This window comes from Paenibacillus sp. FSL R7-0297 (assembly GCF_038009025.1).
Taxonomy (GTDB): Bacteria; Bacillota; Bacilli; order Paenibacillales; family Paenibacillaceae; genus Paenibacillus_AQ.
The window spans coordinates 6,857,317-6,972,659 of record NZ_JBBPAQ010000001.1 but is presented as its reverse complement, the minus strand read 5'-3'; the positions used below and the strand labels follow the sequence as shown (position 1 = coordinate 6,972,659).

At 52.0% G+C, this 115,343-nt stretch carries 93 protein-coding genes (2 of these 93 only partly in view); 70 read left to right on the top strand and 23 right to left on the bottom strand.

The features are described from left to right. A protein-coding gene (locus MKZ24_RS30195) for a HAMP domain-containing protein (protein ID WP_340789487.1) crosses the window boundary here: on the top strand, positions 1-4,850 show its 3' portion. It extends 865 nt beyond the left edge of the window; the window shows 4,850 of its 5,715 coding nt (coding positions 866-5,715); its start codon lies off the left edge, out of view; its stop codon occupies positions 4,848-4,850. Positions 4,851-4,913: 63 nt separating this feature from the next. On the opposite strand, the gene MKZ24_RS30190 is transcribed toward MKZ24_RS30195, so the two are convergent. After that, positions 4,914-5,963: a LacI family DNA-binding transcriptional regulator gene (locus tag MKZ24_RS30190; RefSeq protein ID WP_197073050.1), complete on the bottom strand. Its 1,050-nt coding sequence runs from the start codon at positions 5,961-5,963 to the stop codon at positions 4,914-4,916. A 342-nt stretch (positions 5,964-6,305) separates the two neighbouring features. Between MKZ24_RS30190 and MKZ24_RS30185 the strand changes: the two genes are divergently transcribed. The 5 genes from MKZ24_RS30185 to MKZ24_RS30165 all read left to right on the top strand — a co-directional run bounded on the left by MKZ24_RS30185 (position 6,306) and on the right by MKZ24_RS30165 (position 11,523). Next, positions 6,306-7,811 carry a DUF5605 domain-containing protein gene (locus tag MKZ24_RS30185; protein WP_042233636.1) on the top strand — a complete coding sequence of 502 codons (1,506 nt, stop codon included), beginning with the start codon at positions 6,306-6,308 and terminating at the stop codon, positions 7,809-7,811. Positions 7,812-7,825: 14 nt separating this feature from the next. Then, positions 7,826-8,869 (top strand): Gfo/Idh/MocA family protein, encoded by a 1,044-nt coding sequence (locus MKZ24_RS30180; protein ID WP_340789485.1) that lies wholly within the window; start codon positions 7,826-7,828, stop codon positions 8,867-8,869. A gap of 187 nt (positions 8,870-9,056) precedes the next feature. After that, positions 9,057-10,268, top strand: a complete 1,212-nt coding sequence (locus MKZ24_RS30175) for a sensor histidine kinase (RefSeq protein WP_042233640.1) — start codon at positions 9,057-9,059, stop codon at positions 10,266-10,268. 63 nt (positions 10,269-10,331) lie between these two features. Next, a complete protein-coding gene (locus MKZ24_RS30170) occupies positions 10,332-10,817 on the top strand; it encodes a hypothetical protein (RefSeq protein WP_340789484.1) in 486 nt (161 codons plus the stop codon). A gap of 70 nt (positions 10,818-10,887) precedes the next feature. Then, positions 10,888-11,523 (top strand): serine/threonine-protein kinase, encoded by a 636-nt coding sequence (locus MKZ24_RS30165; RefSeq protein WP_042233642.1) that lies wholly within the window; start codon positions 10,888-10,890, stop codon positions 11,521-11,523. 22 nt (positions 11,524-11,545) lie between these two features. Here the strand turns inward: MKZ24_RS30165 and MKZ24_RS30160 are convergent, their stop codons facing one another. Further along, entirely contained in the window at positions 11,546-12,019 is a 474-nt protein-coding gene (locus MKZ24_RS30160; RefSeq protein ID WP_042233644.1) for a hypothetical protein, read from the bottom strand. Continuing rightward, positions 12,012-12,545, bottom strand: coding sequence for a hypothetical protein (locus MKZ24_RS30155; RefSeq protein ID WP_042233646.1), 534 nt, complete (start codon positions 12,543-12,545; stop codon positions 12,012-12,014). Before MKZ24_RS30155 ends, MKZ24_RS30160 begins: the two co-directional genes overlap by 8 nt. Before the next feature lie 368 nt (positions 12,546-12,913). Here MKZ24_RS30155 and MKZ24_RS30150 point away from each other — a divergent pair, with 368 nt between their 5' ends. Continuing rightward, on the top strand, positions 12,914-14,437 hold the full coding sequence (locus MKZ24_RS30150) for a glycoside hydrolase family 43 protein (protein WP_042233648.1): 1,524 nt from the start codon (positions 12,914-12,916) through the stop codon (positions 14,435-14,437). Positions 14,438-14,529: 92 nt separating this feature from the next. Here MKZ24_RS30150 and MKZ24_RS30145 read toward each other — a convergent pair whose 3' ends face one another. Both MKZ24_RS30145 and MKZ24_RS30140 read right to left on the bottom strand, forming a co-directional pair. Further along, positions 14,530-15,474, bottom strand: coding sequence for an NAD(P)-dependent oxidoreductase (locus MKZ24_RS30145; RefSeq protein ID WP_042233650.1), 945 nt, complete (start codon positions 15,472-15,474; stop codon positions 14,530-14,532). Positions 15,475-15,531: 57 nt separating this feature from the next. After that, positions 15,532-16,392, bottom strand: coding sequence for a helix-turn-helix domain-containing protein (locus tag MKZ24_RS30140; protein ID WP_042233652.1), 861 nt, complete (start codon positions 16,390-16,392; stop codon positions 15,532-15,534). A 129-nt stretch (positions 16,393-16,521) separates the two neighbouring features. Between MKZ24_RS30140 and MKZ24_RS30135 the strand changes: the two genes are divergently transcribed. Then, a complete protein-coding gene (locus MKZ24_RS30135) occupies positions 16,522-18,231 on the top strand; it encodes an ABC transporter substrate-binding protein (protein WP_340789482.1) in 1,710 nt (569 codons plus the stop codon). Positions 18,232-18,290: 59 nt separating this feature from the next. On the opposite strand, the gene MKZ24_RS30130 is transcribed toward MKZ24_RS30135, so the two are convergent. Continuing rightward, a complete protein-coding gene (locus MKZ24_RS30130) occupies positions 18,291-19,187 on the bottom strand; it encodes an AraC family transcriptional regulator (protein WP_042233657.1) in 897 nt (298 codons plus the stop codon). 344 nt (positions 19,188-19,531) lie between these two features. Between MKZ24_RS30130 and MKZ24_RS30125 the strand changes: the two genes are divergently transcribed. The 5 genes from MKZ24_RS30125 (at position 19,532) to MKZ24_RS30105 (ending at position 29,130) form a co-directional block, all read left to right on the top strand. Continuing rightward, the gene (locus MKZ24_RS30125) at positions 19,532-22,915 is read left to right on the top strand and encodes a tetratricopeptide repeat protein (RefSeq protein ID WP_042233659.1); all 3,384 of its coding nucleotides are present in this window, start codon (positions 19,532-19,534) and stop codon (positions 22,913-22,915) included. Between the two features lie 37 nt (positions 22,916-22,952). Further along, a complete protein-coding gene (locus MKZ24_RS30120) occupies positions 22,953-24,914 on the top strand; it encodes a glycoside hydrolase family 2 protein (protein WP_042233661.1) in 1,962 nt (653 codons plus the stop codon). A gap of 16 nt (positions 24,915-24,930) precedes the next feature. Next, the gene (locus MKZ24_RS30115; RefSeq protein ID WP_042233663.1) at positions 24,931-27,285 is read left to right on the top strand and encodes a beta-galactosidase; all 2,355 of its coding nucleotides are present in this window, start codon (positions 24,931-24,933) and stop codon (positions 27,283-27,285) included. Positions 27,286-27,306: 21 nt separating this feature from the next. Then, entirely contained in the window at positions 27,307-28,593 is a 1,287-nt protein-coding gene (locus tag MKZ24_RS30110) for a cellulase-like family protein (protein WP_042233665.1), read from the top strand. Positions 28,594-28,734: 141 nt separating this feature from the next. Next, on the top strand, positions 28,735-29,130 hold the full coding sequence (locus MKZ24_RS30105; protein WP_042233667.1) for a DUF488 domain-containing protein: 396 nt from the start codon (positions 28,735-28,737) through the stop codon (positions 29,128-29,130). Between the two features lie 98 nt (positions 29,131-29,228). Here the strand turns inward: MKZ24_RS30105 and hmpA are convergent, their stop codons facing one another. Beyond that, entirely contained in the window at positions 29,229-30,410 is a 1,182-nt protein-coding gene (gene hmpA / locus MKZ24_RS30100; RefSeq protein ID WP_042241829.1) for an NO-inducible flavohemoprotein, read from the bottom strand. A gap of 236 nt (positions 30,411-30,646) precedes the next feature. Between hmpA and MKZ24_RS30095 the strand changes: the two genes are divergently transcribed. Continuing rightward, positions 30,647-31,183 carry an RrF2 family transcriptional regulator gene (locus MKZ24_RS30095; protein WP_042233669.1) on the top strand — a complete coding sequence of 179 codons (537 nt, stop codon included), beginning with the start codon at positions 30,647-30,649 and terminating at the stop codon, positions 31,181-31,183. On the opposite strand, the gene MKZ24_RS30090 is transcribed toward MKZ24_RS30095, so the two are convergent. Then, positions 31,092-31,508 (bottom strand): hemerythrin domain-containing protein, encoded by a 417-nt coding sequence (locus MKZ24_RS30090; protein ID WP_042233672.1) that lies wholly within the window; start codon positions 31,506-31,508, stop codon positions 31,092-31,094. The genes MKZ24_RS30095 and MKZ24_RS30090 overlap by 92 nt on opposite strands. 288 nt (positions 31,509-31,796) lie before the next feature. Between MKZ24_RS30090 and MKZ24_RS30085 the strand changes: the two genes are divergently transcribed. The 12 genes from MKZ24_RS30085 (at position 31,797) to ilvB (ending at position 46,988) form a co-directional block, all read left to right on the top strand. Then, on the top strand, positions 31,797-35,471 hold the full coding sequence (locus tag MKZ24_RS30085) for a nitrate reductase subunit alpha (RefSeq protein WP_340789476.1): 3,675 nt from the start codon (positions 31,797-31,799) through the stop codon (positions 35,469-35,471). Continuing rightward, complete coding sequence (gene narH / locus MKZ24_RS30080) at positions 35,461-37,032, top strand: nitrate reductase subunit beta (RefSeq protein WP_042233677.1); 1,572 nt, start codon at positions 35,461-35,463, stop codon at positions 37,030-37,032. The genes MKZ24_RS30085 and narH overlap by 11 nt, the downstream gene beginning before the upstream one ends. Beyond that, the gene (narJ, locus tag MKZ24_RS30075; RefSeq protein ID WP_042233679.1) at positions 37,025-37,591 is read left to right on the top strand and encodes a nitrate reductase molybdenum cofactor assembly chaperone; all 567 of its coding nucleotides are present in this window, start codon (positions 37,025-37,027) and stop codon (positions 37,589-37,591) included. The genes narH and narJ overlap by 8 nt, the downstream gene beginning before the upstream one ends. Further along, positions 37,588-38,274: a respiratory nitrate reductase subunit gamma gene (narI, locus tag MKZ24_RS30070; protein WP_042233681.1), complete on the top strand. Its 687-nt coding sequence runs from the start codon at positions 37,588-37,590 to the stop codon at positions 38,272-38,274. The genes narJ and narI overlap by 4 nt, the downstream gene beginning before the upstream one ends. 50 nt (positions 38,275-38,324) lie before the next feature. Next, positions 38,325-38,783 (top strand): GAF domain-containing protein, encoded by a 459-nt coding sequence (locus tag MKZ24_RS30065; RefSeq protein WP_042233682.1) that lies wholly within the window; start codon positions 38,325-38,327, stop codon positions 38,781-38,783. Further along, a complete protein-coding gene (locus MKZ24_RS30060; RefSeq protein ID WP_042233683.1) occupies positions 38,783-39,826 on the top strand; it encodes a PAS domain-containing sensor histidine kinase in 1,044 nt (347 codons plus the stop codon). The genes MKZ24_RS30065 and MKZ24_RS30060 overlap by 1 nt, the downstream gene beginning before the upstream one ends. 28 nt (positions 39,827-39,854) lie before the next feature. Next, positions 39,855-40,502 carry a response regulator transcription factor gene (locus MKZ24_RS30055; RefSeq protein WP_042241832.1) on the top strand — a complete coding sequence of 216 codons (648 nt, stop codon included), beginning with the start codon at positions 39,855-39,857 and terminating at the stop codon, positions 40,500-40,502. Between the two features lie 23 nt (positions 40,503-40,525). Beyond that, positions 40,526-41,053: a hemerythrin domain-containing protein gene (locus MKZ24_RS30050; RefSeq protein WP_042233684.1), complete on the top strand. Its 528-nt coding sequence runs from the start codon at positions 40,526-40,528 to the stop codon at positions 41,051-41,053. Positions 41,054-41,350: 297 nt separating this feature from the next. Next, the gene (locus MKZ24_RS30045) at positions 41,351-42,841 is read left to right on the top strand and encodes an MFS transporter (protein ID WP_340789469.1); all 1,491 of its coding nucleotides are present in this window, start codon (positions 41,351-41,353) and stop codon (positions 42,839-42,841) included. 100 nt (positions 42,842-42,941) lie between these two features. Continuing rightward, positions 42,942-44,186, top strand: a complete 1,245-nt coding sequence (locus MKZ24_RS30040; protein WP_445324180.1) for a molybdopterin molybdotransferase MoeA — start codon at positions 42,942-42,944, stop codon at positions 44,184-44,186. 24 nt (positions 44,187-44,210) lie between these two features. Then, positions 44,211-45,227 carry a GTP 3',8-cyclase MoaA gene (gene moaA, locus MKZ24_RS30035; RefSeq protein WP_340789466.1) on the top strand — a complete coding sequence of 339 codons (1,017 nt, stop codon included), beginning with the start codon at positions 44,211-44,213 and terminating at the stop codon, positions 45,225-45,227. Positions 45,228-45,311: 84 nt separating this feature from the next. Next, the gene (gene ilvB / locus MKZ24_RS30030; RefSeq protein ID WP_340789464.1) at positions 45,312-46,988 is read left to right on the top strand and encodes a biosynthetic-type acetolactate synthase large subunit; all 1,677 of its coding nucleotides are present in this window, start codon (positions 45,312-45,314) and stop codon (positions 46,986-46,988) included. Between the two features lie 86 nt (positions 46,989-47,074). Here ilvB and MKZ24_RS30025 read toward each other — a convergent pair whose 3' ends face one another. Beyond that, positions 47,075-47,788: a YwiC-like family protein gene (locus MKZ24_RS30025; RefSeq protein ID WP_039309846.1), complete on the bottom strand. Its 714-nt coding sequence runs from the start codon at positions 47,786-47,788 to the stop codon at positions 47,075-47,077. A gap of 177 nt (positions 47,789-47,965) precedes the next feature. On the opposite strand from MKZ24_RS30025, the gene mobB reads away from it, so the two are divergent. From mobB to MKZ24_RS30010, 3 genes are read left to right on the top strand one after another with little or no spacing between them, the layout of a single operon-like run. Then, positions 47,966-48,520 (top strand): molybdopterin-guanine dinucleotide biosynthesis protein B, encoded by a 555-nt coding sequence (gene mobB / locus MKZ24_RS30020; RefSeq protein WP_340790244.1) that lies wholly within the window; start codon positions 47,966-47,968, stop codon positions 48,518-48,520. Between the two features lie 37 nt (positions 48,521-48,557). Next, complete coding sequence (gene mobA, locus MKZ24_RS30015) at positions 48,558-49,172, top strand: molybdenum cofactor guanylyltransferase (protein ID WP_340789461.1); 615 nt, start codon at positions 48,558-48,560, stop codon at positions 49,170-49,172. Positions 49,173-49,176: 4 nt separating this feature from the next. Then, positions 49,177-49,662, top strand: a complete 486-nt coding sequence (locus MKZ24_RS30010) for a molybdenum cofactor biosynthesis protein MoaE (RefSeq protein ID WP_042233696.1) — start codon at positions 49,177-49,179, stop codon at positions 49,660-49,662. Positions 49,663-49,819: 157 nt separating this feature from the next. Here MKZ24_RS30010 and MKZ24_RS30005 read toward each other — a convergent pair whose 3' ends face one another. Beyond that, positions 49,820-51,310 (bottom strand): glycoside hydrolase family 43 protein, encoded by a 1,491-nt coding sequence (locus MKZ24_RS30005; RefSeq protein WP_340789460.1) that lies wholly within the window; start codon positions 51,308-51,310, stop codon positions 49,820-49,822. 166 nt (positions 51,311-51,476) lie between these two features. On the opposite strand from MKZ24_RS30005, the gene MKZ24_RS30000 reads away from it, so the two are divergent. The 11 genes from MKZ24_RS30000 to MKZ24_RS29950 all read left to right on the top strand — a co-directional run bounded on the left by MKZ24_RS30000 (position 51,477) and on the right by MKZ24_RS29950 (position 64,668). Continuing rightward, a complete protein-coding gene (locus MKZ24_RS30000; protein WP_340790243.1) occupies positions 51,477-52,382 on the top strand; it encodes an ArsR/SmtB family transcription factor in 906 nt (301 codons plus the stop codon). A gap of 107 nt (positions 52,383-52,489) precedes the next feature. Further along, positions 52,490-53,197 (top strand): DNA alkylation repair protein, encoded by a 708-nt coding sequence (locus tag MKZ24_RS29995; RefSeq protein ID WP_340789458.1) that lies wholly within the window; start codon positions 52,490-52,492, stop codon positions 53,195-53,197. A 648-nt stretch (positions 53,198-53,845) separates the two neighbouring features. Beyond that, positions 53,846-54,403, top strand: coding sequence for an RNA polymerase sigma factor (locus MKZ24_RS29990; RefSeq protein ID WP_042233705.1), 558 nt, complete (start codon positions 53,846-53,848; stop codon positions 54,401-54,403). Next, a complete protein-coding gene (locus MKZ24_RS29985; RefSeq protein ID WP_340789456.1) occupies positions 54,385-55,542 on the top strand; it encodes a hypothetical protein in 1,158 nt (385 codons plus the stop codon). Before MKZ24_RS29990 ends, MKZ24_RS29985 begins: the two co-directional genes overlap by 19 nt. A gap of 199 nt (positions 55,543-55,741) precedes the next feature. Then, complete coding sequence (locus MKZ24_RS29980) at positions 55,742-57,082, top strand: ABC transporter substrate-binding protein (protein ID WP_042233711.1); 1,341 nt, start codon at positions 55,742-55,744, stop codon at positions 57,080-57,082. 217 nt (positions 57,083-57,299) lie between these two features. Then, positions 57,300-58,262 (top strand): carbohydrate ABC transporter permease, encoded by a 963-nt coding sequence (locus MKZ24_RS29975; RefSeq protein WP_042233713.1) that lies wholly within the window; start codon positions 57,300-57,302, stop codon positions 58,260-58,262. Further along, positions 58,259-59,104 (top strand): carbohydrate ABC transporter permease, encoded by an 846-nt coding sequence (locus MKZ24_RS29970; protein ID WP_042233714.1) that lies wholly within the window; start codon positions 58,259-58,261, stop codon positions 59,102-59,104. The genes MKZ24_RS29975 and MKZ24_RS29970 overlap by 4 nt, the downstream gene beginning before the upstream one ends. 101 nt (positions 59,105-59,205) lie before the next feature. Beyond that, entirely contained in the window at positions 59,206-60,960 is a 1,755-nt protein-coding gene (locus MKZ24_RS29965; RefSeq protein ID WP_042233716.1) for a sensor histidine kinase, read from the top strand. Positions 60,961-61,054: 94 nt separating this feature from the next. Then, positions 61,055-62,659 carry a response regulator gene (locus tag MKZ24_RS29960; protein WP_340789452.1) on the top strand — a complete coding sequence of 535 codons (1,605 nt, stop codon included), beginning with the start codon at positions 61,055-61,057 and terminating at the stop codon, positions 62,657-62,659. Between the two features lie 249 nt (positions 62,660-62,908). Then, positions 62,909-63,991: a Gfo/Idh/MocA family protein gene (locus MKZ24_RS29955; protein ID WP_042233719.1), complete on the top strand. Its 1,083-nt coding sequence runs from the start codon at positions 62,909-62,911 to the stop codon at positions 63,989-63,991. 284 nt (positions 63,992-64,275) lie between these two features. Further along, complete coding sequence (locus MKZ24_RS29950; RefSeq protein ID WP_081956419.1) at positions 64,276-64,668, top strand: DUF4073 domain-containing protein; 393 nt, start codon at positions 64,276-64,278, stop codon at positions 64,666-64,668. Between the two features lie 343 nt (positions 64,669-65,011). On the opposite strand, the gene tnpB is transcribed toward MKZ24_RS29950, so the two are convergent. Together tnpB and tnpA are read right to left on the bottom strand one after the other, a co-directional pair. Continuing rightward, entirely contained in the window at positions 65,012-66,085 is a 1,074-nt protein-coding gene (tnpB, locus tag MKZ24_RS29945; RefSeq protein ID WP_340789448.1) for an IS200/IS605 family element RNA-guided endonuclease TnpB, read from the bottom strand. A gap of 9 nt (positions 66,086-66,094) precedes the next feature. Next, positions 66,095-66,493, bottom strand: coding sequence for an IS200/IS605 family transposase (gene tnpA / locus MKZ24_RS29940; RefSeq protein WP_156123092.1), 399 nt, complete (start codon positions 66,491-66,493; stop codon positions 66,095-66,097). 164 nt (positions 66,494-66,657) lie between these two features. Here tnpA and MKZ24_RS29935 point away from each other — a divergent pair, with 164 nt between their 5' ends. The 7 genes from MKZ24_RS29935 to MKZ24_RS29905 all read left to right on the top strand — a co-directional run bounded on the left by MKZ24_RS29935 (position 66,658) and on the right by MKZ24_RS29905 (position 73,273). Beyond that, a complete protein-coding gene (locus MKZ24_RS29935) occupies positions 66,658-67,860 on the top strand; it encodes an S-layer homology domain-containing protein (protein WP_340789446.1) in 1,203 nt (400 codons plus the stop codon). Positions 67,861-68,109: 249 nt separating this feature from the next. Continuing rightward, positions 68,110-68,790, top strand: a complete 681-nt coding sequence (locus tag MKZ24_RS29930; protein WP_340789444.1) for a hypothetical protein — start codon at positions 68,110-68,112, stop codon at positions 68,788-68,790. A 189-nt stretch (positions 68,791-68,979) separates the two neighbouring features. Further along, positions 68,980-69,294, top strand: a complete 315-nt coding sequence (locus tag MKZ24_RS29925; RefSeq protein WP_052416735.1) for a helix-turn-helix domain-containing protein — start codon at positions 68,980-68,982, stop codon at positions 69,292-69,294. Positions 69,295-69,299: 5 nt separating this feature from the next. After that, positions 69,300-70,232: an IS3 family transposase gene (locus tag MKZ24_RS29920; protein WP_081956422.1), complete on the top strand. Its 933-nt coding sequence runs from the start codon at positions 69,300-69,302 to the stop codon at positions 70,230-70,232. Positions 70,233-70,589: 357 nt separating this feature from the next. Next, positions 70,590-71,783, top strand: coding sequence for an IS256 family transposase (locus MKZ24_RS29915; protein WP_340788064.1), 1,194 nt, complete (start codon positions 70,590-70,592; stop codon positions 71,781-71,783). Between the two features lie 237 nt (positions 71,784-72,020). Further along, positions 72,021-72,335, top strand: coding sequence for a helix-turn-helix domain-containing protein (locus MKZ24_RS29910; RefSeq protein ID WP_052416735.1), 315 nt, complete (start codon positions 72,021-72,023; stop codon positions 72,333-72,335). Between the two features lie 5 nt (positions 72,336-72,340). Beyond that, entirely contained in the window at positions 72,341-73,273 is a 933-nt protein-coding gene (locus tag MKZ24_RS29905) for an IS3 family transposase (protein WP_081956694.1), read from the top strand. 306 nt (positions 73,274-73,579) lie between these two features. On the opposite strand, the gene MKZ24_RS29900 is transcribed toward MKZ24_RS29905, so the two are convergent. Together MKZ24_RS29900 and MKZ24_RS29895 are read right to left on the bottom strand one after the other, a co-directional pair. Next, positions 73,580-74,623, bottom strand: a complete 1,044-nt coding sequence (locus MKZ24_RS29900; RefSeq protein ID WP_340789441.1) for a HAMP domain-containing sensor histidine kinase — start codon at positions 74,621-74,623, stop codon at positions 73,580-73,582. Then, a complete protein-coding gene (locus tag MKZ24_RS29895) occupies positions 74,620-75,294 on the bottom strand; it encodes a response regulator transcription factor (protein WP_042233733.1) in 675 nt (224 codons plus the stop codon). The genes MKZ24_RS29900 and MKZ24_RS29895 overlap by 4 nt, the downstream gene beginning before the upstream one ends. Before the next feature lie 230 nt (positions 75,295-75,524). On the opposite strand from MKZ24_RS29895, the gene MKZ24_RS29890 reads away from it, so the two are divergent. The 4 genes from MKZ24_RS29890 to MKZ24_RS29875 all read left to right on the top strand — a co-directional run bounded on the left by MKZ24_RS29890 (position 75,525) and on the right by MKZ24_RS29875 (position 80,503). Beyond that, positions 75,525-77,903: an ABC transporter ATP-binding protein/permease gene (locus MKZ24_RS29890; RefSeq protein WP_042233735.1), complete on the top strand. Its 2,379-nt coding sequence runs from the start codon at positions 75,525-75,527 to the stop codon at positions 77,901-77,903. 178 nt (positions 77,904-78,081) lie between these two features. Next, positions 78,082-79,008 (top strand): ABC transporter ATP-binding protein, encoded by a 927-nt coding sequence (locus MKZ24_RS29885; protein ID WP_340789438.1) that lies wholly within the window; start codon positions 78,082-78,084, stop codon positions 79,006-79,008. Next, the gene (locus MKZ24_RS29880; RefSeq protein WP_340789436.1) at positions 79,005-80,159 is read left to right on the top strand and encodes an ABC transporter permease; all 1,155 of its coding nucleotides are present in this window, start codon (positions 79,005-79,007) and stop codon (positions 80,157-80,159) included. Before MKZ24_RS29885 ends, MKZ24_RS29880 begins: the two co-directional genes overlap by 4 nt. After that, entirely contained in the window at positions 80,156-80,503 is a 348-nt protein-coding gene (locus MKZ24_RS29875) for a hypothetical protein (RefSeq protein ID WP_042233742.1), read from the top strand. The genes MKZ24_RS29880 and MKZ24_RS29875 overlap by 4 nt, the downstream gene beginning before the upstream one ends. A gap of 40 nt (positions 80,504-80,543) precedes the next feature. Here the strand turns inward: MKZ24_RS29875 and MKZ24_RS29870 are convergent, their stop codons facing one another. Beyond that, entirely contained in the window at positions 80,544-80,834 is a 291-nt protein-coding gene (locus MKZ24_RS29870; RefSeq protein ID WP_039308497.1) for a hypothetical protein, read from the bottom strand. Between the two features lie 166 nt (positions 80,835-81,000). Continuing rightward, positions 81,001-82,491: a DHA2 family efflux MFS transporter permease subunit gene (locus MKZ24_RS29865; protein ID WP_445324179.1), complete on the bottom strand. Its 1,491-nt coding sequence runs from the start codon at positions 82,489-82,491 to the stop codon at positions 81,001-81,003. 234 nt (positions 82,492-82,725) lie between these two features. Here MKZ24_RS29865 and MKZ24_RS29860 point away from each other — a divergent pair, with 234 nt between their 5' ends. The 11 genes from MKZ24_RS29860 (at position 82,726) to MKZ24_RS29810 (ending at position 95,445) form a co-directional block, all read left to right on the top strand. Continuing rightward, on the top strand, positions 82,726-83,307 hold the full coding sequence (locus MKZ24_RS29860; RefSeq protein ID WP_042233747.1) for a TetR/AcrR family transcriptional regulator: 582 nt from the start codon (positions 82,726-82,728) through the stop codon (positions 83,305-83,307). Positions 83,308-83,403: 96 nt separating this feature from the next. Further along, positions 83,404-84,231, top strand: coding sequence for a metallophosphoesterase (locus MKZ24_RS29855; RefSeq protein ID WP_042233749.1), 828 nt, complete (start codon positions 83,404-83,406; stop codon positions 84,229-84,231). A gap of 447 nt (positions 84,232-84,678) precedes the next feature. After that, on the top strand, positions 84,679-86,286 hold the full coding sequence (locus MKZ24_RS29850; protein ID WP_042233751.1) for an extracellular solute-binding protein: 1,608 nt from the start codon (positions 84,679-84,681) through the stop codon (positions 86,284-86,286). Positions 86,287-86,386: 100 nt separating this feature from the next. Next, complete coding sequence (locus MKZ24_RS29845; RefSeq protein WP_042241837.1) at positions 86,387-87,289, top strand: ABC transporter permease; 903 nt, start codon at positions 86,387-86,389, stop codon at positions 87,287-87,289. Positions 87,290-87,325: 36 nt separating this feature from the next. Further along, a complete protein-coding gene (locus MKZ24_RS29840) occupies positions 87,326-88,198 on the top strand; it encodes a carbohydrate ABC transporter permease (RefSeq protein ID WP_042233753.1) in 873 nt (290 codons plus the stop codon). A gap of 25 nt (positions 88,199-88,223) precedes the next feature. After that, positions 88,224-89,927 (top strand): hypothetical protein, encoded by a 1,704-nt coding sequence (locus tag MKZ24_RS29835; protein WP_042233755.1) that lies wholly within the window; start codon positions 88,224-88,226, stop codon positions 89,925-89,927. Between the two features lie 108 nt (positions 89,928-90,035). Then, positions 90,036-90,254 (top strand): ROK family protein, encoded by a 219-nt coding sequence (locus MKZ24_RS29830; protein ID WP_042233757.1) that lies wholly within the window; start codon positions 90,036-90,038, stop codon positions 90,252-90,254. After that, the gene (locus MKZ24_RS29825; RefSeq protein WP_042233759.1) at positions 90,247-91,425 is read left to right on the top strand and encodes an MFS transporter; all 1,179 of its coding nucleotides are present in this window, start codon (positions 90,247-90,249) and stop codon (positions 91,423-91,425) included. Before MKZ24_RS29830 ends, MKZ24_RS29825 begins: the two co-directional genes overlap by 8 nt. Positions 91,426-91,488: 63 nt before the next feature. After that, entirely contained in the window at positions 91,489-93,726 is a 2,238-nt protein-coding gene (locus MKZ24_RS29820) for a helix-turn-helix domain-containing protein (protein ID WP_340789429.1), read from the top strand. Positions 93,727-94,260: 534 nt separating this feature from the next. Then, the gene (locus MKZ24_RS29815; protein WP_042140871.1) at positions 94,261-94,716 is read left to right on the top strand and encodes a VOC family protein; all 456 of its coding nucleotides are present in this window, start codon (positions 94,261-94,263) and stop codon (positions 94,714-94,716) included. A 30-nt stretch (positions 94,717-94,746) separates the two neighbouring features. Then, positions 94,747-95,445, top strand: coding sequence for an SDR family oxidoreductase (locus MKZ24_RS29810; protein ID WP_340789427.1), 699 nt, complete (start codon positions 94,747-94,749; stop codon positions 95,443-95,445). 75 nt (positions 95,446-95,520) lie between these two features. On the opposite strand, the gene MKZ24_RS29805 is transcribed toward MKZ24_RS29810, so the two are convergent. Both MKZ24_RS29805 and MKZ24_RS29800 read right to left on the bottom strand, forming a co-directional pair. Beyond that, positions 95,521-95,943, bottom strand: a complete 423-nt coding sequence (locus tag MKZ24_RS29805) for a response regulator (protein WP_042233766.1) — start codon at positions 95,941-95,943, stop codon at positions 95,521-95,523. 14 nt (positions 95,944-95,957) lie between these two features. Continuing rightward, positions 95,958-97,175 (bottom strand): sugar efflux transporter, encoded by a 1,218-nt coding sequence (locus MKZ24_RS29800; protein WP_340789425.1) that lies wholly within the window; start codon positions 97,173-97,175, stop codon positions 95,958-95,960. Positions 97,176-97,311: 136 nt separating this feature from the next. On the opposite strand from MKZ24_RS29800, the gene MKZ24_RS29795 reads away from it, so the two are divergent. Both MKZ24_RS29795 and MKZ24_RS29790 read left to right on the top strand, forming a co-directional pair. After that, positions 97,312-98,223 carry a helix-turn-helix domain-containing protein gene (locus MKZ24_RS29795; protein WP_052416096.1) on the top strand — a complete coding sequence of 304 codons (912 nt, stop codon included), beginning with the start codon at positions 97,312-97,314 and terminating at the stop codon, positions 98,221-98,223. A 180-nt stretch (positions 98,224-98,403) separates the two neighbouring features. Further along, positions 98,404-101,226, top strand: a complete 2,823-nt coding sequence (locus MKZ24_RS29790) for a glycoside hydrolase family 3 C-terminal domain-containing protein (protein ID WP_340789422.1) — start codon at positions 98,404-98,406, stop codon at positions 101,224-101,226. 336 nt (positions 101,227-101,562) lie between these two features. Here the strand turns inward: MKZ24_RS29790 and MKZ24_RS29785 are convergent, their stop codons facing one another. Further along, a complete protein-coding gene (locus tag MKZ24_RS29785; RefSeq protein ID WP_340789420.1) occupies positions 101,563-102,474 on the bottom strand; it encodes a helix-turn-helix transcriptional regulator in 912 nt (303 codons plus the stop codon). A gap of 192 nt (positions 102,475-102,666) precedes the next feature. On the opposite strand from MKZ24_RS29785, the gene MKZ24_RS29780 reads away from it, so the two are divergent. Continuing rightward, positions 102,667-105,798, top strand: coding sequence for an alpha-mannosidase (locus MKZ24_RS29780; RefSeq protein WP_340789418.1), 3,132 nt, complete (start codon positions 102,667-102,669; stop codon positions 105,796-105,798). Positions 105,799-105,815: 17 nt separating this feature from the next. Beyond that, positions 105,816-106,955: a glycoside hydrolase family 88/105 protein gene (locus tag MKZ24_RS29775; protein ID WP_042233777.1), complete on the top strand. Its 1,140-nt coding sequence runs from the start codon at positions 105,816-105,818 to the stop codon at positions 106,953-106,955. 336 nt (positions 106,956-107,291) lie between these two features. Here the strand turns inward: MKZ24_RS29775 and MKZ24_RS29770 are convergent, their stop codons facing one another. The 4 genes from MKZ24_RS29770 to MKZ24_RS29755 all read right to left on the bottom strand — a co-directional run bounded on the left by MKZ24_RS29770 (position 107,292) and on the right by MKZ24_RS29755 (position 110,259). Next, entirely contained in the window at positions 107,292-108,239 is a 948-nt protein-coding gene (locus MKZ24_RS29770) for a phosphotransferase enzyme family protein (protein ID WP_042233780.1), read from the bottom strand. A gap of 58 nt (positions 108,240-108,297) precedes the next feature. Next, positions 108,298-108,753, bottom strand: coding sequence for a DinB family protein (locus MKZ24_RS29765; protein ID WP_042233782.1), 456 nt, complete (start codon positions 108,751-108,753; stop codon positions 108,298-108,300). A 200-nt stretch (positions 108,754-108,953) separates the two neighbouring features. Continuing rightward, entirely contained in the window at positions 108,954-109,496 is a 543-nt protein-coding gene (locus MKZ24_RS29760; RefSeq protein ID WP_231637800.1) for a poly(ethylene terephthalate) hydrolase family protein, read from the bottom strand. Positions 109,497-109,824: 328 nt separating this feature from the next. Beyond that, positions 109,825-110,259: a GNAT family N-acetyltransferase gene (locus MKZ24_RS29755; protein ID WP_042233787.1), complete on the bottom strand. Its 435-nt coding sequence runs from the start codon at positions 110,257-110,259 to the stop codon at positions 109,825-109,827. Positions 110,260-110,472: 213 nt separating this feature from the next. Here MKZ24_RS29755 and iolG point away from each other — a divergent pair, with 213 nt between their 5' ends. The 4 genes from iolG to iolC form a co-directional block, all read left to right on the top strand. Continuing rightward, positions 110,473-111,516, top strand: a complete 1,044-nt coding sequence (gene iolG / locus MKZ24_RS29750; RefSeq protein WP_042233790.1) for an inositol 2-dehydrogenase — start codon at positions 110,473-110,475, stop codon at positions 111,514-111,516. 38 nt (positions 111,517-111,554) lie between these two features. Next, positions 111,555-112,385, top strand: coding sequence for a 5-deoxy-glucuronate isomerase (iolB, locus tag MKZ24_RS29745; protein ID WP_042233792.1), 831 nt, complete (start codon positions 111,555-111,557; stop codon positions 112,383-112,385). A gap of 649 nt (positions 112,386-113,034) precedes the next feature. Continuing rightward, the gene (locus tag MKZ24_RS29740; protein WP_340789413.1) at positions 113,035-114,045 is read left to right on the top strand and encodes a LacI family DNA-binding transcriptional regulator; all 1,011 of its coding nucleotides are present in this window, start codon (positions 113,035-113,037) and stop codon (positions 114,043-114,045) included. Between the two features lie 951 nt (positions 114,046-114,996). Continuing rightward, positions 114,997-115,343: the 5' portion of a 5-dehydro-2-deoxygluconokinase gene (gene iolC, locus MKZ24_RS29735; protein WP_042233796.1), read on the top strand. 664 nt of this gene lie beyond the right edge of the window; only the first 347 of its 1,011 coding nucleotides appear in the window; it begins with the start codon at positions 114,997-114,999; the stop codon falls past the right edge of the window.

Below are 115,343 nucleotides of genomic sequence, written 5' to 3'. Positions count from 1 at the left end.
ACATGGCCTCCAACCTGACCAACCAGGTGCGTAACATCGCGGTTGTGACCACAGCGGTCGCAAACGGCGATCTGTCGAAGAAGATTACTGCCGATGTCCAGGGCGAAATTCTGGAGCTCAAGAACACCATCAACACGATGGTGGATCAGCTGTCGACCTTCGCTTCCGAGGTTACCCGGATGGCGCGTGAGGTCGGTACGGAAGGGATCCTTGGCGGACAGGCGGATGTTAAGGGGGTATCGGGTACCTGGCGGGATCTGACGGAAAGCGTAAACTACATGGCTTCTAACTTAACCAATCAGGTGCGCAATATCGCCGAAGTGACAACCGCCGTCGCTAAGGGCGACTTGTCGAAGACGATAACCGTTGATGCGAAAGGCGAAATTCTCCAGTTGAAAAGCACCATCAATATCATGGTGGACCAGCTCAGCAACTTCGCCTCCGAGGTAACGCGCGTGGCGCGGGAGGTTTCTACAGAAGGCATTCTCGGCGGCCAGGCGGATGTGAAGGGAGTGTCCGGCACCTGGAAGGATCTAACGGACAGCGTTAACTTTATGGCCGGTACCCTGACCGATCAGGTACGTAATATCGCTGAAGTGACAACGGCGGTTGCCAAGGGCGACTTGTCCAAGCAGATCACGGTAAATGCGACCGGAGAAATCCTGGAGCTCAAGAACACCATTAACACGATGGTAGAGCAGCTCTCTACCTTCGCTTCCGAGGTTACCCGTGTGGCACGTGAGGTCGGTACCGAGGGCATGCTGGGCGGACAGGCCCAGGTTAAAGGCGTTGCCGGGACCTGGCGGGATTTGACCGAGAGTGTAAACTATATGGCCTCGAACTTGACCAATCAGGTGCGTAACATTGCTGTTGTAACGACGGCAGTAGCGAACGGGGATCTGTCCAAGAAAATCACTGCCGATGTCCAGGGCGAAATCCTGGAGCTCAAAAATACCATCAATACAATGGTGGACCAGCTCTCGATGTTCTCCTCTGAGGTGACGCGTGTGGCCCGCGAGGTAGGTACAGACGGCAAACTGGGCGGACAGGCGCAGGTGAAGGGCGTCGGCGGAACCTGGAAAGACTTGACCGAAGGCGTAAATAATATGGCCCGGAATCTGACGGACCAGGTGCGGAATATTGCGGACGTTACGACGGCGGTAGCCAAAGGGGATCTGTCCAAGAAGATTACCGTAGATGTCAAAGGTGAAATCCTGGAGCTCAAGAATACGATCAACACCATGGTGGACCAGCTCTCGATCTTCGCTTCTGAGGTTACGCGTGTAGCGCGCGAGGTCGGCACGGACGGCAAGCTCGGGGCGCAGGCAGAAGTTAAGGATGTTTCTGGTACCTGGAAAGATCTGACCGATACGGTCAACTACATGGCCAGCAACCTGACCATTCAGATGCGCAACATTGCCGGTGTTACGACAGCGGTAGCGAACGGCGATCTGTCCAAGAAGATTACGGTAGATGTTAAAGGCGAACTGCTTGAGCTGAAAAATACGATTAATACGATGGTGGACCAGCTGAATTCATTCGCTTCCGAGGTTACCCGTGTGGCCCGCGAGGTCGGTACAGACGGTAAGCTGGGCGGGCAAGCCCAGGTGCGCGGCGTCGGGGGGATCTGGAAGGATCTGACCGACAACGTTAACATTATGGCGACCAATCTGACGGATCAGGTGCGCGGGATCGCCAAGGTTGTGACGGCTGTTGCGAACGGTAATCTGAAGCAAAAGCTGACCGTGGAAGCCAAAGGCGAAATCGCCGAGCTGACCGATACCATTAATAATATGATCGAGACGCTGGCGACCTTCGCCGACCAGGTGACCACGGTGGCGCGGGAGGTAGGCGCCGAAGGGAAGCTGGGCGGACAAGCCAGTGTGCCTGGAGCAGCAGGAACGTGGCGTGACCTGACCGACAACGTTAACTACATGGCGAGTACGCTTACCACGCAGGTTCGAGCCATTACGAATGTTGCCACGGCGGTAACGAATGGCGATCTGTCACGGGCCATCGACGTATCCGCCTCCGGAGAAGTCGCGACACTCAAAGACAATATTAACGAAATGATCCGGAACCTGAAGGAGACGACCCGTATCAATACTGAGCAGGATTGGCTCAAAACCAACCTGGCCAAATTCTCAAGGATGCTGCAAGGGCAAAGAGATCTGTACGCGGTGAGCCGCATGATCCTGTCCGAGCTGGCTCCGCTTGTATCTATGCAGCATGGGGTCTTCTACATCAATGAACCGTCCGGCGGTGAAGCGGTTCTGAAGCTGTTCGCCAGCTATGCTTACCAGAGCCGCAAGCATCTGGCGAATGAATTCCGGGCCGGGCAAGGGCTGGTCGGCCAGTGCCTGATTGAGAAGCAGCGCATCCTGCTTACCAACGTACCGGGTGATTATGTAGTGATCTCGTCCGCACTGGGAGAAGCCACACCGCTTAATATTATTTTGCTGCCGATTATATTCGAAGATCAGGTGCTGGCGATTCTGGAGCTGGCTACCTTCCGTCCATACAGTGATATCGACATTGCCTTCCTGGATCAGCTTACCGAATCCATCGGCATTGTGATCAACACCATGCAGGCAAACCAGCGTACGGAGGAATTGCTGATCCAATCACAGTCGCTCACCGAGGAGCTCCAGAAGCAGCAGATGGAGCTGCGGAGTACGAATGACGAGCTTGAGGATAAAGCGAAGCTGCTGGTGCTGCAGAAGGCGGAAGTCGAGAGCAAGAACCATGAGGTAGAGGTAGCCAAACGTTACCTGGAGGAGAAAGCGGAACAGCTTGCCCTCACGTCCAAGTACAAATCCGAGTTCCTGGCCAACATGTCTCATGAGCTGCGTACCCCGCTGAATTCCTTGCTGCTCCTGGCAGAACAGCTGGCCGAGAACCCGGATGAGAATCTTCATGAGATTCAGGTGAAGTTCGCGAAGACCATTCAGGACTCCGGACTTGAATTGCTTAACCTTATCAACGATATTCTGGATCTGTCCAAAATCGAATCGGGCACGATTACGCCGGATTACAGCGAGGTTTCTCTGGCAGAGCTGACAGACGGGCTGGACCGTACCTTCCGCCATATGGTGGATGCCAAGAAGCTGGACTACCGGATCATCATTGATTCCGGTGTGCCGGCCAGAATAGCAACGGATTTCAAGCGGCTGCAGCAAATTCTGAAGAACCTGCTGTCCAACGCCTTCAAGTTCACGGAGCAAGGGCAGATCATGCTGCAGATCCGCAAAGCAGGCGAGGGCTGGCATCCGGAGAATGAATCGCTGACGCGGGCCAAAACAGTGATCTGCTTCTCTGTAAGCGACACAGGAATCGGTATCCCGCCTGAAAAGCAGCAGATTATCTTCGAAGCCTTCCAGCAGGCGGATGGCAGCACGAACCGGGAATACGGCGGGACAGGCCTGGGTCTTGCCATATCCCGCGAGATTGCCGAGATGCTAGGCGGAGAAATCACCCTGTACAGTGAAGCGGGCAAAGGGAGCGTCTTTAATCTGTACCTGCCCACTGAAGCGGAATTCACCGAGCCGGAGATCCCCAAGGCACATGTTCCGGAGGTGATCGATATCACCCCATCCAAACGCAGAAGTACTCTGGCTAAGCCGGCAGATGACACGTTCCTTGATGACCGGGATCAGATCGGGCCGGGAGACCGTGTCTTCCTGATTATTGAGGATGACCAGAAGTTCAATGAAATTATGCTGGATCTGCTCCACAAAAAAGGAATCAAAGCCGTGATTACATCCAGCGGCTATGATGTGCTGGAGCTTGTTCATAAGTACCAGCCGATTGCTATAACACTCGATCTGCATCTCGGCGGAGACGCCGACGGCTGGCTGGTACTCGAGCAGCTGAAGAACGATATTGAGGTGCGGCATATTCCGGTCTGTGTGATGACGGTCGATGAGGATGAGGTACTGCTGTTACAGCGGGGCGCTCATGATTACTTCCGCAAACCGGTAACCAATGAAGAGCTGGAGAATGCGCTCGACCGTCTGAACCAGTTTGCAGATCAGAAGACCAGAAATCTGCTGGTGGCGGTCCAGAATGAGGAAGAGCGCAAGCAAATCATTGAGCTGTTAAGCAACGCTGATATCAGTCTCACGGCAGTGGACACGGCACGCAAAGCATTGAACCAGATCAACACCAAAGAATTCGATTGTGTGGTGCTGGACAGCGGCCTGACGGAGATGAATCTCATCCGGTTTATCCGGGATATGTACAAGAACGCCAAGAACAAAAGGATTCCCGTCCTGGTCCACATGAGCAGGAAGCTAACACCGGCGGAAGAAAGTGAGTGGGATGAGCTGGTCAAAATGGCGGTGCTCAAAGAGGTGAAATCGAATCTCCAGCTGATCGATGAAACGACCCTCTTCCTGCACCGCAAGGCGGAGAACCTGCCGTCCGGTTCAAAGGATAAGCTGGTTAAGCTGCATCACTCGGATGAAATGATTGAGTCTAAAAAAGTGCTTGTAGTGGATGATGATATCCGGAACATCTTCGCACTCACTTCCATTCTGGAACGTCATCAGATGAAGGTCATCCCTGCGGAGAACGGCCAGGATGCCATCACTCTTCTGGAACAGACACCGGACATCGAAATTGTCCTGATGGATATCATGATGCCGGGGATGGACGGCTATGAAACGACTCGTGCCATCCGGCTCAAGCCGGAATTCAAGGACCTCCCCATTCTTGCGCTGACGGCGAAAGCGATGAAGGGAGACCGGGAGCTATGCCTCGAAGCAGGCTGTTCGGATTACATTACCAAACCGGTCAACAGTGCGCAGCTGTTATCTATGATGCGTACATGGCTGGATAACGATAACTAAGACTTATCAAACAGGAGCCGATTCCAAAGCCATGAAAAAGGCTGCTTGGATCAGGCTCCTATTTTATTCAAAATGATGGGAGGGTTCAAGCCGCAGGCAGGATGATCTTTCGATAAACAGCGTATCGACCTTGACCTTGGTGGTGACGGCAGACGGCCTTTGAATGGCAGCGGTTAACAGATCAACAGCCCATGCAGCCATCCGCTCTTTCTCTACATGAACAGTAGTCAGCTCCGGTGTCACGATAAGAGCTTCGTTGATATTATCAAATCCGATGACAGACACATCATCCGGAATCGAGAAGCCCAGTTCGCTGAGCGCCTTCATGGTGCTGATGGCAATATAATCACATTCACAGAAGAAAGCTGTGGGGAAGGGCTGTCCGCTCTCCCGTAAGTGCTGAAGCTTGTCCAGCAACGGCCCCTGGGAGGAGAACATGGTTGGGGGCACCGCCAGAATGTTGCTCCGGGATATCTCCACATGATATTCAGCCATTGCTGACATGAATCCCCGTTGCCGCTCATCGAAGTTATGTATCCGTTCCTCGGAAGCGATATAACCTATTCTCTGATGTCCCCGCTCTGCCAGATAGGTCCCTGCCTGATAAGCCCCCATGTAATTATTGATCTCCACAAAATGGACAGGGAGCGCATCGAAGCAAGTGTCCAGGACGACCAGGTGTGGCAGCTTGTCCGCAATATCGGCAATTCTGGAAGCCCCTAAATTGGTGCCCAGAAGAATAACTCCGCTGGTCCGTTCCTCCATAATCGTCCGGATTCCCTCCGCATAGTGCTTCTCTTCGATCGCTGAGAAGATCAGGCTGTAACCGCCCATACGGCAGCGCTCTTCAATATGATGAATGAGCTCCCGGAAAAAAGGCTGCTGATAATATTGCTCATGGACAAGCCCGGCATTGGTGAACACCAGGAACCTCAAGGATCTGCCGTTCGGATCTGCAGGCGCCGCCCGTCCTTTACCTGAATATCCTAATTCTTTGGCCAGGCGGAGAATACGCTCACGTGTATCCTGTGAAACCCCTGGTTTCCCGTTCAGCGCCAGAGAGACGGCTCCTTTGGAGACCCCGGCCAGTTTAGCAAGCTCCTCCATATTCAACGGATATTCCTCCATTCTGAGCATGTTAAGTATGTTTAGTGTAAGGGAAGATATTAAATTTAGCAATTGGACAGATTTCTTATGGGATCGATCGGGCGAGTTGATAGAAGCTCATAGGTTATGGTGGAGTGTTTAGCTTTGTTTAGTTGATCTTAGAGCTGATTAAACCACTTTTCATACTGAGAAATAACGTTATTGACGAAGTTTGCTTGCGTAGTGTAGGATTATTTTATATAAACAATATTGGTTTATGTTAAATTTGTTTAGTATTTGTTTAGTTTTTTTTGTTATTTTTATTGATCGTTATTTATCTAATGTTTCATGCTGAAGGGAGCAGGTATTATGACTATTCAAGGGAGTGTCTCTATTTCGGTCCCAAACCCGGTCCTCCAATGGGGAGTATGTGAAATTGTACTGCATGGAGGGCCAGTACAGGGAAATCCGTTTACGGATGTTTCATTACATGCACAATTTACACTCGGAGAGCGCTCAATTCAAACTTCCGGGTTCTATGACGGGGAGGGTGTGTACCGCATCCGGTTCATGCCAGGCAGCCCAGGGAAGTGGGGGTTCCGGACAAGCAGCTCAGAACCCTCTCTTCACGGAATTGAAGGAGCCTTCGAATGTTCTGCGGCAAGTGCAGGGAATCATGGGCCGGTCCGCGTCAGGAATACCTTTCATTTTGCCTATGAAGACGGGACGCCGTATCTTCCTGTCGGAACCACGTGCTACGCATGGACCCACCAGGAAGAAGAGATGGAACAGCAGACTCTGGAAACTTTGAAAGCGACTTCATTCAACAAAATAAGAATGTGTGTCTTCCCTAAGTCATATTCCTACAACTCGAATGAGCCAGTGTATTATCCGTTCGAAGGCTCGCCTCAGGATGGCTGGGATTATAGCAGATTTAACCCGGCATTTTTCCGGCATTTGGAGGAGCGGATTGCCGACCTCGGCGCACTTGGCATCGAGGCAGATCTTATTCTATTCCATCCCTACGACCGCTGGGGATATGCTGATATGGGCAAGGAAGCGGATGACCGTTATCTTCATTACCTCGTGGCAAGACTCTCGGCTTACCGCAATATCTGGTGGTCTCTTGCGAATGAATATGATTTCATGGGAAACAAGACGCTTGAGGACTGGGAGCGATACGCCAGAATCGTGACAGACAATGATCCTTATCAGCATCTGATCTCTAACCACAATGGCTCGATATTCTACGATTTTGGCCAACCCTGGGTTACCCACTGCAGTATTCAGCGTGTTGACGTATACAAGACATCTGAGAATACAGACGAATGGAGACAACAATGGAACAAGCCGGTAGTGATCGACGAATGTGCTTATGAAGGCAACATCGAACACGGCTGGGGGAACATTACCGGAGAAGAAATGACCCGCCGGTTCTGGGAAGGATTCGTCCGCGGAGGATATGTGGGGCACGGTGAAACCTATCTGCATCCGGAGGACAAGCTTTGGTGGGCCAAGGGCGGCCAGCTCTACGGAACCAGTCCTGAGCGTATTGCGTTTTTGCGGCGTGTATTGGAAGAAGGACCTGCCGGGGGCTTGAACCCCTTGCCTTCCCAGTGGGATCTGCCTTGTGCCGGGGTTGAAGATGAATATTATCTGTTCTATTTCGGGTTTAATCAGCCTATGTTCCGTGATTTCAAGATGAACCCTGGTATCCGTTATACGGTTGAGCTGCTCGATACCTGGAACATGACCGTGGAGACACTGGAGGGCGGCTATGAAGGCACTTTCCGGATCGGCCTGCCCGGGCGGACTTACATGGCGGTGAGAATGACGCGTCTCTATGGAGACAATCAGCAGTTAGGGACATCTTAGTAGAGGTGAAGGATATGTGGAAGATAGGTGTTGTGGGTGCGGGGTATTGGTCCGATAAGCATTTGAAGGCTTGGCAGCGTATCCCCGGGGTTCAGATTCAAGGCTTGTGCGATACAGATACGGAAAGGCTGCATAGAAAAGCACAGGAATACGGTATTCCTGCCGGTAAGCAGTACGCTACGCTGGAAGAGATGCTGGCTGCTGCAGATGTAGATGTGATAGATATAATTACTGCGCCTGGTACCCATCCGGAGTTAGTTGGTTCAGCTGCCCGGGCAGGCAAACATATCATGTGCCAGAAGCCGTTTGCCCGTTCCATCGAAGAAGCCCGTGGCATGGTTGAAACCGCCAAGGCTGCGAAGGTGCGGCTGATGGTCACAGAGAATTGGCGCTGGCTGCAGCCGGTCCAGACCCTCAAGCAATTGCTTGCTGACGGTGCAGCCGGAGACTTACAGATGATCCGCTACATTCATACCGATTATTATTCGCCGCGGTTTGCACCGGAGAATGAGCTTCCGCAGCCGTTCTTCCGGGAGATGCCGAAGCTGCTGTTCTATGAGATGGGCGTTCACTGGTATGATACATGGCGGTTCCTGTTTGGAGATCCTAAGCGGTTGTATGCGGAGATGAGACGGATCAGCCCGTACATTACAGGTGAGGATGCGGGACTGATTACCCTCGGATATGAGGATTATATGGGCTTAATGGATATGAGCTGGGCGACCCGGCAGAATCTGCAGGGCAAGCTAACGGCACCTGTGCTGCCTAATCATCTGGAGCAGCTGATCATCGAGGGAGATAAGGCAACAGTGAAGCTATACAGCAGCGGCACCATCAGCGTGATTGATAACAATGGTGAGGAGACTATAGCTTCGGAGAATAACGGTCTTGATTTCGAAGAGAGCCACTACCGCCTGCAGTCTCATTTCATTCACTGCCTGAACACGGGCGGGGAATTCCAGACGAGCGGAGAAGACAATTTGAAGACGCTGGAGCTAGTATTCGAAACGTACAGAAGCGCTGAGGAACATAGGGTTATACATTTTGAGCAGCTTTAGCGCCGTGATGTGTTCATGATAGATTATTACCAACACCCCGAACTACTCCGCCTAAGCGGAAGGCTTGGGGTGTTCTGTGTTTATACAAATAGATATTTTGAAATTGAAGTAAATATAGATTTGCTTATTTTGAAGCAGGAAAATATAAACACATATTGAATACATCAAGCAAAGAGGGAGGATGGAAATGGGATACAGTGAAAATCAGTTGCGCTCGTCATTAACACCGGCAGTTTCAATGATTCTGAACACTCATTATCACTCTGTAATCATGAAAAACCCCCAATCCGCCTGGTTCATAGAGACGCATAAGGAATTATTAGATGCAACCTTCACTATGACCTTAATGTCTATAATAGAAGCATTGTTCCTGGGGCCTTCTGATTATGAGCAGTACCTGCACACACAGGAGCAAGAGGGGTTTGCGCAAGGGGCTTATACTGCAGAGATATTTGGCGACCATTTTGATATTCTGCTTGAAATGAGCAAAGATTTGAACTTAACCGCCCAGAATATGATGTTTCGGACCATTGAAGCGCTTGTGGATGATTCGGCGAATCGGCTTTTTTTCTATAATCGGCTGATGGAATCCAACTGGACCCGGTTTACCGGCTTCGCTCAAGGTTATTTGTCTAATAAAAATCAGCAGATCGACAATCTGCATGAACAAAAAATCACGGTTATGGGACAGATGGCGGCAGGCATGGCACATGAAATCCGTAATCCGCTGGCTTCAATTAAGGGCTTCGCCCAGCTTGTGAATAATAGGCTTAACGAGCCTGAGATCAAAGCTAATGAACTGCGGGCCTATATGGATATTACAATTAAAGAGATCGATACGCTGAACGGCTTAGTTACAGACTTCCTGATGCTGTCGCGGAAAGGGGATCATGCGAAGAATAGCGGCGAAGTGTTTAATGTAATTGAGGTTATACATAGAGTAAACAATATTGTGAATCAGCTCATACTTAGCGGCGATATTATTCTGGCTGTGGATTATTCCGATGAAACTATTCTGACTTTCGGAAATGCCTCACAGCTGGAGCAGGTCTTCCTGAATATTTTGAAGAATAGCTTAGATTCCTTCACCGCATGCCAAGGCAAGATAGATATTACAGTAACCACTGCGGATGAGACCCATGAAGTCATGTTGATCTTCAAAGACAATGGCGAAGGGATACCGCCGGATAAATTAAAAAGGATCTTCGATCCGTTCTTTACCACCAAGCCAAAAGGGACAGGCATCGGCTTGTCCATCTGTAAACAATTAATCGAAATGTATGGCGGACAGATTAGGGTAGATTCAGAACTTCAGGCAGGAACCAGCGTGAGGGTTACTTTGCCGTGGGTGTGCGAATCCAATGAGCGTGTGAAGAGTGGTCTGTTGAATGCCCAGTAGGGAGCTTTGGTGTTTTCGCTGTGGTCCCCAAAGGCATAATTCGAGTAGGTTAGGGAGTGGAAGATGACTTCTATACTCAGTATGATTATTTTTTATATCTTCGTAGTCCCTTTATCTGTGTTCCTTCATGAGATGGGCCATGCAACTGCTGCAATAAGTTTAACTAAGAAGGAAGTGCTGGTCTGTATGGGGTCAGATAATCCCAGCCAACAGGCATCATTGAGATTAGGCCGTTTGAAAATTCACTTCACCTGGGGGTTAACCGGTAGCGTTTCGACAAAGAATGAGGGAGCAGCTCTTTCAAAAAGACAAATTATTGGCATTGCATTAGGCGGCCCCATCGTTTCGCTATTGTTAGCCGTTTCTATGCTCGTTGTATATCTATCTGTTCCAAAGAGTGCATTTATAGACAATCTAGTTTTTGCAGCCGGTATATTCAATCTCATTAACCTTGCTGTAACGTTAGTACCGGTGATCTATTCTGCAGGACCTTATGCCGGTCGTCCATCTGATGGGTATCGGATTCTTGCTGCTTTGGGGAGAAGATAGCTCATTAATATGTTTTGGCGTACACTGGAAGGATAGAGTAATTATCGAACTGTGCTGCGGGGTGAGTGGAATGGAGAAGCTGATCGAACGGATCAAGGGTGAATTATTGGCAAAAGCAACGATAGAGAGTGTTGATCCACTGGAACCCGTGAAGGTCCGTAGCGTGCCGAAGCCCTGGAGGGTGCTGGGAACAGGGAATTACGCCGCCGTATTCTATCATCCGGAAGCTCCCGATTATGCAGTGAAGGTGTACGCCCCGGGCAGGCCGGGCCTTGCGGAAGAAGCAGAGGTGTACCGCCGCCTCGGCCGTCATCCGGCATTCTCCGAATGCAATTACAGCGGACCGGACTTTCTGATCCTGAAACGGCTGCAAGGAGTTACCTTCTATGACTCGATGAAACGGGGAATTCTCATCACCGCGCAGGCCATAGAAGATATTGACAGTGGGCTGGGTTATGCCCGTTCCCGCGGACTCCACCCGCATGATGTCCACGCCAAGAATGTGATGGTTCAGGACGGCCGCGGCCTGATCGTAGATATATCCGATTTCCTGAAGGATGAGGACTGCAGCATGTGGGAGGATTTCAAGAAGGCGTATTATCACCTGTACCGGCCTGTTGCCTCCCGCTGGATGTTTCCGGTTCCCCGGCCCATTCTGGAGATCGTCCGCAAGGGCTACCGGTTGTGGCGGCGGTTGAAGGAATAAGCTGGGCGGTCACTTATTTCTATTACCGGAGGATGGAATAGTAGGCGACCGATTCGTCGATTAAGCGGGATAACGTCAACTCACGGAAGCGGCTGTTTACCGGGTATGGAGTAAAGACGGCATGTGAGTTTCCCTGATGCGCATGTTCTCCGTGCCCCGCGGTAACGGGAACCCTGACCTGAAGAATGCCGGATAAGGCGGATTGCAGCAATCCAAGCTGACCTGTTGCCCACTCCTGCTCCTTGCGGCGCAAGGTTACCAATATCTCCTCCACTGTTGAATGGTGAATACATCTCAGAGGAGCCCCCCATCTCGTCAAATCAAAGGATTGTCCACTTCTTGTAATCTCGATCTCGCATGCCCCGTAATGAATTTGTTCTCCCCAAGTGAGCCGCAGCAGCAGATATAATGAACCGGCCCGGACCGGTCTGTCGGCGAACGAAGGAGTGGTATCAAATGCAAAGAGTTCAATCTGTGACAGCTTGTTACTATTCATGGATGCTGCCCTCCTGAAGTTCCATAGGCACTATTGATGTTAAATGATGGGTTTGTTTCACCCGGGCCAGATAACCGGTAAGCTGGGCTTCATTCTCGCAAACGGCCGCATGCTCCAGCCAGATACTATATTTAGTTTTACGGACAACAGACAGATGCAAGGGGAAATTGTCACGGGACCGGAGGACATACCAGCCGCAAGGCATACTTTTCCAGGGTTCCTTGAAGGCTGTCCAAAAAGCCAGCCGCTTGCGCGTCTGCCAGTCACGTTCCTGCTGCTTGACTCGGATGCTAGTGTAAATATTGTACAGCACCTGTTCATTCGAACAAGTGAAGTAGGCTGAGGATCTGCAAAAGTGAAACAGAGTTTCAATCTGGTCTGTCCCAAATCCGTAACCCACAACATACCGTTGCTTGCCCTCTTCGTACCACAGTACCCCAAAGCTCGAAAACTCCAGACTTACCGGATCCAGCATATACGGATGAATGCCCAAATAATAGGTTTTCGCTGTCTGTATCTCTGCCACTCTTCAAGACTCCCTCCTGCTTACAGGAACTCAGCATAGTTGTTAAAGGGAATCATACACGCAGTTCTATTCCTTGTAAAAAGCGCAACCGGCGTTAAAAGTCTGCTATGGCACATATCCCGCCAGAATGTGAATATAATCCTGCTTAATCTTGGTGCCTGCATGTTTTTTCTTCTGTATACGTTAGTTTATTACGTTCTTAACGGGATCTTAACTGATGGCAGAATAGTCTTATAAGTTCTTAATCCCGGGGCAATGTCTATATTCTCCTAATCGGGTGACTTGAAAATTAAGGTTTGATATAGCCGGGTCCATTTACAATGGTAGGGATAGTTACAGCTAATTGAAAATGGACAGGAGCGCGGCCCATGCAATATACCAACCCCGTAATACCCGGATTTCATCCCGATCCCAGCATCTGCCGGGCAGGTGACGATTATTATCTGGTGACCAGCACATTTGAATATTATCCGGGAGTACCCATTTTTCACAGCAGGGATCTTGTTCATTGGCGTCAGATTGGACACTGCCTTACAACGGCCGGACAGCTACCTCTGGAGAATGCAGGGAGCTCCGGCGGAATATACGCCCCGACGCTCCGCTATCAGAACGGCTGGTTCTATATGGTGACAACCAACGTTAGCGGAATGGGCAATTTCTTCGTTAAGACACAGAACCCGGAAGGTCCCTGGTCACAGCCGTACCCGGTTGCGCAGAGCGGCATCGATCCCTCCCTGTTATTCGATGAGGACGGACGCGTCTACTTTCAGTCCGCCCGGGACGGTGAGCAGGGGAACGGTATCTACCAGTGTGAGATTGATATCGATACCGGGTGTATGCTGACAGAGAGTGTGCTGATCTGGAAGGGAACCGGCGGCGCTCATCCCGAAGCTCCGCATGTTTACCGGATTAACAGCTGGTACTATTTGATGATCGCCGAGGGCGGAACGGAATACGGGCATATGGAGACCATCGCGAGAAGCCGCCAGCCTTACGGGCCTTATGAAGCTTGTCCGCATAACCCGATTCTGTCCAACCGCAGTATGCACAGCAGCATACACGCTACGGGTCATGCGGATCTGATTGAAGCACAGGATGGCAGCTGGTGGGCATTTTGCCTGGGGATCAGACCGGTCTCTTATCCGATGGGGCATCATTTGGGCCGGGAAACCTTTCTGGCTCCGGTGACCTGGACGGCTGAAGGCTGGCCGGTGATTGGAAACGGCGGCCACATTGAGCCGGTTATGGACTCGCCGCTGCTGCCGGAAGTTTGCTGGCCGGAGAGGCCTGTGCGGGACCACTTTGACGGCACCGGGCTTGGCCTGGATTGGACTTTTTTGCGCAATCCAACAGAGGGAAGCTGGTCGCTGCTGGAACGGCCGGGGCATTTGGTGCTGCATGGCCACGAGGCCACGCTGAATGAGGCTGCTGCGCCAGCTTTTGTAGGCCGCCGGCTTAGTCACTTCACAGCCAATATAGCCGCAGCGCTGGATTATGAGCCGCAGCATGAAGGAGAAGAAGCCGGGCTTACGGTGTATAAGAATGAGAGGCATCATTATGAGCTGGTCCTCCGCACTGCAAACGGCCGGAGAGTCGCCGTGTTCCGGCGGACGGTCGGTTCGCTTCGGGTGGAGCATGTAGAGGAATGTCCGGCCGGACCGGTTATTCTGAGGATTAAGGCGCTGCCCGGGAGCATAGAAGCCTCGGTTCAAAGCCCGGAGTCCGGGGTGATAGAACTGGGCAGCGGAGAGACACATCATCTCAGCACAGAAATCTCCGGTGGATTCACAGGCGTATTCGTTGCGATGTATGCAACGTCAAGGGCGGGGCTGGCCGCTCCGGCAGCGTACGACTGGTTCGATTATGAGCCGCTGGATCAGCCCGCGGTATAGAGTACGGCGCAGGGGTCCATGCAGACCTGCTGTATGGACCCCTGCAACTGCTGCCCTGGCGGCAGGATCACCCGTCCCCGCTGGAGTTTAAATTATAACTGATTGAGCTTGCTTTCTGGCTCTTCCCCATTTTCTACACGTTTTATATTATTTATGAAGAAATCATATCTTTTTTTATGAAATTTTCGGCCATCAGGCATCCCTGCTGTATGGGGAGTAAGGATCACATTACCCAGCTTCCGGAGCTCACTGTCAATGGGAAGCGGTTCCGATTCAAACACATCCAGGCATGCGCCTGAAATATCCCCGTTTTTTAAGGCATCAATCAAATCTCTTTCATTGACAATCCCGCCGCGGGCTGTATTGATAAAAAGACTGGTATTCTTCATTTTGCTCAATGCCGCTTTGTTGATCAGCTGTTTGGTTTGCGGAGTCAAGGGTACATGTACACTGACTATGTCCGATGTGCTTAGAAGAGTATCGAAATCTGTCATTTTCACAAAACCGTCTGATTGAGGAGCAGCATGTCTAGCATAAGCCAGTACATTCATATCAAAAGCCCCGCAAAACGCAGCTACTTTTTTTCCGATAGCGCCCAAACCGATAATTCCAATCGTTTTGCCGTTCAATTCACTCCCTGCATAGTCCAATTGATGTTCATCCAGCTTGTTTTTCATGAAATTATCAAGAAACGGTATGTTTTTATAATAAGACAATATTAGTGCCATTACGTGCTCGGCCACTGCCTGTGCATTCACTCCTGCAGCATTGGCCACCCAAACGCCGAGCTGTGTACAGGCAGGGATATCTACATTATCAAATCCTGCACCCGTCTGTACCAACTTTAATTTCTTTGCGTTAGAAAGCAGGCTGTGATCCACTTTAATATGTTCAGGGATGAGTACCTGGCAATCTTCAATATGATGCAGCATTTCTTCTCCGGGCGGGACAATTACAACGTTCCAGTCTTGCGGAAAATACCTTACAATATTTGATTTTGCGGTCTCGTTAAAATAGCCAACTATGAGAATCTTCATTACTAAACCACCTTTCATATTTTTAAACATACTGAATAATTTTGTAAAACTCAAATATTACTGCTGACTGCGGTAAGCCTTCGGGGACCTGCCATACGTTTTTTTGAAGAGGCGGGTGAAGTAGTTGCTGTCATTAAATCCGCAGCTATAGGAGATTTCGGTTATGGGTTGTCTGGTTTGCTTGAGCAGTGAGCAGGCCTGTTCCAGCCGGAGGCGCTGAATATAAGCAATCGGTGTAGTCTGATAATACGCCTGGAAGATCCGGTTCAAATGCCGGACAGAGATATCTGATTTGGCGGCAATGGTATCAAGGGTCACCGGTTCATGATAGTGATCCTCAATATAGGAGATCGCACTGGCGAGGTGCATCAGGCTGTTGTCCACGCCCTTCTCCTGAGTATCATAATGTCTGGACAGATAGACGACAAGCTCCATGAATCTGGAGGCGAGCATAGTCTGATAGCCGTGGTGCTTCTGCTCATATTCGCTAATCATGCCGGCCACAAGCGATGAGACATACTCCAGGCTGACGATGGGGAGGTTCATTTTGCTTTTATAGGCGTTAATGCTGCGGTAAAAGGGTTCTAAGACAAACAGCGCCTGATAGCCGTTCAGCGTTCTTAAGTCCGGTCCGGCCAGCTTGAGCATATCGGCTTTGTACATAATGTTGCAGATCTTGAAATCATACGGGTCCTTATAGGCATGCGGAGTACCGCCGTTAATGACGAATACATTGCCTTTTTTGATAAAGGCTTCCTCATCATTGACGATATGCGAAGCATGCCCTTTCAGCACAATAACAAGCTCCGAGAAATCCGCATGCATATGCAGATCCATATCTTCCTCATGGCCGCCGTATTGAATAAAGAACGGGAAATGCTCATCGGTCGTGAACCAGTTCAAATATACATTGCTCATAAAGCTCCCACCTCTGAAATACGTGTTTGTCTATATAATGCTAGTCTGCGACTCGAAAATCAAGGTTATCCGCCAACATCGGCGCTAAAATGAGACTGTAAACGCATTCAACAAAAGGGGATGAGAGAGATGAAAGCAATACTTTCAAGAAAACTAGGCACAGCGCTTCTGACAGGCTCACTGCTTATTTCGGCAGGCTGCAGCAGCAATGCGGGCAATAACGCCGGGAATGCTGCGAACGGGAATACCAGCGGAAACGATACAGATCCGGTCACCTTTACTTTTTTTGGTGCCGATGCCAGTCCGAACTGGAACAAGATGCAGGATGATATCGGCAAAGAGATTACCGCCAAGACAGGGGTTACCCTGAATGCGGAATTCGATGTCGGCAGCGGCGGCGGTCAGGACAAAATTTCAATGATGGCAGCCAGCGGGGATTATCCCGAACTCATCTATGCCAAAGGCGAGCTGGGCAAGCTGGTGGATGCGGAAGCCGTCCTTGATCTGACCGACCTGATCGACAAATACGCGCCTAATATCAAAAAAGTCATGGGCGATAATATGAACCGGATGAAATACAGTAACGACAATCAGGCCATTTACTCGATCCCGACCAATGTCGGTGTGGATAACCAGAATTTTGATGCAACCAACGGCTTTCAGATTCAGCACCGCGTATTGAAGGAGCTTGGCTATCCGGAGGTCAGAACGGTGCAGGATTATGAAAAGGTGCTTAAGGAATATGCGGCCAAGCATCCGACCACGGACGGGCAGCCGACGATCCCGATGACGGTGAACGCAGACGGCTGGAAGGTTATGATTACCGTCACCAATCAGGGGGATATCACTACAGGCGGAACCAATGACGGCGAATATTATGTGAATCCGGAAACGTACGAGACGATGCTGCATTATAAGAAACCGGAGGAGAAGGAGTACTTCCGCTGGCTGAACCATATGTATAATGAAGGGCTGCTCGATAAGGACTCTTTTGTCCAGAAGGATGATCAATACAAAGCCAAAATCGCCAGCGGCCGGGTCCTGGGTCTAACCTCTGTAGAATGGGAGTATCAGGATGCGGAGAATGCCCTCAAAGCAGCCGGTAAAGATGAATATACGTATGCGCATTTCCCGGTGACGCTGGGTGAGGAGTATAAGGATCATGCGATGCAGTCGGTCGGAGTGGACGGCTATGGCATCAGCATCACCACTGCCTGCAAGGATCCGGTCCGTGCGATCAAATTCCTGGACTGGCTGTCCTCGGAAGAAGGCCAGGTGCTGAGAAACTGGGGCATAGAAGGCAAACAATACAATACGGACAATGGACAACGTGTCATTCCTGCTGATATTCTCGACCAGAAGGTTAACGATGCTGCGAATTTCACCAAGAATACAGGGATTGGCCTATACTCCATCCTGGGTGTCCGCTACGGTGACGGGGTGAAGGATTCCACGGATAATTACTATACCACGAACTTCCCGGAACAGATCCTGGCCGAATATTCGGATGCAGAGAAGGAGAGCCTGGCCGCTTATAAAGCGACAACCTGGAAGGATCTCTTCCCTGCGGAGGATGAATTCCCGGTCAAGGAGTGGGGTGCGCTGTACAACATGCCGGTGCCAACTGATGGAGACTATCAGGTCATCTATCAAAAAACACAGGATATTGTCCACAAGCGCATACCGGAAGCCATCCTCGCCAGCACAGCCGATTTCGATAAAATCTACGATGATTTCATTGCCGAACTGAACAAAGCCGGTGCTGAGAAGATGGAGAAGGAATATACCGAGCTGGTAAAAGCGAGAGTATCGCTGTTCACCGGGAAGGATGTTGAGTAAACGGAGGGGGAGGAAAGCTCTGCAGAGTGCAGGGCTTTTTTGCATGGTGTTAAGGCGGATCAGCCCTTCGGAATATTGCGGTAACTGGAGGGCGAGAAGCCGGACATTTTCTTGAACAGCCGGGAGAAATAATAGGGATCGTTAATGCCTACGGCCGAGCTGACTTCCTTAATGCTGAGCTCGGTAAGATCGAGCAGATGACCTGCCCGCTGGATCTTGAGCCGCAGGAAATATTCAATCGGAGAGACTCCGGTTTCAGAATTAAACAAATAGATCAGATGCTGTTTCGATACCCCTACATGATTAGCCAGCTCAATGAGTGAAATAGAGCCGTCCATATGTCCATTCATGTATTGAACCGCCTGCTCCAGATAAGTTTCGCGTTTCTTCTCTTGTGCGGATTTCCCGGCGCTCAGGCCAATTCCGGAGAGCAGCTGCCTTACGGTCTGCGCAACATGTATATGTGTAGTCAGGGCATAAGTCCGCTCGGCCAGCATCTCAAAGGCAGGGACGAACCATTCAATTAAACGGGCTTTACCGCTTGGTGATAATGAGAAGGGAGCATTAGATAAACCGAACAGCTGCACCAGTCTATTTGCGTGGCTTCCTTTGAAATGAAACCAGTAGATGCTCCATGGGTTCTCTTGCATTGCTCCATACCTGTGTGCAGTTTCGGGAGGGATAATCATCATATCTCCCTGCTGGAGGTGCATGCGTTCTCCATGATTCAGCTCGATCCAGCCCGCTCCGGCTTCGCAAAAGATAAAGATATGCGACGGGCTGCCTTCCAGGCGTTCCCTGAAATGATACTGGGCGTTAGGGAAATAACCGATGTCCGTAATAAACAAGGAAGCAGTCAGCTCCTCCTGTTCCAGCTCCTTCATCCAGTATTCCGGAAGCACATATAGCTTCTCCTCGACAAACCCTTCAGGCTTGCGAATATGGTCATGACTCATTTCTGCTGCCCCCCTAATAAATACTATATAGATTGAATGAACTAGTGGTTTTATAAATGGGAAAAAGTGACGGAGGAAAAGTTTGGAACTGTAGGAGCGATAGCGACCGCCTTTGTCACCGGATTTCAACCGCGAAAAGCGGCAATAATCAAGAAATCTGGTGACAACAGCGGCCGGAAGTCCAAACATTTTCCGCAGTCGCGACCCTTGCCCATTATAAATAAAGTAGTGTTCAATCTATATAGAATAAGAATATAATCCATCACTTCCCGCATTTCGTCAATTGGAACCTTCCTCGCCAGACGCTAAAGTATAACTATCAAGACTAGGGAGGCAGTTTAAGCATGAAGCAAGAAGCTGTAGGGCATACATTGGAGGCAGCTCCAGCCGGATCTGGCCAAATCCAAGTTAAGGTGTGGGGGACAAGCGTGTTGATTCCTACGTATGAGGCGGGAGAAGCTGACCCCAATCCTATGTTTCTGGAGAAAAGAGTCTATCAGGGAAGCTCCGGCCGCGTGTATCCCCACCCGGTAATCGAGTCCATCTCGGATGTGAAGTCCGATAAAAACTACAAGCTGGTGATCCTGGAGAATGAATATATCCGGATTGAAATCATGCCGGAGATCGGCGGCAGAATCTACCGGGCACTCGACAAGACCAATAATTACGACTTCGTCTACTATAACCGGGTCATCAAGCCGGCACTGGTGGGTCTGGCCGGACCGTGGATTTCCGGGGGGATTGAATTCAACTGGCCGCAGCATCACCGCCCGAATACCTTCGGTCCGGTAGAATACCGGTATGGGCAAACCGAAGATGGAAGCGCTACAGTATGGGTCAGTGAAATTGACCGGATGTACGGCACCAAGGTTACCGCCGCCTTCAAGCTGTATCCGGGCAAAGCTTATCTGGAGATTAATGCTCAAGTTTACAACCGGACATCTGAGCCGCAGACCTTCCTGTGGTGGGCGAATCCGGCGGTGGCGGTCAATGATCATACGCAATCGGTGTTTCCTCCGGATGTAACTGCCGTATTCGACCACGGCAAGCGCGATGTATCCCGTTTCCCGATCGCGACCGGAACCTACTACAAACAGGATTATTCGGAAGGTGTAGATATTTCCCGCTACAAGAATATCCCGGTTCCGACTTCTTATATGGCTTATAAATCCGATTATAACTTCGTCGGCGGCTATGATCACGGCGTAGAAGCTGGGCTGCTGCATGTGGCGAATCATCATGTTTCGCCTGGCAAGAAGCAATGGACCTGGGGCAATGGAGAGTTCGGCCAGGCGTGGGACCGTCAGTTGACCGATGAGGATGGCCCGTACATTGAGCTTATGACTGGCGTATACACGGACAACCAGCCTGACTTTACCTGGCTGCAGCCTTATGAGGAGAAGACCTTCACGCAATATTTCATGCCTTACAAGCAAATTGGGGTCGTGAAAAATGCTTCAATTGAAGCAGCTGTCAATTTGGAAATTGATGTTGAATCCGGTCAGGCCTTGGTTAAGGTGTATGCGACCTCGAAGCTGGAGCAGGCAGTTGTAGAACTGAGCGGGGGAGCCAACTGCTACCTGCGTGAGACGGTAGATGTGTCCCCGGTGGATGTGTATCAGACAGTTATAACACTGGAGAACGGTGAGCAGGAGCATGACTTGAAGCTGTCTGTCCGGAATGCGGAAGGCAGACTGCTTATCGCCTATCAGCCGAAACGTCCTGAGATTGAGCGTATCCCCGATGCTGCCAAGCCGCTCGCGGCGCCGGAAGAGCTGCGTTCAGCAGAGGAGCTGTATCTGGCAGGCCAGCATCTGGAACAATACCGGCACGCTACGTTCGAGCCGGAAGCCTACTATCTGGAAGGCTTAAAGCGGGACAGCGGAGATATCCGGCTGAATGTTGCATATGGAATCCTGCTGATGCGCCGCGGACTTTACAAGGACGGTGAGCAGCATTTCCGCAAAGCGATCGAGCGGTTGACCTGGCGGAACCCTAACCCTTATGACAGCGAGGCTTACTATCAGCTGGGTGTCGCACTTCGCGGCCAGAACCGTCTGGACGAAGCCTATACTGCTTTTCACAAATCAGTCTGGTCGGCAGCCTGGCAGGATGCAGGTTACTTCTCTCTGGCGCAAATTTCCAGTCACAAGGGAGAGTACGCGGAAGCGCTTGACCAGGCGGAACGTTCGCTGATCCGCAATTCACGCAATTACAAAGCCCGTAATCTGAAGGCAGCTATGCTCCGCAAGCTTGGACTATTGGAGCAGGCCAAGGCATTCGCTATGGAAACTATGGGTCTGGATATCGCTGATTTCGGAGCCTATAACGAGCTGGCGCTTGCACTACGTGCACTGGAAGACACTGCTGGTGCTGAAAAGGTTCTGTCCGAACTGCATCTGCTTATGCGCAGTGACGCATACAACTATCTCAATCTGATCTCGGACTATATGGGCTGCGGCCTGCTGCCAGAAGCCATTGAGATTGGCGAAAGAGCTGTTCCTGCCGGAAGCTCCGTGTATCCGGTGCTGCATTACGCTCTTGGAGAGCTGTATGCACGTACAGGTCAGCTTCAGAAGGCGGAAGAGCAGCGCAGTGCCGGCCAGTCTGCTGACCCGGCCTATTGCTTCCCTAATACCTTATTTGAGCTTGCCCTGCTGGAGAGCACTGTCGAGGCCAGTCCGGAAGATGACAAGGCGTATTACTATCTGGGCAACTTCTTTTATGATAAAAAACGTCCGGAGGAGGCCATCGCAAGCTGGGAGCGTTCACGGGAGCTTCGCGGAGATTACGCAACGGTTCACCGTAACCTAGGACTCGCCTATTTCAACAAGCAGGATAACCCGCAGGCGGCCATGGCTTCGCTTAAGCAAGCCTACGCCTGCTCACCGGAAGATGTGCGGATTCTGTTTGAACTGGACCAGCTCCGCAAGAAGCTGGCCTGGACCTCAGCGGAGCGCCTCGCCCTTCTTGAAGCGAAGCGCGGCCAGGTGGAGCGGCGTGATGATCTTTTCGTCGAATATGTTACGCTGCTTAACAATCTTGAACGGTATGACGAAGCTCTCGCAGGCTTAAGCTCACGGAATTTCCACCCTTGGGAAGGAGGGGAAGGCAAAGTAACCGGACAATACCAATTCGCCCATACGGAGCTTGGTAAACAGCATCTGCAGGCTGGACGTTACGAAGAAGCGGTTGTCCGCTTCAAGCAGGCTCTTGTCTATCCGCTGAATCTGGGTGAAGGCAGGCTGGAGGGTGCCCAGGAGAACAATATCTACTATTACCTCGGGCTGGCCTACGAAGCTCTGCAGCAGCAACAAGAAGCCATCGCCAGTTATGCCATAGCTTCACAGGGGCTGGATGAACCGGCAAGCGCGATGTTCTACAACGATCAGCCGCCGGACATGATTTTCTATCAGGGGCTGGCGTGGCTGAAGCTGCATAATGAGAAGGAAGCCAAACGCCGCTTCAATAAACTGATTGATTATGCGGAGAAGCATATATTTGATGAGATCAAGATGGACTACTTTGCGGTGTCGCTGCCGGATTTCCTGGTGTTTGAGGATAACCTGGACCGCCGCAACGTGATTCACTGCCGGTATATGCGCGGACTGGGATTGCTTGGACTCGGACGTACCTCAGAAGCTGCTAAGGAACTGGAAACGGCTCTATCTATGGAGCCTAATCATCAAGGTGCGATGATTCACCGCCGCTTATGTGTACAGAAGTGAAGGGTCAGATCGGGTTAGAATACACAGGTGAAAGGACGTGGGTATCTTGATCAATGAAGGACGTTACACTACCAGACTGGAAGAGGGCTGGAAGTTCCAGCCCGGCCCTGTAATCCGAGGCGAGCAGGAAGGATGGCAGGCTTCAGGCTTGCCGTCCCCGGTTACGGTCTCCGTGCCGCATACATGGAATGTACAGGACGGTCTTGAGGATTACCGCGGGGCAGGCTGGTATGAACAAATGTTAACAGTTCCTGACGAGTGGAAGGATTGCCGGATACGGCTTTCCTTTGAAGGGGCTTACCGCGATACGGATATCTGGGTGAATGGTGTAAAGGCAGGCTGCCACTACAATTCCGGCTATACCCCATTTGAAGCAGATCTGACTCCATATATTCATGCGGGAGGCGGGAACCGGCTTGTGATTCGAGTGGACAACAGCAACAGTGACGTGGCCTTGCCTCAAGGCAACAGCTTTGACTGGGCCGATGACGGCGGGCTGATCCGGCCGGTAACGCTTGTTGTCACAGGATTGGCGTCCATTCAGCAGTTCAAGGTGGAACCGCTGGTCATCTTCGCTGACCAAGGCGGAAATACAGGCGGCAGACTATCCGCCGCTATTAAGCTTTGCGAACCATCCGCTGACGCGCTCAGTGCAGACATTGCCGACTACCGCAATGAAGTGCGGATTTGGCAGGGGACGGAAGAAATCACAGGCGGGGCCTTATCCTGGAGTTTCACAGACATCCTGCTGCCGGAGGTTGATTTGTGGCATTTTGACCATCCGGATTTATATGAGCTTGAGATTGTACTGCGCACCGGGGATCAGGTCCAGGACCGGGTAGTCCGCCCGTTTGGCTTCCGGGAGATTGTTGTTAAGGGACATGAGCTGTGGCTGAACCGCGAACCGGTCCGGCTGATGGGTGTGGAGTGGATGCCTGGCTCGAATCCGGCGACTGGAATGGCCGAGAAGCAGGCAGATCTGATTGCGATGCTTGAGCGGTTGAAGGAAGCGAACTGTGTCATTACACGATTCCACTGGCAGCAGGGAAATGATTTGCTGGACTGGTGTGACCGTAATGGCCTGCTGGTTCAGGAGGAAATTCCGCATTGGCAGCAGCCTTCAGAGCCGGGGAAGGACACCTTCGTGCTTGCCCTGTCTCAAGCCAGGGAGATGATTGATAGTCATGCGCATCATCCCTGTATCTTTGCCTGGGGAATGGGGAATGAGCTGGATGGCCAGTCTGCAGTGACTCTGCGTTATATGGAGCAGCTGAAGGCGGAGCTTCTGCAGCTCGACCCGAGCAGGCTGATTAATTATGTAAGCAACAGTGTTCTCTATCAGCCTGACAGGGATGCGACTGGTGCTGGAGATCTGCTGATGTGGAACGAATACATCGGATCATGGCATGGTGATTTGGATGAGCATAAGGTCATCCGGCAGATTATTGCCGATTACCCTGAGAAGCCTATTGTTGTGGCAGAATATGGGCTTTGTGAGCCGGTGTTTGAAGGCGGGGACGCCAGAAGAGCCCGGTTGCTTATCGAAAAAACAGAAATCTACCGCCAGTATCCCCAGTTCGCAGCGCTGATCTTCTTCAGCCTAAATGATTACCGTACGCAAATGGGCGAAGAGGGTGAAGGGAAGCTGAAGCAGCGGGTTCATGGTTCTGTAGACATTTATAACCGGGTGAAGCCGTCGTTTGCTGTCTTGCGCGAGATTTCTTCCCCCCTCTTGCTGGCAGAAGCCCCTGTATGGCACGAAGGGGGGCTTGAGGTGAGTCTCAAATGCCGGAAGGATATTCCCAGCTATGCCGCGCGGGGTTATTACTTAACGGTGTCCTCAGCAGGCGCGGAAGGAACCAGACTGGTAATTCCAGCTATGCAGCCGGGAGATATCCTGAACTTGAACATCCCTGTGCAACCAGCGCCGGGACAGCAGCAAGTGCTCACCGTGTATCGGCCTAACGGGTACAGTGTAGTTGAACGGGAATTGAACTAAGGAGAGACAGACCTTTATGAAGAACTACCCGATCAAAGTAAACGATGATAAAAAGAATATATTCTCAGGTCACATTAAGCTTGGCGGTGTGAACCCTTCGGGCGAACGGATCAGCTTTACGAACTATTATATGGAGAAGAACGGGGAGCCGTTTTTTGGCGTGTGCGGTGAATTCCATTTCTCCCGTTATGATGAGCTGTACTGGGAAGATGAGATTATTAAGATGAAGATGGGTGGCGTTAACATCGTCACGACTTATATTTTCTGGAATCTGCATGAAGAAATCGAAGGCGTATATGAATGGTCAGGCAATAAAAACTTGCGCCGGTTCATTCAGCTATGTGATAAGCATGAGCTGTATGTCATGATCCGTATCGGCCCTTTCTGTCACGGGGAAATGCGAAGCGGCGGGATGCCGGACTGGCTGTTCGGCCGCCCGTTCGAGGTCCGCTCCAATGATGAGGGGTATCTGGCCTATGTACGGAGGCTATATGCAGAAATCGGTTTGCAGGTTCAGGGCTTGCTGTATAAAGACGGAGGCCCGATTATCGGTACCCAAATCGAGAACGAGCATAACCATTCCTCGGCGCAGTGGGGCCTTACCACCGGCATTAACAATATGTGGCTGAACGGCGGCAGCGGCGGTAATGAGCATATGCTGCTGCTGAGAGACATGGCCATTGAGGCAGGAATAGATACGCCTATCTATACTTGCACTGGCTGGGGCGGCGCTACGACACCAGTACCGGATATGCTCCCGTTATGGGGCGGTTATGCCTACTGGCCATGGATTTACTATGAGACAGACCGCTTCGACGGCATTAAGGAGCATCCGGCAACGCCCGAGTATATTTTCCGCGACAAACATAATAATGACCTTCCGGTGAGCTATAATTTCGAACCGTTCTACCAGCCGGAGGATTATCCGTATGCCTGCTGTGAAATGGGCGGCGGGATGGTCCAGTTCTATAAATACCGGTTCGAGTTTCCGTATAACAGTGTTCCGGCCATGTCTGTCATGAAGACGGCGGAGGGCTGCAATATGCTCGGATACTATATGTATCACGGGGGAAGCAATCCTAAGGGCAAGGTTAACCCCTACACGAATGATCTGGCGACGCCTAAGATCTCCTATGACTTTAACGCGATGATCGGCGAATTCGGGCAGGTGCGTGAATCGTATAAACGGACGAAGCTGCAGCATTATTTGTTCACAGAGTTCCAGCATCAGTTCGCTTTGACCAAGACGATCCTGCCGGGTGACACCTCGGAGAATGATCCGTATGATGTGAGCGAATTACGCTATGCTGTACGTTCGCACGAGGGATCAGGCTTCCTGTTCCTGAATAATTTCCAGGATCATGCGGAGAATCACGATCTGCAGGATATGAACGTCAGCATCGAGCTTCCCGGCGAGACGCTTACGATTCCGGCTCAAGGAGAGCTGACACTGGGCAGCGGGAGCTTTGCGATTCTGCCGTATAACTTCGATCTGGCCGGAATTACGCTGAAATATGCAACCGCGCAGCTGATCACGAAGCTGGACGTAGCGGATGAGGTGTATTACTTCTTCTTTGTGCCGGAAGGCATGAAGGGGAGTTATGCGCTGCACTCAGCCGATGTGGCGGGTATTGAGACCGAAGGCGGTCATACCAGGCAGCTTGAGGATATGACGATCATTGAAGTTGAAGAGCAGACTTCGGGCATCGTGCGCCTCGTCTCCGCAGCAGGCAAGAAAGTTATCATCTACACCATGACGGACGAGCAGAGCCTCGGCTTCTGGAAAACCGAAGTCCGCGGGAAGCAGCGTGTCCTGTTCACAGACGCCAATCTGCTGGTAGCTGGGGATGAAATTAAGCTGGAATCGACAGACAGGGAGGAAGTTACGCTAAGCGTATTCCCTGATTTTGAAGCGGGGTTAGGTTCGGTATCGGGCGGAGAGCTGGCGGCAACTTCCGATGGCGGTTTATTTACAACCTACAAGCTGCTTATCCCCGGGAGAGAGATCGCTTTTACATGGACGAAGGTCAAGGATGAACGGGCGGTTCTTGAATTCGCATCCGGCTCTCTGGACGGTGTGAAAGAAGCCTTGCTGCAAATCGATTATTCCGGTGATATCGGCTACGCCTTCATTGACGGAGATCTCATTAACGATAACTTCTGCAACAACACGACCTGGGAAATCGGACTCAAGCGGTTCGAAGAGCGGCTGTACGACAAGGGGATGTACCTCTATGCATCACCGATCCGCAAAGGGACTGTCGTGAACAGTAATACGACGATGGCAGGCTGGAATGAGACCGCTGCTGAGCTGATTGCCGATATAGCTTCGGTCCGCGCTGTGCCTGTATATGAGATTGTGATCAGATAACATAAGGAGGGAGTAACAACTATGGATTCTGTATTTGAACATTTGCCGCGCAAACTAACCATTACGATGTGGGATTTCTCCTGGTATACGATGACCCTGCCCGGCGAGCCTTACCACGATTTGGCCGCACGCTTCCAGGAAGCAGTGGATAGAGGCTACAATACGGTCCGGATCTGTGCGATGCCGTTCTTATTGTTCACGGCGGAAGGTAAACGGCCGGGCCCGTTACATTTCGGCAGCCTCGGAGAAGTCGGGCAGCGGACCCGCTGGTATAATTGCCGCGGCGGTGCCGAGCTGGACGGGCACGCCCACCTGCTGGAGCTGTTCAGGCAGGCCAAGGCACATGGCGTCTACATCATGCTGTCTTCCTGGGAATACCAGCAGAGTCCGAGCTTCCTGGCGTATCCCGCGCTGCGCGACGAACTGGCCGCTATCGCTCCTAAGGATCGCTTTATGGCAATCGCCAGATCCATGGATCAGCTCATCTTGTTGGTTAAAGAAGAAGGCTTCGCCAGTCAGATCGTCTATGCCGAGCTGCATAACGAGGTGGAATTCGGACAGCTTACCGCTGTCGGCGTGGAGCGGGGGATCGGAGAGACGGATACGCCTAAGCTGGTGGAAGCGATGCAGCCATACATAGAAGAAGCGGTGGATTATCTCCGGGCGCAGCATCCCGACATCCTGATGACGGCCAGCTATACGCTGAATGAAGCCTATCCGAAGGCTTATGTGGCCCGCAATATGCAGGTCGCCCATTATCATCTCTATATTAAAGGCGTATTAAATGAACTCATGGATGCAGCCGGATTAAATGATGAACAAATGTCATTTCCGAATGCCTTTGTCCGGACTTTATTAAGAGAGGATGCTCCACCCTTTGAGAAGTGGACACTGCCGGCAGGGCAGGAATGGCGGATGGAGGGCAATCCGGTCGGGATGAAGCTCATCTACCTGCATGATTGGGCCGATCCGGACCGGTGGGACCTCTATTTATATGACCGTTACGGTGCCCATAAGCTGGCAATGCTGCAAAAAGCGGATATGCGTCTGGAGGAAGCCCATGAGTGGGCCACGCATTCCGGCATACCGGTCGTTATCGGTGAAGGTTATGTCGGTTATACCCCGCTGCATGCAGGCTTCGAGGAAGGACCGGTCGGCAAATTCATTGCCGAGTATTCGCTGCACAAAGGTATGGCGCTGGGCTTCTGGGGAATGACGTTATGCTCCAACTGTGCACCGCATCATCCATTCTGGAACGACATCGCCTGGCAGCAGAAGTGGAACCGGTTCATTCTTGAGGCGGAATAGCTGCAGCGTATGGGCAGCCCTGACTGGTACGGTAACGCATTCTTACGGGCAGCCTGTCACTGGCAGGGCAATTTGCTCCATGGTATATTGAGTGTAATAAACAACGGTCTGTTCCAGTATGAATAACAGGAGGGAGACTAGATGTTAGAGCGTTCCTGCCGGAAGTCAACTGACCTTCCTTACTCTATATATCTGAAGCGCGTTTATGAGCCGGCGGCTCCGGAGGACGGGTACCGGATACTGGTGGACAGGCTATGGCCCAGGGGAATTACGAAACAGCAGGCTGCCATAGACGAGTGGATGAAGGAGCTTGCTCCGAGCCCCGGGCTGCGCCAATGGTTCGGCCATATTCCAGAGCGGTTTGCAGCATTCAGTGACAGCTATATCCGGGAGCTGGAGGAAGATCCGGCGCGCGGGAGACTTGCTGCGGAGATCGCAGAATTAGCGCTGGGGCAGGACGTTACACTGGTATATGCCGCGAAGGACCCTATACACAATCATGCGCAGGTACTATATAAATGGCTTCTTTCCCGATAAAAAGCACACGAACCTCCCCGAATCGTTAATGATTTGGAAGGGGTTCGTGTGCCTTTTTGGTATACCGGGTTCATGGGCTGCGTACTTAGACCCGCAATCTATTTGCTGTTCAATTGAAGGGCCGGTCCGAAGAACTCATAATGAATCTGCTCTTCCTTCATTCCGAGTGCCCGCAGCTCTCCGATCATCGCTTCCATGAAAGGAACAGGGCCGCAAACATACGCATCGCCGGTAATGTCCACATAACTCTTCAGAATCTCGCCTGTAATGATGCCGTCCGGGCCGCCGGAGTAGAAGGTTCTGGTCTGTACATTGCTCATGGCTGCAGCATGTTTCTCAATATCCTTAACGAAAGCGGCGAGCGATTCATTCCGTGCAGAATGCAGGAATACGGTCTTTCGGTCCGGTGTTACGGCCGCAACGGTCTCGAACATGCTCATCATGGGGGTAATGCCTACGCCGCCGGAGATGAAGGCAACAGGTGTGGTTTTGGTAACATCGAGCAGAAATTCGCCTGCCGGAGCGCTGACTTCAACAATGTCTCCTTCATTCACCTGGTTATGGAGATAGACGGAAACCACACCATTCGGATCATTCGTCTCTTCACGTTTCACGGAAATACGGAATCCATCTGCCCGGGGAGCCTGCGACAGGCTGTATTGGCGGATCATGGTGTATTGCTCTCCAGGAATCAGCACACGGATAGAGATGTACTGGCCCGGCTTGTAATCCGGTACGCCTAAGCCGTCCGCCGGCTTCAGATAGAACGATGTAATACTGCCGCTTTCCTGAACTTTACGTTCAACGGTAAAAGGCTTGAAGAAGTTCCAGCCATTATCCTGTTCGCGCGCTTCCTTGTACATGCTGTCTTCGACGCCGATAAAAGCGCCTGCAATAACTCCGTATGCTTCTTCCCAGGCTGTAAGAATCTCATCCGTAGCTGCCTCGCCCAACACTTCCTTGATCGCCTTCAGCAGGAATTCCCCGACAATCGGATAATGCTCCGGCTTGATGCCGAGGCTGACATGCTTGTGTGCAATCTGGACTACCGCCGGCAGAATATTCTCAAGATTATCTATGTGGACTGCCGCTGCGTAGACCGCATTGGCCAGTGCCGCCTGCTGACGGCCTTGCGCCTGGTTGGCATGGTTAAATACATTCAGCAGTTCCGGGTGGGCTTCGAACAGATTCCGGTAAAACACCGTTGTAATAGTGGTGCCGTGTTCCGCCAGGACTGGCGCTGTGGATTTGACAATGTCACGAGTTTGTTGTGATAAAATATCAATCATCCCCTCTCCATATACTACAAAATTAATATATACGCTTTTTAAGATAAAAGATATATTTAAAATACCACTTTAACAAAATGGACAAAAAATATGATATCATCTGTTAATAATATCACTTACATAAGGCCGGATTTGTGTTCTCCTTCTTCGCTTGTTGGCTGTATGTCCGCTAGACAAGCAGAAATCCGTTGACTGCATTGCATTTGTAAACAGAATGGAGAGAAGAGATGAGGCTGACGTTATATACCGACTATTCCTTGCGAATCCTCATGTATCTCGGAGCGAAGCAGCGGGAAGAGCTGACAACTATACAGGATATCTCCAGCGCATATGGCATCTCCAAGAATCATCTGATGAAGGTCTCGCATGAACTCGGTAAGGCGGGCTATATTGAAACGGTCAGAGGGCGCGGGGGAGGGATTAGGCTTGCGCTTGCGCCGGAGAAGATCAATATCGGGGAGGTCGTGCGCCGGATGGAGGATGATTTCTATCTCGTCGAATGCTTCCATCCTTCAGGCGGCAGTTGTCCGATCTCCCCGGTGTGCGGACTCAAAGGCGTGCTGGGCAGAGCCCTGCAAGCTTATCTGCAGGTACTGGGCGAGTATACGCTTGAGGACCTGTTGATGAATAGAGATGATCTGCGTGCCATTCTGCAGGAGAGCAGCAGCCGTGCTACTCCCCGAACAGAAGACGTTCCTCATCCCGGCTATGAACCGCGTTCACTACCAGCAGTGCGTGGAACTGGTGAACCACCTCAGGAGTGAGGCCTTGTTCCGCCAGCATTGCTTTGACATCCTGAACTATAATCCGCAGTAAGTCATGATCACGTGCAAGCCGGAGAACTGCGTCTTGCAGGCCGGGATGCTTCCCGGCCATCTCCTGATAGAATCCGTCTTCCTCCGCATCGGCGTGGCTGATAATCCGCGTCTCCCAGTACTCGATTAAATGCTCAGCGGCCTGGTGCGCCACTTCGAATTCCTTCGCTTCCAGCAGTTCCTCTACTTCCTCCGTCTTGGCTACAGCGCCGGATAGCCCGCCCTGATGTATAGCGTGATGGGCGTGCAATTGGCGCAGTGAGGGTCCTGGCATGTTGCTTCATCCTCCCGTTTTTGTGTCAGTATAACACACAGATTTGTAGTGTAATTCCCGCTAAGGCATTCCCCGGACAAGAAAGAGGGAAGTCCCTAACAGGCCGCTGCCGGATACAATAAACGGCCAGAACACAGCTTTTCTCCTCAGCGGGAAAGGCTTATTTGCATTGGATTCAGATCAAGGGAATTCCCGAGGTTCAATAGGTGTTTCCCTAATGGGAAGCAGGGCCGGGGAGATCCATAATGGACTTAACTGAATAGATTTTGAAGGGAGTGTTCCTGAGCGATGAAGAAGAAATTCGGCCTTAACTTTTTTAAACCGGTGGAGAGCTATTCCGGGAACTGGTCCATTCTTGAAGAGAAAAACAGAGATTGGGAGAATATGTACCGCCAGCGCTGGTCTCACGATAAAGTAGTGCGCACCACTCACGGAGTCAACTGTACAGGCTCCTGCAGCTGGAAGGTGTTCGTGAAGAACGGAATCATCACCTGGGAGAACCAGCAGATTGACTATCCTTCCTGCGGACCGGATATGCCGGAATTTGAGCCGCGCGGCTGTCCCCGCGGAGCTACCTTCTCCTGGTACGAATACAGCCCGCTGCGCGTGAAATACCCGTATATCCGAGGGAAGCTGTGGCGGCTGTGGCAGACGGCGCTGCAGGAGCATGACAATTATGTCGACGCCTGGGCCAGCATTGTTGAAGACCCTGAGAAGGCAAGCCTGTACAAGAAAGCGCGCGGGAAAGGCGGCCACATCCGTGTGGCCTGGGACGACGCGCTGCGGCTGATCTCCGCACAGCTGATCTATACAATCCGTAAATACGGCCCCGACCGGATCGCCGGCTTCACCCCGATTCCGGCTATGTCGATGGTCAGCTACGCCTCGGGGGCGCGGTTCATCTCCCTCCTCGGCGGCCAAATGCTGAGCTTCTATGACTGGTATGCCGATCTTCCTCCGGCTTCGCCGCAGATCTGGGGGGAGCAGACGGATGTGCCGGAATCTTCGGATTGGTACAACGCCGGTTACCTGATGATGTGGGGCTCTAATGTACCGTTAACCCGGACGCCGGATGCACACTTTATGACGGAAGTACGCTATAAGGGAACCAAAGTCGTGTCGGTCGCGCCGGATCTCGCCGAGAACGTCAAATTCGCCGACAACTGGCTGGCTCCGAATCCAGGCTCGGATGCGGCGCTTGCCCAGGCCATGACGCATGTCATCCTGCAGGAGTTCTATCAGGAACGCCAGGAGCCGATGTTCCTGAATTATGCGAAGCAATATACAGATATGCCGTTCCTGATTCTGCTTGACCCTCATGAGGATGCCCTGAAGGGCGGACGCTTCCTGCGGGCGAGTGATCTAGGAGATACCTCCCCGCACTCGGACTGGAAGCCGGTCATCTTCGACGAAGCAGCGGGTGAGATGATGGTTCCGAACGGTACGATGGGGCAGCGCTGGGAGGAGGGCAAGAAATGGAACCTGATTCTTGAGCGGGAGGACGGCAGCAGGGTCGAGCCGGCCCTGACCATTGAGGGTCATGGGGAAGAGTGGACGGAAATCGTGTTCCCGTTCTTCGATAATGCGGGCAACGGCACGTTCAGACGGATGATTCCGGCCCGGACAATACGGCTCGCCGACGGCACAGAACGTTATGCCGCCACAGTCTATGATCTGATGATGAGCCAGTACGGCGTGGCGCGTACAGACAGCCCGCTGAACGCCAAGGGGTATGAGGATGAATCCTCACCGTACACCCCGGCCTGGCAAGAGAAGATTACGACGGTGAAGGCGAGTGTCGTCGTGCAGATCGCCCGCGAATTCGCCCAGAATTCGCTGGATACGGGCGGGCGCTCCATGATCATCATGGGCGCAGGGATCAACCACTGGTTCAACAGTGATACCATCTACCGTTCCATTCTGAATCTGGTGGTGCTGACCGCTTCCCAGGGTGTCAACGGCGGCGGCTGGGCGCATTATGTCGGCCAGGAGAAATGCCGCCCGATTGAAGGCTGGTCAACGGTTGCCTTTGCCAAGGACTGGCAGGGTCCGGCACGCCAGCAGAACGCGACATCCTTCTTCTACTTTGCCACAGAGCAGTGGCGTTATGAGGAGAGCGGCACCGATTCGCTGAAATCACCGACGGGCGGGGAGGTAGCTTACCAGCATCCGGCGGACTACAACGTGCTGGCTGCACGTCTCGGCTGGCTGCCTTCCTTCCCGCAATTTAACAAGAACAGCCTGCTGTTCGCCGAGGAGGCTGCGCAGCAGGGCAAGAAGACGAATGCGGAGATTATCAGCCACACCGTGGAAGAGATCACCTCGCGGAAAACACGGTTTGCCGTGGAAGATCCCGGCGCACCGGAGAACTTCCCCCGCTCCCTGTTCATCTGGCGCTCGAACCTGATCTCCAGCTCCGCCAAGGGGCAGGAATACTTCATGAAGCATCTGCTCGGAGCCTCCGACGGGCTGCTGGCCGAGCCGAACGAGGAACAGAAGCCGGAGGAGATCGTCTGGCGGGAGGATGTGGAAGGCAAGCTTGATCTGATGGTGGCTCTGGATTTCCGGATGACGACTACGCCGCTGTATGCGGATGTTGTCCTGCCGGCTGCAACCTGGTATGAGAAGACCGATTTGTCGTCCACCGACATGCATCCGTTTGTGCATCCGTTCAATCCGGCCGTGAATCCGCTATGGGAATCCCGTTCCGACTGGGATATCTACCGCCAATTGTCAGAGGTATTCTCCGAGATGGCGAAGTCGCAGCTGCCCGGCGTCTATAAGGATGTTGTGATGTCACCGCTGGGCCATGACTCCATCAGCGAGATTTCGCAGCCGATGGGTCTGGTCAAAGACTGGGCCAAGGGCGAAATCCCGGCCATCCCGGGCCAGACCATGCCGAACTTCACGATTGTGGAGCGGGATTACACCCAGATTCATGACAAATACACCTCACTCGGACCGAATCTGGCAACCGGCAAAGCAGGCGCGCATGGCATCAGCTTCTCTGTTGCTGAAGAATACGAGGAGCTCAAGAAGATCAGCGGCGTGCATTACGATGAATCGATTAAGAACGGACTGCCGAAGCTGCTAACCGCCCGTCAGGCCGCAGATACCATTCTTCATCTGTCTTCAGCCACCAACGGCCGCGTATCCCAGAAGGCTTATGCTGCAGCGGAGAAGGATTCAGGTGTAGAGCTGAGGGATATCTCGGCAGACCGGGCAGCCGAGAAAATTACGTTCCAGAGCATTACCGCACAGCCGCGCGAAGTTATTCCGACCCCGGTATTCAGCGGCTCGAACAAGCAGGGACGGCGCTATTCCCCGTTCACCACGAATATTGAACGTCTCGTTCCGTTCCGGACCCTGACGGGAAGACAGCATTTCTACATTGACCATGAAATCTTCCAGCAGTTCGGCGAAGCGCTGCCGGTCTACAAGCCGACGCTGCCTCCGATGGTGTTCGGGCCGCGCGACAAAGAAGTGAAGGGCGGGCAGGATGCCCTGGTTCTGAGATATCTGACACCGCACGGGAAATGGAATATCCACTCGACCTATCAGGATAACCAGCATATGCTGACGTTGTTCCGGGGCGGTCCAACGGTGTGGATCAATAATGAGGATGCCGCGGCCCATCAGATTGCCGATAATGACTGGCTCGAGGTCTATAACCGCAACGGTGTCGTAACGGCACGTGCGGTAGTCAGCCACCGGATGCCGAGAGGCACCATGTTCATGTACCATGCCCAGGACAAGCACATTCAGGTGCCGGGTTCTGAAATTACGGATACGCGCGGAGGAAGCCACAATGCGCCTACCCGGATTCATCTGAAGCCTACCCAGATGGTCGGCGGATATGCACAGCTCAGCTACGGCTTCAACTACTATGGTCCGATCGGCAACCAGCGTGATGTCTACGTAGCCGTCCGCAAAATGAAGGAGGTCAACTGGCTTGAAAATTAAAGCGCAAGTCGCAATGGTAATGAATCTGGATAAATGCATCGGCTGCCACACCTGCAGCGTGACCTGCAAGACGACCTGGACGAACCGCAAGGGTGCGGAATATATGTGGTTCAATAACGTGGAAACGAAGCCCGGTATCGGTTATCCGAAACGCTGGGAGGACCAGGAGCTCTACAAGGGCGGCTGGCAGCTGCGCAAGGGGAAGCTGGAGCTGAAATCCGGCAATAAGCTGTCGAAGATCGCGCTCGGCAAAATCTTCTACAACCCCGACATGCCGGAGATGAAGGATTATTATGAGCCGTGGACGTACAACTACGAGCATCTGACGAATGCTGGAGAACAAAAGCATTCCCCGGTGGCGCGGGCCCATTCCGCTGTAACCGGTGAGAAGATGGATCTGGAATGGGGACCGAACTGGGAGGATGATCTGGCGGGAGCCCATGTAACCGGCCCGCTGGACCCGAATATCCAGAAGATCGAAGAAGAAATCAAGTTCAACTTCGAGAAATCGTTCATGATCTATCTGCCGCGCCTCTGTGAGCACTGCCTGAATCCAAGCTGTGTCGCCTCCTGTCCTTCCGGTGCGATGTACAAGCGGGATGAGGACGGCATTGTCCTCGTGGATCAGGAAGCCTGCCGCGGCTGGAGATACTGCATGACCGGCTGTCCGTACAAAAAAGTATATTTCAACTGGCAGACCAACAAAGCAGAGAAGTGCACCTTCTGCTTCCCGCGCGTGGAAGCCGGGCTGCCTACAGTATGCTCCGAGACCTGTACAGGCCGGATCCGCTATCTCGGGGTGCTGCTGTATGACGCCGACAAGGTTCTTGAGGCGGCATCCACGCCGGACGAGAAGGATTTATACAAGGCGCAATGTGATCTGTTCTTGAACCCGCATGATCCGGAGATTATGGCGCAGGCGAGAAAAGACGGCATCTCCGAGGACTGGCTGGAAGCCGCCCAGAACTCGCCGGTCTATAAGCTGGCGATTGAGCACAAGCTGGCCTTCCCGCTTCACCCGGAATACCGCACACTGCCTATGGTGTGGTATGTACCGCCGCTTAGCCCGATTATGAATTATTTCGAAGGCAAGGATTCGCTGAAGAATCCCGATATGATCTTCCCGGCCATCGAAGAGATGCGCACGCCGATCCAGTATCTGGCGAACATGCTGACGGCCGGCGACACGGAGACGGTCAAAGAAGCCCTGCAGCGGATGGCGATGATGCGCTCCTATATGCGCGCCCAGTCCACCGGCCGGGAATTCGATCTTACCCGTCTGGACCGTGTCGGCATGACCGCACAGCAGACAGAGGAAATGTACCGGCTGCTTGCGATTGCTAAATATGAGGACCGGTTCGTCATCCCGACCTCCCACAAGGAGCAGCACATGAATCCTTACCGTGCCCAGGGTTCGGCCGGTTACGGCAGCGGGATGGGGGACATGGGCTCCGGCTCCGGCTGTGACGGCTGCGGACCGGCCAGCCCTTCCGGCGACACCATGAAGACCGGCAAGGAAATGTATGAAGAGAATTTCTACGGGGGGATTTGGCGTGATTGATCTGATCAAACTGCATGATTACAAGGAATCCTTCGGTTATTTCGCCCTGCAGCTGATGTATCCGGAGAAGCTGGACTTTCATCCGGCTTTTCTGGAAGAGGCGTTTGACAGCACTCATCCGGGTTATGCCCACGTGCATGCCTATTGGAAGCAAATGCAGAGCTTCAGCCTGGATGAGATCCAGGAGAGCTATGCGGCCACCTTTGATTTTCAGAAGGACTGCGCGCTGTATATGACCTATTTCAAATTCGAGGACGCCAAGGAACGGGGGCAGATGCTCGCCAAGCTGAAGCTTCTGTATGAAATGTTCGGCCTTGTCATGCCGGAGAGTGAGCTGCCTGATTATTTACCGCTGATGTGTGAATTTATATATGCCGCCCAGTGGCTGGAGGTTCCGGGAGCGCCGGAGAATTTCCGGATGCTGATGGCGATTCTTGAGGATGGCACCTACCATTTGCTCAAGGCGCTGGAGCGGAATGAAAGTCCCTATTACCACCTGGTTAAGGGATTGCGCGAAACCTTCAAAGCTTGTGTTGAACAGGAGGCCCTGAGTCAATGAATATGGCAGGTCAGTTTTTATGGGTCATTTTCCCCTATATGTGTCTGGTGGTCTTTATCGGCGGGCATATCTTCCGTTACCGTAAGGACCAATTCAACTGGACAGCCAAATCGAGTGAATTTATTGAAAAGAAACAGCTGAAATTCGGCAGCATTCTGTTCCATCTGGGTATTATGCCGGTTATTCTAGGTCATATCGGCGGGCTCGCTGTCCCGAAATCATGGCTGGAGGCCGTCGGCGTGAGTGATCATCTCTACCACATCGGCGCGGTATATATCGGGGGAATCTTCGGCGCAGCTACCCTGCTCGGGATGCTGATACTGACCTCGCGGCGCTTTACGCTGAAGAATGTCCGCCGGCTCAGCAGCGCATCGGACCTGATTGTCAACTCCCTCCTCCTGTTCATCGTGTTCATGGGGATGTACTCCACGATTGTAACGAATGCCGTACAGCCTGAGTTTGATTACCGTGATACGATTTCTGTCTGGTTCCGCGGTTTATTCATGTTCCGTCCGGACCCGTCGCTGATGGCTGATGTGCCGTTTTCCTTCAAGCTTCACATTCTGTCAGGGTTTGCGATCTTTGCCTTTTGGCCGTTCACCCGGCTCGTCCATGTATGGAGTGTTCCGTTGAATTATGTAGGCAGAAGTTATATCCTATACAGAAGAAATAAATCGAATTAACGGAAAGAGCCGGGTGAATTTCTTTCCCTGTTCAAATGAGGAGAGAAACGATGAACAATAAGGTGGATTACCAAATTGAGCTTGACCGGATGCGCACAGCTTTGGGATATGACTTTATGTCGCTGGCCTTTGCCGAACCGGCGGAATATGACTATGTCATCCGGTGGAAATACGCCTCAGGCCATACAAATGACCGTTACAAACGAATTATACTTCAATCCGGCAGGGGGATTGCAGGCATCGTGTTCAAGACAGGCAAACCGTTCTTAATCCCGTCCGTGCAGACAGATGTGCAGCCGGACACCTTGTTTAACTATCCCATTACCAAGATGGAGAATCTGAGCAGCATCGGGGCTGTGCCGGTGTGGAATGATGCCCGTGTCGCAGGCGTGCTTCTTGGCGGTTTCAGGGGCGAACGGCAGGTAACCCCTGACATGCTGGGGGACCTGGACAGGGCAGCGCGTAGGGGGATTGGAGACTTGAACGGAAAGGAATTGTTGCTAAGTTGATGACACCCGGAACGGATCTGCAGAGTCTGCTCATGACGAAGCTGTTTGAGAACAGCTCGGAGGCGATGTTCTTTTTTGACCGGCAAGGGAAAGCCCTGGCCATGAATCCGGCTGCCGAGAACATCGTGGACAAGGATATTCTGAAGCAGCTGTATCAGGGGAATCCTGAGGCGCTTTGCGGGACCTGCCGGGGATACACGAGTGAGACGGAGCTCCGTACCTGCCTCAATTGTTATTTTCATACACCGGACTCCGAGGAGTTCACCTCATACCAGGTCTATCTGGAGACGAAGGATAAGGGGGTTGTCCCTTATGCCGCCACCTTTCACACCATAGATGACGAGAAGGGTATCAGAGTATTTATGCTTAGGGATCTGACCAGACAGTTCAAGACGCAAGAGAAGTTCTACCAGAACAAAATGATGAAGCATATCATTGAGGCGCAGGAGAATGAACGCAAGCGGATCTCCCGGGAGCTGCATGACAGCGTAGCCCAGGAGCTGATGAGTGCCGTGATTGATCTGCGTGTGCTGAAATATATGACAGCGGATGAGCAGCTGCTGAAGAAGATGAAGCAGACCGAGGTCTCCATGACCAGGCTTCTGAATGATATCCGCAACCTTTCGGTAGAGCTTAGGCCGGCTGCTCTGGATGATTTCGGCCTGGAGGCCGCATTCCGGTCGCACTTCAAGCGGGTGGAGCAAACCTATGGCCTGGTGATTGATTATGAGTCCCGGCTCTCCGAGAAACGGTATGGGAGTGAGATTGAAACCGTCATGTACCGTGTGTGCCAGGAAGCGGTGCTGAACGCCCTGAAGTATGCGCAGGTTGACAGTGTTAAAGTTTCCCTTACCGAAAACGACGGTGTGCTGCTGCTTCGGGTAGAGGATAAGGGAACCGGCTTTAATCAGGGTGACGAGCCGGATGGAACCGGACTTGGCCTGTTTGGCATGCAGGAGCGGGCGGAGCTGGTGGGCGGCACCTTCAGCGTAGATTCAGAGACAGGCAGGGGTACGACAATTATTTTACAGGTACCTGTATGATTTGCGCGAGGAAAGGAATGAGCTTCTGATGAAGATCGTCATTGCAGACGACCATGCGATCGTACGCAGCGGATTCTCCATGATTCTCAATTTTCAGAATGACATTGAAGTGATCGGGGCGGCGGCAGACGGCAGGGAAGCTTACACCATGGTAGCCAAATTCCGGCCGGACATTCTGATTATGGATTTAAGCATGCCTCCGGGAGAGAGCGGGCTGACCGCTACCGGCAAGATTAAAGAGGACTACCCCGATACCAAAATCCTGATTCTGACGATGCATGACGATGATGAATACCTCTTCCATGTGCTGAAGAACGGGGCCTCCGGTTATGTGCTCAAGAGTGCGCCGGACGAGGAGCTGCTGCTGGCCATCCGGACCATTTATGAAGGCGGGACCTATATTCATCCCAAGATGGCAACCTCGCTGGTCCGTGAGTTCATCAAGCAGGACAAAACCGGCGGTACAGAGGATCTGTTCGAGCTGTTATCCAAGCGGGAGCTGGAGATCCTGCCGCTCATTGCCAAAGGATACGGGAACAAGGAAATTGCCGAGAAGCTGTTCATTTCGGTGAAAACTGTGGAAGCCCACAAAGCGAAAATTATGGAGAAATTAAACCTTAAAAGCCGGCCGGAGCTGGTCGAGTATGCTTTGAGGAAAAAAATGCTGGATTTCTGACCGGCGAATGGAGGTAAGCCTTGATGCCGGAACATGCAGGGCTCAAGTTTACGGTGCCCGCCATGCGCATTCTTGAGAATGAACACCGCTATTTATCTTTTCTGATGGAAGAATGGCATGATATCGTACTTTGGTTTGAGGGGGCGCAGCCCGCTCCGGAAGAAGCCAGAGCTCAGCTTCATAAGCTGCGTAAGGCGGTTCTGGAGTTTACGGGCCCGCTGAAGAAGCATACCGTGAAGGAAGAAACACATTTTTTTCCGCTGCTGGGCCGTTACATCGGTTTTGAACAAGGGCCGCTGGTCGGCATCCAGGAGGAGCACCGCGAGATTGACGGGTATATAGGACATTTCCTGCATCACACAGAGGGCAATGCTGATCTGATGACGCTTGAGGATATTCGTGCTGCGGTGAAGGATGCAGGGGAAGCCTTTGAGGTGCTGACGGTACACTTTGTCAAAGAAGAGACGGTTATCTTTCCGATGGCTGAGCATCAGCTGAGCGCGAAGGACAAAGAGCGGTTAAGCCAACAGCTGAATACGCTTATTACTTGAGAATGCACATTTAAGAATGAATAATTATGTGATTCTGAACAGGCTGCTCCTATGGGGGGCGGCTTTTTTTGTGCACAGGAAATTAGACAACAAGAAATCCGGATAAATCGGGGGGAGGCGGCAGGAGTGAATAAGCTCTGGAGCAATGCCCCGCTGTGCGGGGTTATTTTTTTAGGGTTTCCCCTGTCAGGGAAAGGGGACTCCCCTATATCTGAGCCGGGGGACCGGCGGATACAATGAGTACAGGAAGTATTCATACGAATAATCAAGAGAATAAACGGCGAAAAGGTGAGTCGAATGATTAAAAAAGTGCAATTGCCGCTACAAACCTTAAACTTGATTACCGGATTCATGGTGTGGGTGATCATCTCTTCCCTGATGCCCTTTATTTCCGAGGACATCAGCATCCCTCCGGGAAGACTTGCGATGGTCACAGCGATTCCGGTAGTGCTTGGCTCGATTCTAAGAATTCCTTTGGGCTATTATGCGAACATTCTGGGAGCACGCGTTATTTTTATGTCCAGCTTTATCCTGCTGTTGTTTCCCGTCTTCTTCATCAGTGAAGCGTCCACGGTTACTCACTTGATTATCGGAGGCCTGTTCCTTGGAATCGGCGGGGCCGTATTCTCGGTGGGGGTGACCTCTCTGCCGAAGTATTTTCCCAAAGATAAGCATGGTCTGATCAACGGGATCTACGGAATCGGGAATATCGGGACGGCGGTCACAACCTTCTCGGCTCCGATGGTGGCGGCACAGATAGGCTGGGCCCCTGCGGTGAAAATGTATCTGATTCTGCTGCTGGTGTTTATCGCCTTGAATTTCTTCTTCGGGGACCGTCATGAGCCTAAGCTCAAAACACCGATCATTGAACAAATCAAAGGCGTATCCAAAAATGAGAAGCTCTGGCTGTTCTCCTTGTTCTATTTCATTACCTTTGGCTCCTTTGTGGCCTTCACGATTTATCTGCCTAACTTTCTGGTATCGAATTTCGGTCTGGAAAAGGTGGATGCCGGGATGCGTACAGCCGGCTTCATTGCCGTTGCGACCTTCTTCCGTCCGGTAGGCGGCTGGCTTGCCGACAAGTTCCAGCCGTTGTTCCTGCTCACCGGCACCTTCAGTATCTATACAATTGCAGCTATTATCCTGGCCTTTATGCCAGACATGGGATTATATACAGCCGGATGCCTTGCGATTGCGTTCAGTGCAGGAATCGGTAACGGAGTCATTTTCAAATTAGTCCCGCTATACTTCAATAAGCAGGCGGGTGTCGCGAACGGAATTGTATCGATGATGGGCGGCCTGGGCGGCTTTTTCCCTCCGATCATGCTGTCTGTGATATATTCGGCGACCGGGCAATATTCCATCGGGTTCATGCTGCTCTCCCAGGTGGCGCTGGCCAGTCTGGTGCTGGTCGTGTGGCTCTATTTCCAGGACCGGCTTGCGCTTACCTCTGAAGTGTTCAATTCTACCGGACAGGGGATTCTGGTTACCGATGTTTCCGGTTTGATTAAGACCGTCAATCCGGCCTTCACGAAGCTCACCGGCTATACGGAAGACGAGGTTCTCGGCAGACAGCCCAGCATTCTCAAGTCAGGCCGTCAATCCAAAGAATTCTACCGCGTCATGTGGGGGGAGGTCAGGGACAAGGGAATGTGGCAGGGGGAGATCTGGAACAGGCGCAAGAACGGGGAAGAGTATCTGCAGTGGCTCAACATCAGCGCTGTGAAGGATGACACCGGCGAGGATGTCCGGTATGTAGGCACATTCAGCGATATTACGCAGAAATAACCGGATGAAGTGGCGTTGCACCGCAGCAGCCAATCCCTTTCCATACAGGACGGCATAGCCGGTTCTGCTGGGTCCGGCATCAAGTTAGGAGCAGATGAAGGTGGAAAAGACCAGAAATCCGGTTACCGTGGCGGAGGCTGTATTCCGGGTAACCGAAAGAGTGTGCCGCACAGGTACAGAAAGAGTCCCGCTTGCCGCAAGCTATGGACGCATCCTGGCAGAGCCGCTGACGGCAACCCATGATGTTCCGCATTTTACGCGGTCCCCCTATGACGGGTATGCAATTGCTTCGGCAGATTCAGCCGGTGCTTCCGGCAACAGCCGGATCAGCTTCACGGTTGTAGATCATATCGGCGCAGGGGAGATATCTCAGGTTACGCTTGGGGCATTCGAAGCCGTCCGTCTGATGACGGGAGCCGCGCTGCCGGCGGGTGCCGATGCGGTAGTCATGTTCGAACAGGCCTCGGATGCGGGCCGGACGTTTACCATCCGCAAAGCCTTTGCGCCGCAGGAGAATCTGTCCCTGCAGGGTGAAGATATGCGGTCAGGCGAAAGGATCGTTCCGGCAGGCAGCTTCATTCATCCCGGAACTGTGGCGCTGCTGGCTACCTTCGGGTATGGGGAGGTACGGGTCGGCAAGCGGCCGGTTGTAGGCATATTGTCAACGGGAAGCGAACTGCTGGAGGTGACGGCTCCGCTCGTACCCGGTAGAATCCGCAACAGCAACGGGCCGATGATCGCTGCCCAGCTCGCCCGGATGGGTATTCCTTACCGGATGTACGATACGGCAGCGGACCAGCTGGAAGAATGCCTGCTGACGGTCCGGCAGGCGATGACAGAAACAGACTGCCTGATCACCACAGGCGGCGTATCCGTCGGCGACTATGACTACTTGCCGGAAATATACAAGCGCCTCGGGGCCGATGTGCTGTTCAACAAGGTGGCGATGCGTCCGGGCAGTGTGACTACAGTCGCGGTTGCCGGGGAGAAGTGCTTGTTCGGATTGTCCGGCAATCCGTCGGCGTGCTTCACAGGCTTCGAGCTGTTTGTCAGGCCCGCCCTGCTCACGATGATGGGGGCAGATAAAGTCTATCTGCCGCGTACGACAGCCGTACTGGCAGAGGATTTCTTGAAGGCCAATCCGTTCACCCGGTTTATCCGGGCTGTTCATGACCGGACCTCGGTGCGTCCCGCCGGCTTCAACAAATCGAATGCGGTATCTTCCATCGCACGCGGCAATTCGCTGATTGTGCTGCCTGGCGGGACAAGAGGTTATGCTGCAGGGGATCCTGTGGATGTACTGCTCCTCGGCGTTGAGGAAGGTACGGACGAATGGGTGCTGTAAGCTTACACGAAGGGAGATAGACCTATGACTGCTCATCCATTGCAGGACCAGCTGCGGCGGCCGATCCATGATTTGCGGATTTCGGTAACGGACCGGTGTAATTTCCGCTGTTCCTACTGCATGCCGAAGGAAGTGTTCGGTGAGGATTATGCCTTCCTCCCGGCAAGCGGGCTGCTTACCTTTGCAGAAATTCTCCGGCTGACGAAGCTCTTCGTCTCCCTTGGCGTAAGCAAAATCAGGCTTACCGGAGGCGAGCCGCTCATGCGTCGGAGCCTGCCCGAGCTTGTTGCCGGAATCCACGCTATCCGTGGTGTCGAAGATATGGGGCTGACGACGAACGGGGTACTGCTGGGCGGGCAGGCATTGCCGCTCTATGCTGCGGGACTCCGCAGGCTGAATGTCAGCCTGGATGCTCTGGAGCCTGAGCTGTTCGGCAGAATGAACGGGCGGGGTTACAAGCCTGGAGCGATTTTAAGGCATATTGATAATGCCGTAGCAGCCGGCTTTGAGGTCAAAGTAAACATGGTGGTACAAAGAGGGGTGAACGAATCGGAGATTGTGCCGATGGCGGCCTACTTCAAGGATAGAAATATAACGCTGCGCTTCATCGAATTCATGGATGCCGGCAACGACAACGGCTGGAGCTATGAGAAGGTCGTTACCAAAAAAGAAATTCTGGAGCGCCTCCAAGGTGCTTTTGTGCTGGAAGCCCTGGAGCACCATTATTTCGGCGAGGTTGCGCAGCGTTATGGCTACAAAGGCAGTCAGGCGCAGATCGGCTTTATCACTTCCGTATCCGAATCCTTCTGCTCCTCCTGCACGCGGGCTCGGCTGTCTTCCGACGGCAAGCTGTATACCTGCCTGTTCGCATCGGAGGGCTTTGATCTCAGGGCAATGCTCCGCAGCGGTGCGGATGATCAACGTCTGCTGGCTGCCATCAGGGATGTCTGGGAGAAGCGCGCTGACCGCTATTCCGATGAGCGGACAGAACAGACCGCGGGGAACAGAACCAAGATCAGCATGTCCTACATTGGAGGTTAAGCACAGAACGCATTATTCAGCGGTTGAGCGGGCAGGAATGCAGCCTGAAACTACATTGTATATGACGGGAGACGAACTGAACTTATGAACGGAGCACAGCTGCTGATTGAGATGCTGATCGAGAAAAAGATTGAGACCCTGTTCGGCTACCCCGGCGGTGCCGTATTGCCTATATACGACGCGCTCTATGATTGTGACCGGATTCAGCATGTGCTGGTCAGACACGAGCAGGCTGCGGTCCATGCTGCGGACGGATACGCAAGAGCGACGGGACGCCCGGGGGTAGCCCTTGTTACCAGCGGTCCTGGAGCAACCAATGCCGTCACCGGAATTGCTACCGCCTTCATGGATTCGGTTCCGTTAATTGTCCTTACCGGCCAGGTATCCACCGAGCTTATTGGTCTGGACAGCTTTCAGGAAGTGGATATTTACGGGATGACGATGCCGGTTACGAAACACAATTATATCGTAAGGGAGATCAAGGAGCTTCCAAGAATTATACATGAGGCGTTCCATGTGGCCACAACAGGACGGCCCGGTCCGGTTCTGATCGATCTGCCGAAGAATGTCATGAATGCGGAATTCACTGCAGCAGGTGACTCCTCCGGCCAGTCCTCACCGCCAGCTATCCGGGGGTACCAGACCGATTATTTCATAGACCCGGCGGATATTCAGCTGGCGGCAGAGCGGCTGAACCGTGCGCAGCGGCCGCTTGTGCTTATTGGCGGAGGCTGCATTCAAGGGGAGACCCCGGCACTCCTGAAGGAATTCGCCGAGCAGCTGGGACTTCCTGTAGCCAGCACGCTGATGGGCCTCGGAGCTTTCCCGTCCGGACACTCCCAGCATCTGGGCATGGTCGGGATGCATGGGACAGTAGCTGCCAACCGTGCACTCCAGGGTGCTGACGTTGTGCTATGTCTCGGTGTGCGGTTCAGTGACCGGGTAACGGGCAACCGGAAGGCGTTCTCGCCGGGTTCCTATAAAATTCAAGTGGATCTGGATACCTCCGAGCTGAACAAGAACATTCCCATAGATCTTGCGGTCACCGGTTCGTGTGCAGATTTCCTTAGCGGATTACGGGGACAAGTACAGGAAGCGGAGCATTCTGCCTGGGATCAGCAGATCATGGCCTGGCTGAAGCGTCCGGTGAAATCAAGCAAGAGCCAGGATGCCAGGATGACTCCCCAGGAAGTTATCGGATGCATTCAAAAGGCTACAGCGGGCGATGCGATTATAGCCACAGATGTCGGCCAGCATCAGATATGGACGGCTACGCATTACCAGTTCTCGGAAGCACGGTCGTTCCTGACCTCCGGCGGACTGGGCACCATGGGGTACGGCTTGCCTGCTGCAATCGGCGCCGCTGTTGCTTTTCCTGACCGCCATGTGGTTTGTATTACAGGCGACGGAAGCTTTCAGATGAATATGCAGGAGATTATGACGGCTGTAGATCATGGGCTGAACGTCAAGGTTGCGATCTTTAAGAATGGGTATCTGGGGATGGTAAGACAGTGGCAGCAGCTGTTTCTGGGCCGGCGGTATTCTTCGGTGCGGATCAGCTCGCCGGATTTTGTCGCCTTGGCGGAGTCCTTCGGCGCCCACGGGTTCCGGGCACGCACGCTTGCTGAAGCGGAGCAGATTATCCGGCTAGCGCTGCATACGGAGGGGCTTGTCGTGATGGAATTCGATATCACCGAGGAGAGCAATGTATATCCCATTGTGCCGCCGGGATCGAGCAATCAGGATATGATCGTGGAATAGCATGATGCAGCAATCAGGAAGCTCCTCTACCGTGATGACCGGCAGAACAGCTTCCTGATTTTATACTTTTGGGGTTATTGTATACACTAGAAGTAGAGCACAAGCACAGACACATATAACATAACGGAGAAGCCGATCTCGATGATTCCGGTACGTTTGGCAGTGATGCCCGTCTTAGGCAGGATGGCCGCCCGCAGGAGCAGGATTAGCAGCGGAACCAGCAGAGACGGAAACAGGAAGAGTCCGGCTGCTGCAACCAGCAGATGATAGAGCACCGAGCCGTAATAGAAGCGGATATTGTTCCGTTCACGGATGACGGTTTTGACATATAATGCGGTTCCTGTGAAGTACAGCACGGCCAGCACGAACAGCTCGGTCGCAGTCTGCCAGCTCCCGCCCTGGCCAACATAGAAGACCGGATAGATGATCAGGCAGAAGGCCACTATGGCCGAGATGTCATTGAGCAGGGCACGTTCATTTTTGGTTCTGGCATAATAGAGATTCACAGCGAACAAAGGCACGAGCGGCAGAACAAACCATAACAGCACAGGCTCAGCCGCCACCAGATAGATGATCAAAGGGAGCAGCAGAATGCCATACAGCTTCAAGGGCTGGGCATAACGCTTGAATTTCCTTGTCTTCACCCCCTGCAGCAAAGGAAAACTGAACAAATAGATCAGCAGCCAGCAGACAAACAGCGGGATATGTATAAGCTGCCCCCGGGATGCGGCTACCCCGAACAGAAAGGGCAGAACGAGCATCGCCCAGGCGCCGTGCTGGTTAGGAATATATTTCTTCATACTAAACATGACCTCCTACCCTGAACTATCATGGCATGTGAGGATGCCAGACTCCTTAACTATACTTTTTTTGATGGGGGACGCGGGTGATTTGAAGCACATGATATGCGCTGCTCCCCAGGGTTATTGGGTTATCACTGAACGTTATTATGACGAAGGAGAGGCTGCAACGTGACTATGGAATCTCATCATGCAGCAGTACGGGGACAGGTTCCTGTACTGCAAATTGTCGGTTATAAGAATAGCGGAAAAACAACCCTGGCCTGCCGCATAATCCGCGCCTTATCCGCCCGTGGGCTGCGTGTCGGGTCGGCCAAACATGATGCTCACTACTTTGAATTGGATGATCCGGGCACAGACAGCAGCAAGCATCTGCTGCATGGTGCAGTTGAAGCTGTACTGACCTCGTCAGAGGCTACAAGAATCATGCGGAGGTCCGAAACCTCATTGGAAGACATCGCAGCATCTATGTACGGTAAGGTTGATCTGCTGGTTGCAGAAGGCTTCAAGTCTGCGGATTATCCCAAAATCGCATTGATCCGCAATGCAGACGAGATGATTCTGCTGCGAAACCAGACTGCGAATATATGCCTATGGCTGAGCTGGGAGGAAAACGCGGTTGAGCACCGTGCAGCCTCTCCGGTCAGCCCGAATACTATCCCTGTACTGCCTCTGCAGGATCAAGCGCTTATTGATGAAGAAGTTCTTTCTCTGGCTTTGTCACTTCTCTAATCCAATGGAGCCGGAATACTTACGGGAGGTGCTTGATTTGCTGACTGGAATCATACTGGCAGGCGGACAAAATTCCCGGATGAAGGGCCAGAATAAAGCGCTCCTGACCTATCAAGGGGAGCGTTTCGTGGATAGACAGCTGAAGGAAATGCGAACCGTCTGCTCTAAAATAATTGTTGTTACGAACGATGCTTCTCCGTACATGGATTACCCTCCCCAAGGAGGTATCCGGTATCTTCCGGATATCTGTGCGGGGCATGGACCGATGAGCGGGTTTCATGCTGCTTTTGCCGGGGTGGAGACGGAATATGCCTGGGTTGTGGGCTGTGATATCCCTAAGATTTCCGCTCCCGCCGCTTCGTGGATGCTTATACGGCTCATGGAAGGGAACTATGAGGCTGTTCTTCCCCTGATGAATGGCAGACATCAGATGCTCCATGGGGTATACCGGCCGCACCGGATCCTGGCAGATATTATTGAACGAATGGATACACGGCAGTACCGGCTATCCGGATTATTAGATTCGATGCACTGGTTAGGGGTAGACAAGGACGATCTTGCTGGTGCGGGTATACATGAGGATTTCACTGCAGATATTGATACACCTGAGCAGTATAAGGACTTGCTGCACGCAGATAAGGAAAGGGAGTGATCACTTGGGCAGTTCATTATTCGAAATTACAGATAACCCGATTCAGCCGCAGGCGGTGTCTGATAAAGTTCTGCGGAGAGAAGCAGGAGCTGTCACTTTATTCATAGGTACGGTAAGGGAGCTCACGCAGGGTAAGCGGACATTATATCTTGAATATGAAGCGTATCCGCTTATGGCGCTCACGCAATTGGAACGCATCGGGCAGGAGGTCAGTGAACGCTGGCCGGATACCAGGGTTGCTGTGACACATCGGGTAGGAAAGCTTGAAATTATGGATATCGCTGTGGTGATCGCTGTATCTTCGCCGCACCGTAAGGCTGCTTACGAGGCAAATGAATATGTGATAGACCGGATTAAACAGATTGTACCGATCTGGAAAAAAGAAACGGGCGAAGACGGCAAAGCATGGATTGGCGACCAGCTGAATCAATGTGCTTATCCGGAAGGCCGGCCCCTCTTGCCGGATATTCCTGTGGAAGACAGGAAGTAAAGAAGCCGCAATTCGCGATCCGATGAACTATCGGATCGCTGATCTGAATGCATTAAGGGAGCTCCCGTAACGGGGCTCCCTGTTTTTTTATATCCCGGATATACGCAAAGCGGTGCAGAGATAGAGCGCGGATACCCGCAGGCTCTACTTCTGCTTGTTACAAGTACTCGCACTTAAACTCTGTGAACTCCGCCGAAGCATCTTCCCCGCAAGCGTACAGTCCGATGAGTACCCCTGTAAATCCTCCGGCCACCTCGGAAGAGAGGTATCTGGTCTGGGCCGTGCCGAGGGGGATTTCACCGTGTTTACTACTAATGAAGAAGCTGTAGCGCTCCTTACCGGATTTGATCAACAGCGTGGCCTGATTGTCACTGCCCAGATCGACTTCATGCTGGATGGATTTCACATCTCCAATATTGAGGCGTTCGATCACCCGGTACTGCGCCCCGTCTTGGCGGATTGCCAGATCATAATGATGATTCTCATCCATATAGAGTGTGAAGCCGGCTTCTCCGCCTGTGAGCGTTACGTTGCAGGAAATCACCGCGTCGAAATCCCGTTGGCGGAGGCCTATAAAGGTCGGGGATGCCGGAACATCCAGCGTTACTTCTGTGCCTTGTAACGTCAGCTTGTCTTGTCCCAGTAGATAATTCTCTGTAGCCGGATGGCGGAGATAAGCCCAGTCCAGATTCCAGTCGGTATTCTCAAAAGTATAGCTCTTCTTCTCCTGCTGAACCACTGTGTCCGGAATGCGGTCAGTCTCGAAGCTCAGGAGAACCGTTCCGTTATGCCCGGCTGTAAACCAGCCGTCTTCGCCGAAGGTCACCGGAGTCAGGAACACTTCCCGGCCCAGATGGTGGTAAGTGAGCCAGCGTCCGGTTTGCCTGAATCCCAGATGCAAGAGCCACCAGTTCCCTGCGTCATCCTGGATCAGATCGCTGTGCCCGACACCCTGCAGCTCGTAACCGCCCAGATTGCGGTTGGTCAGGACAGGATTCTCCGCATAGGCTTCGAACGGGCCGGAAGGGGAAGTCCCCCGCGCATAAGTCGCCATATGTCCGTATTCGGTTCCGCCTTCGGCTGCGAGCAGGTAGTAATACCCGTTGATTTTATAGAGATGAGGGCTTTCCAGATAACGTCCCCCCGTTCCCTGCCAGATAGACTGGCTTGGCGATAGCTTGCTGCCCGTTTCAATGTTAATTTCACACTGAATCACACCTGGAGTGCCGTTATCGTCCAACCCGTTGCTCATAAATAAAGTCTTGCCGTCTTCGAAATACAAATCCGGATCGATTCCGCCCTGATCGACATAGACCGGTTCCGACCATTCGCCGTAAATATCGTCCGTCCAGATATAGAAGTTCTGGTGGGTCGTGTCATTGGTAGTCACCATGTAGAAACGGCCGTTATTGTGGCGGATGGTAGGGGCGAACACGCCGCCCGAGCTGCTCACCGTACCCAGCTGGATCTGGCTCCCGCGGGTCAGGCAATGGCCGATTTGCTTCCAGTTAAGCAGGTCCGTGCTCTCGAAGATGGGCACTCCAGGGAAATACTGAAAGGAGCTGCAGACCATATAATAGATGCCGTCCACTTTGCATACGCTGGGGTCAGGGTAGAAGCCTTTGATTACCGGATTGTTGTATTTCATACATACACCTCTTCTATAAATTCATATATATATAAATTCAATATGATCACTTCTAAGGAAATTAAACACCAACTTGAGATTCATAGCAATAGATTAAGCTTGTCTGCGGGATTTAAATCGGTTAAATTAATAGAAATATGAATTCAGTGATCAGGAGAAAATCATGATGATAAAAGCGGACGGGAAACCGGAGTACATGCCTTTATACGAGGCGCTGGCCAGTGAAGTCAGGTGGAGAATTATGAGCCTCATTGCCGAGTGTGAAATGAATGTGAAGGATATCGCGGATAAGCTTGCGCTCAGCCCGTCCATCGTTACCCTGCACATCCGGAAGCTCGAAGCCGCAGGGCTGACCGGAAGCCGCAGGGTCCGGCTGAACGGGGGGACGCATAAGCTGTGCTTCCTCAAAGCAGCAAGCATTGATATCCAGCTGCCGTCTTCCCGCAAGGACGCGAAGATGCTCGAGCAGAGCATTTCTGTGGGTCATTATACGGCGTTTGAAGTTCATCCAACCTGCGGGCTGGGTACACATGAGATGGAGATCGGGGTATGGGATGATCCGCGTTATTTTCTGGATCCTGAGCGGGTTAATGCTGCGATTCTATGGTTTGGCAGAGGATACGTGGAGTATAAAATGCCCAACTATCTGGCCGCCGGCCAGACGGCGGACTTCCTTGAAATATCCATGGAGCTGGCTTCGGAAGCGCCTGGCTTAAGAGACGAATGGCCGTCGGATATCGGCTTCACGTTTAACGGTGTGTTCCTTGGAGCCTGGACTAGTCCGGCGGATTTCGGCAGAGCGGCACGCGGCAGATATACGCCGGAATGGTGGCACCGGAATGTGAATCAGTACGGGCTGCTCAAGACGATCCGCATTGACGCTTCGGGTACTTTTATAGATGGAGTGAAGATGTCGGAGGTGACCATTCAGGAGGTGAAGCTGCATGAGCCGTTCTGGACGCTTCGGTTCACGGTGGACGAGCAGGCAGAACATGTAGGCGGATTGACGCTGTATGGGGCGGGCTTCGGCAATCACGACCAGGATATTGTGGTTCGGGTGTATCTCCGGTAGGTTGCGGCAGAACAGGCAGTACAGTACACTTTCAGTAACCGGTGATGCCGGTCAGGCTTAAGGGATCACTTTGAAGAGAATACTTCGGATAAAGGGAGTGTTATATAATGAACGCAGAAATGGTCATGCAGGAGCTGGAAGAGCTCGGTAAGGAACGAACCAAGAAAATATACAGCTCGAATGGCGCGCAGGAACCGCTTTTTGGTGTAGCTACCGGGGCGATGAAGCCGATTTTCAAAAAAACTAAAATTAATCAGCCGCTGGCTGAAGAGTTATATGCGACGGGGAATTATGACGCGATGTATTTTGCCGGGATCATTGCCGACCCTAACGGGATGACGGAAGCCGATTACGACCGGTGGATGGACGGGGCTTATTTCTATATGCTGTCTGATTTCGTGGTGGCCGTAACTCTGGCGGAGGCGGATATTGCCCAGCAGGTTGCTGATAAATGGATCGCGAGCGGGGAGGACCTGAGAATATCGGCGGGCTGGAGCTGTTACTGCTGGCTGCTGGGAAGCCGCCCGGATAAGGAATTCTCTGAGAGCAAGCTGGCCGGTATGCTGGAGCTGGTGAGCAAGAGTATACATGAGGCGCCGGAGCGTACCAAATATTCAATGAACAACTTCCTGTACACCGTAGCCGTATCCTATTCGCCGCTGCATGATCTGGCAACGGAGACGGCGAAAAGGATAGGCCCGGTAGAGGTGGGCAAGGACAAGCCTGCAGGCAAATTCATTAATGCCTACGACAATATACAAAAGGCGGTCGAAAAAGGCCGCGTCGGATTTAAACGCAAGCATGTGCGGTGCTAGGAAGGTATCCGCTGAATCTAGTACTTTAATTAACATCTGCCTCCTGACGTGGGCAGGTGTTTTTTTGTTGGGGCGGAGTTCACGATTTGTAAGCCGTCTGCAAAATACGTTCCACCCACGTCAACCCTATTCCACCCTGTTCAGCACATGCTCAAACCACGTTTAACCTGTTTTTTGCGGCTGGAATCCGGTTGCCTTTATAATCCTGCACAGTATACAACCTTATCCTCCTAATGCCGGACATAATCGCCAATTATTGTATTAAATGCAGCATTTCTCCTCCTCCAAGCGGCTTGTCAGGAAAATTCTTGTATTTCGTACAACAATCCGGCCGAAACCCCCGCTAGCCAGGAGCCCGAGTTGCAAAACGTACAACATTTCCGGGCTAAGCTTCGGCGGCCGCAGGCATTGTCCAGAAGAACGGACGGACAATGCCTGCGGCCGATGGCCCCGGGAACCGGGGAGCCGCCCGTGTGGAGCTATGGCTGGACCGCTAGTTGTATCGCATGGTTTTTACATAACGAGATCAACAGAGTACTGTCTGTTGGTCTCTTTTGCTGCGGAGCCCGGCATAAATAATTGTCACGCCTCAGGCTGCTCAAGTGTTATATCTATAGAAACAGAAGAAATAGAAGAAAGGAGACCAACGTGGATTCTATCGAAGAGAAGATTGGGAGAATACAGGCAGGAGAAGCCCACCTGTACTCCGAAGTGATCAGGCTGTACCAGCAGCGGATATACCTCTACTGCTTCCGGCTACTGAACAGCAAGGAAGAGGCGGAGGATGCGGTGCAGGATGTTCTGATTAAGGCCTACCAGAATATCGGGCAATACAAGCCGCAGGCGGATTTCGTATCCTGGCTCTACAAGATCGCTTACCACCATTGTCTGAACCAGCTGCGGCGGCAGAAATTTCAGCTTCAACTGCGCAAGCTGCTCCGGCAGGAGGTTGCAGTGGACAGCGCCGAACAAATGGTGGAGAACCGCCTGTTCAGCGAGCCGGTCTCGGCCGCCCTGGGGAAGCTTGATATGGAAGACCGGAATTTGTTGATTCTGCGTATTTATGAAGATAAATCGTTTGCAGAAATCGGCGAAATTCTGGGTGTTAGTACGGCTACCGTACGCAAAAGATATGAACGGACCAGAGACAAGCTAAAAAAAGCGATTGAGAGAAAGGAGAAACAATTATGGCCAAGAGTGAATTGACCCCGGAGGAGCGGTTTCTGAAGGACGGAGACCGGTCTGCTAATTATATCTCCGTTGATGTACATGACCCGGTAATGAAAGCGCTCGGGCTTGGAGGGACTTTATCTGCTGATGAAGAGCAGACAACGGTGCAGACGCTTCCGCCAAACGGAGGTGCTCCTAACATTATGCGCAGGGTTGAGACAGAAGCCGGAACGGGACGTAAGCGGAAGCGAATCCTGCGGATTCGGGTGCAGGGCTGGGTGGCGGCACTCCTTGTGGTAGTGTTGCTGGGCGGCGGTTATACCCAGTATTCCGGTGAAGTCCGGCAGGGGGCTGGGGCTCAGTACAAGGTGCTGCCCTATAAGCCGCTTCCGGTGACGGCATCAGGCGGCATGATAGAGAAGGCGAAAGAACCCTTGATGCCCTATACTCCTCAAGCACAGCCGGGTATAGAGGATGAAGCCTACCAGGAGAGTAAGCTCTACAGCCAGAAATATTCAAAAGGGCACGAACTCATGAAGGAGTTGCTGCTTCCCGGAGAGTATGCCACCTATGTAATTGCGCGTGAAGACCGGCAGGAAGAGGGGAGTCTTAACATGTACCTTCCACCGCTCACGTTCAAGGAGTATGCAGCTTACAAGACCAGCGTAGAGAAGCACAACATTCCGCTAGTGAAGCAACCGGCGTATATGCCGGAAGGGTATGTCTTGGACGAGGCAATCATCAAGCCTTCTTTCCTAAAGGTCCCAGATGAGAAGCAGCTTGAGGGCGGAAACGAGAGAGACCTGGGGGACAACTTCCGGCTGATCTGGAGAGTAGAGAAGGCGGAGAACCTTGTCTACCAGTATTCCTCGCTGATATATAAGAAGGGGGAGACTCAGGTAAGAATTGGTGTCTCACGTGTTGATGACAATTCAGGACCGGCATATCCGCTGCCGTGGAGCGAAAAGACAAAGGTGGAGAATGTTGAGATAGGTGGCAAGCAGCTCATTTATCTCGATGACTCCAGCAACACAGAGCTCGACTTGGGGTATAAGTATAAACTGGTTTGGTCTGACCCCGAAGCGCAGATCATCTATTCCGTGGCGGTTGGTCAGGAGAATTCGGAGTTAACCAAGGATGATATCATCCGCATTGCAGCCAGTATGATAAATTAGACGAATGCAGATTGGGCGCTCAGGGCTGTCCCGCTATCTATGATAGCGGGACAGCCCTCGGGCATTTTTTATATCCGAAAGATAGCATTTCCGGGAGATTTTAAAATAAATCGTGCATTGCCCTTATATAAACTTCAATTCCTAATTGTTACTATAGCAATGTAGCAAGACAATACAGATTTATACAGGAGGGTTAAAGATGTTGAATTGGAAGCGTTCTCTTTCGATGTTGGCCATGACAGCTATATTAGGTACACTAGCTGCCTGCGGCGGCGGAGGGAATGGAGCAAACAATGCAGGAGCTGCTACTGAGGCACCTGCCAGCACAAATGCAACTGAGGCTGCAACTACTGCTCCAAGCAGTGAACCTGTCAAGCTTCGTATTATGTGGTGGGGCTCCCAGCCGCGTCACGAAGCTACCTTGGCGGCGCTGGATTTGTATACGAAGAACAATCCGAATGTAACGTTTGAGCCGGAGTATTCAGGTATGGACGGTTATCTGGACAAATTATCCACCCAAGCTGCGGCCAACAATGCTCCTGATGTTGTTCAGCTTGACCCGGGCTGGATGCCGGACTGGATGGCACGCAGTCAATTGGCAGATTTGGCTCCTGAGGTGGATGTAAGCAAATTCGACGTGAAGCTGCTGGCCGGAGGCCAACTGGACGGGAAGCAATATGCCGTTCCACTGGGCTCGGTAGCCTTCGGTATGGTATATGACAAAGCTGCCATGGATAAGCTGGGCATTGCCAATCCGGCGAACGGCTGGACCTGGGATGAATTCTTCGCTTTAGCTAAGGAATCCAAAGCCAAGCTGCCGGACGGTCAATATTTCACCCTGGACTATGCGGGTAACTACTTTATGTATTCCGCTTACCAATACGCAAGAGGTAAAGGGCAGGTTATCACGGATGACGGTCATTTCAACGTGGATGAAGCCACGTACCTGGAATGGACCAAGAAATTTGAAGAGCTGCGTAAAGAAGGCCTGGTTCCTCCAGCGGACGTGAATGCATCCGATAAGGAAAACGATCCGCAAATGGACCTGCTGGCAGCGGGAAAAGTCTTGTTCCGTTACAGCTTCTCCAACAATCTGGGTACTTGGGACAGTATTAAACCAGGGGCGTACGCACTTGTAACTATGCCGCGTGCAGAAGAAGCCGGAGGATGGCTGAAGCCGTCGATGTACATGGCTGTTTCCAAGAATTCCAAGCATGCAGAAGAAGCCAAGAAATTCATCAATTGGTTTGTGAATGATCCGGAAGCCGCCCAAATCACCAAAACCTTCCGTGGTCTCCCGGCCAACAAGGACAATGCCGCTCTGCTGGAAGCGAACATGAGCGATCTGGATAAGGTAGGCTTAGGTCTTCTTCGTGCTACGGAGCCGGATGGCCAGACCTGGTCGGCCGGAGCCGGAGGCTGGACGAACTTCGTGGACAAAGACTGGGTGCTGGTCCGTGATCAGCTCAGCTTCGGGAAATCCACGCCGGAAGAAGCATATAAGCAGCTTAAGGAAGCAGCGCAATCCTACGAGAAATAGAAGGATAATTTATAGCGTAAAGCATATACATTCTTATTTTTGAACGTAAGCCTGGGACAGCAATGTCCCGGGCTTTTTTATTGAAATGAGAAAATAGACTTTGCTCCATAAATTAATCGTTATATTTTAAAAGAATTCGAGCATTCCCCTCCTTTAGCAGAGCGTGGACCAATTATATACTTAAGCTATAAAAATTGACCACAAGAGGTGACCACAGATGAACCGTTCCACAACGACTATAGCCGAAGCCGCTCCATCGCCGAAAAAAAGCTCATACTTTCGAAGCCGATGGAACGCTCCGCTTGCAGGCTATTTGTTTATTTCACCCTGGCTGATCGGGTTTCTGGCGCTGACAGCGTATCCGTTATTCCTATCGCTGTACTATTCGTTTACCGACTACACGTTGATGCAGCCCATGCAATGGATCGGGTCCCGCAATTACGAGCGGATCTTTACTGCAGACCCGAAATTTATACAATCTGCCAAAGTTACCGTCATGTATGTGCTTGCTTCGGTGCCCTTGAAGCTTGCGGCAGCTCTTTTCGTGGCAATGATCCTCAGCAAGGCCGTTAAAGGGATCAGTGCTTACCGTACGGCGATCTATTTCCCCTCACTTATCGGAGGCAGTATCGGGGTCTCGCTGCTCTGGCGGAACATCTTCGGGGTAGACGGGATCTTCAATAAATTGATTGCGGTCTTTGGCATCGAGGGGAAAAGCTGGATTACCAATCCCGATACAGCGCTGGGCACATTAATCCTGCTGACGGTCTGGCAATTCGGTTCCACCATGGTAATCTTCCTGGCTGGACTCAAGCAGATTCCGAACGACTTGTACGAGGCATCTTCGGTCGACGGGGCTAACAAGGTAGTTCAATTCTTCCGCATCACCCTGCCCATGCTGTCGCCGATCCTCTACTTCAACCTTATCATGGCCGTTATTGGTGCCTTCCAGATGTTCACCTCCGCCTTTGTGATTACAAACGGAGGACCGATGAACGCTACATATGTGTATGCCATGTATTTGTATGAAAGGGCATTCAGCCGCTATGAGCTGGGTTACGCTTCGGCACTGGCGTGGATTATGCTGGTCGCAATCGTGGCTGCAACGCTTGTGATCTCCTACACCTCGAAGTATTGGGTATTCTATGAAACAGACACTGGAGGGAAAAAACGCAAATGACAACTCTGAATTGGAAGCCTGCACTCCGACATCTGTTCATGATTCTCTTCAGCTTCGTCATGGTCTATCCGATTGTCTGGTGGATCGGGGCTTCGCTGAAGGATAGCACTGAGCTGAGTTCACCGGGTATCTTCCCGGCGGTCCCGCAATGGGAGAACTTCACCAAAGGCTGGAATTCGGTTCCCGGACATACCTTTACGGATTTTTATCTCAATACCTTCGGTCTTGAAATTGCTGTACTTATCGCAACCTTGCTATCCTGCACTCTGGTTGCCTTTGGTTTCGCAAGACTGGATTTTCCGCTGAAGAATTTCTGGTTCTCCATTCTGATGCTGACCCTGATGATGCCGGGACAGGTGCTGATCATCCCGCAGTATGCCTTGTTCCATCAATTAGGCTGGGTCAATACGTATTTGCCGTTTATCGTTCCCCATCTGCTGGCGGGCGGGGCCGGCGGGAGCTTCTTCGTCTTCCTGCTGATTCAGTTTATCCGCGGTGTTCCAAAAGAGCTTGATGAATCGGCCAAAATTGACGGCTGCTCCTGGTTCGGGATCTTCTGGAGAGTGGTTATGCCTCTGGCCTTCCCGGCGATCGTTACGGTGACCATCTTCTGCTTCCTGTGGAACTGGGATGATTTCCTGGGTCATCTCCTCTACATCAACACGGTAGATAAGTATACAGTCGGCCTCGCGCTGCGCATGATCAACGATTCCCAATCTGCTGCGGAGTGGGGTCAACTGCTTGCTATGTCGCTTGTATCCATTCTTCCGGCTACGCTCGTCTTCATGTTCCTACAGAAGTATTTCGTAGACGGGATTGCGACAACAGGGATAAAGGGATAAGATGTAAAAAAACATCCGTCACATAACGGTAAAGCGCCCGAGCCTCATTCGCAGCTTTACCGTTTCTTTCGTGTGAACCGGAAGTGAAGGAAGGTAAGGACTTGACCAATCCTTTTAAAAAATTCAGAATCGACCGCCTGTTTTTCCACAGCTTTGCTATTGTGCTCATTCTAGTAATCGCAGTTACAGCTTGGACAAGCTACAGCAATTCATCCAAAGCCCTCGTGCAGACGACCTCCCATTACCAGCAGCGGCTGCTGGACGAATTGAATAATGAAATTACAACGCGGCTGGATATGATTGAGCAGATTTCACTGTCTACCTCACGGGACAATGAGCTGACGACCTTTCTGCTGAACAGGCAGGATGATTTCGAGCGGTACCGCAAGCGTGTAAGCGTTGAGAGTGCGCTTGCCAATCTGACCTATGCCATTCCTTTAATTCAGGGTATTGATCTATATATGGATGAACCTATGCCGAGTGAGAGCCAAAGCTACATCCAGTTCCGGAATATTATTGATCTGGATAAGCAGGAATGGTCCAAGCGTCTGGTGAAAAGCGACTTCGCCTGGTCCGGGGAATATACCATTCCCAGCTTTCAAGGGGACGTCCCGGTGCTTAGCTTCGCCCGGAAAATCATGTATGAGAATGACTATCTGGGCGTGCTGGTCGTCCATATTAAAGCCAAGGAAATCCGGCAGCTGCTGACCGGCAATTCCTCCGGGTCAAACCGCATCATGGCCGACAGCGAAGGGAAGCAGATTCTGAGGATCGGGGAGACGCTCGAACAGAACGAGTGGTCTAAGTGGATCGATCTCAAGAGTAAGAAGTCGGGCTATGTGCATATTCCGGGCAAAGCAGGTTCCGGCAACACCCTGCTGGTCTATTCCAGAATGGATAACTCCATCTGGACGCTAATCGAATTCACGTCATGGAAGCAGATTACGGCAAGCAGTTTGAAGCTGGCAGAGTGGATCGGTCTGATCGGTATCGCAGCAATCCTGCTGGTGGTGCTGCTGACGCACTATCTGAGCAAGCAGTTTACCAAACCGATCAAGAAGCTTGTAAGCGCGATGCGCATGTATTCCGTCGGCGGCCACAAAGAGGAGCTGCCTACGGATTATGAGAATGAATTCGGTTATTTATTCTCCGGCTACCGCAAGCAGAACGAGCGGATTGAGGAGCTGTATCTCTCGCTGGAACGGCGTTATGAGCAGCAGCGGAAAGCTGAGATTGAAGCGCTGCAGGCCAATATCAATCCCCATTTCCTCTATAATATGCTGGATCAGCTGAACTGGATGGCAATCGATGCCGGGCAGGAAGAGCTCAGCCGGATTCTGGAGCTGATGGGACAGATGTTCCGGATCGGCTTATCCAACGGGGCGAGCTTCATTACAATCTCTGAAGAACTGCTGCACATCCGGTGTTATCTCGAAATCCAGCAGCTCCGCTGGGGGGAAGGGCTGGAATACAAGATCGAGGTAGCCCCGGAGCTACAGGATGTGTATATCCCGAAGCTTACCCTGCAGCCGTTCGTGGAGAATTCAATCGTACACGGATTCAATAAGCAGAGCAGCGGCGTTGTTGCTGTCTATATAGGCAGAGCAGAGGAGGCGCTGCAGATTATTATTGATGATAACGGAGCAGGCCTGAAGCAGCATGAAGAGCGGCCGCGTAAACGCCATACCGGCGGCTATGGCATTCGCAATGTGCGGGAGAGAATTGCCGGATATTTCGGCAATGGCTATGGGGTTACGCTGAAGGAACGTGAAGCAGGCGGAACCAGAGTAGAAGTGATTTTGCCTTTGCTTACAGAGGCTCCGGGGCAGCGACTAAGCGAGAATCGAATGAGCTAAGTGGAAGGCAGAAGTGGGAGCGCTTCCCACGCCGGGCAGGGCAGATAACGTTGCGGCGGATAGGATAGCAAGGAAGCTTAAGGAGGCAGAGACGATGTGGAAAATCGCCATTATTGATGATGAGCGACAGGTCCTCCAGGGGATGAAGCGGGCGATCCCATGGGATGAACTGGATGCAGAATGGGCCGGGGAAGCACTTAACGGGGAGGATGGTCTGGAGATGATCCGTGCAACCTGTCCGGATATTGTGATTACCGATATCTATATGCCGGTGATGAGCGGCCTCGAGATGATGGAGCATCTCAGGAAGGAAGGCTTCAAGGGCAAAATTATTATTTTGAGCGGATATTCAGACTTTGAGCATGCCAGACAAGCACTCAGGCTTCAAGTAAGTGACTATGTCTCCAAGCCGATCAGTCTGCCGACGCTTAAGTTGATACTGGGCAGGATCACTGAGGAGCTGATCAAAGAGGAGGAGGAGCGGATCAGACAGGGAGAGCTTGAGCTGAAGATGATGCTGTACGAGCCCTTTGTCGAGAAAGAATGGGTTCGTTCCGCAGCTGTCGGCACTTTGGACCCTTCTTACCGGAACAATACCCACCTGCCGCCTTCTTATCAGTATTGGCTGGAACGCAAGCATGCCACCATCGGTATTGAACTGATCCGCGATGAGCGGGCCAGCTCCTTCTCTGTCTCCGACTGGAATCTGTTTCGCTTCGCCGTCAGCAATATTGCCTGTGAGGTTACGCGCAAGTTTTGCACGGACATGGAATATACAGAGCTGAACAGCTATAGGGCATTATTAATTATTCATCCCGAGGAAGAGTGCGCGCACCGGCTGGAGGAGCTTGGGACCCGGCTGATTGACAGTATCAGCTCATATCTGAAACTGGTAGTACGTATCGGAATCGGAGGACTGAAGGAAACGTGGATCAGGATTCCCGAATCCACGGAAGAGGCTTTCCGTGCGATGGATCAGGGAGCCTTGCGGATGAATCCGGCCTATGAAGTGTATCAGTACCGGGAGAGCAGCAGCGGCGGGCAGGAGAGGGGGGCACTGTTTCCGGTCAAGTTCTCCTATAAACTGGCCGCTGCGATGAAGGCATCGCAGGAAGCCGAAGCGCAGCAGCTTGTAAGCGAATATGTCACAGAGCTGCAGAAACAGCGAGGGGTCTCAGCCGGCTACGTGCAGATGCTTGGCAGTGAATTGTGGGGAATCATAACCTACTCGCTGTATGAATCGGGACTGGTACTGGATGATCTGTTCACCAATGACCAGATTGCCAAAGAGATCGGCAATCTGGCAATGCCCGACCAGCTGGCAGGCTGGTTGTCCGCCAAAATAACCGCGATCTGCGCCAGCCGGCAATGGAAAGGCAGCGGCAAACACAGGCAGGTTGTTGATTTCATGACCAGCTACATTCATGAGCACTATGCGGAAGAGCTTACGCTGGCCGATCTGTCAGATAAGGTATATATCTCACGGAATCATCTGTCCATTATATTCAAGAATATTACGGGTGAAACCTTCAACAATTACCTGACCCGGGTGCGGATTGAGAAAGCCAGAGAGCTATTAATGGAACGGAATATGCTGGTCTACGAAGTGGCAGAACGGGTGGGCTACAAAAACATTCCTTACTTCAGCACGCTGTTCAAGAAAATCACCGGCATGAACCCTACAGAGCTGATCAACTAAATCAAATGGATCTGTCAATCGCCATTCTGTCTTATCCAGGAGGCGAATTGGCCCAGGTTACCAGCTGCTGTTCTGATTGACGGGCATGAAGGAAGACGCTGGAGCTGGTCACCGCCATCTATGAAGCCTCGATTACCGGGCGGCCGGTAACTCTTCCATTAGCTAAGGACTGTATGCTGTATACGAGGGACGGTATTCTCGCCAATGCCCCGCGGTTCCCTCTCGGCAGCTGATAAGGGAGGTAAGAATATGACAGTGAAATTCAGCATTATCGGCGGAGCGGGCTTCCGCGCACAATATTTCCTCAGAATCGCCCGTTCCATGCCGGACCGCTTTCAGATTAGCGGGCTTGTGGTAAGGGATGCGGCCAAAGGCAGAGCCATGGAAGAAGCATGGGGGGTTCAGACTTACCGTTCTCTTGAAGAGCTGCTTACGAGCGAAACCCCGGATTTCGTGCTTGTCTCGGTCAGCGGCCGGGCATCCCTGGATTATCTGTACCTCTTGGCAGAGAGAGGCATCCCGGCGCTGACGGAGACGCCGCCTGCCGCAAGTCTGGAGGAGCTTGAGCAGCTGCACAAGGAACTGACTATGCACGGTGCGCGGATTCAGGTAGCCGAGCAGTATCCTTATCATCCGGTGCAAGAGGCGCGGCTGTCGCTGATCCGTTCGGGCAGACTCGGACGGATCACGGAAACAACGGTGTCCGTCTCGCATATGTATCATGGAGCAAGCCTGATCCGCAGGATGCTTGGGCTCGGTTTCGAGGAAGCTAACATTAGGGCTATGCGGTTCGGGTCCCGCTGGATTAACGGCCCTACCCGCAGCGGCCCTCCGGCTGAGGACAAGCTGATTCCTCTGAAAAGAGACCTTGCCTGGCTGGATTTCGGAGACCGGCTGGGAATATACGACTTCACCAAGGATCAGCACCGCTCCTGGACCCGTTCGAATCACCTCTCCGTGCGCGGAGAGCGGGGAGAAATCTTCGACAACCGTGTGCTGATTCAGCAGGATAACCTGGTTCCGCTTCAGCTGGAGCTGAGACGCATCAACAAGGGGGAACTGGAGAATGCCGAAGGCTATTATCTTCAAGGGATAATCTGCGGTGAACAATGGCTCTACAACAACCCGTTCACCCCTGCAAGGCTGTACGATGATGAGATCGCGATTGCGGCCTGTCTGGATAAAATGGCTGGCTATGCCGCCGGCGGCCCCGGATTCTATGGACTGGAGGAGGCCTCACAGGATGTGTACCTCGGACTGATGATTGAGCAGGCGATACAGACCGGTGAGACCGTCAGAACTGAGCGGCAGTGCTGGGCGGGTGAGAGGTAGCACGGGTTAACTTGATTCAACAATGTATGTATCAGCTAACCTATTCAATAAGAGATTTTCTTGCGCGGGTGTCGTAGCAATTCCCAGCATACAGGAATCTCTTTTTTTGCTTTTAACAAGGGTGAGGTGCCAGGTTCATTGCAAAGTGATTGAGACTATAGAGTAAATCTGCCGTTAATCCAAAATTTTATATTAAATTTATAATTTTAAAGGAATAATTATCCAGAATAAGATATAATATGATCTGTGTTATATTTCTCATTTAATAAGACGTGGAGGTTGAAATGATGAGGAGAACTGTCGATAAATACATCCGTCTATCTCTAATCGGAATCCTTGTTGCGGGTGCAGCCAGTCTGGGTGTAAGTACTACGAAGGCCTATGCAGCGGATAACTTCACCCTGGCAGCAGGGAATAACTCTGCCTTGGACGTGGCTCTGTTCGCTCAGCCGCCATGGCCGCCCAATGTAACTGCAGATGATATTGCAAACACCATTACAGGCGCGAACGAGAAGATGGAGTATTCCACCGATGGGGGCTTGAATTGGACTGCCTATGATCCAGTCAACCCGCCGGTCTTCTACGGTGCGGTAACGGTGCTGGTGCGGATAGCGGGAGACAGCGTGAATTACATTCCGGCCGGGTTCATCACAACGCTGACCTTTACGCCGGATTAATATCAGCTCCCCATCTAGTTCAACGCGAGACCCTTAAGTTCAATGCTTATCGGAACAGACTCCAGCGATACCGGAGCCATAAGGTGATAATGTTCTATCCGAAGGGATCAGCAGGCTTTATCGAGGCTGCTGATCTCTTTTTTTGCGGAGTAAGCAAGGATTTAGCCTTAGAAATTACTGCCTCAAGTACCATATCCCTAATCAGCAGCGGTTGCTATAATGTGGAAGAAGAGGATAAAGTGAACTACACACCACCTAAGAGGTGGGTGCTTCTTGGTCAATAGAGCTACTGCTCCAAGTTTACCCAAGCTTATAGGCTAGTTCCTAACCCGCTAATGGCCATTTACATGGCTAGTTGTAGAAGATTCAGTGCCGCATTCCGGTCTCTGTCATGCTCTGTATGACAGGCAGGACAGGACCACTCCCGTACGGCTAGGTTCTTTACTTCTGCATTTTTGTAGCCACAGCAGGAACACAATTGACTGCTTGCAAAGTGTTTGGGGGCAATGATTAATTCTCTGCCGTACCATTTCGCTTTGTAGGTCAGCATGTCTCTGAACAGGCTCCAAGACACTTCGGATATGGCTTTGGCTAACTTATGATTCTGCATCATGTTCTTTACACGCAAGTCCTCCATCACGATCACTTGGTTTTCGTTTATCATTTGGGTGGACGTTTTGTGCAAAAAGTCTTTCCGTTGATTCGCTATTTTTTCATGCAGTCTGGCGACCTTCAGCCTTGCTTTATACCGGTTACGGCTCCCTTTCTTCTTTCGTGACAAGTCCTTTTGCAGCTTGGCTAATCGTTGTTCAGACTTCCGCAAGTACTTCGGATTCGGTATGATTTCGCCATGTGAAGGAATCGCAAAGTCTTTCAACCCCAGATCCACACCGATCTTCGTCTCGAGTGGGGGCAATGGGATGATATCCGTTTCCACCAATACGGAAGCGTAATATTTTCCCGTGGGTGTTTTGGAAATGGTGCATGATTTAATACGTCCCTCGAATGGACGGTGCAGCTTGATTTTGATTTTCGTTTTTAGTTTAGGAATTTTGATCCTTCCATCTGTAATGGAAATGGTTCCCTTCTGGTTATTGGTTGTGAAGCTATGGCTATTCCTCTTCTTGCTCTTGAATTTTGGAAATCCCGCGTTCGGTTCACGGAAGAAATTCTGATATGCCTTGTCCAAGTGAAGCTGGGCATTGGCTAAGGCTAGACTATCCACTTCTTTCAGCCAGCCAAAATCCTTTTTGTAGGGCGCAGGTGTCGTTTGGAGCATCGTTTCCGTTTGCTTGTAATGTTCAATCTTATCTGCAAGCATTCGATTGTAGATGAAGCGAACTGCGCCGAATACTTTAGTGAAGTACTGCTCTTGCTTATAGGTGGGATGGATTCGATACTTATAAGCCTTTAACACCTGTCCACCTCATTTCTGACCTTGAGATTCGATGTACTTCCGGATGACTTCAATCGGCGCACCGCCAGTCGTCAGTAGACAATAACTTCTGGACCAGAAATATTCCTTCCACAGCTGTTGACGAATTACAGGAAATTCTTTCTTAATTAGACGGGAGGATGCACTCTTATAAGCGTTCAGAAATTTAGAAATATCGCTATTGGGGTGAGCTTTCATTAGAATGTGAACATGATCCTTGTCATGCTTCCATTCCTGCAGGGTGATATTGTAATTAGGCTGAATAGACTCAAATATCTCTTGTAACCGATTCGAAATGTCATCGTCTATTACTTTTCTGCGGTACTTCACGACTAGAACAAGATGATAATGAAGAGAGAATACTGAATGATTATTTGTGTCTAATTCCACGGATATCACAACCCATTTCATAATACTACTGAATAGTTTTATTGTAATATTTTAGGTTGTATTTGTCTATGAGAAAGACCGCTGACATTCATCCCGCCACTTAGAGAAGTGGGGGAATTCTGACAGCTAACTGTTAAAATATATTCACGAAAGGATAGATAAGATTGAGGACAATCAAACTGGTGGTTGCCGGACTGATTGCGGGTACGATTGCGGGTGCCGTCACACCGGATTATCCGGTTAGAGCGGATTCAGTGAGCTATGAGGAAACAGCGGATGACAATGACACGGGAGTCACCTCTCCTATTTTCCCGGATATTCAAGGTCATTGGTCGGAGCGGTGGGTACGCTGGGCGCTGGGGAATCAGTATATAACCGGTTATTCAGACTTGACTTTCAGGCCGGACCATCCGATTACGGAAGCTGAATTTCTGAAGGTGTACTATCTCTCCTTCGGCTATCCGAAGGCAACGATCTTTGGGGAAGAGTGGACCGCTGGACCTTATCGGATGGCCAAAAATTGGAAGCACCCCATCCCGGGTCTCCAGGACCCACAGGCACAAGCTGCGCCTATAACCAGACAGACGGCAGCGCAGTTTATAGCTTCTGCTCTGGGCAAGAACTATAATGATAGGGCTTCCATCATTTTTCTGCTTGGAAATCAGCTGCTTCCGCTTCCGGAAGAGCCTACTGTGGAGGGATTCAAGGGGAATGCGACTTTAACCCGGGCAGAGGCGTTGGAGTGGATCAGGATGTTAAAGCTGAAGGGAAATATATTGAAACCCCGGCCGCAGGAGCTGTCAGACCCAGGGTTACTGCCTCCATTACCGGACAAGGGTACGGGATTAAAGGATTTCACAGCGGTACCTGTTACTGAAGGGGATTTCGGGATAGGTGATCCGGACGGGAAACTCATTATGGAATGGAGCAGCCCGAGGTCTCTGGTTGAACAATACTATGGAGCCTCCACCGGACAAGATGTGTTTAACAATGAGATGTATAAGGATGTATCCGTCCACTATGATTCATCAGGCAAGATGGATTCATGGTCGGTAAAAGCAGATGAAGACGCAGGGGAACCTGCTTTGACCGCTACCCTGCAGCATATCCGCCCCGGAGTAAGTACGCTGGAGGATGTGCTGATGGCGTATGGTACATATGCAGAAGTAAGCAGCACATATGGAGTTATTCTAAGCTACACCTTTGAGAATATGGACGGGGTGTTGATCCCGCGCCTGTTTCCTGGCGATAAGGTCAATACCGATAGAGGATATGTCATGGCGTTTGGCTTCGATGAGGAGACGCTAAAAGTAACACATATGAAATTATCTACGCTCCAGCGGGCCATCAACCCTGACGATAACTGATCGGCGATTCCGGCTGTTACCGGAGGCCGACGAGTTCATTGACGCCGGGAAGCAGCAAGAACTATAATCTATAAAACGGATGAAGCACATCCCGTACCCATGGCTTTTTGGGTGCGGGATTTTTTGTGTGCATTACTCCGCCAGAAACTATAGGTTCTGGAGTCTACGCAAGGCAACCGGGCAATCAAAGAAGACAAAAAGGCTCCTCTTTGCGGGGGGCGGGGGATTTTGCAGAGGAGGAATAGAGGAATGGGGTTCGCTGAAGAGCATCACCAATGGCTGGAGTATCACAAGAAACGGAGAACCGGGGAACGTCTGGACCGGCTGGAACGGGGACACCGGCATGGTGAGCAAATGTTTGTGGAGCGGGTGTGGTGGCCGATTTTCGGGAATATGGACGATCTTCACCCGGAGTATGAGGTTGCGGATTGGCGGGGAAGGCCTTATTTTGTTGACTTTGTATGGAAGCCGGGTCAGGTTAAGGTGGCTATTGAGGTGAAAGGGTACGGGCCGCATGTTCAGAATACAGACCGGACCCGCTACCGCCAGGAGCTAAACCGGGAAACGTATCTGCAAATTGCCGGGTACCGTGTGGTTGCGATCCCTTACGATGATTTGGAGTCTGCTCCGGAGCTGACAATCTCTCTTCTGAAAGCCTTACTTACTCCATGTTTGTTGAAAAATACGGATGAGGGTAGGCGTCAATATACGAGGATGGAGTTGGATATTCTGCGGATCGCCAGCCGTAAGAACGGGTTCCTCCGGCCCGTGGAGGTGGTGAAGCAGCTTGGGATAAATCGGCGTACAGCGAGAAAATATATAAATGCTTTATGCGAAAAAGGTAAATTCAAACCTGTGTTAGAGCAGGGAAGTAATCGAGTTTGCCGGTATGAGCTTATTCATTCTTTTATGGATTTAGAGGTATGGTAGAAGATCAGTATGAGTACCTGAATCCGCCGAAATCAGGCGGCAAGCGGGAACGAGGGGCAGAAGTGCCCCTGAATCCGCCGAAATCAGGCGGCAAGCGGAAATGAGGGGCAGAAGCTCCACAGCCCCCTAAAGAAGTTGGAGTCCTCCCCCACAAAAATGTAGACTGAATACAAGAGGAGGAGGAGCACAATGGGACACCTAACAGGAACAAGAGAGAAGGCAGCGCAAGAGGTGTTGTCTGGCATAAAGGCAGCGGTGGTTGCCCGGAAATATGGGGTGACCCCAGCGACGGTGAATCAGTGGGTGAGAGACTACCGAGGGGCCCATGGGGAACAAGATCATCCGTATCCCCAGGAGCAGGTGGAGGAACTGAAGCGCCTGCTGGAAGTGGAGCAGAAATACGAGAAGGCCGTCAAGATGCTCGGCGAAAAGGAGTTAGAGATTGAGATTCTCCGTGAACTGCTAAAAAAGCCAACCCCTGCTTATCCGAAAAAATCGAGGTAGCCGACATGTTCATTAAGCAGGGGAATACAGCGGCCTTAGTGCTGCGTCTCATAGGGCTAGCGGAGTCCACGTACTACGACCGTAAGAAACGCAGGTCACTGTCCCCAACAGCCGTTCAAGGGGGGCGTGGAAGGCCCCAGCCAGGCTACTCCTTGACCGAGTCTGGCGAGAAGATTAGCGACGAGGAAATCCAGGAATGGCTGCTGGAATTAATCGCTGGAGAAGAGCACGTGTACGGGTACAAACTGCTGGCCAAGTGCTTGTGGAACCAGCACCGGTTGAAGCTCAATCACAAGAAAAGCTACCGGCTGTGTCAGGCGCTGGATATCCTGCAGCCCCAGCGTCAGAAGCGCTTTAAGCATCCCCGGAAGCTGCCGGAGAACCGGTTCATTACCGGAGCGGGCCAACTCTGGCAGATGGACATTAAGTACGGTTACGTGGTGGGCCGTGACAGGCACTTCTTTGTCCTGAGCATTATCGATGTGTTTACCCGTGTCATCGTCGGCTACCACCGGGGATCGTCGTGTGAGGCGAAGCATGCCTGCCAGACGCTGGGACGCGCCATGGAGCAACACTGCGCCCCTGACAGCGCACGTCCGGTGATTCGCACCGACAACGGACCACAGTTCGTCAGCCACCTGTTTGGCGACATGTGTGAAAGCTGGGAAATGACCCATGAACGCATTCCGCCTCGAACGCCGGATTTAAATGCTTTTATTGAATCGTTCCACAGCAATATCGATCGGGATTTGTTCCGCAAAGAGGCCTTCGACACGTTCGAAGAGGCCTATGAAGCCGTGGACCGGTACATGGACTTTTACAATAACCGCAGAATGCATACGAGTCTTCGCAACATGCCGCCAGCTACCTTTGCGGAGTGGGTGCTGACCCTAGAAGACCGCTCCGGCTTCTTCTGGCCGAGAGAAAAAGCGAAATAAAGAGCAAGGCTACGACAAGTACCGATTTTATACGGAGGACTCCGGGATAAGGGGGTCGCACCGGAAGTGCCCCTGAATCCGCCGAAAGCAGGCGGCAAGCGGGAATGAGGGGCAGAAGTGCCCCTGAATCCGCCGAAAGCAGGCGGCAAGCGGGAATGAGGGGCAGAAGTGCCCCTGAATCTGCCGGAATCAGGCGTCAGGTGGAAATGAAGGGCAGAAGTGCCCCTGAATCTGCCGAAATCAGGCGGCAAGCGGATGGCGTAAAATAAGTTGTGTACCAGTATTTGGAGCCTAGTCAGGCAACAAAAAAGTAGGGTATCCTCGGGATTGCGAAACCACCAAGGAGGAACCCTACCAATGACTATTTTACCCGAAAGTTCACTGAATAATCTATTTGAAAAACTTGTTAAAGAGTTTGTGAAAGACAACTTGGAGTCCATCATGCGTGCTGAAATGCAGGCGTTCATGGCGAGCGAAGAAGCAGGTACACGCAATAGCCGTAACGGATACTACACCCGAAACTTGCACACGAAATACGGCAATCTGGAGGACCTGGAGGTCCCCCGCGACCGTCAAGGATTGTTCCAAACTCAGATGTTTGAGCCGTACCAGCGGCGGGACGGTTGGCTGGAGGAAGCCGTGATCCAGATGTACAAGTCCGGCATGGGGACGCGGGATGTGGCCCGATTTATTGAAAGCATGTTTGGGAGCCATTACTCTCCAACGACCGTCAGCAACATTACCGCTACCGTCCTGGACGATATCCACCAGTGGCAGAAACGACCACTGAGCAAGCGCTATTCTGTGATCTACCTGGATGGGCTGTACGTGAAGCTCAAACGGGGGACGGTCCGTGGCGAGGTGGTTTATTTTGCGATGGGGATTGACGAAGAGGGACAACGTCAAATCCTCGGGTTCTACGTCGGCGGTCAAGAGAGTTCGAACGGCTGGCGGGAGGTGCTGAAAGACTTGTACGACCGTGGAGCCCAGGAAGTGTTGCTGGGTGTGTTTGACGGACTTCCCGGGCTGGATGCGGCGTTTAAAGAGACGTACCCGCAGGCGGATGTGCAGCATTGTGTGGTGCACAAGGTGCGGGCCACGTTCCCCAAAATCCGGATCGAGCACAAAACCGATGTCCTGGAAGCCCTGAAGACGGTGTATACCGCGCCGGATGAGGTCGTGGCTCGGGCTAACTTTGATACGGTCAAAGCGAAGTGGGGCAAGCTGTATTCGAAGGAAATGAAGTCCTGGGAAGAACAGTTATCCACGCTGCTGACGTTCTACAAGTACCCGGAGCCCATCCGCAAAGCGATCTACACGTCGAATCCGATTGAGCGAATGAACAAGGAAATCCGCAAACGGCTTAAACCGATGAACAGTTTGACCAATATGGATGCCGCTGAGAAAATCGTGTATCTGGAAATGCTCGACTACAATGAACGTCATGCGCAGCGGGTCGTTCCTGGCTTTGGGATGGAAACCGTCAAAAAGAAGCTAACCGAGCTATTTGAAGCACGCTACCCTTCCTTACCTACACCGGAAGAAGAATAGCGAATGAATCCAGTTTCTGGGGGTCGGGGGAACCCCGACCCCCAGAAACACCTGCACCCCAACCCGTAACCCGGGGAGGTACTTTTACTCTCTTACACAAACTTCTTGACGTTACCGGCAAGCGGGAATGAGGGGCAGAAGTGCCCCTGAATCCGCCGAAAGCTCCACAGCCCCCTAAAGAAGTTGGAGTCCTCCCCCACAAAAATGTAGACTGAATACAAGAGGAGGAGGAGCACAATGGGACACCTAACAGGAACAAGAGAGAAGGCAGCGCAAGAGGTGTTGTCTGGCATAAAGGCAGCGGTGGTTGCCCGGAAATATGGGGTGACCCCAGCGACGGTGAATCAGTGGGTGAGAGACTACCGAGGGGCCCATGGGGAACAAGATCATCCGTATCCCCAGGAGCAGGTGGAGGAACTGAAGCGCCTGCTGGAAGTGGAGCAGAAATACGAGAAGGCCGTCAAGATGCTCGGCGAAAAGGAGTTAGAGATTGAGATTCTCCGTGAACTGCTAAAAAAGCCAACCCCTGCTTATCCGAAAAAATCGAGGTAGCCGACATGTTCATTAAGCAGGGGAATACAGCGGCCTTAGTGCTGCGTCTCATAGGGCTAGCGGAGTCCACGTACTACGACCGTAAGAAACGCAGGTCACTGTCCCCAACAGCCGTTCAAGGGGGGCGTGGAAGGCCCCAGCCAGGCTACTCCTTGACCGAGTCTGGCGAGAAGATTAGCGACGAGGAAATCCAGGAATGGCTGCTGGAATTAATCGCTGGAGAAGAGCACGTGTACGGGTACAAACTGCTGGCCAAGTGCTTGTGGAACCAGCACCGGTTGAAGCTCAATCACAAGAAAAGCTACCGGCTGTGTCAGGCGCTGGATATCCTGCAGCCCCAGCGTCAGAAGCGCTTTAAGCATCCCCGGAAGCTGCCGGAGAACCGGTTCATTACCGGAGCGGGCCAACTCTGGCAGATGGACATTAAGTACGGTTACGTGGTGGGCCGTGACAGGCACTTCTTTGTCCTGAGCATTATCGATGTGTTTACCCGTGTCATCGTCGGCTACCACCGGGGATCGTCGTGTGAGGCGAAGCATGCCTGCCAGACGCTGGGACGCGCCATGGAGCAACACTGCGCCCCTGACAGCGCACGTCCGGTGATTCGCACCGACAACGGACCACAGTTCGTCAGCCACCTGTTTGGCGACATGTGTGAAAGCTGGGAAATGACCCATGAACGCATTCCGCCTCGAACGCCGGATTTAAATGCTTTTATTGAATCGTTCCACAGTAATATCGATCGGGATTTGTTCCGCAAAGAGGCATTCGACACGTTCGAAGAGGCCTATGAAGCGGTGGACCGGTACATGGACTTTTACAACAATCGCAGAATGCATACGAGCCTTCGTAACATGCCGCCAGCTACCTTTGCGGAGTGGGTCCTGACTCTAGAAGACCGCTCCAGCTTCTTCTGGCCGAGAGAAAAAGCGAAATAAAGAGCATGTCTACGACAAGTACTGATTTTATACGCAGGACTCCGGGATAAGGGGGTCGCACCGGCAGAAGTGCCCCTGAATCCGCCGGAAACTGGCGGCAAGCGGGAATGAGGGGCAGAAGTGCTCCTGAATCCGCCGAAAGCAGGCGGCAAGCGGGAATGAGGGGCAGAAGTGCCCCTGAATCCGCCGAAAGCAGGCGGCAAGCGGGAATGAGAGGCAGAAGTGCCCCTGAATCCGCCGAAAGCAGGCGGTCAGCGGCACGAGGATCTACAAGAGTCCTCCGCCCCGGCTCCCGCTCCGCCCCGCTCACGCCCCCGCAACCGGCAGCTTGATCGTAAACGCCGAGCCTTGCCCCGGCTCGCTGCGCACCTCAATGGTTCCCTTGCTTAAGCTGATGATGCGCGCGGTCAGCGGCAGGCCGAGGCCGTTGCCTCCGGCCGCGCGGGCGGGGTCGCCCTGATAGAATTTCTCGAAGATATGCTTACGCACCTTCGGAGTCATGCCGATCCCGGTGTCGGAGATGATCACGGAGATCCAGGAGCTGTCCGCTTGGATGGAGACCGAGATTTCCCCGCCTTCCGGCGTGAATTTGATCGCATTGCCAAGCACATTGAGCCACACCTGCATCATCAGCTCTTCATTTCCATAATAGCGCTGCTCCTCCAGGTCGAGATTAAGATTAAGCTGTTTGGCAGACCAGAGGGACTCCAGCAGCAACAACGCCTGGCGGAGCTGCTCATCCAGAGGGTATTCAGCCAGCTCGGTAAGCATTTCCTGATTTTCGAGCTTGGATATTTTGAGAATGTTGCCGGACAGATTGGACAGCTGCCGTGAACTCTCAATAATCATCCCGGTGTATTCGTCATGCTCCTCTTTGCTCAGGTTCTCTTCCTGCAGGAGCATGGCGTAGCCTTCGATAGCCGCAATAGGGGTCTTGAATTCATGAGACACATTGACTACGAAATCATTGCGCAGGGTCTCAATGCTGCGCAGCTCCTGTACCATGAGATTGAAGTGATGTGCCACCTCACTGATCTCATTGACGCGGTGCGACTCATTCAAATAGATATCGAAGTTGCCGCCGGCGATCTCCTTGGCCGCTTTGCTGAAGTCCGTAATCGGGGACAATATTTTGCGGCCTACCATAATGCTGATAGTGGTCCCGATGACCAGACTGAATAACATCATAGTCAGAATAGGCGGGAAGGGGTTTCCGTGCTCCCAGGTGTTATTTTCTACCCGGAAATACAGTAAGGCCAGCACAGCCATAATGAAGACAAACGACAGAATGATGATGAATACCATGGATACAAAATACCACCACAGGCCACTGTTTTTGCCGCTCCTCATCCCCGTTTCACCGCCTTATAGCCAAGCCCCCGGACGGTGACGATTTCAAAATCAGCGCTATCCCTGAAACGCTCACGCAGGCGGTTAATATGAACCACCACCGTGTGCTCATCCGATTCGGAGTCCATCCCCCATATTTCATCCATCAGCTGCTGCTTGGTGAAGATTTTATTCGGATAAGAGATCATTTTATAGAGGAGATAGAATTCCTTCTGTGGAAGCAGGATACTCTCAGGCCCCTGAATTACAGTTAACGTATCGTAGTCCAGCACGGTTTCTCCCCATTCAATTTTGCGCTCGCTGATGATTTTGGCCCGGCGCAGCAGCGCCCCGACACGCAGGATCATCTCATTCACATTGATCGGCTTGACCATATAATCATCGATCCCGACGAGGAAGCCCTGCTGCTTATCGGCAAAATTCTCCCGCGCCGTCACCATAAGAATGGGAAGCTGCTGATCATTGTCCCTAAGCGTCCGTGTCAGCTCGAAGCCATCCATCCGGGGCATCATTATATCGCAGATAATCAGATCAATATATTCCTTATCCAGCACGTCCAGCGCATCCTCGCCATTCACGGCCGGCAAAGCCTGGTATCCATTTCTGGTGAGTACGGTACAGAAGAGCTGGCGTAACTTGGCATCATCCTCAACCACAAGAATATTAAACATAAGGTCTCCTCCTGGAACGGTTCCATGTTATTCAACGTATAGCTTGTTTATATATGGTTTTGGGCCCCCTCGAAGCCAAAGTACTTGTTCTAGTATACCTCATCAAGATCAAGTCAAGCTCAACTGGGAGTTTAGGTTTAGTTTATATTGGGCGGCTATACTGGGGTACAGTAAGACTAGAAGATTTCAGAGAGACTAATGATTACAGGGATGGAAAGGGAGATCGGACAATGCTGCAATTAAAAAACATCACCAAGAGCTACAAGACCGGCGAATTTACACAGGTTGCACTGGATAAAGTAAATCTCAATTTCAGAGAAAGTGAATTCGTCGCGATTCTGGGCCAAAGCGGCTCGGGTAAGACCACGCTGCTGAATATCGTCGGCGGGCTGGATCAGTATGACAGCGGAGAGCTGATCATCAACGGCCAATCGACAGAGCGCTTCAAAGACAGCGAGTGGGATGCGTACCGCAATAATAGTGTCGGCTTTATTTTTCAAAGCTATAATCTGATCTCACATCTGAGCATTACAGACAACGTGGAGATGGGGATGACGCTCAGCGGGATAGCTTCAGCTGAGAAGCACCGCAAGGCGCTTGAAGTACTGGAGAAGGTTGGACTTAAGGATCATGTGCACAAAAAGCCGAATCAGCTGTCGGGCGGACAGATGCAGCGTGTAGCGATTGCCCGTGCGCTGGCGAACAATCCGGACATTATCCTTGCGGATGAGCCTACAGGTGCCTTGGATTCAGAGACCAGTGAGCAGATCATGGAGCTGATCAAGACCATTGCGGAGGATAAGCTGGTGATCATGGTTACCCATAATCCGGAACTGGCAGAGAGCTATGCAGACCGCGTCATCCGCTTCTCGGACGGTCATGCGATCTCCGACAGCAATCCGCTGGCCACGCAGAAGACCTCAAGTGCGTATAAGCTGAAGCAAACGAGTATGAGCTTTTTCACAGCACTGAAATTATCCGGTAAAAATATCGCCACCAAGAAATGGCGTACGGGGTTGACCGCTTTTGCCTCAAGTATCGGAATTATTGGCATCGCGCTGATCCTGTCCTTGTCCAACGGCTTTGATAAACAGATCAGCTCATATGAAACCGGCGCACTCTCCAACTTCCCGGTCTCGATCAACCAGACGGCGATAAATTTGCAGAATGCTGGCCCTCCGGGTCAAGAGTCAACGGAACTTACCTCTTATCCTGTTGATAAAAAGCTCTATCCGTATGACCCGACCGTGAATTCAGCCATGCATACGAATGTGCTGACCAAGGAGTATATGGAGTATCTGGATGGAATTGATCCGAAGCTGATTGACGGCGTTTCTTATACCCGCACCGTGAATATGAACTGGCTGGTTATGGATGGGGACAAGGCAACCACTCTGGATAAAAGCAATATTACTGTAGCCCCGTATCCAAGCAAACAGGGCAGCGCTTCGGGAAGCTATCTGGAGCAATATTACGATCTGCTGGAAGGATCATTCCCTACAGAGAAGACGGATCTTGTGCTCATCGTGGATCAATACAACCGTCTGACCGATGCTGCAGTGGATGCTCTGGGGCTGGATTATAAAGCGGAGAGCATCAATCTGAGCGATCTTGTAGGAACTCAATTGAAGCTGATAATGAACAATGATTATTATAAGAAAAATGGCGAGCAGTTTGTTGTCAATGGGACAGCTGCTGATCTGACCGGTCTCTACAATAGTCCTAATGCCGTGACGCTGAACATTGTTGGTGTTCTGCGCGGGCAGGAAGGTTCCAGCATTTCTACGCTGTCTCCCGGCATTGTCTATTCCGATGAGCTGGCCGCTACGTTCATTGCCGATGCACAGAAATCTGAGATTGTACTTGCACAGGAAGCCGCAGATACCAATGTATTGACAGGGCAGGCCTTGTCAGAAGGGGTAGCCGGCATGGCTTCGAGTGGTGCAATGGGCGGTTCTCCCCTCATGAACGCTGGTATGGCAGCAGCAGGCAGTATGGCTTCCTTGACTAAAGACGATGCACTTGCCGCTCTGGGGGCAACTGAAATTCCAAGCGCAGTCTCGCTGTACCCGATTGATTTCAGTGCCAAAGAATCCGTTACAGCCTATCTGGACAAATGGAATGAAGGGAAGGCAACGGAGGATCAGGTGCAGTATACCGATCTGGCGGCTATTGTCACCAACATTTCCGGCGGGATTATGGACGGAATCACGATGGTACTGATTGCTTTTGCAGCGATTTCCCTCGTGGTCTCACTGATTATGATCGCGATCATCACTTACATTTCTGTTATGGAGCGGACGAAGGAGATCGGCGTACTGCGTGCGCTGGGTGCCCGCAAGAAGGATATTACACGGGTCTTCAATGCCGAGACCTTCATTATCGGGGCTTGCTCGGGGATTCTGGGGATCGGCATTACCTACCTGCTGACCATTCCGGTTAACGCGATTCTGTATAACCTGACGGAGCTGAAGAATGTGGCTCAGCTTAACCCGCTGCATGCGCTCATTCTAGGCGTGATCAGCGTCCTGCTGACCATGCTCGGCGGTGCGATTCCGGCCAAGATGGCAGCGAAGAAGGACCCGGTTGCTGCACTGCGCAGTGAATAATAGACCGTAGTCCTGACAATCCGGACAAAATTTCAAGAAATCCAAAGGGCGTACATCCCTTTGGATTTTTTTGTCATTGATCACAGACGAATAGAGTATTGTGGGATAAAATAACAGAAATGAGAGTTTCTTTTGGTATGAGGCCCGTATCAGAACTGTTCAGGAGAGTGTGAGAAGAGTGAATGATATACTATTAGAATTAAAGGAAGTGGATAAAAGCTTTGGCAGCTTTAAGGCAGTTGACCACTTGTCCTTCACGGTGAGGCGGGGTGAAATTTTCAGTCTGCTGGGCCCAAATGGTGCCGGCAAAACAACGGTCATTCAATTAATCGCCGGTACATTGGAACCGGACAAAGGGGATATCCAAATTGGCGGTATCCCGTCCCGGAGCAACCGCTCTTTGAACAAGCGGGTGGGAGTCTGCAGTCAGGAATTGCAGCTGTGGCCGCTGTTAACCTGCGAAGAACAGCTTCATTTTGTAGGGGATTTGAATAGAATGGATAGGCAATGGATCAAACAACGTACAGCTATGCTGCTGGAAAGCGTCGGGCTCGCGGATAAGCGTAGGGTGCTGGCGAAGAATTTATCCGGGGGCATGCAGAGAAGGCTGCATATCATTCTGTCGGTCCTTCATGATCCCGAGCTGATCATCCTGGATGAACCCGAAGCCGGGCTTGATCCGCAGAGCAGGGTGCTGGTTAGAGATTTCATCACATCGCTGTCGCGTTCCAGTGCTGTGCTGCTTACTACGCATAATATGGATGAGGCACAGCGCCTGTCTTCCAGAGTAGCTGTGATGGACCGGGGAAGAGTACTGGTCTGTGACACGCCCGCTATGCTTCAGCAGAAGATTGCTCCTGAGGAGACGCTGGAGATCTATTATCAGGAGCCTGTGCAGAGGACAGCGCAGCTGGATTCACCGGAATATACTGTACAGTTCAATGATACAAGCATCTGCATTAGAGGGGATCGCCTGACTGCAGCAGTTCCGCGTATTCTTAGCCGGCTGACCTCCATATACGGTAATCCGTTAACTTTCACTCTAAGGCAAAGTACGCTGGAAGATGTATTCATTAAGCTGACGGGAAGGTGCTTGCGGGAATGAGAGTGTGGGCGGTGTTCAAAAAAAGCTTAGTGGAGCAGTTTCGGGATTACAAGGCGGTCCTGCTAACCATTCTTTCACCCATTGTCTTTATCGTCATCTTCGGGCTGGCTTTCGGACAGGGATTCTATACTTATTCGCTGGCGATATCGGATGAAGATCAGGGGGGGCTCGGCGGCAGCCTGGTGCAGCAAATCGTAAGCAGCGAGTATCCGAACGGAAATACGATGTTTAAGACCATTCAGGCGGATTATAACAAGCAGGAGTTACTGGATGGGGTTAAAAAAGGTAGATATGATGCGCATTTGTACATTCCGCCCGGCTTCAGTGAGTCGCTCCTCAGTAACGGGCGTTCCGGCCAGTCCTCACAGGTACAGGTGAAGCTGCTCGGCAATCCGTCCAATCTGACGTACAGCTTCATCAGCAGCTTCGTGGAGAATTATATTCATAATTTTGTGTGGGCGAACGGCACGGCGGAGAGTCCGGTGCAGATTGTATATGAGGAAACCGGTGAAGTGAAGGTCCATTCGGAATTTGAGAATATGGCTCCGGGGCTGATGGTATTTTCGGTCTTTTTCCTGTTGATTCTAAGCTCGATGGTGGTGACGAGGGAGCTGGAGAACCGGACGATTCAGCGGATTATGCTGTCCAAGGTCAGAGCGTTTGAATTTTGCGCAGGCGTCAGCCTGTCACAGATGGTGCTCGCAGCGATTATGCTGCCCCTTGTTTTTGCTTCCAGCCTATTGCTTGGCTTCTCATCCTCCGGCTCCTATGCGCTGGCTTACCTGGTCAGCCTGATCGCAACCTTCTCAGCCATCGGCATCGGGCTGATCATCGCGGCATTTTGCCGAACTTCATTGGAGGCCTTCATCATCGGCAATGTGGTGGTGACGCCTATGATGTTCCTGGCCGGGATTTTTTTCAAAGTTCCGCCGGTTAAGCTATTCGCGGTTATGGGCAAAGAGATTGAGCTGCTGACACTCATACCGACACTTGATGCTGTAAGCGCGATGAACAAGATTCTGATTAACAACGCCAGTTTCAGCGAGATTCTTCCAGAAATTATTGTGCTTGTGTTGTTATCTGCGGGCTATTTCTTAGTGGGAGGGTATTTGTTTAGTCGTAAAATTATGCACTCAGGAGGGGTAAAATGAAAACCAAAACCAGTAATAGCGTCACTATGACGGCGTACTTTCTTGTGCTGGCGGCTGTTATTACATTGCAGGATGTATTCACGAATTACAATCTGAGGATCGTATTATCTTTGGCGCTAGCCATTGTCTTTGCCTACATCATTTCAAGAAGTGCCATTCAGCAGCCGTCATCCTACAGAGCGATAACACGGTTATTAATTGCTTTCTTTGTCTTTACCTGTGTATATCATATCCTGCTATCCGTAGCCTTAGGACAGAGTATATTTGCTAATTACTATTGGGGCTTCTTATGCGTAATCTATTTGTTAATCTGGCTGCGTGTCCGCTTTAGCCCGCAAAAATAATATCTGGCATGGCTTCACGGACATAGCCGGCAACAGCGGATTACTCCGCAGGCGGAAGCTGGGCGCGCGTGGACTTCTTTTTGTTAATCTCCTTGGACAGCTCTAAATGCTGCTGGGAGATTTTTTTGAGTTCTGCCTGTAATTTAGTGATCCGGCTCATTTTGCTGCTAAGTGCGCTGGGGGAAGTGCTTAATTTACAGTCTTTTTCGATCTGGTTAATTTTGAGCCGGGTCTTGTGGGTCTTCTTCTGGAGCTCCGCTATACCCGATTCCATCTCTGTGATTTCCTGATTTAAGCGGTTAAGCATAGATTTCGTGAAGCTAATAGCCATCCGGGCACCTCATACTCTTCTTCTAGAATGTACAGCCAAGATATTATTGTACTACAAGCGTTTGGTTTATGCGAGGAACCCGGCAGTAACGGTTGTGCCGTCAACAAAAAAGGGGCTATCCCAGGCAGCTATTTCATGGCTTTTGGGATAACCTCTTTTGCATAACCTAGACTTCCTTGGCAACAACCGTCTTTAGCTTCATTTCGGGTTCTTTCTCCGAGGCCTGGCCTACCTTCTTGATGAAGAAGGAGAGTAGCAGGCCGATGATGCCGATACCCACAATGACCAGATACGCATCATTGATACCCTGGATGGTAGCTGCTGTAATCATATGCTCCTTAGTGTCTTGCACGCCACTGACCATCATATCCTTCATGTGGGTAGTGGTACGGCTGGTCATTACGGTGACCAGCAGGGAAGTACCCACAGCGCCGGCCACTTGTCTTACAGTATTCGAGATGGCTGTACCATGCGAATTAAGCTTGGATGGCAGCTGGTTCAGCCCGAGGGTCTGAATCGGCATGAGCAGCAGCGCCATCCCGATCCGTCGTCCGGTGGACATGAGCATCAGATAGGCATAGCTTGTCGAGTCGGTCAGATTCACGAAGCTCAGGGTTGCGAGGATCGTGATCAGCAGGCCGATAATGGCCAGCCACTTCGCACCGAAGCGGTCAAACAGCTTGCCGGTAACCGGCATGAGCAATCCCATAATGACTGCGCCGGGAAGCAGCAGCAGACCGGATTCCATCGCTGTGAAGCCGCGGGCGTTCTGCAGGTAGAGCGGCAGCAGCATCATATCTGCATACATCACAATCGTAACCATGACACTGATAAGGGTGGTCAGGGAGAACATATTATACTTGAAGGCCCGCAGATCCAGCAGCGGACTTTCCGAAGCCAGCTGTCTCCATACGAACAAGCCGAGGGAGATAACACCTGCAGCCAGCGACAACAGTACCTCTGCGCTCGACCAGCCAGCGCTGGCCGCCCGGCTGAAGCCGTACAGCAAGGTTCCGAATCCGATGGTGGACAGGGCCACGCTGGTTAAGTCGACTTTTGGATAAGAACGCTCTGCTACATTTCTCAGATAAACAAATCCGCAGACAATAACGATAACCGTAAGCGGAAGCATGCCGTAGAACATAGTCTCCCAAGAATAGTGTTCCATAATGTAACCGGCCAGTGTAGGGCCGATCGCCGGGGCGAAGATAATGGCGAGTCCGACCATACCCATGGCGGCGCCTCTCTTCTCACGCGGGAACAGGGTTAAGATGACATTGGTCAGCAGCGGCATAATAATACCGGCACCGGCTGCCTGAATCATACGTCCGGTTAGCAGAATCGGGAAGCTTGTCGCCATAGCTGAAACGACCGTTCCTGCGAAGAAGATAAACATAGATGCCTGGAACAGCTCGCGTGTAGTGAAACGCTGCATCAGATAAGCAGTGATTGGAATCAGCACACCGTTAACCAGCATATAGCCGGTGGTCAGCCACTGGGCCGTTGCGGCCGTGATATTGAAGTCATGCATTAACTCCGGTGTGGCAACGCTCATTATCGTCTGATTCAGTGTGGCCAGAAAGGCGCCAAGAATCATTACGAAAAGAATAGGTCCCTTTTTGATGGAACTGTCTTTTATGTCTGTCTTGTTACTCACTATTCTCCATCCTTTCCAATCGCCGAATCATGGACTAAATTTACAGTGTGTTGTATAGTTTACAATGTATAAAGTAGATTATAGATGAAATTTTCATGTAATCAAGCAACGATTTCTGAAAAACTGTTTATTAGTTTACGATTAGGCTACAACTGTAGTTTATATAGGCGATAAACGACATTTTATTGAAAAGTGTAGTCTGCGATTTGAACGTTGAAGAATGGAGTGATTAAAATGACGAAAACTCCCCCGCATGTGGACCCGCGTGTCCTGCGTACACGGCAATTGCTTAGAGAGGCTGTAATTGATCTGATGGAAGAAATGAGCATTGAGAAAATTACGGTCAACCGCATCGCGGAGCGGGCCAAAATTAACCGGGTGACCTTCTATCTGCATTACCGGGATATCCCCGATATGATGGAGAAGATGGCGGATGATATGGCCGAGGACGTGCTTCAAGTGGTAAGCGGTTATATGGGGAATGCTGAAGCAACTGAAGGAGAACAATGGCCGATGCTGGAGCGCCTGCTGACGCATATTGCGGAGAACGCGAAATTTTATAAAATTGTGCTAACGTCGAGGAAGAGTACGATATTCACCGATCGTCTGTTCAGGCTGATGGCGGATATCATTTCCACCCGGGTGGAGAGAAGATTGGCTACCCGCAATGCTTCTGAAGTAACGGTTCAGAAGGACATTGCCGTATGGTACGGCTCTGCAGCCCTCATCGGTACGATCATCGCCTGGCTCCGGGAGGATATGCCGTATTCGCCGCAGTATCTGGCCAAACAGATCACTTCGCTGCGTTCGAGCTAAGGAAAGTCCATAGGTCCAAGAACCGCCAATTCATCCCGCATATAAATAGTAGATATTACTGTGCATCGCGAATCTGTTGATATGAGGTGGTTCCAGGTGAATAGGCAGGCACGTCCAAAGCGGAAACGGGTAATTCCGGCAGGGCAGCAAGCTGTACCCCGGGTAAAGCGCAGAGTGAAGGCCCAGGCCGTCGAATTTGCGGTGTTTGGCGACAGCCATGTGGGATACGGAAACAGCTTGAGTATTTTTAAAAGTCTCTTGCCCAAAGCAGTGGGCAGCGGCAATAAACGCTTTATCATCTTTGGCGGAGATAATGCACAGGCAGGAGCGGATCACGGGAATAATGCGAACGCGTATTACAAAGAATTCAAGAATACAGTAACAAGCACGCTCGGAAGCATCCCGTATAAGGCCTCTATAGGAAATTGGGAGGCAAGCACCCGGTCCCTATTTACGCAATACTTGGGGGCGGTTACCGGACAGATGAATTTCCCAGGGACACAAGGTAAGGTGAAATATGTATGGCTTGATTGTGCTCTGGGACAATTCACTCCGGCGAGTATCACCCTGCTGCGCAATCTGGATGACCGGTATTTCTATATTATTGATTTCCACTGGCCGCTAAGAGTGCAGGGAATTACGGTTGATTCCAGCCATGTGCTCAGCGCTGCGGAGACATCCAGATTCTTCTCGGCGATTCCGGTAAAAGCTAGAGATAAGGTCCTGGCTATCTTCACACATCATGGACATAAATTCTACCGGAAGCTTAGCAATATTAATCCGGGATACCCACGGACGAAATTCTTCGTATGCGGCTGCTCGGGAGACTATAAATGCAAGCCGGATGGAAACATGGGTTACTATAATGCCAAATTAACCAGCAGCGGCTCCGGATATAAAGTCGACGCGTATATTGCACACTGAGTCTGTTCCGGCTCCAGGTTATATTTAGTAGAGAAGAGAGTGTTCCTGCGGGAGCATTCTTTTTTTGCAAATATAAGAATTTATATATTTCACGCTATAAATTATCGTTCTATTTCTCGCTGAAACGGTACCGTCCTGTATAAGGACGGCAAAGCCGTTTCTACTTGCTGCCTGGAAGGCATAGCTGACATACACTAAGGCCAAAATAAGCAGAATTTGCTATTGTATATGGCAGATAGGGGAGTTGAAAGCAGTTTGTTTGGACGATAATTGTTTGTTTATAAGCTTTTCTTACATATATGACATGTGTTTTAGGGTGGAAAATGGTTTATTGTGCACTTATCTTAACTCATGTAATACTAGGTGACATCAAAGGTGCTTGCAACAAGTTAATCGGCAACTGAAGATAAGTTTTCTGACATTGATAAGGGGAAAGGTGATGAGAGAATGACAACAAGAGGGTCTAAGAAATGGGCAAGCCCGGCAATAGCGGTGCTGATGGCCTCCACAATGCTGTTATCCGCGTGTTCTTCGAAGGAGGATACGGCGAGCGGCAATGCCGGTTCCGGTTCTCCTGAGCCTGCTACATTAAAGGTAGAGGTGTTCGACCGCGGAAATACGCCTTCCGGTTATACGATCTCTGACAGTTACCTGACCAGACTTGTGCAGGAACGGTTCGGTAAGCTGAACAATATTGATGTAGAGTTCGTTCCTGTTCCCCGTTCAGAAGAAATTCAGAAGCTGAATGTGCTGATGGCCAGCAAAAGTGAAGTGCCTGACATCGTGTTCACCTATGATTCGGGAACATTCAACCGGTATGCCGAGCAGGGCGGGCTTACGGATCTTACAGAGCTTATTGACGAATATGCCCCGAACCTGAAAAAGTTCCTCGGCGAGGACACGTTGGCTTACGGACAATACAACGGCAAGCAATTTGCGCTTCCGGGAAGAAGGCTTGTGCTTGGTAAATACGCCGGATATGTCCGCCAGGATTGGCTGGATAAGCTGGGACTGCCGGCACCGACGACTACGGAAGAGCTCTACACCACACTTAAGGCGTTTAAGGAGCAAGATCCGGGCAACACCGGCGGTAAGGTGATTCCGTTCGGAGTAAGTCTCGCAGCTGCGCAGTATGAACCGCTGATCTGGTCGTTCATCAAGCCGCTTACTGATGAGCAGCGGTATACGCTGACCCAGCAGCTGGGCTCAAGCGATTACCCGGCGCTGCTGCCGGGCTTCGAGGATGCGCTGAAATTCATGAATAAGCTCTATAATGAAGGGCTGATGAGCAAGGACTTCGGTCTGGATAAAGATAAAAAGCAGCTGTGGCAGAGTCTGCAGAATGGTCTGGTAGGCTTCTATACAGAGGATGCCGGTGAGCCGTACTTCACCTGGAACGACTTCTATGAGAATCTGCAGACCCATGTGCCGGGTGCCTCGATCACGCCGGTAGATACCTTCACGAATGCGGCGGGTGAACATGCCAAACCGGCCTATGCACCCAATGCAATGTATGTCATGATCCCGAAATCAAGCAGCAATGCTGTAGCGGCGCTGAAATATCTCGACTGGATGGCTTCGGACACGAACCTGTTCGATATCCAGTTCGGTGTGGAGAATGAGAACTACACCCTTGTGAACGGAGTTCCGGTTGTTAAACCGGATGCGACCTCTGAAATTACGGACCGTCTGTATAACTTTGGAGATATTGCGGTAATTGTTAATGGCAAATTTGCCGGTGATGATGCCAAGAATGAAGCGGCTTACATTGCCCAGACTCCGGAGAAGTTCCAGGCGGACATGAAGAAATCTGTTGAAATCTCTAATGTTGACACCATTCAGCCGGTACGGTTCGGCCATCCGATTGAGGCTGAAGCGAAATACGGAACGGCGCTGGCCGACAAGTTCCAGGAAATTATCGTGAAGATGACCATGATTAAGCCAGAACAGTTCGAGAGCACTTATGATTCGATGATCAAAGATTATATGGCGAGCGGCGGTCAGGCGATTCTCGATGAACGTACGGCAGCTTATAAGGAAATGACGTCCAAATAAACGGACGGAGCATAAGAAAGAGAAGGGTATGCGCTATGGAGGCCGGTCAAGGCCTCCAGCCGCTGCCGCAGACAAAGGGCAGGAGAGGGGAGTGGAGGCAGTGAAGAACACGACTTACTTACGCAGAAACTGGCAGATATACGCTTTGCTTATGCTGCCGGTCATTTACTTTCTGATTTTTAAATACGGGCCGATGTACGGGGTGCAGATAGCGTTCAAAGAATTTAACTTCTTTGAAGGTATCGCCGGCAGTGAATGGGTCGGGCTGGATATTTTCCGCGAGGTCTTTCAGAGTAACGATTTTTTCAAAGCACTGCGCAACACGCTACTGCTCAATCTGCTGGATCTGATTATTTCTTTTCCAGCACCGCTGATTCTGGCAATTATGCTCTATGAGCTGCGGATCATCTGGTTCAAGAAATTCGCCCAGACCATTCTGTATGTCCCTCATTTCATCTCTTGGGTCATTATCGGCGGCATCGTGCTGCAGGTATTCGGCACAGAGTCAGGCTTCATCAACAACCTGCTGACAGGTATGGGGCTGGACGCTATTCCGTTTCTCTCCAACAAGCATTACTGGCTGATCACGTATTTGCTGGTCGGAGTGTGGCAAAGTGCAGGCTGGGGAACCATTCTATACCTGGCGGCATTAACCGGCATCAACAAAGAGCTGTTCGAAGCCGCAGAGGTGGACGGAGCAGGCCGCTTCAAGAAAATCTTCCATATTTCTCTGCCGGGCATCAAAACAACGATTGCTACCCTGCTCATTATCAACCTGGGCAATATGATCTCCATCGGCTTTGACCGGCCGTTTATCGTCGGCAATGTAGCCGTCCGCGATTACTCCGAGGTGCTCAGTACCTTCGTATACCGTGTCGGCATAGAATCCGGACAAATCTCACTGGCAACTGCAGTCGGCTTATTCCAGGCGCTGGTAGGTCTGATCTTCCTGCTCGGTGCGAACTATGCATCCAAGAAGCTGGCGGATGAGAGCATACTCTAGTCAGTCCAAAGCAAATAGAGACGAGGGGGAACAACGATGAGCGAACGCGCATCAAACCGGATATTTGATATCCTTAATGTCTTGATCATTATTGCCGCTATTCTTGTGTGTCTGCTGCCCTTTGTTCATATTATTGCGATCTCGCTCAGCTCCAGCCGTCCGATCATGTCGGGCCTGGTGACCTTTTTTCCGCGGGAATTCACTTTTGAGGCCTATACCAAGGTCTTCTCCGATATGTCGATGATCCGTTCACTGGGCTTCACGATTATGCTGACTATTCTGGCTACCGTGCTGTCGATGGCCATGACAATAGCCGTTGCTTACTCTTTGTCCAAGAAGGAGCTGCGCGGACGAAAATGGTTCATGCTGATTATCGTCGTTACGATGTTCTTCAGCGGAGGCATTATTCCGGATTATATCCTGATCCGGAACCTCCACCTGCTGGATACCGTCTGGGCGCTGGTGCTGCCCGGTTTAATCAGCCCCTTCTATATGATTATCCTGATATCCTTCTTCAACAGTATTCCGAAGAGCCTGGAAGAGGCAGCGGAGATTGACGGGACGACGCATCTGGGCACCTTGTTCCGCGTTATACTTCCGTTGTCACTGCCGTCACTGGCCACATTAAGCTTATTCTATGCCGTAGGCCGCTGGAACGGATTCCAGGATGCGCTGATGTATATCAACCGTCCAGATCTCTATCCGCTGCAGCTGAAGCTGTATCAGATGATCCAGAACAATCAGGTCAGCGAGCTGATGCAGCAGGAGGGTCTGGGTATGGCACAGCTGATGCCGGAGAGCTTGAAGGCGGCAAGCGTAGTCTTCTCCACAGTGCCGATTCTTATCGTATATCCATTCCTGCAGCGTTATTTCATCAGTGGCATGATGGCAGGTGCGGTTAAAGGCTGAGGAAGACGAATAGGAGGGAGATACCGTGACACAGGCGATGATCGACAGGCTTACGGAAAGACAGCGCCATCTGGTAGAGCAGGCGATGGCGCTGATGGATTCATTCTATGACGCAGAGATGGAGCTGCTGATTGATGAGGAGCAAAGTGACCGGCATAATACGCGCAGCAGTGCGCACTATGCACTGGGACTGCTGATCCGCAGCGGTGAGGGTGATCATGAACGGGCAGTGGGGCTGCTGAATAAGGTCATGGACCTGCAGTTTGACTGCCCGGATGAGATTTATCACGGCACCTTCCGCGTGTCGCCCCAGGCTGCGCTGCCACCGGCCGGGAACTACAATTGGAAGGAATTCGCACCGGGTTTTGCATACTTTCTCAGTGAAACTACTGACAAAATCGGCAAGCGGCTCGGCACCGCACTTTCCCGGGAAATAAGTCAGGTTCTGCCGGATTTTGATGAGCTGGCGGTTAGGAGATATCTGCAGTCTGCAGTGGATGAGGTTCTGCCTCCGGTATGGAAGAGCTATGACCCGAACTGGCGTGAGTTCATCGCCAGCACGTTTGCGGTGATTCTGGGCGAGTTCGGTGATGTACTCCCGGCGGAGCTTGTCTCACGCATGGACGAATCCATGCAGCTGGCAGTCTCGGCTTCCATCGACCGGCGTCTCTCCGATGCCGTGCCGATGAACTCCAATATTGAGCTGATGCACATCTTTATCGTCCATTATTACGGGCACAGGTTCGCCCGGGAGGACTGGACCCGCCATGCTGACCAAGAAGCCGCTGCATTCCTCGCGGCCTATGCCGAATTCGGCTCAATAGCCGAGTTCAATACAACGACCTATTACGGCGTTGACCTTACGGTGCTGGGCTTATGGAGAACCTATGGATGTTCTGCCGCTTTCAGGGAAACCGGGCAGACACTGGAGCGGGGAATGTGGAACAACATTGCCTTGTTCTATAATCCGGTACTGGAGAATCTGTCGGGACCGTTCTCCCGGGCTTATGAGATGGAGATGACCGGACACAGCTCCATCGGTGTGTTCCTCTATCTTGCGCTGGGGGCAGGCTACGAGCATCTGGCTGCACCGAACTGCGAGACAACACATGATCCGCTGATTGCGCTGGCTGGCGTTGACATTCCGGCTGAACTAATGCCGCAGTTCGTAAGCTTTGGCGGGAGCCGCAGAGTGGAGAAGCAGTTCCGCGAGCTGTGTGAGCGGGACAAGCCGGGAGAGAACCGCAATCTCTGCACCGCTGCGGCCTGGATCGGGGAGAAGCGGATGATCGGGGCGATGTCGGGGAGCCGCAATACGAACGGCCAAATGCATCCGGCGACCATTCACTGGATGGATACCGGCGGTGCCCGTTATGATCTGCGCCTCATCCGCAGGGAGCCGGGCAAGAGCTGGAACAGCCATCTGCGCGGCATGATCTTTGAGGCTACGGCAGAGAAGGATCTGCTGACTGCGGCTGTTCGGCTAGATACAGACGTCCCGGTTGAAGTGTTGTTTGAAATTACCGGACCGGGGCTGGCTGCTGCCCGGATAACGCCAGAGCGCTGGATATTGCCGGCTCTTGGCTGTAGTGTAGTAGCGGCTGCATCGGCCCCGTCCATACAACTGGATGAGCCGGGAGAGAAGCTGGAGATTATCTATCTGCACTGTCCCGAAGACGGCGTGCAGGAGATGACCTTTACGCTGCGGCTGGACCCGGCTTCAGAATAGATAAGGCCTGTGAAGATAGACCTCAAGCAAACGGCGAGGTCTATCTTTGCCTACAATGGGGCATCCGCAGAAAGCGGAGAGCCTGAATATGGAAGGTGGCATACAGAAATGGCAGAGGCGAGAGTAACCCGGATTTACGCCGGTATTGATGTCGGCAGCACCAAAACAATGTTCTGCGTCACCGGCGGCAGTGGAGAAATTCTGCTGCTGGAGCGGAGAAGTACGGCGGCGTATGAAGCCCCCGGACCGTTTATGGCTTGGCTGTCTGGTGAATTAGCGCATCTGCTGCGGCCATCTTGTGGTAAAGGAAGAATGCAACATGGATGATACGGCAATCATACCTCTGGAAGCCAGGACCGAGCTGCTGAAGCTGCGCTTATTATATTTGCTATCGGGTCTTGCAGGCGGACTTTTTAATCCCTATCTAACGACCCTGTTTGTACATCAGGGCATCGGGGCCAATGTCGTGGGGGTGCTCATGTCGATCGGAACGCTGCTGTCCATCACAGTTCAGCCGGTATGGGGCCTTATGGTAGACAGATACCGCCAGACGAAGCTCGTGCTGTTGCTGAGTATTTCTGTACCGGCTGTTTTGTCTTGCTTATACGGCTTCAAGTACACTGCGGTAATTATAATGGCCTATATACTCTCTATAGTCTTTCAGGCTACCCAAAGTCCTGTAGCGGACTCCTATGCTGTTACTGCGGCCCGCAAAGGACGCACCTCCTACGGAACGATTCGCAGCCTGGGCAGTCTTGGCACGGCAATAGGCGGTTATGCCGGAGGATTCTATCTTTCGCATTTTGAAATTACTCAGCTCTGGATGCCGTTTCTGTTCTTGAGCCTGGGCGGGGCGGCAACTGTACTAACACTGTCACGCAGTACGGAGCGGACAGCAGCGGCTATATCACTGTCGCAAGGCATGAAGGAGCTGCTGGGAAATAGGCTGTTTGTGTTGTTTCTACTGGCCTGCTTTTTCGTAAACCAGACGCTTACGGCTTATAATTCCTTCTTCGTCCTGGCGTTTCAGGAGGCCGGGGGCAGTTACTCCCTGGTCGGGACAGCGCTGCTGCTGGCTTCACTTACGAATATACCTTCGATGCTGCTGGCTGACAGAATCCTGAAGCGGATCGGACATGAACGGACGCTGCTGCTGGCTGCCTTCTTTTATGCGCTGCGCTGGGGAATTCAATGGCTGTTCCCGGTGCCGGCGGTCATGGTGGGGATTCAGGTGCTACACGGGTTGTCCTTCGGGCTGTTCTATGTGGCTGCGGTGGAATATGTGGCAGAGGCTTCCGGCAAAAGAATGCAGGCTACCGGCCAAAGCTTGTTCAACATGGTTTTTTCCGGATTGGGCGGGATTGTAGGGAACCTGTTAAACGGTTATTTGTTCTATTCAGGCGGTGCACAGATGATGTATCTGGCCTGCACGGTTAGTGCACTTATCGGCGCGGGCATGCTATATTGGATAAACCGAATGGCCAAATCATCTGTGTGAGCTTTTCTTTCATCCCGCAGGCAAAAGGTTTCGGATTCCATTTCAAGAAGGGCGGGAGTACATATGAAACGAAACTGGTCGAGCAGAATGATGTTCTCCTATTTCCCTATCTTTTTGCTGACCGTGTCGATCCTGATTTTCCTGTCGTTCCTGATTGTGGGCGAGCTTTCACGCAGTGAGACGGACAAAGCCAACCGCATCTCTACCGGCTACGTAGTAGATTCCCTGCAAAATGCGCTGAGTGATGTGGAATTATCCGTGCTCCAGGAGATGGAGACCAATCATGATTACGGCGATTTCCTGAACGGGCTGAGCGATGAGGGCGACCGGACCCGGCTCTATAATTCTGTAAAAGATATGAGTGCTGTCCTCTACCGCAATCAGCTGATTGACTCGATCTATATTTACCGTAAGTGGGATGATAAAGTGCTGACACTCAGCGGGCTGGTGGACAGGGAAGTGTTCGCAGACCGGGAATATCTGAACCAGGCGCTGACGGAGAGCGGTGAGCGGAACTGGAGTGATGTGCGTACGCTGCGGATATTCAGCTCTGACCAGCCGGTGCGGGTGATTAGTATGCCGAAGAAGCTGCCGCTTCCCTTCGGGGCCGAGGGGATGATCGTCGTCAACTTAAGCATGTACCGGCTGGAACAGATGATTGACAGCATGACGAACAGCCAGGTGTCCTTCATGCGTGTGGTGGACGGACAGGGACAGCTGATCTATACGGCGCATGGGGACAATAATATGCAGGAAGGCAGCGTGCTTACCCGCATCTATTCGGATAATACAGGCTGGACCTTTGAGAGCGGCATTCGTGCGGGCGAGTTATTCGCCTGGATGTCGGTCGTGTCGTATGTCTGGATTATTATCGGCATCCTGACCGTCGTGCTGGGCACGCTTTATATTCTATATATCACCCGCAAAAACTACCGGCCGATCCAGGCCATGATGAACCGGATTCAGGCGCTGCAGTTCCGCGAGGAGAGTCTGGACAGCAAGTCGCGCAGCGAGCTTGTGCTGATTGATCAGGCGCTGGAGACGCTGATTAATCAGACGGTAAGCTATCAGGAGCAATATGACGAGAACCTGCTGGTGCAGCGCCGCCAGCTGTTCCTGGATCTGATGGAAGGTGAACGGGGCGATTCCCCGGACGGGAAGCTGGAGCGGTTCAAGCCGTTCACGGAAGAGGCTGAAGCTTATGCGTTTATTGCCGCAGAGATGAACCAATATGACGGGTTCCGCCGCAAATATCCGGCGAAGGAGCAGAATATGCTCAAGCTGACGCTGATGAATCTGTTCCAGGAGCTGGCGGCGGAAGAAGGCTTGCAGGGCTGGGCAGAATGGGTGAGCGGCAACCGGATTGGACTCATCGTCGGGAGTGCTGACAGTCTGAAGGATGACAAAATTACTTTGCGTAAACTCGCGGAACGTTATCTCCGCTGGGTGAGTGACAACCTGGGGTTGTCGCTGGCGATTGGAGTAGGCCCGGTGGTTACCGGCCTGGAGGCCATTTCGGATTCCTGCAAGGCGGCGGAAACGGCACTGCAGCATAAGCTGTCACTCGGTAAAGATATGGTGGTGCTGAGCGACAGCCTGCCTGACCGCTCCACGCTGCATTCCTATAAATACCTGCAGATGCTGAGCGAATTTGTCCGTGAATTCCGGATCGCCGATGAGAATTGGCGGAAGCGGGTAGATGAGCTGTTCGTCTGGTTCAGCGGTGATCAGATCAGGGATGAAGAGATTCGTATGCTGCTGCATATGCTGATCCAGATGCTTGACCGGGAGCTGGGGCAGCTGTCGGACAGCCTGCGGCGGATTTTTGGCGGGCCGAGTCTACAGGGGTATTACAGTGAGATCGAGGCGCAGGCCACGCTGGAGCAGGTTCATACAGTAATGCTGAAGTGGCTGGCGGAAATTTACCGGATCTATGTCTCGGTCAATGAATCGAAGAGCTACCGGGCGATGATCAGCGAGATGAAGGTATATATAGAAGAGAACTTTGATAATCCTGATCTTTCGCTCAAGCATCTAAGCGACCGGTTCCAGATCTCGGGCAAATATGCCAGCCATTTGTTCAAAGAGGAATTCGATATGAAATTCGTCGATTTCCTGACCCAGCTGCGGATGCAGCGCGCGGAATATCTGCTCGCCACAACCAGCGATAATCTGCAGGACATCGCCTTGAAGCTGGGCTATACCAGTTCGATCACGTTCGGCCGGGTCTTCAAGCGGGTCGTCGGGGTTACGCCGGGTGACTACCGCAAGCACCGGATGAAGCCGGGAGCGGAAGATTAAGACAACAGAAAAGGGGGCCCGGTGCATCGTATTTAAGGCGATAACCAGCCGATTGCCAATCCATAGGTGATGGGAGAAGTCGTGTGCCTTATATAATTTGCTGATAATGAGGCCCACTCAAGTTGACGACTGGAGAATTGTTGTATAAACTTGCAACTCTAGCCCGTAGATGCCGGAGTATTTGAGCAGATTGTTGTAGGAAATACAAGAATGTTTCATTAATCAGCTTGGATGGGGAGAATTGCTGCATTTCGTACAACAATTCCCGCTTACGGCGGATTTGACGGGCAGAATGTTGTATTCTGTGCAGGAATTCAGAGCGGCTCATTACTTTAGTCGGCAGTCACCGGGTCTCCGGCACATCCAGAGGGTTAAGTCGGTGATTCTTGCGGCACAGACACTTGAAGTGCGAGGATTCGCTGCTCTGAAGAGCAAAATCTGTTGTTTTTTACCGGGAAGCATCTCTGTGCCAGGCTTGACAGCCCTTTCATCGTTTGGGTATGGTAGTCTGGTCAGAATAGAAGGAGGTATAGCCTGATGTCAGGATTGCTTGGGAATCACTTCATTACGCAGATTGGAATTCTGGTGAATGATATCGAGAAGGTAAGCGCGGCGTATGCGGACTTCTTTGGCATCGAGAAACCGGAGATCGGCATTACAGATACGGCAGATATTGCTCAGACTAACTATAATGGCGGGGCGACGGAGGCTCGGGCGAAGCTTGCTTTTTTCGATATGGGCTCCCTGCAGCTGGAACTGATTGAACCGGATCATCAGCCTAGCACATGGCGCGACTATCTGAATGAGCACGGAGAAGGGCTTCACCACATTGCTTTTGCAGTAGAGGGAATGAAGGAGAAGATTATGCTGCTCGAAGGCAAGGGCTTCCCGCTTCAACAGAAGGGGGAGTACACCGGAGGACGTTATGCTTATATGGATACGTTCAAAGAGTTGAAGGTGATCCTGGAGCTGCTGGAGAACGATAAATAAGTAAGAGTGTCATAGAGGAGGAATGATCATATGAATATACTGATTACCGGGGCCGGACGGGGACTGGGATTGGATCTCGTTAAGATAGCGCTGGAACACGGACATTCAGTCATTGCCGGTGTGCGTGACCCCCGCCGGGGGCAAGACGCATTGTCCGGGCTTAGCGCAGATTATGGAGACAAGCTGACGGTGGCTGCGCTCGATGTTACGGACGAAGAGGGGATCGCAGCGCTTGCTGCCAGCCTGAAGGAAGAGGGGCGCGCGCTGGGCTCCATTGTTAACAATGCTGCCGTGCTGAATGCCTCAGACACCCCGCTTGAAGAGCTGGACATTGCTGAGATGCAGCTTGCGCTGGATATTAATCTGTATGGGCCGATGCGGGTGGTCAAGCACTTCCTGCCGCTGCTTACAGAGCCGGAGGCTTCGATCATCAACATCTCGTCCGAGGCAGGCAGCATTACGAATGCTTACCCGGGCAGCTACCCGTACACCATCTCCAAGACAGCACTTAATATGTTCTCGCAGAAGCTGCATGTTACCCTGAAAGAGCGTGGTGTACATGTACTAAGCGTGCATCCCGGCTGGATGCCCACCGATATGGGCGGGGAGAAAGCGCCAACGAGCCCGCGCACCAGTGCCGAAGGTATTATCAGTCTGCTTGAGCAGCGCACCGCGCCGGAGGGGCACTTCAGGTTCGTGGATTACACGGGTAAGGATATGGAGATTTAGACTTATATATATTGAAAAAGAGATCAGCGGATCGTTCACCGCCGGTCTCTTTTTGCGTGCTGCCGTAATTATAGGTCATATCATCTGGTCTGAGCGCTGGAGCTCGGCTTGTTCGAGATAGGGATGATTATAACCGTTGCTCATCCCTGCTGATCCAAGCAGCAGCATGTCTTCCAGCTCCCCAAGTTCAATGGGCTTCAGCAGAGAATCGATGCCGCCCTGGCAGAAGGCCTTCAGGACAAATTCATGGCTGCTGGTGACGATGATTCTGCCGTTTGTCTGCTGATCATACCACTGGTCCAGCGGCATGGCTTCGCTCAGCAGCAGCAGCCTGGCATCTGTAATAATGAGTTCAGGTCTATGCTTCTGAATAAGCCGCAGGGCAGAAGGCTCGCAGCCGGATTCCAGAATATCCGCCGCTTCGGGGAAGAGCTGCTCCAGCATGTGCTTTAGGCGATCACGTACATGAGGGTTATCGTCAATGAGTAGTATTTGCATAGGAATGCCTCCTGTCAGGATGCCATTTGATGGGTGATTTTCTCTTCCGGGGAACGCTGCGGCCATAACAGCAGTCCCAGTGAACCTACAATAAGGATCAGGCACAGCCAGTAAGAATGCCGGTAGCCTACCCACTGTGCGGCGGCTCCGCCTGCCAGGCTTCCGGTCAGTCTGCCGATCGTTGTAGCATTGGTATACAGCGTTGATGCGTAGCCCGGGAGGTCCGGCAGCAGGTCCTGGATATAGCTGATTCCAATCGCTGAGATTACGGCTACGAAGAAAGCCAGCAGCACCTGTCCGGCAATGAGCTGCCACAGCTCTCCAGCCCCAAGCACCAGCAGGTAATAGACTGCACCGAGCACGATTCCCCAGCCCATCAGCGTCTTGTTAGAATATTTGGCGGATAACAAGCCAAGCATGAACATGAACGGAATTTCCAGCAATGCGCATATACTCGCAACCGAAGCGACATTCTGCGTATTGCCTCCAAGCGTATTGATGATGAATAGTGAAATGTTCAGGTTATTGGCCCAGTGTCCGGCATAGAGCAAAGTCAGGACGAGAAAAGGTACCAGCACCCGGGTATTCCGGTGCAGCCGTACCGGCTTGTGTACACTTGTGCGGGCCTGTCTGACGGCTGCGGTTGCGGATGAACGTACGAAACTAAACACAAGCAGCGCATTCAGTAAGAAAATTATGGTGGTAGACAGGAACACACCCTGATATCCGAAATGGTCCAGCAGAACGGCTCCTGCCAGCGGACCGCTAATGAATCCGAGTGAGAACATAGAGCGTAAGGTAGAATTGGCAAAGGCATGGTCAGCGGATGCGCTGGCGTTCACAGCTTCCCTGCTACTAGCGAATAATTGCGGCATCGCCGGAGCGCCGGCTGCGGTGAACACAGTCATATAGATCAGCAGCGGGTAGAAGTCATGGATAAATATATATCCGGCAAAAGCGATGGCATTAAACGTCATGCAGATGACCATAAGCTTGCGGCGGCTCAGGCCGGTATCCGAGCGTTTGGCAATCAGCATACTTAGAGCGACACCGCTGATGAGCGTCACGGCAGTGAAGATTCCAAAGGTTCCGGCGGATACGCCAAGCTCTTCCGTGAAGTAGACAGCCAGGAACGGGGCGCTGATCGAGATGGCCATTCCCTGCAGCAGCATGCAGAGCAAGAATATCGGATAGGTTGGAATCAGAAGCAGGGCATAGGTTCTTTTTAACATGGAGGCAATGCAGTTCCTTTCGGCATAAGCTTGCGGACTTATCTTTGATTTGGTTATAGTATAGTTAATTATTTGCGAATATTGAATGTTTTATCTGATCATAAAAATATACTATTTGGCTGGGATGGTGACGATTGTGGACGTGAGACTGCATGCCTGCGCGTATTCTTTTCATACGCTGCCCTTCAAAACCTCCTTTACTCCCCCGCCGTTTTTCCTCTTCCGGCTGCAGGTGGTGGGCAGCTGCAAGGCGCTAGTCAACGGGAGAATGACAAGAATTCAACCCGGGGATTTGCTCATCTACCAGCCCGGAGAGCCTTATCATCTGGTGGTGGAGGAAATGGACGGGAGGATCGAGAGCGGCGATTATTATCTGCTCTGTGAAGGCTCGTGGATTCAGCAGTGGTGGGAATCGCAGCCCCGTCTGCTGCATCAGCGGATCCATCTGGATGCCGGCATGCTATCCCTCTGGCAGCAGCTCAGCATAGAGCAGCACCGGATCGTCCAGGACAGCCCGGAGCTGATCCGCCATCTGCTCTGCGCGCTCTGCCTGTCGCTTGACCGCTTGTCGGTGGAAGCCGCCAATGTTGAGGATGCGCCGAAGCGGTCCAATGAAATGGTGATGAGAATGCACCGCTATATTAATGAGCATGCGCTCAGTCCGCTGCGGGTAGAGGATGTTGCGGATCATGCCGGGCTCAGCGTGTCGCGTGCGGTGCATCTTTTCAAAGAGCTGTCAGGGTATACCATTATTCAATACACGCAGGAAATCCGGCTGTCGAACGCGCTGGAGCGTATCCGCTATACCGACTTCAGTCTGGAGAATATTGCGAATGCCTGCGGCTTCGCGACCTATTCCTATTTCCACAAAGTATTCAAGGCCAGGTACGGCATCTCCCCCAAAGAGATCCGCAAGCGGCCGCTGGAGAACAAGCCGGAAGGGGATTATGTAATTACGAGCGGAGACCTTAAATTTACCGGATTGTCGGCTGATGCGCTGAAGTTTCATTATCCGCACGGAGATTCCCCGCAGCCCGGCAGCTCCTGATTTCAGCTGACGATTCTCTAATTATGAACTGATTTTTATGTCAATTGTTCAGGTGTTGCTGTAAGCGCTAATCTTTTATGATGAGGAAGGATAGAACAACCGGGCTGTGCGGAGGACTGTGAACGCCTGGCTTTGGATGTGATGAAACCGTTATCATTAAGATTGAAGGAGCGAATATTCATGGAAACAGCTACATATCCGTTTAGACAAATTGAAGTACAGCTGAATGAACGTGTTCAGGATCTGCTCTCCCGGCTGACGCTGGAGGAGAAGGTAAGTCTGATGCCGCAATACCAGGCGGCTATTGACCGTCTTGGTGTAGGCGGTTACAAGCATGGTACGGAAGGGGCTCACGGGATTTCGTGGCTGGGCAAAGCAACCTCATTCCCGCAGCCAAGCGGACTGGCCTGCACCTGGAACCCGGAGCTGCTGCAGCGGATCGGTTCAGCGATCGGCGATGAGGCCCGGGCGTTCTACCGGAAGAATCCAACCGTTAACGGCCTGACTCTATGGGCACCGACCGTGGACATGGAGCGGGACCCGCGTTGGGGCAGAACAGAGGAGGCCTACGGGGAAGATCCTGAGCTGACGGGACAGCTGAGCACCGCACTTGTCAAAGGCATCCAGGGCGATCATCCGGTGTATTTGAAAGCGGTAGCAACCCTTAAGCACTTCCTCGGCAACAACAATGAAATCGACCGCGGTGTGGCTTCATCCAGCATTGATCCGCGGAACATGCGTGAATATTATCTGGAAGCGTTCAAGCCGGCCTTCAAGGAAGGCGGAGCACAATCCATGATGACCGCCTACAACTCCGTGAATGGCGTGCCGGTTATCCTGCACCCGGCCGTGATGGAGATTGTGAAGGGCGAATGGGAAATGGATGGGTTCATTGTAAGCGATGCCGGGGACCTGTTCGGGATTGTGAAGGATCATAAATATTACGATTCATTCGCCCAGTCGATGGCCGAGTCGATCAAGAACGGGATTGACAGTGTAACCGAAGAGACGGAGGAGACCATTAAAGTCATCCATGAGGCGCTCCGTGAAGGCCTGCTGACCGAGGAAGATCTGGACCGCGCGCTGGCGAACACCTTCCGCATCCGCTTCCGTCTGGGTGAATTTGATCCGGAGGAAGGTAATCCTTATGCGGCAATTGATGATTCCGTTATTCTCAGTAAAGCGCATAGCGACTTGTCTCTTGAAGCGGCCAAGGAATCTATTGTCCTGCTGAAGAATGACCATGCAGCCCTCCCGCTGAGTGCATCCGCGCTGTCCAAGGTAGCTGTCATCGGCCCGCTTGGGGACGAAGCCTTCAGAGACTGGTATTCCGGCACACTGCCTTATGCGGTGACACCTCTGCAGGGAGTGACCAAGAAGCTGGCAGGCAAGCAGGTCTCCTTCGAGAGCGGCAGTGACCGGATTCTCTTAACCTCAGCGGCCAGCGGCCGGACGGTGGGCATTACCGGCGAAGATGGACGATTGGCTGTGCTGCATGACAAGCCGGAGCGCGGAGAATTGTTCCGCCATACGGCTTGGGGCTGGACCGCGAATACCCTGGAGGCCACAAGCCGGGGACAATATGTCACCCTGACGGATGCCGGCACACTGACAGCTTCTTCTGATGAAATCTACGGCTGGTATGTGAAGGAATCGCTGAATCTGGTGCCCGAAGCAGAGGGTGCAGTATCCCTGCGGACCTGGAATAATAAGCCGCTGATTATTGGCGCCGAGGACGGAACCATCCGCGCTGCTGAAGAAGAGACGTCTGCCGCAGCAGCTCTATTCCATAAGAAAGTTGTAGTGAACGGCATAGAAGCTGCGGTAGAAGCGGCCCGGGCTGCTGAGGTCGCAGTTGTATTCGTCGGCAACCACCCGCTGCTGAACGGGAAGGAAGAGATCGACCGGCCGGATATCGTGCTGCCCCTAGAACAGGAGAACCTGGTTAAGGCGGTCTATGCCGCCAATCCGAATACGGTAGTGGTGATTGTCGGCAGCTATCCGATCTCTTCCACCTGGATCGATGAGCATATCCCGGCAGTGCTGTACACCTCCCACAGCGGACAAGAGCTCGGCAACGCGGTGGCAGAGGTCCTGTTCGGTGATTATAGCCCGTCCGGCAGACTGAATATGACCTGGTACCGCTCCGTGGATCAGCTTCCGGAATTCATGGACTACGACATCATCCAAGGCAAAAGAACCTACATGTACTTCGACGGGGAGCCGCTGTATCCGTTCGGCCATGGTCTGGGCTATGCGCAGGTGGCTTACAACAAGCTGTCGTTGGCAGCAAAAGAAGTGCAGGAGGACGGCATGATCAGCCTGACGGTAGAGCTGGAGAACAGTGGAAGCGTAGACGGCGCTGAAGTGGTTCAGGTGTATGTGCAGTCCCTGTCAACCCGGATCAGACGCCCGCTTAAGCAGTTGAAGGGTTTTGACAAAATCCATCTGGCCGCAGGACAATCGCAGACCGTAGCCTTTGCTCTGCCGGTGTCTGATCTCGCCTTCTGGGATGTAAGCCGTGAACAATACTGTGTAGAAGACGGAGAATACAACATTCTTGTGGGCCGTTCCTCCGGCGATATTAAGCTGTCGGCCAAGATTAGAGTACACGGCGACACGGTACCGGCGCGTAACCTGTACACAGCCGTCAAAGCCGAGAACTACGATGATTATGAAGCGGTGTTCCTGGATGAATGCAAGGCAGGCGGAGCTTCGGTACGTCCGATGAAGGACGGGGCCTGGATTGCCTTCCATAATGTACAGTTTGCCAAAGGCGCGGCTGGCGTCGAAGTGCTCGTGTCTTCCGTGAATGGCGGCAGCATTGAGGTCAGAACCGGCGGTTCGTCCGGCAAGCTGGCAGCAACGCTGGAGATTCCGGCAGGCGGGGTTCAGCAGTGGCATAGCCAGTGCGCCATCGCAGGCGTGGATGCCGGAACGGCCGATGTGTACCTTGTATTTAAGGGTGAGGTTCTGCTCAGCCGTATTCAGTTTACAGTGTAGAAGGTCCCACAAGTAGAATTGGTAAGGAAAATTGGTCTATGGACTATTGAATGTACAAAGAAATCGCTCTTTTTGAAATGGTTGGGTGGTACCTCCATTTACCAAAAAGGCGATTTTTTTTGTGTTTCAACAAGGGGTTTCGTATCCCGCTCAAACAGCGGAGAGGACGGAACGAATGTGGAAAAGCGAATGCGTTCGCCTTGGTCTCCGGATTTTCACCGCTAAGGGGAATGAAAAAAATCTGGAGACCACAGCGATTGGAACATCGGTCCGTTCGCGCAGCGTCCACCCAAGTGCTTAAGTTGATCCACTTGCTTGTTGCATGATCCGCCTGAATCAATACGACAGCGTGGACGAAGCCCCGCCGGACAAACTCTGCTGCTTACGGAATGCGGAGGGTGACATGCCGCTGAGCTTATTGAAGATGCGGTTGAACTGTGAGAAGCTGTTGAATCCGCATTGTCCGGCAATGTCAGAGATCTTCTGACGGGTATGCAGCAGCAATTGCTGGGCTTTGCGGACGCGGGTCATCTGAATGTATTCCGTCAGAGTGAAGCCGGTAACGGTTTTGAACTGATGGGACAGGTAATAAGGGCTGATATAGAATTCCTTGGAGATAGAATCCAGGGACAGCTCGCTGCTGTAATGGCTGTGAATACGGGCAGTGATCGAATAGATTTTTTGCATCATCGCGTTTCCGATCTCCTCCAGCACATAAGCGTTCTGGCCGCACTGCTGGGATAAGCTGCACAGAAATTGCTGGAACAGGCTGTGTATCAGCACTGGATTCAGCGGCGAGTCGTTGTGAGACAAGGTGAAAATGGCATTCAGCGGCTCGAACACGGCACTGCGCGGAACGCCTGTGAACCGGTAGATCGGAACCTCCCCGGCGAACGGTTGCAGCATGGTATGGTAAGCGGCCTCAAGTCCGGGGATATTCCCGGGCATGTTGAAGTTGATGATCAGCCGCTTATGCGGCGGCCCTGCGGGATACTGGGTCATATGCAGCCGGTACGGGGCGAGCAGAACAATATCATATTGCTGCAGGGCATGAACATTACCCTCAATAATATGCGTGGCGCTGGAATCGAGCAGTATGTGGATTTCATAAAAAGCATGATCATGCTGAAACTCCATATTAATGTCGTGGGACCGCTGATCGTAGTCAAAATAATAAAACAGCGGATCAGCCGGAGTATTGATACGGACGCTATATCCTTGCTCATACAACAGGTCGCTTTCAAGCATAACCTCTCTCCTCACCGTTGCCGTTATCCCAAAAGATGTAACTGCGTACTACTTACCAATTACCTGTATATTATAGGCCCAAAAAAGCAAGATATGCAATGTACAGGGCGAAATACAGCAAAAGTAAGGTAGTTTTTGAGGCGGAGGGTTTGCTATAGTGATGATATGAAAGCGGATACAAGGAGTGATGAGATGTTATTCACAGAAGAAAAGCTGATCAAGCGCCAGGCCGAGGTGGACAAATACAGATACCTTAGGGTTCTTGAGCTTACAGAGTTTGCGTTCGCGGAGGATGAGGAAGGGGCTAACGGCGTATACCCGGAGGCCGTCTCCTTTGATGGCATAATCAGACTTCAGGAGCATTGGCGCGGGCGGGACCGTTATGTCTGGCTGCGTACAGTGATCGTAATGCCCCAGAGTCAGGCAGGCTTCAGAATCGCCGGCAGATTTGACTTCGGGAAGACCGGGGACTTCAATAACTCCGGCTTTGAATCGCTGCTGTTCGTGAACGGATCGCCTTACCAGGGCGTAGATAATAACCATAGAGAGGTGATCTTCGGTGATGAATGGGGCGGGCAGACGGTAGAGCTGGTCTTCCGGCTGTGGTCGGGGCTTGAAGGCGGCGGGCGTCCCAAGATTCAGGATCACCGGATCAGCGAAGCCTTCATCGGCTACCTGGACGAGAGAATTGACGATCTGTTCTATATGTCGAAGGCCGCGCTGGATACCTTCCGTTACCTGGGCAGAGACCAGCCGGAGAAGCAGTGGCTCAAAAAAGCGCTGAACGACGCCTTCCGCCTGATCGACTGGTCGGAGCCCGGCTCGCCGGAGCATATCACCTCGCTGTACGAGGCAGGCTCCAGTCTGAATCAGGCGATAGAGGTTATGCCGCAGACTTTTGACGTAACGCTTACGGCTGTAGGCCATACCCATATTGATGTTGCTTGGCTATGGCGGCTCAAACATACCCGTGAGAAGACTGCCCGCTCCTTCTCCACCGTTCTGCGGCTGATGGAGGAATTCCCGGAGTACCAGTTCCTGCAGACACAGCCGCAGCTATACGCCTACCTGGAGCAGGATTATCCTGAGCTGTTCGGGCGGATCTCGGAGAAGGTGAAGGAGGGACGCTGGGAGGCGGAAGGTGCAATGTGGCTGGAGGCCGATTGTAACATCCCGTCCGGTGAGTCGCTGGTCCGCCAGATCATGACGGGCAAACACTATCTCCGTGAACAATTCGGAGTCGAGAGCAAATACCTCTGGCTGCCGGATGTATTCGGGTATAGCTGGGCGCTGCCGCAGATTCTCCGCAAATCGGGCATTGATACCTTCATGACCACCAAAATCAGCTGGAACCAGTTCAACCGGATGCCGCATGACACCTTCTGGTGGCGGGGGATGGACGGCTCGGAGGTGCTCACGCATTTCATCACCACCTCAGAGAAGGACGGGGCTGAATATACGTATAACGGCCGGATGACGGCGGCGCTGCTGCGCGGGATCTGGAATTCCTATCAGGACAAGGAGATCAATGATCACCTGATGTTTGCCTACGGCTGGGGCGATGGGGGCGGAGGACCTACACGGGAGATGCTGGAGCTTCGCCGGCGCTTCAACAAGCTTCCGGGCATTCCGAAGATTGAGACGGGCAGTGCCGGGGACTATTTCACCGGACTGCATGAACGGATCGGGAATGCAGAGGCATTCGTGCATACCTGGAATGGCGAGTTGTATTTCGAATGCCACAGGGGAACGTATACCTCGCAAGCCCGCAACAAGAAGTACAACCGCCGCCTGGAGCTGCTGCTGCGCGATGCGGAGTGGCTGTATACGCTGACCGGGGTAAGTCGGGGGAATCTGCAATCGGTATATCCTGCGGCTGAACTGGCGGGAATCTGGGAGATTCTGCTGCGCAATCAGTTCCATGACATCATCCCCGGCTCGTCCATCCAGGAGGTCTACGAGGACAGCGACCTTGAATATGCGGAAGGAGAGACACGTTCACTGGCGCTGATTAACGGCGCGGCTGAAGGAGAGACTGGCAGCCGGGTCACCCTGCTGAACAGCTCCAACTGGAACCGTCCGCGGTATGCACTGATTCCCGCAGAGGCCGCAGACAGCGTACAGGTTCATGACGCGGACGGGAACCGGCTGATGCAGCAGCAAACGGCAGACGGCGGAGTGCTGGTGTATGTTCCGTCGGTGCCTGCACTAGGCACGGCAGTCCTGCAGGTCGTACCCGGACATGCAGAGGAGGCATCCCGGGAGGAACAGGTTCAGCCGCTTGCAGCCGTATCCGGCAACACGCTGACAACACCGCTCCTGGAGGTGGTGTGGAATGAGCAGGGCCAGTTCACTTCGATGCTTGACCGGCGGAGCGGCCGTGAGCTGCTGGCTCCAGGGCAGCGGGGCAATGTGCTTCAGGTGTTTGAAGATAAGCCGCTGGACTTTGAGGCGTGGGATATTGATATTTTTTACCAGGAAAAGATGACGGAGATCTCACAGCTGACCGGCTGTGAGCTGACCGAGAACGGTCCGCTGCGGGCTGTGCTGCGCATGAGCTGGACCTATCACCGCACAGCGGTAACCCAGGACATCCTCTTCTACCGGGATACCGCCCGGATTGATTTCCGCACAGAGCTGGACTGGCACGGACATAACCAACTGCTGAAGGTGGCCTTCCCGGTGGATATTCATGCGCTGGAAGCTACCTATGATATTCAGTTCGGCAATGTAAAGCGCCCGACTCACTGGAATACGAGCTGGGATGTTGCCCGATTCGAAACGGTAGGCCATCAGTGGGCGGATATCAGCGAGAAGGGGTATGGCATAGCGCTGCTCAATGACTGCAAATATGGCTATGACATCAAGGATAGCGTACTGCGGCTGACGCTGCTGAAATCGGCGGTTCATCCCGATCCTGAGCAGGATCAGGGGCATCATGCCTTTACGTATGCCCTTTATCCGCATACTGGAGATTTTGTGGAAGGCGGGGTAGTCCAGGAGGCGTGGGAGCTGAATAATCCGCTGCGCACCGTTGCAGGAGAGCTGGCGGGAGCGCCGCTGCTTAATATCGGAGGCGCACATGTAATGGTGGATGCCATCAAGCGCTCGGAAGACGGCAACGATGTGGTGCTGCGGCTGCATGAATATGCCGGTTCCCGGACGCAGATCACTGTGGAGAGCGCATATTCCATTGCCTCCTGGCAGGAATGCAATCTGATGGAGGAGCCGCTCGGAGCCTGGCAGGAAGCGGAGCTGTCCTTCCAGATTAAGCCTTATGAGATCCGGACATTCAGAATGAAGCTGCGCGGGGCGCAAGCATGAGAGGGGAGCATAGCGGCATGGAAGCAGGACAGAACCTGAAGGTGTATGGAAGCACTATTAATAGAGTGGAGCTGCTCCGTAAGCTGGACCTGGTTACAGATAAGCTGATGAGGCTGAGCCGGCCGGACAACGAAACGGAATTGCAGAAGCAGGTGGAAGGAGCGGGACGGCATCGTTATTTTGCCCGTGACTTCGGGATGGAGGAATGGGATTGGCCGCAGGGGGTAGGGCTGTATGGTCTGCAAAAGCTTGACCGGCATTTCGGGGACGGCCGTTATGAGGCTTACACCAAGCCGTGGATGGCCCGTCAACTGGGGAAAGGCCTGCCCAGCCGGAACATCAATACAACCGCTCCGCTCTTATCACTGATGGAACTGGAGGAGGCCGGGGAGCTGAGTCTTGAATGGATGGATTGGCTGATGCATGGCCTGCCCCGGACACTGGAGCAAGGGTATCAGCATGTCACCACAGGTGCGGAGAAGCATGAAGTCTCACTCCATGAGAATGAGCTTTGGATCGATACGCTGTTCATGGCGATTCTGTTCACGGCCAAAATGGGAGTGAAGCATGATAACCCGCAGTGGCGGGAAGCCTCGCTGCATCAATTGCTGCTGCACATTAAATATCTGTATGACAAAAAAACCGGCCTGTTCTTCCATGGCTGGCATTGTGAGCAGCGGCATAATTTCAGCGAAGCCTTCTGGTGCCGCGGCAATAGCTGGTTCACACTCGGCCTGCCGGAATATCTGGAGCTGATGCGCCCGTATCTGGCAGAGGGGATCTTCACGTATCTCCAGCAGATCCTGCAGGCCCAGGCAGACGCCTTACTGGCTTGCCAGAGCGAGGGTGGACTGTGGCATACGCTGCTGGATGATCCGGACAGTTATACCGAGACGTCCGGCTCGGCCGCCATTGCCGCCGGTATTCTGAACGGTGTACGCACCGGAATGCTGCCGGGAGCTTATGCGGAACCGGCGCTGAGAGCGATCCAGGCTGTGCTGGATCAGATTGATGGCGAAGGCACCGTGCTTGGCGTATCGAGCGGTACTCCAATCGGTGCTGCTAAGGAGGATTACAAAGCGATTGTTATTGCCCCTATGGCCTATGGCCAGGCGATGGCGCTGGTTGCACTGGGCGAGGCTCTGCCTTACTGCTGAGGCGAAGGCGGATTTGTAGAACAGGCGGAGCGCAAGAGAAATGAGTCTGTATAAGCGGCAGCTAAGGACGGGAGAATCGTCTTCGGCTGCCACTTTTTTGTACAAGCTATAGATCTTGAGACAGGCGTATCCTATCGACAACTTGGATCCCATTCTCAAATAGCGCTTCATACACCCCGATTACACGGCTATCCGCCTCAGCGACGAAGCAATGCCCTCTTTCGGTATATTCATCAACAAGCTTCGGGGAAGGGTCCGCCGACAAAAGCAATTCTCTTGGGGGCTGTTCACCTGTAGTTAACGCTCTGATCTTCATACTATTACCTCGTTTCGCATTCACTGTTCATCCAAAGCGCCTGTGCCCCATCTGGTTTCGATCTTGTTTCTATATAAGTTCAGGATTCGAACCTCAGCCTCGCTTAGCTCTTTGAAGTTCCAGTACCTATGCATCTGATTATATTCGAAACATTCTTTAAGCTTCAGAAATAACGGGAATTTCGTAAGCATCTCAGAAGAGAGGTTATACTCCTCCTGATATCCTTCGAGCAGCGCCTTAGTAATGGATCGCTCGTAATCCCTCAGATTTCCGCCGCCCATGAAGGAGTACTCCAGTGCAGAATAGATCGGCACAACTAAATCGTATATATAGAAATGCTGTTCACAATCTTGAAAGTCAATCATGGTTAGTGCAGAGTCGCGGTCTACAAGGATATTTTCCAGCCACAGGTCACCGTGGATTAAGCCGTAATTGGTTTGATCCTGCGGCAGCTCTTTAATTTGGGCTACCACGCCGGCTGCAATCTCCCGTATGGACTTCTCTTCTACAGGAATATATTTGAGGAAATCGTATTCTTTACTTTCATACCAATGACGAATAGTTACAGTAGCTTCAGCATTCATATATCCTTTACTGACCCGGTGCATCCTGCCGATTTGTTGTCCAAGCACTCTAAATACAGCTTCATTCCACTCTGTCCGCGGCAGATGGATTCCGGGTGCAGCCTTAAATACAACGCACAGCTGTTCTTCGTCCAGGCTTAAAGGTTCAAGAAATGAACCCTTGCTCGAGGGTACAATCTCTGCGACACCTACACCTTGGTGGAATAAATAATGGGTCCACTTAAGCTCTTCTAATTGTTCTTCATAGGTCTTGTAATTTGTTATTCGGACGTAGAAGATACCCTTTCGGGAGTGACAACGGTACATTTCATTGGTTACTGCTTCAATCTTATAGAACTCTACTTGGTAGGTCTCGTTTAAAAATAACAATATTCGTTCTTCCATAAGTTAATCCCCCCATATGTTCCTCCTGCGTAATGAGCATCAACGTGTTATGGGGAAATTAGAGCCTTGCAAACGTGATGTAATCGACTGGAGCAGGCTCTGCCGAATCCATCCGAAGCGCCCGGTTAATCTGTCCCCGGTGATATTGCCCATGTAAAAGGACCTGTAACAGGATATCCCGGACGGATGTTCGGAACGGAACTCCGCTCTGGTTGGCATAATCAATCATCTTGTCCAGCCCGGATTCCTCCAGCCCTTCGATATAGATGCGGTATTGCTCAGCATTCTCTTCAAATATCTTCCGGATTGCCGTCAGGTCTTCAGCTTCCTCCCACAATGAATATTGTGCGCTGCCTTGACCCTGTAACCGGGACAGCCATACCCGCTCTGCGACTGCGATGTGCCGTACCAGCTTCAGCAGCTCTTTATTCTTCGTGTCACTCGCCTCCAGCGCGTCCAAGATCCGGCCGTCCGCCCAGTACAGGTGATCCAGCATGGACTTTATCGTTTTCATTTCGTTTCCTCCTCTTTATGTTCGAATTCCCCAATCTCCGGCAACATCATATCCGAGCGAAGCATCCTATCGTTATGCTCAAAACGCACGATTTCATCTGCAAATATAGTAGTTAAAAATGCAGCTTCCTTCCTAGAATATAGTTACTACAGGATCACCCTCTGAGTTGATTGGAACAAGGGCTTCGCTAGGCAGAAATGCTACATTGCGAGGCACAGCACCCCTATTAAAAACGGCCTCCACGAATGCGGCTGCAGCTTCTGCGGTAACGTCATGAATTGGAGCTGCATGGTTATCACCATAATGAAGCGGGATGTCTCTTGCCGAAGCAGTAAAACCGGAACCGATGACACACTGTTATCACGGCGTATCAGGTGAAAACTGGGATCAAGAAGGATCACAGCCTTGATCCGATTATCGTGCTTGGCGACTTCGAGAACAGCTGCACCCCCAAGTGAATGCCCCATTGCAGCAACCTTACCTATATCGAACAGGCCTGCAAGCTCTGAGTCGGAGCGGTTAAGCGTATCCATATATTCCAGAACGGCGGTTATTAAGTGGGCGCGGCTTTCCAGGAGACGGGACCAGCCAGCATAGTCATTGCTTGCTAATTCTGCTATTGCTGCCGCTTGCTTGATCGTGCCGCCGTCTGGAAATACGGTGAACACGGACTCATGCGGAGCACTGATAGTAACAACCATAAATCCTCTGGGGATTAGCTTAGCAATGATCCCAAGATACATATCGCGTTCCACACCGAAGCCAGGCGATATAAGGATGACGGGGTATCCTCCCTTTTTTTATAGTCAACGACTCACTTGTTGTTATAACACTGGTAATATTCAGGTTGTCAAGATTAACGCCCATCTCCGTTAAGACCGCAGCGGCCTCCGCCTGGCAGGGTGCGTATAAGTCTATACCACTGACAGAGGCTCCCCCGGAGGCTGGATAAAAAACACTAATTACAAATCTGGGGTTGCCCTCCAGAACTCTTATGGTCCTCCCGATCATTTCAACACTCCTTAAACCAGCTCTTTTGAGCAAAATCAATTTCCAATCGGGTATTCCCAGTTAGCTTTTTTGAGAGATTTCTTTGGTCAAATAATAGTGAGAGTAGCCGCCAGCGTTATGTATCGTTCCAAATACCTCGAAGCCTTGCTTCAGGTAGAAGTCCAATGCCTGAAAGCTCAAGGTGTCTAATTTGATGAAATCACATTGTTTCTCCTTAGCCATTGTTTCAGCTGCTGAGAGCAGTTTCTTACCGTATCCGAATGTCCGGCAGGCCTCTTCCACAAAAAGATAGTGCACCTCTAACCAGTTCCAACATATCTCACCGACCAATCCGCCGTAAATATGTCCAGCCGTATCTTGTAATAGCAGGTTCACTTCCTGGTATCTGCCCTTCAACTCATCAGGGAAATGCTTGAGATTAAATTCAATCATCTTGTTGGTCACATAAGACTTGTGGTGGTCTGTCTCCGGCCCGTTAACGATCTGCAATTCCATTGGCAACACTCCTTCAAGCAAGCAATGTAATAACTTAATTGTACCATTGAATTCCAGTATCAAGCTGTAAAAAACATCTAAACTTAAGCTATCCTGTCTCTTCGCCTTATCCTAGAGGAGCCGGGTAAAAGATTTGCTTGAAGCATCCGGGAGCATGAAGTATACTATTCTCGGGAAGGTTAAGCGCTTACCCTCTGAGGAGGATAAGCGAACATGGTAAATCCGATTGTAGTTGGCATTATCGGCGCGGGAAGAATCGGGCGCCTGCACGCGGATAATCTGCGTGCGATGCCGTCGTTCAAGCTGAAGTCCATTGCAGAAGCAATGATGAGTGATGAATTGCTGGCCTGGGCGGAGAGCCGGGGGCTTGGCTCTGTTTTTGCAGCGGGTGAAGATATTCTGAATGACTCCGAGATTGAAGCGGTGTTCATCTGTACACCGACGGATACACACGCTTCGTGGATTGAGCGGGCTGCGCTTGCCGGGAAACATATATTCTGTGAGAAGCCGATCAGTCTGTCATCGGAAGAGACCCTTCGGGCATTACAGATTGCAGAGGAAGCAGGCGTGCTGCTTCAGGTCGGCTTCAACCGCCGGATGGACCCCAGCTTCCGTAAGCTGAAGCAGCTGGTTGAGTCCGGGGAGCTGGGCAGCCCGCATATTGTGAAGATCACCTCGCGTGATCCGCAGCCTCCCGGTGAGTCTTATGTGCGCTCTTCGGGCGGCATGTTCATGGATATGACGATTCACGATTTCGATATGGCCCGCTACCTGATGGACGGGGAAGTGGCTGAGGTCTACACCCGGGGGGCGAACCTGATTGATCCAATGTTCGGCCGCTGCGGGGATGTGGACACAGCCGTCATCACACTGACCTTCGAGAGCGGAGCAATCTGCGTGATTGATAACAGCCGCAAGGCTGTCTACGGCTATGACCAGCGGGTGGAGGTATTCGGCACGCTCGGTTCGGCGACTGCCGACAATTGCCGTCCGACGACAGTGGAGGTGTCCACCGCTACTTCGGTTACCCGCGACCAGCCGGAGCATTTCTTCCTGGAGCGCTATAATCGGGCGTTCATGGATGAGATTGCCGCGTTTGCCCGTTCGGTACGGCTGCAGGAGCCGCTGATCTGCAGCGGCCGCGACGGTCAAGCAGCACAGCTGATAGCCGAAGCAGCCAGAGCATCCTATGTGAGCGGGCTTCCGGTCAAGCTGTCTGCTGCAGGAGCGGGACTATCGGAGATGCAAGCCTTGTAAGCGGATGCAAACCTTGAAGACAGAGGAGGATGAGGAAGATGTCCGAACTAATCATTAAGGCTGGAGCGCCAGACCAGGATGGACTTGTGGCTGCGGTCAGCCCGGAGAGTGCCGGGTGGAAGTATGTAGGATTTGAGGTGTACCAATTGCAGGCCGGGGATACACTGGACCGCAGGGCAGAAGGGAACGAGGTCTGTCTGGTACTGCTTGCGGGCAAGGCGGATATCCGGGTGGATGGCGAGCTGTTCGCGGGTATCGGCGGGCGTATGTCGGTCTTTGAAGACATGGCACCATACGCTGTGTATGTTCCGGCGGGAGCGAATTACAAGGTTACAGCACTGACAGAGCTGGAGCTTGCAGCCTGTCTTGCTCCGGGAACGGGCAAATACCCGGCCCGGCTGATTACGCCATCCGATGCGGTTGCAGAGGATCGGGGGTATGGCAGTATGTCGCGCAGGGTCGTTAATATCCTGCCTGAGCAGAGTGTAGCTGAGAGTCTGCTGGTGGTGGAGGTGCGCACGGGCGGCGGCAACTGGTCCAGCTATCCGCCGCATAAGCATGACCGCGATAATCTGCCGGAGGAGTCCTATCTGGAGGAAACCTACTATCACAGGGTGAATCCCGCCCATGGCTTTGTGGTGCAGCGGGTCTACAATGACGACCGCAGCCTAGACGAGACTCTGGCTGTAACCGACCGGAGCATCGTGCTTGTTCCGGAAGGGTATCACCCCGTCTCTGCGCCGCCGGGTTATGATTCGTATTATCTTAACGTGATGGCGGGTCCGGTCCGCACCTGGGTATTCCATAATGATCCAGATCATGAATGGCTGTTCAAGTCGGGGCAGGGCGCGGCTGCTGTGGAAGATTGAACGGAGTCCGGGAGGGAAGATTAAGCGGAGTCCGCGAGGGGAAATTGAACGGAGCCCGCGAGGCAAGTTAATAGATTAATCTGGGGCTTCCGCGTAGCGGGGGCCTTTTGATGCGGGGATAAGCAAATTATAGATAAGCTCAGCGGTTCACATCCGAAGAAGTGCGGGGGCGGGGCGGCTGGATCGAGCGGTGATACTCTGGGAGCGAAATAGTGAATAGTGAAATAGTGAAATGCTGAAATGCTGAAATGCTGAAATACAGTGTTTATTGCAATTTGTGTTCATAGATAGCCAGCCGGGTGCATGGAAGAGATGTTGCAGAGAATACAAGAATAGTCTTGCTATGATCGCATAGTGAAGGTGAAATCTTGCTTTTGATGCAACAATTATGGATTAGAGCTGATTTTGGTGAAGGAATGTTGTATTCTGGTCAGGATTTTAATCTGGACAGGATTTCAATAAGGAGGAAGCCGAATGCAGAACAAGGAAGTCCGAATGCAGAACAAGGAAGCCGAATGCAGACATGTCTGAGTTTCTGCGGTCTCTATTTTGCGGAGGAGGCAGCATGCCTGTTAGATAGACACCGCCGGAGGACTTCCTTATAATCGAGTTATAAGAAGGCAAGAACGCAAAGGCGGGCTTAATAACGATGAAACCTACGATCTATGATGTGGCACGGGAAGCGGGAGTCTCCATCGCTACCGTGTCCAAGGTATTGAATAAGAGCGGACGGATCAGTGTCAATACGCGGGAAAAGGTAGGGCGGGTCATGGCGGAGCTGAACTATCAGCCGAGCATGGTAGCTTCCGCCCTGACCAACCGCCGGACAGGGACCATCGGGCTGATGATTCCCGATATTGCCAATCCTTTTTTTGCTGAGACAGCCCGTGGTATCGAGGATTATGCCCAGGAACAGGGCAGTGACTTAATCGTGTGCAGTACGGACCGCAGTGATGAGAAGGCCGCACGGTATATCTCGCTGCTGCTGCGCAAACGGGTGGACGGCCTGATCATTGCTTCCCATCCCGGGAATCCTGAGCTGATTCGTGGGATGGTGGCCGATCATGTGCCGCTCGTGCTGTTCTCAGCAGATATCCGCAGCTTGGAGAGCAACAGTGTCACGGTGGATGATTATAAAGGCGGCTATCAGGCAACAGAATATTTACTGTCCCTCGGCCACCGTAGGCTGGGGATAATCTCCGACAATCTGCCGGGGAGCAAGCTGCGTGTGGAAGGTTTCCTTGATGCGCTGAAGGCGGGGGGAATCGCTTGTGACAATCCGGCGAATATGATACACACCTCGGCTACGCTGGAGAACGGGCGGACAGCAGCAGCAGAGATGCTGAATCAGGCCACAGAAATCCGCCCTACAGCCATCTTTGCCTGCAATGACCTGCTGGCGATCGGGGTGCTCAAGGAGGCGCGCAGTGCCGGCCTGTCCATTCCCCGCGACCTGTCTGTAATAGGCTTCGACAATACGGTGCTGGCAGAAATCTGCCATCCCACATTAACCAGTATCGCCCAGCCTTTGCGGGAGATGACAGAGCAGGCGATGATTCTGCTGAATGAATCGATCAGTAATCCGGCCAGCCCCAAGCGGAAGATTATGCTGATGCCGGAGCTGGTAATCCGCCATTCTACAGGCCCGGTTCCGCAATAAGGAATTCATAGGCTGGGCAGCACCCGTGAGACCCTCAAGCAGAAACAGCGCGCCGTCCTTCAACAATACGGCATCCGTTTCAGCGAGAAGGATAAGAAATATTTATTGCGCGAAGCATATAAATTCTATATTTCAAGGAAAGACCCCACTTTGTGGGGTCTTTTGCTGAAACGGAGGCCAAAGATGCCCAGAGGGGGCTGGATAGTCTGGAAGTGAGAGTAATCAGGAATTAGTTGGATTTTCTCCACTTGCTGATGAACGAATGGACGCTGCCAAAACAGTAGTTGGATAAATGACACTTAAATTAGCATAAAATCCCCAAAGTAGCGAAACTGCCGCCAGTAGATGCTATTTATCCACTTGTTTCGGTCCATCTCTCGAAAATCGGCGGATTAAGATACATTTTTCCACTTGTTTACTGGGAGAGCCGGAATCCCCCGGTGTTCTCTCGTCGTCCCGGCGTTCCCCAGCTTCTCCCCCTGGCGCTTCTCCCCAGAGTCTCATCAACCTATCCTTCAACGTTCTCTCAATTCCGCTCAGCATCCTCCCATTAACTGAAATAACCCTGTCCTTTCAAAAGAGGATAACGGTTCAGTGGTGTGCAATTTCCAAGGTTGTTATCGCTTTCAAATTGAGGATTGCCAAATGCCTTGTTCTAATCTATACTAAAGAGGAAAATTAGGTTAAGCGCTTACCCTCCCCCCGAAAAGAAAATAACTTTCTGAGAAAGATCAACTGGCCAATTATTCAACTATTCAATCGACAACCAAACAACCAAACAGTCAAACAACCAAACAACCAACCAAACAACCAAACAGCAAAACAACCAAACAGCAAAACAACCAATCAATCAAACAATCAATCAATCAATCAATCAATCAGCTAACCAACCAACACTCGGTCAGTTATTCAACGACCGTATTCCCTAAGCTCGATCAAGGAGGCATTACTATGAACGGTTTACAGTTCGACCCTACCCGGCAGCTGGATTTAATCGCCATTGGCCGGCTTTGTATAGATCTGAACGCCAATGAAACCGGGAGACCGATGGAAGAGACGATGACCTTCACCAAATATGTCGGCGGCTCTCCGGCCAATATTGTAATCGGTGCAGCGCGTCTGGGTATGCGTACCGGCTTCATCGGCAAGATTGCCGATGACCAGATGGGCCGGTTCATCCGCAGCTATCTGCAGAAGGGCGGCATAGATGACAGTCAGGTGAGCGTTGACCGGACGGGTGCGGTGACGGGGCTGGCTTTTACAGAAATTAAGAGCCCGCAGGAATGCAGCATTCTCAT

What these genes read in the sequence shown, in the direction of transcription:
- MKZ24_RS30055 (WP_042241832.1), top strand. Translation starts at nt 39,855, where the DNA reads ATGAAGATCGTCATTGCAGACGACCATGCGATCGTACGCAGCGGATTC.
- MKZ24_RS30150 (WP_042233648.1), top strand. Translation starts at nt 12,914, where the DNA reads ATGCAATATACCAACCCCGTAATACCCGGATTTCATCCCGATCCCAGC.
- ilvB (WP_340789464.1), top strand. Translation starts at nt 45,312, where the DNA reads ATGAACGGAGCACAGCTGCTGATTGAGATGCTGATCGAGAAAAAGATT.
- MKZ24_RS29850 (WP_042233751.1), top strand. Translation starts at nt 84,679, where the DNA reads ATGACAACAAGAGGGTCTAAGAAATGGGCAAGCCCGGCAATAGCGGTG.
- MKZ24_RS29820 (WP_340789429.1), top strand. Translation starts at nt 91,489, where the DNA reads ATGAAACGAAACTGGTCGAGCAGAATGATGTTCTCCTATTTCCCTATC.
- MKZ24_RS29825 (WP_042233759.1), top strand. Translation starts at nt 90,247, where the DNA reads ATGGATGATACGGCAATCATACCTCTGGAAGCCAGGACCGAGCTGCTG.
- MKZ24_RS29880 (WP_340789436.1), top strand. Translation starts at nt 79,005, where the DNA reads ATGAGAGTGTGGGCGGTGTTCAAAAAAAGCTTAGTGGAGCAGTTTCGG.
- MKZ24_RS30180 (WP_340789485.1), top strand. Translation starts at nt 7,826, where the DNA reads ATGTGGAAGATAGGTGTTGTGGGTGCGGGGTATTGGTCCGATAAGCAT.
- MKZ24_RS29995 (WP_340789458.1), top strand. Translation starts at nt 52,490, where the DNA reads ATGAACGCAGAAATGGTCATGCAGGAGCTGGAAGAGCTCGGTAAGGAA.
- MKZ24_RS29860 (WP_042233747.1), top strand. Translation starts at nt 82,726, where the DNA reads ATGACGAAAACTCCCCCGCATGTGGACCCGCGTGTCCTGCGTACACGG.
- MKZ24_RS29895 (WP_042233733.1), bottom strand. Translation starts at nt 75,294, where the DNA reads ATGTTTAATATTCTTGTGGTTGAGGATGATGCCAAGTTACGCCAGCTC.
- MKZ24_RS29785 (WP_340789420.1), bottom strand. Translation starts at nt 102,474, where the DNA reads ATGCTTGAAAGCGACCTGTTGTATGAGCAAGGATATAGCGTCCGTATC.
- narI (WP_042233681.1), top strand. Translation starts at nt 37,588, where the DNA reads ATGAATATGGCAGGTCAGTTTTTATGGGTCATTTTCCCCTATATGTGT.
- MKZ24_RS30045 (WP_340789469.1), top strand. Translation starts at nt 41,351, where the DNA reads ATGATTAAAAAAGTGCAATTGCCGCTACAAACCTTAAACTTGATTACC.
- MKZ24_RS29960 (WP_340789452.1), top strand. Translation starts at nt 61,055, where the DNA reads ATGTGGAAAATCGCCATTATTGATGATGAGCGACAGGTCCTCCAGGGG.
- MKZ24_RS29970 (WP_042233714.1), top strand. Translation starts at nt 58,259, where the DNA reads ATGACAACTCTGAATTGGAAGCCTGCACTCCGACATCTGTTCATGATT.
- MKZ24_RS29950 (WP_081956419.1), top strand. Translation starts at nt 64,276, where the DNA reads ATGATGAGGAGAACTGTCGATAAATACATCCGTCTATCTCTAATCGGA.
- MKZ24_RS29800 (WP_340789425.1), bottom strand. Translation starts at nt 97,175, where the DNA reads ATGTTAAAAAGAACCTATGCCCTGCTTCTGATTCCAACCTATCCGATA.
- MKZ24_RS29765 (WP_042233782.1), bottom strand. Translation starts at nt 108,753, where the DNA reads ATGAAAACGATAAAGTCCATGCTGGATCACCTGTACTGGGCGGACGGC.
- MKZ24_RS29760 (WP_231637800.1), bottom strand. Translation starts at nt 109,496, where the DNA reads ATGTATCTTGGGATCATTGCTAAGCTAATCCCCAGAGGATTTATGGTT.
- MKZ24_RS30005 (WP_340789460.1), bottom strand. Translation starts at nt 51,310, where the DNA reads ATGAAATACAACAATCCGGTAATCAAAGGCTTCTACCCTGACCCCAGC.
- MKZ24_RS29985 (WP_340789456.1), top strand. Translation starts at nt 54,385, where the DNA reads ATGGCCAAGAGTGAATTGACCCCGGAGGAGCGGTTTCTGAAGGACGGA.
- MKZ24_RS29830 (WP_042233757.1), top strand. Translation starts at nt 90,036, where the DNA reads ATGGCAGAGGCGAGAGTAACCCGGATTTACGCCGGTATTGATGTCGGC.
- MKZ24_RS30110 (WP_042233665.1), top strand. Translation starts at nt 27,307, where the DNA reads ATGGATTCTGTATTTGAACATTTGCCGCGCAAACTAACCATTACGATG.
- MKZ24_RS30135 (WP_340789482.1), top strand. Translation starts at nt 16,522, where the DNA reads ATGAAAGCAATACTTTCAAGAAAACTAGGCACAGCGCTTCTGACAGGC.
- MKZ24_RS29840 (WP_042233753.1), top strand. Translation starts at nt 87,326, where the DNA reads ATGAGCGAACGCGCATCAAACCGGATATTTGATATCCTTAATGTCTTG.
- MKZ24_RS29955 (WP_042233719.1), top strand. Translation starts at nt 62,909, where the DNA reads ATGACAGTGAAATTCAGCATTATCGGCGGAGCGGGCTTCCGCGCACAA.
- mobB (WP_340790244.1), top strand. Translation starts at nt 47,966, where the DNA reads ATGGAATCTCATCATGCAGCAGTACGGGGACAGGTTCCTGTACTGCAA.
- MKZ24_RS29805 (WP_042233766.1), bottom strand. Translation starts at nt 95,943, where the DNA reads ATGCAAATACTACTCATTGACGATAACCCTCATGTACGTGATCGCCTA.
- MKZ24_RS29920 (WP_081956422.1), top strand. Translation starts at nt 69,300, where the DNA reads ATGTTCATTAAGCAGGGGAATACAGCGGCCTTAGTGCTGCGTCTCATA.
- MKZ24_RS30165 (WP_042233642.1), top strand. Translation starts at nt 10,888, where the DNA reads ATGGAGAAGCTGATCGAACGGATCAAGGGTGAATTATTGGCAAAAGCA.
- MKZ24_RS30105 (WP_042233667.1), top strand. Translation starts at nt 28,735, where the DNA reads ATGTTAGAGCGTTCCTGCCGGAAGTCAACTGACCTTCCTTACTCTATA.
- MKZ24_RS29915 (WP_340788064.1), top strand. Translation starts at nt 70,590, where the DNA reads ATGACTATTTTACCCGAAAGTTCACTGAATAATCTATTTGAAAAACTT.
- MKZ24_RS29925 (WP_052416735.1), top strand. Translation starts at nt 68,980, where the DNA reads ATGGGACACCTAACAGGAACAAGAGAGAAGGCAGCGCAAGAGGTGTTG.
- MKZ24_RS29975 (WP_042233713.1), top strand. Translation starts at nt 57,300, where the DNA reads ATGAACCGTTCCACAACGACTATAGCCGAAGCCGCTCCATCGCCGAAA.
- MKZ24_RS29810 (WP_340789427.1), top strand. Translation starts at nt 94,747, where the DNA reads ATGAATATACTGATTACCGGGGCCGGACGGGGACTGGGATTGGATCTC.
- MKZ24_RS30130 (WP_042233657.1), bottom strand. Translation starts at nt 19,187, where the DNA reads ATGAGTCATGACCATATTCGCAAGCCTGAAGGGTTTGTCGAGGAGAAG.
- MKZ24_RS29905 (WP_081956694.1), top strand. Translation starts at nt 72,341, where the DNA reads ATGTTCATTAAGCAGGGGAATACAGCGGCCTTAGTGCTGCGTCTCATA.
- MKZ24_RS30185 (WP_042233636.1), top strand. Translation starts at nt 6,306, where the DNA reads ATGACTATTCAAGGGAGTGTCTCTATTTCGGTCCCAAACCCGGTCCTC.
- MKZ24_RS29790 (WP_340789422.1), top strand. Translation starts at nt 98,404, where the DNA reads ATGGAAACAGCTACATATCCGTTTAGACAAATTGAAGTACAGCTGAAT.
- MKZ24_RS30140 (WP_042233652.1), bottom strand. Translation starts at nt 16,392, where the DNA reads ATGAGCAATGTATATTTGAACTGGTTCACGACCGATGAGCATTTCCCG.
- MKZ24_RS30000 (WP_340790243.1), top strand. Translation starts at nt 51,477, where the DNA reads ATGATAAAAGCGGACGGGAAACCGGAGTACATGCCTTTATACGAGGCG.
- MKZ24_RS29930 (WP_340789444.1), top strand. Translation starts at nt 68,110, where the DNA reads ATGGGGTTCGCTGAAGAGCATCACCAATGGCTGGAGTATCACAAGAAA.
- MKZ24_RS29900 (WP_340789441.1), bottom strand. Translation starts at nt 74,623, where the DNA reads ATGAGGAGCGGCAAAAACAGTGGCCTGTGGTGGTATTTTGTATCCATG.
- MKZ24_RS30170 (WP_340789484.1), top strand. Translation starts at nt 10,332, where the DNA reads ATGACTTCTATACTCAGTATGATTATTTTTTATATCTTCGTAGTCCCT.
- MKZ24_RS30065 (WP_042233682.1), top strand. Translation starts at nt 38,325, where the DNA reads ATGAACAATAAGGTGGATTACCAAATTGAGCTTGACCGGATGCGCACA.
- MKZ24_RS30090 (WP_042233672.1), bottom strand. Translation starts at nt 31,508, where the DNA reads ATGCCAGGACCCTCACTGCGCCAATTGCACGCCCATCACGCTATACAT.
- iolB (WP_042233792.1), top strand. Translation starts at nt 111,555, where the DNA reads ATGTCCGAACTAATCATTAAGGCTGGAGCGCCAGACCAGGATGGACTT.
- MKZ24_RS29755 (WP_042233787.1), bottom strand. Translation starts at nt 110,259, where the DNA reads ATGGAATTGCAGATCGTTAACGGGCCGGAGACAGACCACCACAAGTCT.
- moaA (WP_340789466.1), top strand. Translation starts at nt 44,211, where the DNA reads ATGACTGCTCATCCATTGCAGGACCAGCTGCGGCGGCCGATCCATGAT.
- MKZ24_RS30060 (WP_042233683.1), top strand. Translation starts at nt 38,783, where the DNA reads ATGACACCCGGAACGGATCTGCAGAGTCTGCTCATGACGAAGCTGTTT.
- MKZ24_RS30145 (WP_042233650.1), bottom strand. Translation starts at nt 15,474, where the DNA reads ATGAAGATTCTCATAGTTGGCTATTTTAACGAGACCGCAAAATCAAAT.
- MKZ24_RS29780 (WP_340789418.1), top strand. Translation starts at nt 102,667, where the DNA reads ATGTTATTCACAGAAGAAAAGCTGATCAAGCGCCAGGCCGAGGTGGAC.
- MKZ24_RS29775 (WP_042233777.1), top strand. Translation starts at nt 105,816, where the DNA reads ATGGAAGCAGGACAGAACCTGAAGGTGTATGGAAGCACTATTAATAGA.
- MKZ24_RS29980 (WP_042233711.1), top strand. Translation starts at nt 55,742, where the DNA reads ATGTTGAATTGGAAGCGTTCTCTTTCGATGTTGGCCATGACAGCTATA.
- MKZ24_RS29740 (WP_340789413.1), top strand. Translation starts at nt 113,035, where the DNA reads ATGAAACCTACGATCTATGATGTGGCACGGGAAGCGGGAGTCTCCATC.
- MKZ24_RS29870 (WP_039308497.1), bottom strand. Translation starts at nt 80,834, where the DNA reads ATGGCTATTAGCTTCACGAAATCTATGCTTAACCGCTTAAATCAGGAA.
- MKZ24_RS29875 (WP_042233742.1), top strand. Translation starts at nt 80,156, where the DNA reads ATGAAAACCAAAACCAGTAATAGCGTCACTATGACGGCGTACTTTCTT.
- MKZ24_RS29890 (WP_042233735.1), top strand. Translation starts at nt 75,525, where the DNA reads ATGCTGCAATTAAAAAACATCACCAAGAGCTACAAGACCGGCGAATTT.
- MKZ24_RS30095 (WP_042233669.1), top strand. Translation starts at nt 30,647, where the DNA reads ATGAGGCTGACGTTATATACCGACTATTCCTTGCGAATCCTCATGTAT.
- MKZ24_RS30115 (WP_042233663.1), top strand. Translation starts at nt 24,931, where the DNA reads ATGAAGAACTACCCGATCAAAGTAAACGATGATAAAAAGAATATATTC.
- MKZ24_RS30160 (WP_042233644.1), bottom strand. Translation starts at nt 12,019, where the DNA reads ATGAATAGTAACAAGCTGTCACAGATTGAACTCTTTGCATTTGATACC.
- MKZ24_RS30125 (WP_042233659.1), top strand. Translation starts at nt 19,532, where the DNA reads ATGAAGCAAGAAGCTGTAGGGCATACATTGGAGGCAGCTCCAGCCGGA.
- iolG (WP_042233790.1), top strand. Translation starts at nt 110,473, where the DNA reads ATGGTAAATCCGATTGTAGTTGGCATTATCGGCGCGGGAAGAATCGGG.
- MKZ24_RS30175 (WP_042233640.1), top strand. Translation starts at nt 9,057, where the DNA reads ATGGGATACAGTGAAAATCAGTTGCGCTCGTCATTAACACCGGCAGTT.
- MKZ24_RS29770 (WP_042233780.1), bottom strand. Translation starts at nt 108,239, where the DNA reads ATGGAAGAACGAATATTGTTATTTTTAAACGAGACCTACCAAGTAGAG.
- MKZ24_RS30025 (WP_039309846.1), bottom strand. Translation starts at nt 47,788, where the DNA reads ATGAAGAAATATATTCCTAACCAGCACGGCGCCTGGGCGATGCTCGTT.
- MKZ24_RS30050 (WP_042233684.1), top strand. Translation starts at nt 40,526, where the DNA reads ATGCCGGAACATGCAGGGCTCAAGTTTACGGTGCCCGCCATGCGCATT.
- MKZ24_RS29910 (WP_052416735.1), top strand. Translation starts at nt 72,021, where the DNA reads ATGGGACACCTAACAGGAACAAGAGAGAAGGCAGCGCAAGAGGTGTTG.
- MKZ24_RS30085 (WP_340789476.1), top strand. Translation starts at nt 31,797, where the DNA reads ATGAAGAAGAAATTCGGCCTTAACTTTTTTAAACCGGTGGAGAGCTAT.